General features: G+C 73.5%; 82 protein-coding genes and 1 pseudogene. 46 read left to right on the top strand and 37 right to left on the bottom strand.

Annotated elements, in window-relative coordinates; translation table 11 throughout:
* Positions 1 to 127: 127 nt before the first annotated feature.
* From ACZ42X_RS20385 to ACZ42X_RS20370, 4 genes are all read right to left on the bottom strand, one after another.
* Entirely contained in the window at positions 128 to 1,090 is a 963-nt protein-coding gene (locus ACZ42X_RS20385; RefSeq protein WP_468291745.1) for an electron transfer flavoprotein subunit alpha/FixB family protein, read from the bottom strand.
* Between the two features lie 60 nt (positions 1,091 to 1,150).
* Positions 1,151 to 1,936 carry an electron transfer flavoprotein subunit beta/FixA family protein gene (locus ACZ42X_RS20380; protein ID WP_361420131.1) on the bottom strand — a complete coding sequence of 262 codons (786 nt, stop codon included), beginning with the start codon at positions 1,934 to 1,936 and terminating at the stop codon, positions 1,151 to 1,153.
* 250 nt (positions 1,937 to 2,186) lie between these two features.
* A complete protein-coding gene (locus ACZ42X_RS20375) occupies positions 2,187 to 2,717 on the bottom strand; it encodes a flavin reductase family protein (protein WP_468291741.1) in 531 nt (176 codons plus the stop codon).
* Positions 2,718 to 2,796: 79 nt separating this feature from the next.
* On the bottom strand, positions 2,797 to 3,147 hold the full coding sequence (locus ACZ42X_RS20370; protein WP_468291738.1) for a TlpA family protein disulfide reductase: 351 nt from the start codon (positions 3,145 to 3,147) through the stop codon (positions 2,797 to 2,799).
* Between the two features lie 234 nt (positions 3,148 to 3,381).
* Between ACZ42X_RS20370 and ACZ42X_RS20365 the strand changes: the two genes are divergently transcribed.
* Positions 3,382 to 4,104 (top strand): lysophospholipid acyltransferase family protein, encoded by a 723-nt coding sequence (locus tag ACZ42X_RS20365; protein ID WP_468291736.1) that lies wholly within the window; start codon positions 3,382 to 3,384, stop codon positions 4,102 to 4,104.
* A 41-nt stretch (positions 4,105 to 4,145) separates the two neighbouring features.
* Here the strand turns inward: ACZ42X_RS20365 and ACZ42X_RS20360 are convergent, their stop codons facing one another.
* The 4 genes from ACZ42X_RS20360 to ACZ42X_RS20345 form a co-directional block, all read right to left on the bottom strand.
* Positions 4,146 to 4,745: a transglutaminase-like domain-containing protein gene (locus ACZ42X_RS20360; RefSeq protein ID WP_468291733.1), complete on the bottom strand. Its 600-nt coding sequence runs from the start codon at positions 4,743 to 4,745 to the stop codon at positions 4,146 to 4,148.
* A 94-nt stretch (positions 4,746 to 4,839) separates the two neighbouring features.
* Positions 4,840 to 5,934 (bottom strand): threonine aldolase family protein, encoded by a 1,095-nt coding sequence (locus tag ACZ42X_RS20355; RefSeq protein WP_468291730.1) that lies wholly within the window; start codon positions 5,932 to 5,934, stop codon positions 4,840 to 4,842.
* Positions 5,913 to 6,686, bottom strand: coding sequence for an SDR family NAD(P)-dependent oxidoreductase (locus ACZ42X_RS20350; protein WP_468292418.1), 774 nt, complete (start codon positions 6,684 to 6,686; stop codon positions 5,913 to 5,915). The genes ACZ42X_RS20355 and ACZ42X_RS20350 overlap by 22 nt, the downstream gene beginning before the upstream one ends.
* 29 nt (positions 6,687 to 6,715) lie before the next feature.
* Positions 6,716 to 8,113, bottom strand: a complete 1,398-nt coding sequence (locus ACZ42X_RS20345; protein WP_468291727.1) for a DUF6421 family protein — start codon at positions 8,111 to 8,113, stop codon at positions 6,716 to 6,718.
* A 412-nt stretch (positions 8,114 to 8,525) separates the two neighbouring features.
* Between ACZ42X_RS20345 and ACZ42X_RS20340 the strand changes: the two genes are divergently transcribed.
* Both ACZ42X_RS20340 and ACZ42X_RS20335 read left to right on the top strand, forming a co-directional pair.
* The gene (locus ACZ42X_RS20340; protein ID WP_468291724.1) at positions 8,526 to 9,209 is read left to right on the top strand and encodes a glycerophosphodiester phosphodiesterase; all 684 of its coding nucleotides are present in this window, start codon (positions 8,526 to 8,528) and stop codon (positions 9,207 to 9,209) included.
* A 123-nt stretch (positions 9,210 to 9,332) separates the two neighbouring features.
* A complete protein-coding gene (locus tag ACZ42X_RS20335) occupies positions 9,333 to 11,918 on the top strand; it encodes an ATP-dependent Clp protease ATP-binding subunit (RefSeq protein WP_468291721.1) in 2,586 nt (861 codons plus the stop codon).
* On the opposite strand, the gene ACZ42X_RS20330 is transcribed toward ACZ42X_RS20335, so the two are convergent.
* Positions 11,915 to 12,487, bottom strand: a complete 573-nt coding sequence (locus ACZ42X_RS20330) for a GNAT family N-acetyltransferase (RefSeq protein WP_468291718.1) — start codon at positions 12,485 to 12,487, stop codon at positions 11,915 to 11,917. The genes ACZ42X_RS20335 and ACZ42X_RS20330 overlap by 4 nt on opposite strands.
* Before the next feature lie 152 nt (positions 12,488 to 12,639).
* Here ACZ42X_RS20330 and ACZ42X_RS20325 point away from each other — a divergent pair, with 152 nt between their 5' ends.
* The 5 genes from ACZ42X_RS20325 (at position 12,640) to ACZ42X_RS20305 (ending at position 16,436) form a co-directional block, all read left to right on the top strand.
* Positions 12,640 to 13,212 carry a DUF5134 domain-containing protein gene (locus tag ACZ42X_RS20325; RefSeq protein ID WP_468291715.1) on the top strand — a complete coding sequence of 191 codons (573 nt, stop codon included), beginning with the start codon at positions 12,640 to 12,642 and terminating at the stop codon, positions 13,210 to 13,212.
* An 81-nt stretch (positions 13,213 to 13,293) separates the two neighbouring features.
* The gene (locus ACZ42X_RS20320) at positions 13,294 to 14,229 is read left to right on the top strand and encodes a M56 family metallopeptidase (RefSeq protein WP_468291712.1); all 936 of its coding nucleotides are present in this window, start codon (positions 13,294 to 13,296) and stop codon (positions 14,227 to 14,229) included.
* A gap of 42 nt (positions 14,230 to 14,271) precedes the next feature.
* Positions 14,272 to 14,949, top strand: coding sequence for a phosphatase PAP2 family protein (locus tag ACZ42X_RS20315; protein WP_468291710.1), 678 nt, complete (start codon positions 14,272 to 14,274; stop codon positions 14,947 to 14,949).
* 18 nt (positions 14,950 to 14,967) lie between these two features.
* The gene (locus tag ACZ42X_RS20310; RefSeq protein ID WP_468291707.1) at positions 14,968 to 15,660 is read left to right on the top strand and encodes an HAD family hydrolase; all 693 of its coding nucleotides are present in this window, start codon (positions 14,968 to 14,970) and stop codon (positions 15,658 to 15,660) included.
* Positions 15,661 to 15,791: 131 nt separating this feature from the next.
* Positions 15,792 to 16,436 (top strand): TetR/AcrR family transcriptional regulator, encoded by a 645-nt coding sequence (locus tag ACZ42X_RS20305; RefSeq protein ID WP_468291704.1) that lies wholly within the window; start codon positions 15,792 to 15,794, stop codon positions 16,434 to 16,436.
* Here ACZ42X_RS20305 and ACZ42X_RS20300 read toward each other — a convergent pair.
* Positions 16,424 to 17,980 carry an LVIVD repeat-containing protein gene (locus tag ACZ42X_RS20300; protein ID WP_468291701.1) on the bottom strand — a complete coding sequence of 519 codons (1,557 nt, stop codon included), beginning with the start codon at positions 17,978 to 17,980 and terminating at the stop codon, positions 16,424 to 16,426. The two genes, ACZ42X_RS20305 and ACZ42X_RS20300, sit on opposite strands and share 13 nt — an antisense overlap.
* A gap of 188 nt (positions 17,981 to 18,168) precedes the next feature.
* On the opposite strand from ACZ42X_RS20300, the gene ACZ42X_RS20295 reads away from it, so the two are divergent.
* From ACZ42X_RS20295 to ACZ42X_RS20285, 3 genes are all read left to right on the top strand, one after another.
* On the top strand, positions 18,169 to 18,870 hold the full coding sequence (locus ACZ42X_RS20295; RefSeq protein ID WP_468291698.1) for a DUF305 domain-containing protein: 702 nt from the start codon (positions 18,169 to 18,171) through the stop codon (positions 18,868 to 18,870).
* 141 nt (positions 18,871 to 19,011) lie between these two features.
* Entirely contained in the window at positions 19,012 to 20,367 is a 1,356-nt protein-coding gene (locus ACZ42X_RS20290) for an FAD-dependent oxidoreductase (protein WP_468291696.1), read from the top strand.
* Between the two features lie 344 nt (positions 20,368 to 20,711).
* Positions 20,712 to 21,203, top strand: coding sequence for an MSMEG_6728 family protein (locus ACZ42X_RS20285; RefSeq protein ID WP_468291693.1), 492 nt, complete (start codon positions 20,712 to 20,714; stop codon positions 21,201 to 21,203).
* Between the two features lie 6 nt (positions 21,204 to 21,209).
* Here ACZ42X_RS20285 and ACZ42X_RS20280 read toward each other — a convergent pair whose 3' ends face one another.
* The 4 genes from ACZ42X_RS20280 to ACZ42X_RS20265 all read right to left on the bottom strand — a co-directional run bounded on the left by ACZ42X_RS20280 (position 21,210) and on the right by ACZ42X_RS20265 (position 27,180).
* Positions 21,210 to 24,566 (bottom strand): FtsX-like permease family protein, encoded by a 3,357-nt coding sequence (locus ACZ42X_RS20280; RefSeq protein WP_468291690.1) that lies wholly within the window; start codon positions 24,564 to 24,566, stop codon positions 21,210 to 21,212.
* Positions 24,567 to 24,758: 192 nt separating this feature from the next.
* Positions 24,759 to 25,991 carry a sensor histidine kinase gene (locus tag ACZ42X_RS20275; protein WP_468291687.1) on the bottom strand — a complete coding sequence of 411 codons (1,233 nt, stop codon included), beginning with the start codon at positions 25,989 to 25,991 and terminating at the stop codon, positions 24,759 to 24,761.
* Between the two features lie 88 nt (positions 25,992 to 26,079).
* A complete protein-coding gene (cseB, locus tag ACZ42X_RS20270) occupies positions 26,080 to 26,817 on the bottom strand; it encodes a two-component system response regulator CseB (protein WP_468291684.1) in 738 nt (245 codons plus the stop codon).
* Between the two features lie 63 nt (positions 26,818 to 26,880).
* Complete coding sequence (locus ACZ42X_RS20265) at positions 26,881 to 27,180, bottom strand: ArsR/SmtB family transcription factor (RefSeq protein WP_361420789.1); 300 nt, start codon at positions 27,178 to 27,180, stop codon at positions 26,881 to 26,883.
* A gap of 306 nt (positions 27,181 to 27,486) precedes the next feature.
* Here ACZ42X_RS20265 and ACZ42X_RS20260 point away from each other — a divergent pair, with 306 nt between their 5' ends.
* The 5 genes from ACZ42X_RS20260 to ACZ42X_RS20240 all read left to right on the top strand — a co-directional run bounded on the left by ACZ42X_RS20260 (position 27,487) and on the right by ACZ42X_RS20240 (position 32,701).
* Complete coding sequence (locus ACZ42X_RS20260; protein WP_468291681.1) at positions 27,487 to 28,569, top strand: NADH:flavin oxidoreductase/NADH oxidase; 1,083 nt, start codon at positions 27,487 to 27,489, stop codon at positions 28,567 to 28,569.
* Between the two features lie 219 nt (positions 28,570 to 28,788).
* Complete coding sequence (locus ACZ42X_RS20255; RefSeq protein WP_468291678.1) at positions 28,789 to 29,874, top strand: WD40/YVTN/BNR-like repeat-containing protein; 1,086 nt, start codon at positions 28,789 to 28,791, stop codon at positions 29,872 to 29,874.
* Between the two features lie 68 nt (positions 29,875 to 29,942).
* Positions 29,943 to 30,620: a uracil-DNA glycosylase gene (locus ACZ42X_RS20250; RefSeq protein WP_361420208.1), complete on the top strand. Its 678-nt coding sequence runs from the start codon at positions 29,943 to 29,945 to the stop codon at positions 30,618 to 30,620.
* Positions 30,621 to 30,636: 16 nt separating this feature from the next.
* On the top strand, positions 30,637 to 31,692 hold the full coding sequence (locus ACZ42X_RS20245; protein WP_468291675.1) for a BadF/BadG/BcrA/BcrD ATPase family protein: 1,056 nt from the start codon (positions 30,637 to 30,639) through the stop codon (positions 31,690 to 31,692).
* 88 nt (positions 31,693 to 31,780) lie between these two features.
* On the top strand, positions 31,781 to 32,701 hold the full coding sequence (locus ACZ42X_RS20240; RefSeq protein WP_468291672.1) for a sirohydrochlorin chelatase: 921 nt from the start codon (positions 31,781 to 31,783) through the stop codon (positions 32,699 to 32,701).
* A gap of 132 nt (positions 32,702 to 32,833) precedes the next feature.
* Here ACZ42X_RS20240 and ACZ42X_RS20235 read toward each other — a convergent pair whose 3' ends face one another.
* The 4 genes from ACZ42X_RS20235 to ACZ42X_RS20220 all read right to left on the bottom strand — a co-directional run bounded on the left by ACZ42X_RS20235 (position 32,834) and on the right by ACZ42X_RS20220 (position 37,515).
* Positions 32,834 to 33,844 carry a lactonase family protein gene (locus ACZ42X_RS20235; RefSeq protein WP_468292415.1) on the bottom strand — a complete coding sequence of 337 codons (1,011 nt, stop codon included), beginning with the start codon at positions 33,842 to 33,844 and terminating at the stop codon, positions 32,834 to 32,836.
* 176 nt (positions 33,845 to 34,020) lie between these two features.
* On the bottom strand, positions 34,021 to 35,652 hold the full coding sequence (locus ACZ42X_RS20230) for an FUSC family protein (RefSeq protein ID WP_468291670.1): 1,632 nt from the start codon (positions 35,650 to 35,652) through the stop codon (positions 34,021 to 34,023).
* Between the two features lie 177 nt (positions 35,653 to 35,829).
* Positions 35,830 to 36,213, bottom strand: coding sequence for a hypothetical protein (locus tag ACZ42X_RS20225; protein ID WP_468291668.1), 384 nt, complete (start codon positions 36,211 to 36,213; stop codon positions 35,830 to 35,832).
* 171 nt (positions 36,214 to 36,384) lie between these two features.
* A complete protein-coding gene (locus tag ACZ42X_RS20220) occupies positions 36,385 to 37,515 on the bottom strand; it encodes a site-2 protease family protein (RefSeq protein WP_468291665.1) in 1,131 nt (376 codons plus the stop codon).
* A 128-nt stretch (positions 37,516 to 37,643) separates the two neighbouring features.
* On the opposite strand from ACZ42X_RS20220, the gene ACZ42X_RS20215 reads away from it, so the two are divergent.
* Positions 37,644 to 38,120, top strand: coding sequence for an archease (locus tag ACZ42X_RS20215; RefSeq protein ID WP_468292412.1), 477 nt, complete (start codon positions 37,644 to 37,646; stop codon positions 38,118 to 38,120).
* Between the two features lie 57 nt (positions 38,121 to 38,177).
* Here ACZ42X_RS20215 and ACZ42X_RS20210 read toward each other — a convergent pair whose 3' ends face one another.
* Positions 38,178 to 39,536, bottom strand: coding sequence for an RtcB family protein (locus ACZ42X_RS20210; RefSeq protein WP_468291662.1), 1,359 nt, complete (start codon positions 39,534 to 39,536; stop codon positions 38,178 to 38,180).
* 219 nt (positions 39,537 to 39,755) lie between these two features.
* Between ACZ42X_RS20210 and ACZ42X_RS20205 the strand changes: the two genes are divergently transcribed.
* From ACZ42X_RS20205 to ACZ42X_RS20195, 3 genes are read left to right on the top strand one after another with little or no spacing between them, the layout of a single operon-like run.
* Positions 39,756 to 40,166 carry a four-helix bundle copper-binding protein gene (locus ACZ42X_RS20205; protein ID WP_468291659.1) on the top strand — a complete coding sequence of 137 codons (411 nt, stop codon included), beginning with the start codon at positions 39,756 to 39,758 and terminating at the stop codon, positions 40,164 to 40,166.
* A gap of 46 nt (positions 40,167 to 40,212) precedes the next feature.
* Positions 40,213 to 40,698, top strand: coding sequence for an Lrp/AsnC family transcriptional regulator (locus ACZ42X_RS20200; protein WP_361420231.1), 486 nt, complete (start codon positions 40,213 to 40,215; stop codon positions 40,696 to 40,698).
* Entirely contained in the window at positions 40,695 to 41,369 is a 675-nt protein-coding gene (locus ACZ42X_RS20195) for an HAD family hydrolase (RefSeq protein WP_468291656.1), read from the top strand. Before ACZ42X_RS20200 ends, ACZ42X_RS20195 begins: the two co-directional genes overlap by 4 nt.
* 132 nt (positions 41,370 to 41,501) lie before the next feature.
* On the opposite strand, the gene ACZ42X_RS20190 is transcribed toward ACZ42X_RS20195, so the two are convergent.
* A complete protein-coding gene (locus ACZ42X_RS20190; RefSeq protein ID WP_468291652.1) occupies positions 41,502 to 41,990 on the bottom strand; it encodes a DUF6882 domain-containing protein in 489 nt (162 codons plus the stop codon).
* Positions 41,991 to 42,167: 177 nt separating this feature from the next.
* On the opposite strand from ACZ42X_RS20190, the pseudogene ACZ42X_RS20185 reads away from it, so the two are divergent.
* Positions 42,168 to 42,572, top strand: a pseudogene (locus ACZ42X_RS20185) (mycothiol transferase); the annotation flags it as partial.
* A 50-nt stretch (positions 42,573 to 42,622) separates the two neighbouring features.
* Here ACZ42X_RS20185 and ACZ42X_RS20180 read toward each other — a convergent pair.
* Complete coding sequence (locus tag ACZ42X_RS20180; protein ID WP_361420243.1) at positions 42,623 to 43,909, bottom strand: ATP-binding protein; 1,287 nt, start codon at positions 43,907 to 43,909, stop codon at positions 42,623 to 42,625.
* Positions 43,910 to 44,112: 203 nt separating this feature from the next.
* Here ACZ42X_RS20180 and ACZ42X_RS20175 point away from each other — a divergent pair, with 203 nt between their 5' ends.
* Together ACZ42X_RS20175 and ACZ42X_RS20170 are read left to right on the top strand one after the other, a co-directional pair.
* Positions 44,113 to 45,276, top strand: a complete 1,164-nt coding sequence (locus ACZ42X_RS20175; RefSeq protein ID WP_468291649.1) for a lactate 2-monooxygenase — start codon at positions 44,113 to 44,115, stop codon at positions 45,274 to 45,276.
* A 5-nt stretch (positions 45,277 to 45,281) separates the two neighbouring features.
* A complete protein-coding gene (locus ACZ42X_RS20170) occupies positions 45,282 to 46,250 on the top strand; it encodes a 2-hydroxyacid dehydrogenase (RefSeq protein WP_468291646.1) in 969 nt (322 codons plus the stop codon).
* 60 nt (positions 46,251 to 46,310) lie between these two features.
* Here the strand turns inward: ACZ42X_RS20170 and ACZ42X_RS20165 are convergent, their stop codons facing one another.
* Positions 46,311 to 46,733 (bottom strand): secondary thiamine-phosphate synthase enzyme YjbQ, encoded by a 423-nt coding sequence (locus ACZ42X_RS20165; RefSeq protein WP_361420254.1) that lies wholly within the window; start codon positions 46,731 to 46,733, stop codon positions 46,311 to 46,313.
* A gap of 76 nt (positions 46,734 to 46,809) precedes the next feature.
* Between ACZ42X_RS20165 and ACZ42X_RS20160 the strand changes: the two genes are divergently transcribed.
* Together ACZ42X_RS20160 and ACZ42X_RS20155 are read left to right on the top strand one after the other, a co-directional pair.
* Positions 46,810 to 47,997 carry an NAD(P)/FAD-dependent oxidoreductase gene (locus tag ACZ42X_RS20160; protein WP_468291642.1) on the top strand — a complete coding sequence of 396 codons (1,188 nt, stop codon included), beginning with the start codon at positions 46,810 to 46,812 and terminating at the stop codon, positions 47,995 to 47,997.
* Positions 47,998 to 48,043: 46 nt separating this feature from the next.
* A complete protein-coding gene (locus ACZ42X_RS20155; RefSeq protein ID WP_468291639.1) occupies positions 48,044 to 49,183 on the top strand; it encodes an NAD(P)-binding domain-containing protein in 1,140 nt (379 codons plus the stop codon).
* 3 nt (positions 49,184 to 49,186) lie between these two features.
* On the opposite strand, the gene mltG is transcribed toward ACZ42X_RS20155, so the two are convergent.
* Positions 49,187 to 50,047, bottom strand: a complete 861-nt coding sequence (gene mltG / locus ACZ42X_RS20150) for an endolytic transglycosylase MltG (protein WP_468291636.1) — start codon at positions 50,045 to 50,047, stop codon at positions 49,187 to 49,189.
* Between the two features lie 385 nt (positions 50,048 to 50,432).
* On the bottom strand, positions 50,433 to 52,241 hold the full coding sequence (locus ACZ42X_RS20145) for an ABC transporter ATP-binding protein (RefSeq protein ID WP_468292409.1): 1,809 nt from the start codon (positions 52,239 to 52,241) through the stop codon (positions 50,433 to 50,435).
* Positions 52,242 to 52,494: 253 nt separating this feature from the next.
* On the opposite strand from ACZ42X_RS20145, the gene ACZ42X_RS20140 reads away from it, so the two are divergent.
* From ACZ42X_RS20140 to ACZ42X_RS20130, 3 genes are all read left to right on the top strand, one after another.
* A complete protein-coding gene (locus ACZ42X_RS20140) occupies positions 52,495 to 52,947 on the top strand; it encodes a MarR family winged helix-turn-helix transcriptional regulator (protein WP_355365265.1) in 453 nt (150 codons plus the stop codon).
* A gap of 30 nt (positions 52,948 to 52,977) precedes the next feature.
* A complete protein-coding gene (locus ACZ42X_RS20135; RefSeq protein ID WP_468291632.1) occupies positions 52,978 to 55,908 on the top strand; it encodes an FAD-binding and (Fe-S)-binding domain-containing protein in 2,931 nt (976 codons plus the stop codon).
* Between the two features lie 174 nt (positions 55,909 to 56,082).
* Positions 56,083 to 57,495, top strand: coding sequence for a Gfo/Idh/MocA family protein (locus tag ACZ42X_RS20130; protein ID WP_468291629.1), 1,413 nt, complete (start codon positions 56,083 to 56,085; stop codon positions 57,493 to 57,495).
* Between the two features lie 49 nt (positions 57,496 to 57,544).
* Here the strand turns inward: ACZ42X_RS20130 and ACZ42X_RS20125 are convergent, their stop codons facing one another.
* On the bottom strand, positions 57,545 to 59,164 hold the full coding sequence (locus ACZ42X_RS20125; protein ID WP_468291627.1) for a peptide-N4-asparagine amidase: 1,620 nt from the start codon (positions 59,162 to 59,164) through the stop codon (positions 57,545 to 57,547).
* Between the two features lie 161 nt (positions 59,165 to 59,325).
* Between ACZ42X_RS20125 and ACZ42X_RS20120 the strand changes: the two genes are divergently transcribed.
* Both ACZ42X_RS20120 and ACZ42X_RS20115 read left to right on the top strand, forming a co-directional pair.
* Positions 59,326 to 61,128 (top strand): ABC transporter transmembrane domain-containing protein, encoded by a 1,803-nt coding sequence (locus tag ACZ42X_RS20120; protein ID WP_468291624.1) that lies wholly within the window; start codon positions 59,326 to 59,328, stop codon positions 61,126 to 61,128.
* The gene (locus ACZ42X_RS20115; RefSeq protein ID WP_468291621.1) at positions 61,125 to 62,906 is read left to right on the top strand and encodes an ABC transporter ATP-binding protein; all 1,782 of its coding nucleotides are present in this window, start codon (positions 61,125 to 61,127) and stop codon (positions 62,904 to 62,906) included. The genes ACZ42X_RS20120 and ACZ42X_RS20115 overlap by 4 nt, the downstream gene beginning before the upstream one ends.
* 42 nt (positions 62,907 to 62,948) lie before the next feature.
* Here ACZ42X_RS20115 and ACZ42X_RS20110 read toward each other — a convergent pair whose 3' ends face one another.
* Positions 62,949 to 64,901 (bottom strand): flavin monoamine oxidase family protein, encoded by a 1,953-nt coding sequence (locus tag ACZ42X_RS20110; protein WP_468291618.1) that lies wholly within the window; start codon positions 64,899 to 64,901, stop codon positions 62,949 to 62,951.
* Positions 64,902 to 64,969: 68 nt separating this feature from the next.
* Positions 64,970 to 65,761, bottom strand: a complete 792-nt coding sequence (locus ACZ42X_RS20105) for a metal-dependent hydrolase (RefSeq protein WP_468291615.1) — start codon at positions 65,759 to 65,761, stop codon at positions 64,970 to 64,972.
* 124 nt (positions 65,762 to 65,885) lie between these two features.
* Between ACZ42X_RS20105 and ACZ42X_RS20100 the strand changes: the two genes are divergently transcribed.
* From ACZ42X_RS20100 to ACZ42X_RS20085, 4 genes are all read left to right on the top strand, one after another.
* The gene (locus tag ACZ42X_RS20100) at positions 65,886 to 68,399 is read left to right on the top strand and encodes a DEAD/DEAH box helicase (protein WP_468291612.1); all 2,514 of its coding nucleotides are present in this window, start codon (positions 65,886 to 65,888) and stop codon (positions 68,397 to 68,399) included.
* 11 nt (positions 68,400 to 68,410) lie between these two features.
* Positions 68,411 to 69,277, top strand: a complete 867-nt coding sequence (locus ACZ42X_RS20095; RefSeq protein WP_468291609.1) for an acyl-CoA thioesterase — start codon at positions 68,411 to 68,413, stop codon at positions 69,275 to 69,277.
* Between the two features lie 264 nt (positions 69,278 to 69,541).
* Positions 69,542 to 70,627, top strand: coding sequence for a hypothetical protein (locus ACZ42X_RS20090; protein ID WP_468291606.1), 1,086 nt, complete (start codon positions 69,542 to 69,544; stop codon positions 70,625 to 70,627).
* A gap of 90 nt (positions 70,628 to 70,717) precedes the next feature.
* A complete protein-coding gene (locus ACZ42X_RS20085; protein WP_468291603.1) occupies positions 70,718 to 71,206 on the top strand; it encodes a glutathione peroxidase in 489 nt (162 codons plus the stop codon).
* A gap of 6 nt (positions 71,207 to 71,212) precedes the next feature.
* Here ACZ42X_RS20085 and ACZ42X_RS20080 read toward each other — a convergent pair whose 3' ends face one another.
* Positions 71,213 to 71,749, bottom strand: a complete 537-nt coding sequence (locus ACZ42X_RS20080; protein ID WP_468291600.1) for a thermonuclease family protein — start codon at positions 71,747 to 71,749, stop codon at positions 71,213 to 71,215.
* Between the two features lie 156 nt (positions 71,750 to 71,905).
* Here ACZ42X_RS20080 and ACZ42X_RS20075 point away from each other — a divergent pair, with 156 nt between their 5' ends.
* A complete protein-coding gene (locus tag ACZ42X_RS20075) occupies positions 71,906 to 72,610 on the top strand; it encodes an esterase/lipase family protein (RefSeq protein ID WP_468291597.1) in 705 nt (234 codons plus the stop codon).
* Positions 72,611 to 72,665: 55 nt separating this feature from the next.
* Here ACZ42X_RS20075 and ACZ42X_RS20070 read toward each other — a convergent pair whose 3' ends face one another.
* The 3 genes from ACZ42X_RS20070 to ACZ42X_RS20060 are packed head-to-tail and all read right to left on the bottom strand — an operon-like array spanning position 72,666 to position 76,239.
* Positions 72,666 to 74,954, bottom strand: a complete 2,289-nt coding sequence (locus ACZ42X_RS20070) for an ABC transporter permease (protein WP_468291594.1) — start codon at positions 74,952 to 74,954, stop codon at positions 72,666 to 72,668.
* A gap of 5 nt (positions 74,955 to 74,959) precedes the next feature.
* On the bottom strand, positions 74,960 to 75,727 hold the full coding sequence (locus ACZ42X_RS20065) for an ABC transporter ATP-binding protein (RefSeq protein ID WP_468291591.1): 768 nt from the start codon (positions 75,725 to 75,727) through the stop codon (positions 74,960 to 74,962).
* A complete protein-coding gene (locus tag ACZ42X_RS20060; RefSeq protein ID WP_468291589.1) occupies positions 75,724 to 76,239 on the bottom strand; it encodes a PadR family transcriptional regulator in 516 nt (171 codons plus the stop codon). Before ACZ42X_RS20060 ends, ACZ42X_RS20065 begins: the two co-directional genes overlap by 4 nt.
* Positions 76,240 to 76,361: 122 nt before the next feature.
* Between ACZ42X_RS20060 and ACZ42X_RS20055 the strand changes: the two genes are divergently transcribed.
* The 5 genes from ACZ42X_RS20055 to ACZ42X_RS20035 all read left to right on the top strand — a co-directional run bounded on the left by ACZ42X_RS20055 (position 76,362) and on the right by ACZ42X_RS20035 (position 83,115).
* Positions 76,362 to 77,648, top strand: a complete 1,287-nt coding sequence (locus ACZ42X_RS20055) for an ABC transporter substrate-binding protein (protein ID WP_468291587.1) — start codon at positions 76,362 to 76,364, stop codon at positions 77,646 to 77,648.
* Positions 77,649 to 77,863: 215 nt separating this feature from the next.
* Positions 77,864 to 79,531, top strand: coding sequence for a glycoside hydrolase family 13 protein (locus tag ACZ42X_RS20050; RefSeq protein ID WP_468291584.1), 1,668 nt, complete (start codon positions 77,864 to 77,866; stop codon positions 79,529 to 79,531).
* Entirely contained in the window at positions 79,528 to 80,865 is a 1,338-nt protein-coding gene (locus ACZ42X_RS20045; RefSeq protein ID WP_468291581.1) for an ABC transporter substrate-binding protein, read from the top strand. The genes ACZ42X_RS20050 and ACZ42X_RS20045 overlap by 4 nt, the downstream gene beginning before the upstream one ends.
* Positions 80,866 to 80,875: 10 nt before the next feature.
* Positions 80,876 to 82,243, top strand: a complete 1,368-nt coding sequence (locus tag ACZ42X_RS20040; protein ID WP_468291578.1) for a carbohydrate ABC transporter permease — start codon at positions 80,876 to 80,878, stop codon at positions 82,241 to 82,243.
* The gene (locus tag ACZ42X_RS20035) at positions 82,240 to 83,115 is read left to right on the top strand and encodes a carbohydrate ABC transporter permease (protein ID WP_468291575.1); all 876 of its coding nucleotides are present in this window, start codon (positions 82,240 to 82,242) and stop codon (positions 83,113 to 83,115) included. Before ACZ42X_RS20040 ends, ACZ42X_RS20035 begins: the two co-directional genes overlap by 4 nt.
* A 50-nt stretch (positions 83,116 to 83,165) precedes the next feature.
* Here the strand turns inward: ACZ42X_RS20035 and ACZ42X_RS20030 are convergent, their stop codons facing one another.
* From ACZ42X_RS20030 to ACZ42X_RS20015, 4 genes are all read right to left on the bottom strand, one after another.
* Complete coding sequence (locus ACZ42X_RS20030; RefSeq protein WP_468291572.1) at positions 83,166 to 85,277, bottom strand: serine/threonine-protein kinase; 2,112 nt, start codon at positions 85,275 to 85,277, stop codon at positions 83,166 to 83,168.
* 25 nt (positions 85,278 to 85,302) lie between these two features.
* Positions 85,303 to 87,513 carry a protein kinase domain-containing protein gene (locus tag ACZ42X_RS20025; protein WP_468291569.1) on the bottom strand — a complete coding sequence of 737 codons (2,211 nt, stop codon included), beginning with the start codon at positions 87,511 to 87,513 and terminating at the stop codon, positions 85,303 to 85,305.
* 8 nt (positions 87,514 to 87,521) lie between these two features.
* On the bottom strand, positions 87,522 to 88,493 hold the full coding sequence (locus tag ACZ42X_RS20020; RefSeq protein WP_468291566.1) for a protein kinase family protein: 972 nt from the start codon (positions 88,491 to 88,493) through the stop codon (positions 87,522 to 87,524).
* Positions 88,494 to 88,585: 92 nt separating this feature from the next.
* The gene (locus tag ACZ42X_RS20015; protein WP_468291563.1) at positions 88,586 to 89,830 is read right to left on the bottom strand and encodes an acyl-CoA dehydrogenase family protein; all 1,245 of its coding nucleotides are present in this window, start codon (positions 89,828 to 89,830) and stop codon (positions 88,586 to 88,588) included.
* A 135-nt stretch (positions 89,831 to 89,965) separates the two neighbouring features.
* Between ACZ42X_RS20015 and ACZ42X_RS20010 the strand changes: the two genes are divergently transcribed.
* Entirely contained in the window at positions 89,966 to 90,613 is a 648-nt protein-coding gene (locus tag ACZ42X_RS20010; protein WP_468291560.1) for a TetR/AcrR family transcriptional regulator, read from the top strand.
* 140 nt (positions 90,614 to 90,753) lie between these two features.
* Here the strand turns inward: ACZ42X_RS20010 and def are convergent, their stop codons facing one another.
* Complete coding sequence (gene def / locus ACZ42X_RS20005) at positions 90,754 to 91,299, bottom strand: peptide deformylase (protein ID WP_468291557.1); 546 nt, start codon at positions 91,297 to 91,299, stop codon at positions 90,754 to 90,756.
* Between the two features lie 147 nt (positions 91,300 to 91,446).
* Between def and ACZ42X_RS20000 the strand changes: the two genes are divergently transcribed.
* The 5 genes from ACZ42X_RS20000 to ACZ42X_RS19980 all read left to right on the top strand — a co-directional run bounded on the left by ACZ42X_RS20000 (position 91,447) and on the right by ACZ42X_RS19980 (position 96,005).
* Positions 91,447 to 92,685, top strand: a complete 1,239-nt coding sequence (locus ACZ42X_RS20000) for a Mur ligase family protein (protein WP_361420347.1) — start codon at positions 91,447 to 91,449, stop codon at positions 92,683 to 92,685.
* 34 nt (positions 92,686 to 92,719) lie between these two features.
* Complete coding sequence (locus ACZ42X_RS19995; RefSeq protein ID WP_361420350.1) at positions 92,720 to 93,448, top strand: type 1 glutamine amidotransferase; 729 nt, start codon at positions 92,720 to 92,722, stop codon at positions 93,446 to 93,448.
* 167 nt (positions 93,449 to 93,615) lie between these two features.
* Entirely contained in the window at positions 93,616 to 94,641 is a 1,026-nt protein-coding gene (locus ACZ42X_RS19990) for a 6-phosphofructokinase (protein WP_468291553.1), read from the top strand.
* A gap of 115 nt (positions 94,642 to 94,756) precedes the next feature.
* Positions 94,757 to 95,713: a cytochrome c oxidase assembly protein gene (locus ACZ42X_RS19985; RefSeq protein ID WP_468291550.1), complete on the top strand. Its 957-nt coding sequence runs from the start codon at positions 94,757 to 94,759 to the stop codon at positions 95,711 to 95,713.
* Positions 95,714 to 95,834: 121 nt separating this feature from the next.
* Positions 95,835 to 96,005, top strand: a complete 171-nt coding sequence (locus ACZ42X_RS19980) for a hypothetical protein (protein WP_468291547.1) — start codon at positions 95,835 to 95,837, stop codon at positions 96,003 to 96,005.
* Here the strand turns inward: ACZ42X_RS19980 and ACZ42X_RS19975 are convergent.
* The gene (locus ACZ42X_RS19975; RefSeq protein WP_468291544.1) at positions 96,002 to 97,336 is read right to left on the bottom strand and encodes an APC family permease; all 1,335 of its coding nucleotides are present in this window, start codon (positions 97,334 to 97,336) and stop codon (positions 96,002 to 96,004) included. The two genes, ACZ42X_RS19980 and ACZ42X_RS19975, sit on opposite strands and share 4 nt — an antisense overlap.
* Positions 97,337 to 97,408: the final 72 nt, after the last annotated feature.

The following is a 97,408-nucleotide window of genomic DNA, read 5'->3' as shown; positions in this document are numbered from 1 at the left end:
TCCCCTGCACGGTCCCCTACCTCCCCCCCCCCCCCCCCCCCCCCCCCCCCCCCCCCCCCCCCCCCCCCCCCCCCCCCCCCCCCCCCCCCCCCCCCCCCGGGCCACGTCTGCCGAACGATCCGAGGGATCAGCCCTTGCGGGACTTGACCTCTTCGGTCAGCTGCGGGACGACCTCGAAGAGGTCGCCGACCACGCCGTAGTCGACCAGGTCGAAGATCGGGGCCTCGGCGTCCTTGTTGATGGCCACGATGGTCTTCGAGGTCTGCATGCCCGCGCGGTGCTGGATCGCGCCGGAGATGCCCGCCGCGATGTACAGCTGCGGCGAGACCGACTTGCCGGTCTGGCCGACCTGGTTGGTGTGCGGGTACCAGCCGGCGTCGACGGCGGCACGCGAGGCGCCGACGGCGGCACCGAGCGAGTCGGCGAGCTCCTCGATGATCGAGAAGTTCTCGGCGCCGTTGACGCCGCGGCCGCCGGAGACCACGATCGCGGCCTCGGTCAGCTCGGGGCGGCCGGTCGACTCGCGCGGGGTGCGGGAGACGACCTTGGTGCCGGTGGCCTTCTCGGAGAAGGAGACGGACAGGGCCTCGACGGCGCCCGCGGCCGGGGCGGCCTCCACGGCGGCCGAGTTCGGCTTGACCGTGATGACCGGGGTGCCCTTGGAGACACGGGACTTGGTGGTGAAGGAGGCGGCGAACGCGGACTGCGTGGCCACCGGGCCCTCGTCGCCGGCCTCGAGGTCGACGGCGTCGGTGATGATGCCGGAGCCGATGCGGACCGCGAGGCGGGCCGCGACCTCCTTGCCCTCGGCGGAGGACGGGACGAGCACGGCGGCGGGCGATACGGCCTCGTACGCCGCCTGCAGCGCGTCCACCTTCGGCACGACGAGGTAGTCGGCGAACTCGGGCGCGTCGGCGGTCAGGACCTTGACCGCGCCGTGCTCGGCGAGCGTGGCGGCGGTGGCCTCGGCACCGGAGCCGAGGGCGACGGCGACGGGCTCGCCGATGCGGCGGGCGAGGGTCAGCAGCTCCAGCGTGGGCTTGCGGACGGCGCCGTCCACGTGGTCGACGTAGACGAGAACTTCAGCCATGGGACTTCAATCTCCTGCGATGCGAAGAGTCTGGGGGCGGGTGAGTGGCTCGCGCGAGCCCTAGATGAACTTCTGGCTCGCGAGGAACTCGGCCAGCTGCTTGCCGCCCTCGCCCTCGTCCTTGACGACCGTGCCGGCCGTGCGGGCCGGACGCTCCGCCGCCGAGTCGACCTTGGTCCAGGAGCCCTCGAGGCCGACCTCGTCGGAGTCGAGCTCCAGGTCCTCCAGGTCCAGGGACTCCACCGGCTTCTTCTTGGCGGCCATGATGCCCTTGAAGGACGGGTAGCGGGCCTCGCCCGACTGGTCCGTCACGGACACGACGGCCGGCAGCGCCGCCTCCAGCTGCTCGGACGCGGTGTCGCCGTCACGGCGGCCCTTGACGGTGCCGTCCTCGACCGAGACCTCGGAGAGCAGGGTGACCTGCGGGACGCCCAGGCGCTCGGCGAGGATCGCCGGCAGGACACCCATGGTGCCGTCGGTCGACGCCATGCCGCAGATGACCAGGTCGTAGCCGGTCTTCTCGATGGCCTTGGCGAGCACCAGCGAGGTGGCCATGACGTCCGAGCCGTGGATGTCGTCGTCCTCGACGTGGACGGCCTTGTCGGCGCCCATGGACAGCGCCTTGCGCAGCGCGTCCTTGGCGTCCTCGGGGCCGACCGTGAGCACGGTGATCTCCGCGTCGTCCGCCTCGTCGGCGATCTGCAGCGCCTGCTCGACCGCGTACTCGTCCAGCTCCGACAGCAGGCCGTCGACGTCGTCGCGGTCGACGGTCAGGTCATCGGCGAAGTGCCGGTCGCCGGTGGCGTCGGGCACGTACTTCACACAGACAACGATCCTCAAGCTCACGCCGGCTCTCCTACACATCGTCATAACTGGGCTGCCTTGTTGCACGCAGCATAGGCGCCTGATGGGACGGTTTCCGCTCGGGGCGGCGGCCGCCCCGGACGAAATATTACTCGTCAGTACACCCAGTGCTTTCCCAGTAAGCAAGCGCTTTGAACTGTGACCTTGCCAACGCTGAGTAACCGGGGTGTACGTCCAGGATCCCTCAGGGGGTTTCTTGCCGGTCAGGCCGGCCTGACCGGCAAGGCACCCCCTAGTCCCGTAGGCCGCTGAACCGCCCCTGGTGGTACAGCAGCGGCCGCCCGGCGCCGTCCGGGTCACCGGCCACCGCCTGGGCCACGACGATGCGGTGGTCGCCCGCGGGGACGCGGGCCACGACGCGGCACACCAGCCAGGCCAGTACGCCGTCCAGCAGGGGTACGCCCTCGGGGCCGGGGTACCAGCGGGTCGGCGGGGCGAAGCGGTCGGCGCCGCTCCGCGCGAAGGTGGCGGCCAGCTCGCTCTGGTGCTCGCCGAGTATGTGCACGCCGATGTGCTCGGCCTCCGCCAGCACCGGCCAGCTGGAGGACGAGGTGCCCACGCCGAACGAGACCAGCGGGGGCTCGGCGGCGACGGAGGTGAGGGAGGTCGCGGTGAAGCCGACGGGCCGCTCGCCGTCGGCCGTGGTGCCGTGCGCCGTGATGACGGCGACACCCGCGGCGTGCCGCCGGAAGACGGAGCGGAGGAGGTCGGGGGTGGCGTGCTGCTGCCGGAAGGGAACGTCGAGTTCGGACGGGGCCGTCATGGGACGCCAGCCTTTCGATGCGCGGCGGGTGCGGTCAAGGGAGACTCCGCGAAGGAGGTGCGAGATGCGTCACGGCCGGTCACACGGCGTGCCCGAGGGCCGCGATGACGTCGGCCCTGCGCGGCTGGCCGGCCGCCCTGCGGACGATCCGGCCCGCCCGGTCCAGCACCAGCACGGTGGGGGTCCTGGCGATGCCCAGGGCGCGGACGAGCCCGAGGTGCTCCTCGGCGTCGATCTCGACGTGGGCCACGCCCTCGACCATGTCCGCCACGTCGGCGAGGATCCGCCGGGTGGCGCGGCACGGCTGGCAGAAGGCGCTGGAGAACTGCACGAGCGTGGCCCTCTCCCCGAGGGCCTGCCCCAGCTGCCCGGGCCCCAGCACGCCGCCCGCGTCCGCCACGTCCTCCACACCCTCCACGTCCTTCGTCACCGCTCCCTCACCTCGTCCGACGCCGCCGTCCCGTGCAGCGCCGGCGGGGCCCCGGCTGATTCCCGCAGCCCCTGTGAGCGGCCACGACGTGACGAGAATCTCCTCTCCCGACGGCGCCAGGACTGGCCTGCGGGGCGGACATGCGGCACGATCTGCCCCATGCCGGATACCTACGGCTGCGTAACTTCCGCCGGGAGAACCTCCCCAGGCATCGACGAAGAAGGGTCTTCTCCTGTGGCAGAACTCGTCTATCGGCCGGTCATCGGCGCCGCTCTCACGATGTTCAAGGCGCTCGACCTGAAGATCGACACTCAGGGTTCGGAGAACATCCCGCGCAGTGGCGGGGCCGTGCTGGTCAGCAACCACATCAGCTACCTGGACTTCATCTTCTCGGGCCTCGCGGCGCTGCCGCAGAAGCGCCTGGTGCGCTTCATGGCCAAGGACGCGGTGTTCCGGCACAAGATCTCCGGGCCGCTGATGCGCGGCATGAAGCACATCCCGGTCGACCGCGAGCAGGGCGAGGCCGCCTACCACCACGCGCTCGAGTCGCTGCGCGCCGGCGAGATCATCGGGGTGTTCCCCGAGGCGACCATCTCGCAGTCCTTCACGCTCAAGAGCTTCAAGTCGGGCGCGGCGCGCCTGGCCCAGGAGGCGGGTGTGCCGCTGATCCCGATGGCGCTGTGGGGCACCCAGCGGCTGTGGACCAAGGGCCGGCCGCGCAACTTCAAGCGCAGCCACATCCCGGTGACGATCCGGGTCGGCGAGCCGGTGGAGGCGCCCACCGACCAGTACGCGGGCGCGATCACGCGGCGGCTGCGCGAGCGGGTGCAGGAGCTGCTGGAGGCGGCGCAGCGCGCGTACCCGGTGCGGCCGAGGGACGCGAGCGACACCTGGTGGGTCCCGGCCCACCTCGGCGGTACGGCTCCGACGCCGGCCGAGGTGCGCGAGGCCAGCTGAACCGCGGCGGCAGCGCGCCGGGCCGGCCGGCGCCGCGGCGCTCAGAGTTCCGTCGGGAGCGTCTTCCACAGGTACTCACGGTCGCGGGCGGCCCGCAGGGCGCTCAGGACGACCGGGTGCGGTGCCGCGTACAGCACCGGGTAGTCGATCTCGCCGAGCTCCGGGCGTACGGGGAAGGCCAGCTGTTCGCGGTCCAGGCTGAACTGGGCGTCGACCCCCGGCTTGTTGCCCCGGGCGTCCTGGCGGGCCCAGGCGCCCCGGCCCGGCAGCCGGACGGCCACCAGGCCGTGCAGCACCGGATCGGTGCCGTCGTCTTCGGTGAGCCGCTGGTAGCACAAGGCGGTGGGGATGGAGCGGGCGCGCAGCAGCGCGGCGAGCGCGTGGGACTTGGCGTAGCAGATGCCGACGCGCAGTTCGAGCACGTCGGAGGCGCGCCACGGGACGCGCGGGTCGTCGACGTCGGCGGAGTGGTCGATGGTGTCACGGACGTATGCGAAGGCGGCTTTGGCGTATGAATATGCGTCGACGTGCTCTACGGTGAGTCGCGCCGCGATACCCCGTACCAGCGAGTGCTCGTGGTCGATTGCCTCATCGGCCGCGAGGTACGCGGAGAGTTCCGGGGTGTGCTGAATCAGCTCCATACCCCCAAACCTAAGGAAGCGGTCGGCCGGAAGTCAATGAATTTCCGGCCGACCGCATATTCATGCACTGTATCGAAGGCGCCTGGGAAGCGCCTCAGCGTGCCATCTCCTCCTTCAGTGCCAGGACGAAGGTGTCGATGTCGTCCTCGGTCGTGTCGAAGGAGCACATCCAGCGGACGTCGCCCGCCGACTCGTCCCAGAAGTAGAAGCGGAAGCGCTCCTGGAGCCGTCGGGTGACCTCGTGCGGCAGACGCGCGAAGACCGCGTTGGCCTGCACCGGGTACAGGATCTCGACGCCGTCCACCGCGCGCACGCCCTCCGCGAGGCGCTGAGCCATCGCGTTGGCGTGCCGGGCGTTGCGCAGCCACAGATCCTTGGCGAGCAGCGCCTCGAACTGCACCGACAGGAACCGCATCTTGGAGGCCAGCTGCATCGACATCTTGCGCAGGTGCTTCATGTGGCGGGCCGCGTCCGGGTTGAGGACGACCACCGCCTCGCCCATGAGCATGCCGTTCTTGGTGCCGCCGAAGGTCAGGACGTCCACGCCGACCGCGTTGGTGAACGCCCGCATGGGGACGTCCAGCGAGGCGGCCGCGTTGGATATCCGGGCGCCGTCGAGGTGGACCTTCATGCCGAGGCCGTGGGCGTGCTCGACGATCGCGCGGATCTCGTCGACCGTGTAGACGGTGCCGAGCTCGGTGTTCTGGGTGATCGAGACGGCCTGCGGCATGGCGCGGTGCTCGTCCTCCCAGCCGAACGCCTGCCGGTCGATGAGCTCCGGGGTCAGCTTGCCGTCCGGGGTCGGGACGGTCAGCAGCTTCAGCCCGGCCATGCGCTCCGGCGCCCCGCCCTCGTCCACGTTGATGTGCGCGGACTCGGCGCAGATGACCGCGCCCCAGCGGTCGGTGAGCGCCTGGAGGGCCGTGACGTTGGCCCCGGTGCCGTTGAAGACGGGGTACGTCTCGGCGGTCGGGCCGAAGTGGCTGTGCATGATCCGCTGGAGGTGCTCGGTGTAGACGTCCTCCCCGTACGAGACCTGGTGGCCTTCGTTGGCGAGGGCGAGCGCCGCGAGGACCTCCGGGTGGGCGCCGGCGTAGTTGTCGCTGGCGAAGCCGCGTACGGTCGGGTCGTGGCGCCGCCGGGCGTCGGTCCTGACGGCGGCGGGGGTCACGGCTTGGGGGTCAGCCACAGGCGCTGTCCATTCACTTCCTGGGCGGGCTTCTCCCAGACGCCGGCGATGGCGTCGGCCAGGTCCTTGGCGTCCGTGAAGCCCGCGAACTTCGCATTCGGGCGCTCGGCGCGCATGGCGTCGTGCACCAGTGCCTTGATCACCAGGATGGCAGCCGCCGCCTTGGGCCCCGCCTCGCCCCCCGCCTTGCGGAAGGCGTCGCCGAGGGCGAGCGTCCACGCCTCGGCCGCCGCCTTGGCGGCGCCGTACGCGGCGTTGCCCGCGGTCGGCTTGGTCGCTCCGGCGGCGCTGACCAGGAGGTAGCGGCCGCGGTCGCTGCGCAGCAGCCCGTCGTGGAAGGCGAGCGAGGTGTGCTGGACGGTGCGGATCAGCAGCTTCTCCAGCAGCTCCCAGTCGGCGAGGTTGGTCTCCGGGAAGGAGGCGCTGCCGCGCCAGCCGCCGACGAGGTGGACCAGGCCGTCGATGCGGCCGAACTCCTTCTCGGTCTTGTCGGCCCACTCGCGCGTGGCGTTCAGGTCGAGGAGGTCGACGATGTCGCCGGTGACGGTGGCTCCGCCGTGCATGTACCGGGCGGCGTCGACCGCCTCGGCGAGGCGCTCCGGGTCGTAGTCGGCGCCGACGACCGTCGCGCCCGCCGCCGCCAGCCGCAGCAGGGTGGCGCGGCCGGCCGGGCCCGCCGCTCCGGCCACCGCGATGACCGCGCCTTCGAGCGCTCCGTTGCCGTTCCCGTTGCCGTTGCCGTTGCCGTTCATGGGCGTCGCCTCCTCCTGCGTACGAGAGCTCACGCGGCGACCTGCTCTGCGCTCTGCGCGGTGATCCCCTTGGTGGAGGCGATCACGCTCTTGAGCTTCTTGGCGAGGGCCTCATAGAACATGCTGAGCGGAAACTCGTCCGGAAGCACGTCGTCCACCAGTTTCCGCGGCGGCAGGCTCAGGTCGAGGGCGTCGGGGCCCTTGGCCCAGCGGGAGCCCGGGTGCGGGGCGAGGTAGGTGGAGACGAGGTCGTACGCCGCGAACCAGTGAACGAGCTTGGGGCGGTCGATGCCGTCGCGGTAGAGCTTCTCGATCTCCGCGCACAGCTCGTTGGTGACCTGCGGGGCCCGCTCCCAGTCGATCTTCAGGGTGTTGTCGGTCCAGCGCAGCACATCGTGCTTGTGGAGGTACGCGAAGAGCAGCTGACCGCCGAGGCCGTCGTAGTTGCGGTTGCGGTCACCGGAGACCGGGAAGCGGAACATCCGGTCGAACAGCACGGCGTACTGCACGTCGCGGCCGTGCGCGTTGCCCTCGGCGTCCAGCTTCACGGCCTCCTTGAAGGCGGTGAGGTCGCAGCGCAGCTCCTCCAGGCCGTACATCCAGAACGGCTGGCGCTGCTTGATCATGAAGGGGTCGAACGGCAGGTCGCCGTGGCTGTGGGTGCGGTCGTGGACCATGTCCCAGAGCACGAACGCCTTCTCGCACCGCTCCTGGTCGCCCAGCATCTCGCGGATGTCGTGGGGCAGGTCGATGCCGAGGATGTCCACGGCCGCCTCGGTGACGCGGCGGAAGCGGGCGGCCTCGCGGTCGCAGAAGATGCCGCCCCAGCTGAAGCGCTCGGGGGCCTCGCGGACGGCGATGGTCTCCGGGAAGAGGACGGCCGAGTGCGTGTCGTACCCGGAGGTGAAGTCCTCGAAGGTGATGCCGCAGAAGAGCGGGTTGTCGTAGCGGGTGGCCTCCAGCTCGGCGAGCCACTCCGGCCAGACCATGCGCAGCACGACGGCTTCGAGGTTGCGGTCCGGGTTGCCGTTCTGCGTGTACATCGGGAACACCACGAGGTGCTGCAGGCCGTCGACGCGCTGGGCGGCGGGCTGGAACGCGAGCAGCGAGTCCAGGAAGTCGGGCACGGCGTAGCCGCTCGCGGCCCACTTGCGCAGGTCGGCGACGGCGGCGCGGTGGTACGCGGCGTCGTGCGGCAGCAGCGGCGACAGCTGCTCCACGGCGGTGGCGACGCGGTCGAGCGCGGCGTCGACCGTGGCACGGGCGGGGGCGCCCTCGGCGTCGAGGTCTATGGAGCCGTCCGCGGACTGCCAGGTGCGGATCTCTTCCACGGCATTCTTGAGCTCGGGCCAGGCCGGGTGGTCGATCACCCTGGCGTCGGCCGAAACAGCCGCGCCGACAGCGTCCTGCACAAGAATTTCCGTCATCACTCTTCCTCCACGGGAGAACCTCGCGTTAAGGCACCGTATCCATGGGCGGTTCTCCGCCACAAGGGGCTCAAGAATAAATTATCCTGCCGACCCCCCGTGGTCGCCGCTGTTTTTCCTGCCTGAGGGGGCTTGGGCGGCGGCATCACGCGCCGGACGGCGGTACGTCCCCAGGCATGGTTCCGGCCACGACCGCCTCCACCCGTGCGTGGCGGCCGGAACGGCACGCCCACGTACGAGTGAGGGCGGGTGCGCCGGGGGCGCACGGGAGGGGAAGCGGCCTACTCCATTCCGCCCCCGCGCGACCGGTTCCGCATCAGGAGGGCGCCGTTAGGCTGCTGCGACCGTGCCGCGTGGTCCTGGACTCGGAGCCGGACCGCGCTCCCGGCCCCTCGAAGGAAGCGAGAAGACCTTGAGTTTCCTCACCATCGGTCATCGCGGAGTCATGGGTGTCGAACCGGAGAACACCCTCCGCTCCTTCCGCCGCGCCGAGCGCGTCGGCATGGACGCCATCGAGCTGGACCTCCATCTGAGCAAGGACGGGGCGCTCGTCGTCATGCACGACGCCGACGTCGGCCGGACGACCGACGGCACCGGCCCCATCGCCGACAAGACCCTCGACGAGCTGCGGGCCCTCGACGCGGGCCTGGGCGAGCGGATCCCCGTCTTCGAGGAGGTCCTGGACGCGGTGGACGCGCCGCTCCAGGCGGAGATCAAGGACGTGGCGGCGGCCCGCGCGCTCGCCGAGGTGATGCACCGGCGCGACCTGACGGGCCGGGTCGAGGTGTCGTCCTTCCACGACGAGGCGGTCGCCGAGATCGCCCGGCTGGTGCCCGGCGTACGGACCGTGCTCATCGCCAGCCGCTGGGAGGCGGACATCGCGGACCGGGCGCACGCCGTGGGCGCCGCCACGCTGGCGCTGAACATCCGGCGGCTGACCCTGGAGACCACCGAGCGGGCGCGGGAGGCGGGGCTGCGGATCATCGGCTGGGTGGTCAACACGCAGCAGCACCTGCGGCTGGCGCGGGCGCTGGAGCTGGACGGGGTGACCACCGACCACCCGGAGATCCGCCGCACGAGCCGCTTCACCGCCTGAGCGCCCACCGCGTCCGCACAGACCGCCTGGTCCCGTTCGTCACAGGTGTAACCGAAATGCGCTCGGGAACCCGCGAGGTGTCCCAGCCACCCCAGGACACCGGAACGGACGGAACGGACACATATGAGCAGCGGCTTCATGGGCCCGGAAGGCTTCGGCCCCGACGCCTTCAGCGAGTTCCTGGCCCGTTTCTTCGGCGGCGGAACGTCATCGTCCGGATCGGGCCGGTCCGGGCCCCGGTACATCGACATCGGCCGGCTCATGAGCGAGCCGGCCCGCCGGATGGTCGGCGACGCCGCCTCGTACGCGGCCGAGCACGGCAGTCCGGACCTGGAGACCGAGCACCTGCTGCGGGCCGCGCTGACCACCGAGCCGACCCGCGACCTGATCGCCCGCGCGGGCGCCGACCCCGACGCGATGGTCGCGGAGATCGACCGGACGGCCGGTGAGGGACCGCCGCAGTCGCGGATCGCCGTCACCCCGGCGGTCAAGCGCGCGCTGCTCGACGCCCACGACCTGGCCCGGCACACCGGCGCCTCCTACATTGGCCCCGAGCACGTGCTGGCGGCGCTCGCCGCCAACCCCGACTCGGCCGCGGGCCGCATCCTGACGCAGGCGCGGTTCGACCCCGGGTCCGTGCCGGGCGCGTCCGGCGCCCCGCGCGTACCGCCCGGCGGCTGGTCGGACTCCGGCGTGGACCACCGGCCGCTGCCGCAGCGCAGCACCCCGAACCTCGACAAGTACGGCCGCGACCTCACCGACATGGCCAAGCAGGGCCGGATCGACCCGGTCATCGGCCGCGAGCTGGAGATCGAGCAGACGGTCGAGGTGCTCTCCCGGCGCGGCAAGAACAACCCCGTCCTGATCGGGGACGCGGGCGTCGGCAAGACGGCCATCGTCGAGGGGCTGGCGCAGCGCATCGTCGAGGGGGACGTACCGCACACCCTGCGCGACCGCCGGGTGGTGGCGCTGGACCTGTCGGGCGTCGTGGCCGGGACCCGCTACCGCGGCGACTTCGAGGAGCGGATGAACGCGATCATCGACGAGATCCGCTCCCACACGGACGACCTCGTCGTCTTCATCGACGAGCTGCACACGGTCGTCGGCGCGGGCGGCGGCAGCGGCGGTTCGGAGAGCGGCTCCATGGACGCGGGCAACATGCTCAAGCCCGCCCTCGCCCGCGGCGAGCTGCACGTCATCGGCGCCACGACGATGGAGGAGTACCGCCGCTACATCGAGAAGGACGCGGCGCTCGCCCGGCGCTTCCAGCCCATCCTGGTCCCGGAGCCGAGCCCCGAGGACGCGCTGGAGATCCTGCGCGGGCTCCAGGACCGGTACGAGGCCCACCACCAGGTCCGGTACGCGCCGGAGGCACTGCTCGCGGCCGTCGAGCTGTCCGACCGGTACATCACCGAGCGGTTCCTGCCGGACAAGGCGATCGACCTCATCGACCAGGCGGGCGCCCGCGTGCGGCTGCGCGCCAACTCGGGCGACGCGGACATCCGGGTCCTGGAGCGCCAGCGCGAGCAGCTGCTGCGGGACAAGGACCAGGCGGTGGCGGCGGAGCAGTACGAGAAGGCCACCGAGCTGCGCGACCGGGTCCAGGACATCGAGGAACGGATCAAGGCGGGGCGCGGCGAACCGGCGGCGGGCGACGGCCGGGTCCTGGAGGTCACCGCCGAGGACGTCGCCGAGGTGGTCAGCCGGCAGACCGGCATCCCGGTCAGCAGCCTGACCCAGGAGGAGAAGGAACGGCTCCTCGGCCTGGAGGACCATCTGCGCAAGCGGGTCATCGGCCAGGACGAGGCGGTCACCGCCGTCTCGCAGGCGGTCCTGCGCTCCCGGGCGGGCCTCGCCGACCCGAGCCGCCCGATCGGCAGCTTCCTCTTCCTGGGCCCGACCGGCGTGGGCAAGACCGAGCTCGCGCGGGCGCTGGCGGACGCGCTGTTCGGCAGCGAGGACCGGATGGTGCGCCTGGACATGAGCGAGTTCCAGGAGCGCCACACGGTCAGCCGCCTGGTCGGCGCGCCCCCCGGGTACATCGGGCACGAGGAGGCCGGTCAGCTGACGGAGGCGGTGCGCCGCCACCCGTACTCGCTGCTGCTGCTGGACGAGGTGGAGAAGGCCCACCCGGACGTCTTCAACATCCTGCTCCAGGTGCTGGACGACGGGCGGCTGACCGACTCGCAGGGCCGCACCGTCGACTTCAAGAACACGGTCATCGTGATGACCAGCAACCTCGGCTCGGAGGCCATCGGCACCGGGCGCGGCCAGCTGGGCTTCGGCGCGACGGACACCGAGGCGGAGGACGAGGCGATGCGCGAGCGGGCCCTGCGGCCGCTGCGTGAGCACTTCCGCCCCGAGTTCCTCAACCGCATCGACGAGATCGTCATCTTCCGGCGGCTCGACGAGGACCAGCTGCGGCGGATCACCGACCTGCTGCTGGAGGAGACGCGGCGCCGGCTGCGCGCCCAGGACGTCACGCTGGAGTTCGAGCCGGAGGCGGTCGACTGGATCGCCCGCCGCGGCCACCAGCCCGAGTACGGCGCCCGCCCGCTGCGCCGCACGATCCAGCGCGAGGTGGACAACGAGCTGTCCCGGCTGCTGCTGGACGGCCGCCTCCCGGCGGGCGCACGGGTACGGGTCGGCGTGGACGACGGGCGGCTGACGTTCCGCACGGAGGAGCCGGCCGAGCCGGGCCCGTCCTAGGGGGTGTCCGCAGGCGCCGGGGTGAGCTCCTTGACCAGCAGTTCGAACTCCAGGTCGTCGCGCTGGGGCACGCCGAAGCGCTGGTCGTCGTACGGGAAGGGGCTCGTCTTCCCCGTACGGCGGTAGCCGCGCCGCTCGTACCAGGCGATCAGCTCCTCGCGGATCGAGATCACCGTCATGTGCATCTCGCGCGCGCCCCACTCGGCGACGGCCAGGCGCTCCGCCTCGGCGAGGATCCGCCGGCCGAGGCCGCCGCCCTGGAGGCCGGGGCGGACGGCGAACATGCCGAAGTACGCGGCGTCGCCTCGGTGTTCGAGCTGGCAGCAGGCGACGATCGCGCCGTCGCGCTCGAAGGCCAGCAGGCGGGAGCCGGGCGCGCTGATGATCTGGCGTACGCCCTCGGGGTCGGTCCGCTGGCCCTGGAGGTAGTCGGCCTCGGTGGTCCAGCCCGCGCGGCTGCTGTCACCGCGATAGGCCGACTGCACCAGCTCGACGAGCGCGGGGACGTCGGCCTCGACGGCGTCGCGGTAGGTCAGCTCCGGGGCGTCCTGCGGCGGTGCGGTGTCCATGACCCTCCTCGGTACGGGTGTTCCGCGTGCGAGGGTAACCCGGTCGGGTGACGCGCCTCGCGCGCTCCCCTCGTACGACTCTGCGCCCGTATGCGCCTGCGGCGGGGCGGGCAGCCTCTCCCGAGCCGTCTCGTCGAACGGGGAGGTACGCCGTGCACGGACCCGCGATGTCCGGCTGGCTGCTGGTGGCGCTGTGCGCGGTGACCGGCGCGTACTGCCTGGCGCGGATGAGGCGCTGCACCGGTGCCGAGCGTACGGCGGCGGCGGGCGAGGCGCTGATGGGCTTCGGGATGGCCGCGATGGCGGTGCCCTTCTCCGCGCCGGGGGCCTGGGCCGTGTACGCCGTGGTGTTCGGGGCCGCCGCGCTGCACGCGCTGTGGTGGGCGGCCCGGCGCGGGACCGGTCACCTGCACCACCTCGTCGGGTCGCTGGCCATGGTGTACATGGCGGTGGCGATGTCCGGCGGAGGCGGCGGGGCGCACGCGGGGCACGGCGTCGCGGGCGGCTCCGGGGTGCCGCTGCTGACGGGCGTGCTGCTGGCGTACTACGCCGTCTATGTGCTGCGGGCCGGGAACCGGCTGGTCCCGGTGACCGTTCCGGGAGCAGGGGCGGTGCCGCTCGGGGTGGCCGGAAGGGGGGAACCGGCGGGGACTGCGCCCGGAATGGTGCTCGCCTGCCGGGTGTCCATGGGACTGGCGATGCTGGCGATGCTGCTGTCGCTCTGACGCCTCTGCGAAACCGTGGCGTGCGTCACTTGGCGCGCGAGACCGTACCGAGGGGTAGGGCGCGCTCTTAAGGTGAGGCCCATGGTGGTCTCCCTCGCGCTGCTCACACTCGGCGTTCTGACCGCATGCGCGTCCCCGCGGCTGCTGGCCCGGGCCGACTGGGCGGAGCGCGAGCCGGTGGTGGCGCTGTGGGTGTGGCAGTGCGTGGTGGCCTCGGTGCTGGTGAGCTTCGCGCTGTCGATGACCTTCAGTGCGGCGGCCGCCTGGCACGCGGTGCGCGGGCACGTCTTCGCGCCCGCGCCGCGGGGCGTGATGGAGGCGTACGCCCTGGCCGAGCACGGCCCGTGGTCCGCCGTGCTCGCGGTGCTGCTGGCCTGCGGCGGGCTGTGGAGCGCGGCCATGCTCACCCGCGAGATACGCCGCGCCCGGGCGCGGAGCCGCCGCCGTCGCGCCGAACTCCTCGTACGGGCGCCGCTGTTGCCCGGCGAGAAGGGGTACGAGGACCCCCTGGTGCCGCTGGAGGGCAGCCGGCCGGACGCCTGGTGGCTGCCGGGGGCCGAGCCGCGGCTCGTCGTCACCACGGCCGCCCTGCGCCGCCTGAAGGGGCGTCAACTGGACGCGGTGCTCGCCCATGAGCAGGGCCATGCGCGCGCCCGGCACGACTGGCTGCTGCACTGCTCGGCGGCCCTGGCGACGGGCTTCCCCCAGGTGCCGGTGTTCGCGGCGTTCCGCGACGAGATGCACCGGTTGGTGGAGCTGGCGGCCGACGACGTGGCGTCGCGGCGGTACGGGCGGCTCACGATCGCGCTGGCGCTGGTGGAACTGAACGAGCACCGGGGCGTGTTCGGCCCGGGCCCCGCCCCGGACGCCCAGCTGCCGCAGCGGGTGAACCGCCTGCTGGCGGCCACCCCGCGCCTCACGGCCGCCCGCCGCCTGCGTCTGACGGCAGCCGCCACGCTGGTCCCGGCGGTGCCGGTGCTGGTGGCGTTCGTCCCGGCGCTGCGGGCGCTGGGGTAAGCGGTCCTGTTAGCGCGCCCCATTGTCGGGGAGGATCGGTTCATGCGCTCCCCCACACTCCCCCCGCCCACCCGCACCCCCTCCGCCTCCGCCGCCGCGCTGGGCTCCGGCGCCCTCGCGGGAGTGCTGCTGGTGCTGGTGGCGGTCGAATGGGGGCCGCTGGTCGCCTTCGACCGGGCGGTGGCGGACGGGCTGCACGACTCGGCCGTACGGAGCCCGGTGCTCACGCGCGTCAACCGGGTGCTGAGCGACTGGGTCTGGGACCCGTGGACCATGCGTGCCGTGACGGCCTTGGCCGTGGTGTGGCTCTGGCGGGCCCGGGAGCGGCTCCTCGCGGTGTGGACGGGGGCGGTGAGCCTGTTCGGGGCCGCCCTCCAGCAGACGCTCAAGACGGTGGTGGGCCGGGACCGGCCGCAGTGGCGCGACCCCGTGGACACCGCGCACTTCGCGGCCTTCCCGTCCGGGCACGCCATGACCGCCGCCCTCACCTTCGGGCTGCTGCTGTGGCTGCTGGCGCGGTACGGGCGGGGCCCCGGCACGCGCGCGTGGCGCGGGGTCGCGGTGGCCGGCGCCGTGTCGGTGGCGGGCGTCGGTCTGACCCGGGTGTACCTCGGTGTCCACTGGGCGACGGACGTCCTGGGGGGCTGGCTCCTCGGCGCCTGTGTGGTGGCCGTCGCCGTCCTGGCGTACGAACGGACGGTGTTGTCGCGCCGGCGCTGAGCGGGCAGGGATACCGGCATGACGATCACGTGCGTCCTCTTCGACTTCTCCGGAACCCTGTTCCGCATCGAGCCGGCCGAGCGCTGGCTGCGCGCCGTCCTGGACGCCTCCGGGATCGCCGCCCCGCCCGACGCGGTCGCCCGCTGGGCCGAGGAGCTGGAAGCCGCCGGGGCCCTGCCGGGCGGCAGCGCCCCGCGCCACATTCCGGAGCACCTGGCGGAGTGGTGGGCGACCCGTGACGTCACCGCGGACCACCACCGCGCCACGTACACAGCCCTGGCGCGCCAGGTACGGCTGCCGGACCCGGCGCTGTACGACGCGCTGTACGACCGCCACATGACGCCGGAGGCCTGGGAGCCGTACCCCGACGCGCGCGAGGTGCTCGCCGCGCTGCGCGAGCGCGGGGTGGGCGTCGCCGTGGTCAGCAACATCGGGTGGGACCCGCGCCCGGTGTTCCGCGCGCACGGGCTGGACCGGTTCGTGGACGCGTACGCCCTCTCGTACGAACACGGGGTCCAGAAGCCGGACGGGCGGCTGTTCCGGACGGCGTGCGAGGCGCTGGGGAGGGAGCCGCGGCAAGCGCTGATGGTGGGCGACGACCGCCGTGCGGACGGCGGCGCGGCGAGAGTCGGCTGCGCGGTGCACTTCGTGGACCACCTGCCGGCGCGTGAGCGGCCGGCGGCGCTGCGCACGGTGCTGGATCTGCTGTAGGCCATGGGACCGGACGATCCCCCGCGTCGCCCGGTCCGCATGACACCAGCCCCCGCCGGACGACCACAGGGGCGTCGCGCGAGGGTGCCCTGAGTATATTGGCTGAGAGCCAGTCAACGCAGGAGTTAAGCATGTCCCCGCGGAGCGCATCGGTCAATGAAGAACTGCGGCGGCGTTCCCGGGAGCGGCTGCTGCAGGCGACGGTGGAGCTGGTCGGCGAACGGGGTTACGAGGCGACCACGCTCGCGGACATCGCGGACCGGGCGGGCTCGGCGCGCGGTCTGGTCTCGTACTACTTCCCCGGCAAGCGCCAGCTCCTGCAGTCCGCGGTGCACCGGCTGATGCACCTGACCCTGGAAGCGGCCCTGGAGCGGGAGCCGCGCACCGACGACGGGCGGGAGCGGCTGGCGCGCGCCATCGACGCGATCCTGGACCTGGCGGTGCAGCGGCCGGTCCTGATGCGCACGCACATGGCGGGGATCCTCCAGGCTGAGGGCTTCGTGCAGTGCCCGGAGCAGCAGCGGCTGGCCGCCCTGCTGCGGGACACGGTGGCCCGCTACGGGGTGCGCGACGTCGAGGCGGACTACCCGCTGCTGCGGGCGCTGCTGATGGGCGCGGTCTTCGCGGTGCTGCTGCCGGGCGCGCCGATGCCCCGGGCGCGGCTGCGCGCGGAGCTGTTCCAGCGGTACGGGCTGGACTGGGAGCTCGGCGTTCCGCCGGACGACGGGGCGCCGTCCGGCGGAACGCGGGGCGAGGCGGTCGGTCAGTCGTCGTAATCGCCGTCGTTGTCGTCGTTGTCGTCGTCGTCGTCGAAGTCGTCGAAGTAGTCGGGCTGCGTCTGCACGTTGAGCTCGTGCATGCGCACCCGCTTCGCCGGGTCCGTACGCCGGTCGTCGAGCCGGAGGACGTCGAAGCCCTTGCGCTCGTCGTTCGAGTAGATGTGGCCGTTGTAGTAGTACGCCGACCAGGAGCCGCCGGTGGTCAGCTTGTCGGTGGTGAGCGGGCCCCGCTCGAAGTAGGCGATCTCCCTGGGCTTGGCCGAGTCGGTGAAGTCCCAGACGGAGAGCCCGCCCTGGTACCAGGCCTGGACCATGATGTCCCTGCCCTTGACCGGGATCAGCGAGCCGTTGTGGGCGACGCAGTTCTCGGTGTCCGCCTGGTAGCGGTCGATCTTGAAGTAGCTGCGGAAGACGAGCTTGCGCTGCTCGCCCTTGCCGACGATGTCGTAGATGCCGTCGGCGCCGCGGTTCGGGCCGGTGCGTTCGTTGCAGGTGGCGCCGACGCCGCCGCCGAGCTCGTCGGTGAAGACGACCTTGTTCGCCTTCTGGTTGAAGGTCGCCGAGTGCCAGAAGGCGAAGTTGACGTTGTCCTGGACGCGGTCGATGACCTTCGGGTTCTCCGGGTCCTCGATGTTCATCAGAATGCCGTCGCCCATGCAGGCGCCGGCGGCGAGGTCCTTGGAGGGCAGCACCGTGATGTCGTGGCAGCCGGTGGTCTTGGAGACGCCCGGGTTGGTGGGCCCGCCGGGGTTGCCGCCGCCGTCGGGGCCCTCACCCGGGAAGAGCACCGGGAAGTTCACCACCGCCGCCTTCTCGGGCGCCTTGCGCGGCACCTTGATGATCGAGATGCCGTCGTGCGGCGGTTGGCAGTCGGGGAAGGCGGCGCTGGGCGCGTACGAGGAGACGTAGACGTAGACGTTGCGGCGCTCCGGCACGAGCGTGTGGGTGTGCGAGCCGCAGGCGGTTTCGACGGCTGCGACGTACTTGGGGTTGCGGACGTCGCTGATGTCGAAGATCTTCATGCCCTCCCAGGACGACTTCTCGGTCGCGGGCTGCGAGGTGCTGCTGCAGGAGCTGTCGCTGCGCGAGGAGTCGGTGGAGAGGAAGAGCAGGTCGCCGGAGACCGAGACGTCGTTCTGGGCGCCCGGGCAGAGGACCTGGGCGACGGTGACCGGTGCCTTGGGGTTGCTGATGTCGAAGACGCGGAAGCCGTCGTAGTTGCCGGAGAAGGCGTACTTCCCCTGGAAGGCGAGGTCGGAGTTGATACCGGTGAAGGCGTCGTGCGGGACGTTGGCGAGGTGGGTGATGTTCGCGCTGTGGACCACCTGGTCCACGCCGGGTATCTCACCGCTGCGGATGGCCGCCCGGACTTCCGCTTCCGCTTGCGCGGAGACGCTCTCCGGGGTGGCCGGCACGTCCCCGGGGTCGGGTGTGGCGGCCGCGGGGCCGGCCGTCAGCAGGGTGGCGAACAGTCCGGCCGCGGCGGTGGCCACGGCGAGACGTCTGCGCCGCCGCGCGTGAGTGGTGCGCAACGAGGTCACTGCGTCCTCCCTTGGATCCGTTCGGAGTTGAACGGGTTGCGGACCCCGGCAGTATGTTGCTTTGCATGCACATCTCAACAGAGCACCTACGCGGTCGTTGAGGAAAGTTTTCGACCGGGGGGCGCGCGAAGGGGCCGCCCCGGGGCAGGATGACCACCGGCCGGCCCAAGCGCCCCTGGAGGTTCGACATGTCGCACCGCATCAGTGCCGCGCGTGTCCGCGGCTCCGCCGTCGCCGCGGCGGCCCTCGCCGCCGTACTGGCCCTGGGCGCCTGCGAGTCGGCGCCGCCGGCGCGGTCCGACGACGCAGCGCGGGCCAGGGCGGACGGGGGCGGGGGCGGCGTGGTGGTGGCGCCCGGAAAGCCCGGCGAACCGGCCAGGACCCTGTCCCCCGAGCAGGCCGCCAAGGAGCGCCCCGACGACAGGCCGAACACGGCGGACGTCACGTACACCCGCATGATGATCGCCCACCACGGCCAGGCGCTGACCATGGCCGCCCTCGCGCCGAAGCAGGCCGCGTCGGAGCGGGTGAAGAGGGTGGCGGCGCGGATCGCCGCGGCGCAGCAGCCGGAGATCGACGCGATGAAGGGCTGGCTGGAGAGCAACGCGGGCCCCACGCCGCCCGCCGACCGGGGCCAAGGAGACGCCCACGCCCACGACCACGGCTCCATGCCCGGGATGGCCACCGAGGCGCAGCTGGCCCAGCTGCGCGCGGCGCGCGGCACGGCCTTCGACGAGCTGTTCCTGAAGCTGATGATCACCCATCACCAGGGCGCGATCACCATGGCCACGGAGGTGCTGTCCCAGGGCAACAACGTCCAGATCGAGGAGATGGCGAACGACGTGATCGCGCAGCAGACCGCCGAGATCAACCGGATGCGCTCCATGTAGGCGGTACAAGGCCGGGCCCCGCCCGCCTCCCGCCCCGTACGGCTCCGGCCCCGCCCGGCTCCCGCCCCGTACGGCTCCGGCATCTCCCGCGACGGGCGCGGCGGTGCGATGCTGGAAATCCCTCCGGGAAGGAGCGCGGCCGTGCTGCGAATCGCCGTCGTCGGGTCCGGGCCGAGCGGGGTCTACACCGCCCAGTCGCTGGTGGAGCAGACCCGCGTGCCGGACGTCCGCGTCCACGTCCTGGACCGGCTCCCCTGTCCGTACGGGCTCGTACGGTACGGGGTGGCACCGGACCACGAGAAGATCAAGTCCCTGCAGAACAACCTGCGCACGGTGCTGGAGCACGAGCGGATCGGATTCGTCGGCAACGTCGAGGTCGGCGCCCGGGGGGTGGTCCCCCAGCGGCTGCTGGAGCTGTACCACGCGGTCGTGTACTGCGTCGGCGCGGCGCGCGACCGCACGCTGGGCGTGCCGGGCGAGGACCTGCCGGGCAGCTACTCGGCCACGGACTTCGTCTCCTGGTACAGCGCCCACCCGGACGCCGCCGGGAACGGCTTCGGCGTCGCGCTCGCCGCCCGCTCGGCGGTGGTGATCGGGGTCGGGAACGTCGCGGTGGACGTGGCGCGGATCCTCGCCCGGGGCCCGGAGGAGCTGCACCCCACCGACGTGCCGCAGGCGGCGCTGGGCGCGCTGGCGGCGAGCCGGGTGCGCACGGTGCACATGGTGGGCCGGCGCGGGCCCTCGCAGGCCAAGTTCACCACCAAGGAGCTGCGCGAGCTGGGCGCGATGCCGCAGGCCCGGGTGGAGGTGGACCCGGCGGACCTGGCGCTCGACCCGGCGTACGCGGACCCGGCGGGCCTGCCGGCGGTGAACCGGCGCAATGTGGAGGTGGTACGCGCCTGGGCGGAGAGCACGGCGCCGGAGCCCCGGGAGCGGGTCATCCGGGTGCGGTTCTTCCTGCGGCCGGTGGAGGTGCTGGAGCGCGGCGGCCGGGCGGCCGGGGTGCGCTTCGAGCGGACCGTGCCGGACGGCGCGGGCGGGGTGCGCGGGACCGGCGCGTACGAGGACGTCGAGGCCCAGCTGGTGCTGCGGGCGGTCGGCTACCGCGGGGTGCCGCTGGAGGGGCTGCCGTTCGACGCCGCACGCGGCACGGTGCCGCACGCGGCGGGGCGAGTGCTGCGGGACGGCGCCCCGTCGCCCGGCGAGTACGTCGCGGGGTGGATCAAGCGGGGCCCGACGGGTGTGATCGGCACCAACCGGCCCTGCGCCAAGGAGACGGCCACCTCGCTGCTGGACGACGCGGCGCTGCTGCTGCGGCGCCCGGTGGCGGACGACCCGCTCGCCGCACTGCGGAGCTGGGGGCTGCGGCCTGTGGAGTGGCCGGGGTGGCTCTCCATCGAGCAGGCGGAGGCGGCACTGGGCCACACCCTGGGGCGCTCGACGGTCAAGATCGCCGACTGGGCGGGGCTGCTGGGAGCCGCCGGCGTGCCCGCATAGCCCGCGGGCCGGCGCCCGGGCCCCGCTCGCGGGGGTGGTCCGGGACGGTGCCCGGGTAGCCCTCGCGGCGGCATCCGGGCGAGGGCCGGGGCGGTATTTGCACAGCCCTCGCGGCGGCACCCGGGCGAGGCCCGGGGCCGTGCCCGTGTAGCCCCAGCGGCGGCGTCCGGGTGGGGTCCAGGGCCGTGCCCGCGTAGCCCCAGCGGCGGCATCCGGGTGGGGCCCAGGGCCGTGCCCGCGTAGCCCCAGCGGCGGCGTCCGGGTGGGGTCTCGGGCGGTGTCCGCGTAGCCCCAGCGGCGGCGTCCGGGTGGGGTCTCGGGCGGTGTCCGGGTAGGGACACCGCATGCAGACGTTCCTGCCGTACCCCGGTTTCACCCGTTCGGCGGAGGCCCTGGATCCGCGTCGGCTGGGCAAGCAGCGGGTGGAGGCGCTCCAGGTGTTCCGCGGGCTGACCGTGCCCGGGTACGGGTGGCGCAGGCATCCCGCGGTCCGCATGTGGACCGGCTACGAGGAGGCCCTCGTCCGCTACGGCCTGGACGTCTGCCGCGTCTGGACGGCCACGGGGCGCTCGGACACCTGCGCCGCCACGCTGATGCGCGACTTCCGCGCCTGGCGGCGGCCGGGAGAGGGCGAACCCCGGCCGCAGGGCGGGCTCGCCGCGGCCGGGGAGCTGCCCCCGTGGCTCGGTGACGCCGCCTTCCACCGCAGCCACCAGTCGGCGCTGCTGCGCAAGGACCCCGACTTCTACCGCGACCACTTCCCCGGGATCCCGGACGGCCTCCCGTACGTCTGGCCGGCGTCCGACCGGAACCCGGAGGCCGTCCGCGAGCCGTAGCCGGGGTCAGTGCCCGGCCACGGCCTCCAGCGGGCTCAGCGCGGCCGCCCGGCGGGCCGGGACGGTGGCCGCGGCCGCGCCGATGACGAGGGACAGCAGGCCGATGAGGAGCAGCGTGCCCCAGGGCAGCGCCAGCGCGTAGTGCTCCATCGCACCGTTGGCGAGCGAGCCGACCGCCCAGGCGCCGAACAGGCCGCCCGCCATGCCGAGGAGGGTGCCGAACGCGGCGACGCCCACCGCCTCCAGACGGATCATCCGCCGGACGCCGGCGCGGTCCATGCCGAGCGCGCGCAGCGCCCCGATCTCGCGGGTGCGCTCCGCGACCGACATGGCCAGGGTGTTGACGATGCCGAGCGCGCTGATCACGACGCCGATGGCGAGCATCCCGTACATCACCTTCAGCAGGTCGCCCAGGGTGCCGGCGGCCTCGGCGACGAGTTGTCCCCGGCCCTGCACCTTCAGCAGGGGGCTGTTGCCCACGGCGGCGCGCAGGTGCCGCTCCACGGTCTCCGGGTCCGCGCCGTCGTCGGTGCGGACGAGGATCCGCTGGACCGAGCCGGGGAGGAAGGCGTTCTCGGCCACCTCCGTACGGTCGCCGAGCGCGTCGCGGGCGATGGGGTTGTCCTGGTAGACGCCCACGACGGTGTACGGCTCCGGCTCCTGGTGCCGGCCGACGCGGGCGTCCAGCCTGCCGCCCGTGGTCAGGCCGAGGTCCGTCGCGAGGGTGCGGGAGAGGGCGATCCGGCCGGGCCCGAGGTCTTCGGCGGAGCCGCTGACGAAGTCGAGCTTCATGACGGCGTCCACGGTGTGGGGGTCGACGCCGGAGATCTCCCGGACTCCGCCGCCGGTGAAGAGGGTGGAGTCCGTGACGGCGCTCGCGGTCCGTACGCCGGCGGTGCCGGCCACCCGCCGTACGGCGGCCGGGTCGACCGCGGTCGTGGTGGAGCGGGTGCTGATCACGTAGTCGGCGCCGAGCCCGGCCGCGGCCTGGCGGTCGAGGGCCTGCCCGGTGGAGTGGCCGATGACGGCGAGACCGCTGACCAGCGCGGTACTGATCAGCAGGGTGGCGGCGGTCGCCGCGGTGCGGCGCGGGTCGCGCAGCGCGTTCTCACGGGCGAGCCGCCCGGTGATCCCGTAGCGGACGGTCAGGCGTCCGGTGAGCCGGATCACGGGCGCGGCGAGCAGCGGAGCGAGGACGAGCAGGGCGGCGAGGAGGAGGGCGCAGCCGGACATCGCCGTCCGCAGGTTCTCCTCCGAGGCGTCCTCCGCCCGCGTGAGGGACACCAGCAGACCTGCGCCGAGGACGAGGAGGGCGAGGCCCGTCACGCCACGGAGCCGGGACCGCGATCGGGCGGGGGCGGGAGGCTGCGCGGCCGTACGCATCGCCTCGACGGGCGCGACCCTCGCCGCCCGGCGGGACGGCAGCCACGCGGCGAGCACGGTGACGCCCACGCCCACCCCCAGCGCCGCCACGACCGAGCGCGGGCCGACCACCAGGGGGCCTCGCGGCAGCACGTTCGCGCCGGTGCTCAGGACGTCGGGCAGGACGGCGGCGATGCCGAGCCCGAGCAGGAGGCCCCCCGCGGAGGCGACGAGGCCGACGAGCAGGGCCTCCAGGAAGACGGAGCGGGACACCTGGCGGCGCGAGGCGCCGATGGCCCGCAGCAGCGCGATCTCACGGGTGCGCCGCGCCACGAGCATGGTGAAGGTGTTGACGATGAGGAACGAGCCGATGAACAGCGCGACCCCGGCGAAGACCAGCGGCACCTTCTCGTAACCCCGGGTCAGCGTGTCGACGAGGAGGGCCTGCTGGGCGGCCTGTGCGGCCCCGGTGGTGGCCTCGGCGCGGTCGGCCGGGAGCACCTCGGTGACCCGGCGGGCGAGCTCGGACGGGGCGGTGCCGGGCGTGGCGGACAGGTCGATGCCGGTGTAGTGGCCCGGGGACGCGAACAGCCGCTGCGCGGTCGCCCGGTCGAAGAGGGCGAGGGTGCCCCCGGCCGTGACCCGGGTGTCCTCGGTGGTGACGATGCCGACGAGGCGCTTGGTCATGACCGGGCCGTCGGTGGCCAGGGTGATCATGCCGCCCAGGCGGAAGCCGCCCGCGGCGGCGGTGCCGCTGTCCACGGCAACTTCAGCGCTGCCGGCCGGGGCACGGCCCTCCACCACCGGGTAGCGGCCGTCCTCGCCGTCCTTGCCGGCTACGTAAGCGGCGGCCAGGTGGGACCATGCCCGGTCGGCTCGCAGCGGGGTGCCGTCCGCCGCGTTCAGGGTCGCCGAGCCGTCGGCCGACGGTCGTACGGCGGCGACACCGGGTACCTCGGCCAGTCGCCTTACGAGCGCGTCGTCGAGCACGCCCCCGGCTCCCTGGCCGGCGGCGGGGGCGCCGGGCGGGGGCGGCTTCTCGGTCACGGTGACGGCGATGCCGGCGAAGCTCTTCGAGGCGGCGGCGCGGTGGGCCGCGGCGGTGGAGTCGGCGAAGACGAGGGTGCCCGAGACGAAGGCGACGCCGAGCATGACGGCGAGCACGGTCATCAGCAGCCGGGCCTTGTGGGCGCGTACGGTGCGCAGGGCGGTGCGGAACACGGTTCTGGTCGGTCCTTTCCGCTCAGCCCTGGCGGGAGCGGTCGCGGGGGTGGGAGGGAGAGGCGCGGGGTACGTCTCGTCCACGATCCGGCCGTCCGCGAGGAACACCACGCGGTCCGCGTACTCCGCCGCGACGGGGTCGTGGGTGACCATGACGACCGTCTGGCCGAGCTCGCGCACCGAGTCGCGCAGGAAGCCGAGGACTTCGGCCCCGGCGCGGGAGTCGAGGTTCCCGGTGGGCTCGTCGCCGAAGACGATCGCGGGGCGGGAGGCCAGGGCGCGGGCGACCGCGACGCGCTGCTGCTGGCCGCCGGAGAGCTCGGCGGGCCGGTGGCCGAGGCGCTGGGAGAGGCCGACCATGGAGACCACGCGGTCCAGCCACTCCGGGTCGGGGCGGCGCCCGGCGAGGGCCAGCGGGAGCGTGATGTTCTCCAGCGCGGTCAGCGTCGGCAGCAGGTTGAACGCCTGGAAGATGAAGCCGATCCGGTCGCGGCGCAGCCGCGTGAGCCGGCGGTCGTCGAGCGTGCTCAGTTCGGTGGTGCCGACGCGCACGGAGCCGGAGCTCGGTGCGTCGAGTCCGGCGGCACAGTGCAGCAGGGTGGACTTGCCACAGCCTGAGGGGCCCATGATGGCGGTGAACTCGCCTTCCCGGAAGGCGATGCTGACCCGGTCGAGGGCGACGACACGGGTGTCTCCGCTGCCGTAGACCTTCGTGAGGTCGGTGGTGGCGGCGGCGATACCGGTCGTCGTCGGATGGAGCGCCAGGGGGTCGGCGGTCACGGGGACCTCCTCTTCGAGTGCGGGTGCAGGTGCAGGTGCGGGTGCGGGTGCGGAAAGGTGCACGTCGAAGGGTGTCCGGCTGATGTATCGGGGTCTGGACCGGCGTGTATCGGTGGCCGCGCCGCTGCGTATCGGTTCTGTATGAGCCCGGTCGGCGTCTTCATGACCCCGGTCGGCGTGGTCGGGCGGGCGTCAGTGCGCAGGCAGGCGCAGGGTGGCGACGGCACCGCCGTCCGGGTCGTTGTCGAGGCGGAGGTCGGCGCCGAGGACCCGGGCCTGTCCGAGGGCGATGGTCAGGCCGAGGCCGTGGCCGGAGCCGCGTTCCACCGCGCCTGTGTGGAAGCGGCGGGGGCCGTGCAGCAGGAGGTCCGGCGGGAAGCCGGGGCCGTGGTCGCGTACGACGACCGTACGGCCCTCGACGGTGACCCGTACCGGGCCGGCACCGTGCCGGTGGGCGTTGGTGACCAGGTTGCCGACGATCCGCTCCAGGCGGCGCGGGTCGGTCTCCACGGTCGTCCCGGCCTCGTGGGTGCCCTCGGGGACCTCGGTGCTCTCGGTGATCTGGGTGACCTCGGTGACCTCCGTGTCGAGGCCGGTGCGGGCCACGGCCTCGAAGACGACGGCGCGGAGGGGCACCCGGGCGCGTACGGGCTGCTCGGCACCGGCGTCCAGGCGGGAGATCTCCAGCAGGTCCTCGACCAGTGCCCGCAGGTCGCGCACCCGGGCGCGGAGCAGGTCCTCCGTCTCGCCCGGCGGCAGCAGGTCGGCCGCCGCCAGCAGACCGCCGACGGGGGTGCGCAGCTCGTGGGCCACGTCCGCGGTGAACTGCCGCTCGGTACGCAGCCGTCGGGCGAGGCTGTCGGCCATCCGGTCGACGGTGGCGGCGATCTCCGCCACCTCGTCGCGGCCCTTGGTGGGCCCGGTCCGGGCGTCGAGGTCCCCGGCGGAGATCCGGCTCGCGGTCTCGCCGACCCGCCGCAGCCTGCGGGCGAGCAGCCCGGCCCCGTAGACGGCGAGCGGCGCGGCCGCGGTGAGCGCGACCAGCGAGGCCACCGTCATGGTGATGTCGAGGCGGCGCAGGGTGTGGAGCTCGGGGCTCATGTTGACGCGGACGGCGAGCAGCGGGCTGCCGGGGCCACCGGTGCGCTGGGCGGCCCAGACGCTCGGGCCCAGGTTCCCCTCGACGCGGCCGTCGTGGGCGGTGTGCCGGTCGCCGTCGGCCGGGTCGCGCAGGGCGGCGGGCAACTCGGCCGGGTCGAGCTCGGCGCCGTCCGCGAGCGTTCCGGTACGCCGGTACACGTCCATGGCCGAGTAGAGCGTGTTGAGGGCCTGTCCCTGGGCGCGGGAGCGGATGTCCTGCGCGGTCCAGAGGTGCACCAGCACGCCCACGGCCGCCACGACCAGGCAGGCCGTGGCGGCGGCCAAGGCCGCGATCTTCCAGCGCAGGGACGCGCGGGCCGGGCGGAGGGAGCTACGGCCCGGCCTCGGCCGGCGGAAGGGACGCACGGCGGCCTCAGCGCCTGAACTTGTAGCCGAAGCCGCGGACCGTCTCGATCCGGTCCCGGCCCAGCTTGCGGCGCAGCCGCTGCACGCACAGGTCCACGACCCGGCTGTCGCCGTCCCAGCCGTACTCCCACACGTCGCGCAGCAGGGTGTGCCGCTCCAGTACGACGCCGGGGTGGGCGGCGAACGCGAGGAGCAGCTTCAGCTCGGTCGGGGTCAGCGCCACGGGACTGCCGGAGAGGGACACCTCCATCCCGGCCGTGTCGATGGTCAGGTCCCCGAAGACCAGCACCTCCCGCTCCTCACCAGCCGTCCGCTCGGGTGCCGGGGCGGCGGCGGAGGCGGGGGCGTAGGTCGCCCGCCGCAGGAGCGAGCGGATGCGTGCGACGAGTACGTACGTGTCCACGGGCTTGACCACGTAGTCGTCCGCTCCGGCCTCCAGACCGGCGACGACGTCGAGCCCGTCGCCGCGGGCCGACATCATCAGGACGGGCACCAGGCTGGTCTCCCGGACCCTGCGGCACAGGCCGATCCCGTCGAGGCCGGGCAGCATCACGTCGAGGATCAGCAGGTCGAAGGGCTCGTCGCGGAAGAGCTCCAGGCCGGTGAGGCCGTCGGCGGCGGCCCTCATCTCGTAGCCGTAACGCTCCAGGGCGACGGTGAAGGACCGGCGCATCAGGTCGTCGTCCTCCACCAGCAGCACGCGAACGGGGTACGAGGACGTCCGGGCCGGGGCGGGGGAGGACACGGGCGGATGGCTCCTGTTCGGACGGGTCGGTGGAACGATACGGCAGACGCCGGCGCCGACCGCTCAGGAGCCGTCGAGACGGGCGGCCTGCCGCTCGGCGGCGGCGAGGACCGCGTCCAGCAGCCCGGGGAAGAGCGCCTCCAGGTCGTCACGGCGCAGGCCGTTCATCTTGGCCGTGCCCCGGTAGGTCTGGCGGATGACACCGCTCTCGCGCAGGACGCGGAAGTGGTGCGTGGTCGTCGACTTGGTCACCGGAAGCTCGATGTGCGAGCAGGCCACCTCGGACTCCGCCAGGGCCAGTTCCCGTACGACGCGCAGCCGCATGGGGTCGGCGAGGGCGTGGAGCACGGCTTCGAGGCGGATCTCGTCGCGCGCGGGGTGCGCGAGTTCGCGCCCGCCGGAGCCCGCGGTGCCGGAACCTGTGGTGCGGGATCCCGCGGCGGTTCCGGCGCTTCCGGCGGTTCCGGCGGTTCCGGCGGTTCCGCTTCCTCCGGAGCCGCCGGCGCTTCCGGTGGTCACAGCGGTCACGGCAGGCACGGTGGTCACGGGGGCTCCAGGTTCCTCGGGTCCCTGCATTGTACGAGAGACCTCGTAGTTTGACAGGTGGCGTACTACGACGGTTATCGTACGAGGCGTACCGACCGGCCCCGCCGCGCATTGGAGTCCGCCGTGAGCGCACTGTTCGAGCCCCGCACCCTGCGATCGCTGACCATCCCCAACCGCGTCTGGATGGCGCCCATGTGCCAGTACAGCGCCGAGGCCGTCGGCCCGAACGCGGGCGTCGCGGGTGATTGGCACTTCGCGCACTACGCGGCCCGCGCCGCCGGCGGCACCGGCCTGATCCTGCTGGAGGCCACCGCGGTCTCCCCGGAGGGCCGGATCAGCCCGTACGACCTGGGCCTCTGGAACGACACCCAGGCCGAGGCGCTGCGCCGGATCACCGGCTTCCTCAAGGGCCAGGGCACGGTCCCGGGCATCCAGATCGCCCATGCCGGGCGGAAGGCCTCCACCGAGCGCCCCTGGAAGGGCGGCGCCCCGGTCGGCGCCGACGCGCACGGCTGGCGGCCGGTCGCCCCGAGCCCGCTGCCCTTCGACGAGGGCCACCCCGTGCCGGAGGAGCTGACGCCGGAGCAGATCCGCGACATCACCGGGCAGTTCGCGGCCGCCGCGCGGCGCGCGCTCGACGCGGGCTTCGAGGTCGTCGAGATCCACGGCGCGCACGGGTACCTGATCGGCGAGTTCCTCTCGCCGCACAGCAACCACCGCACCGACGCGTACGGCGGCTCCTTCGAGAACCGCACCCGCTTCGCCCTGGAGGTCGTCGACGCGGTACGGGAGGTGTGGCCCGAGGAGCTGCCGCTGTTCTTCCGGATCTCGGCCACCGACTGGCTGGAGGAGCGGGCGGGGTGGACGGCCGACGACACCGTACGGTTCGCCGCGCTGCTCAAGGAGCACGGCGTGGACCTGCTCGACGTGTCGACCGGCGGCAACGCGCCGCACGTCCGCATCCCGGTCGGCCCGGGCTACCAGGTGCCGTTCGCGGCGCGGGTGACGGCGGAGACGGGGCTGCCGGTCGCCGCGGTGGGCCTGATCACCGAGGCCGCGCAGGCCGAGAAGATCGTCGCCAACGGCGAGGCGGACGCGGTACTGCTCGGCCGTGAGCTGCTGCGCAATCCGTCGTGGGCCCGGCACGCGGCGCGTGAGCTGGGCGGCGAGGTGCACGTGCCCGACCAGTACCACCGGTCGGTCTGACGCCGGGGCCGGCACCGGCCCGGCACCGGCCCGGCACCGGGTGCCGTGCCGGGCGCCATGCCGGGCCGGACTCCGTGACCGGCACCGGGCCGCGACACCGGGTCCGACCGCCCGGACACCCCCGTTGACCTGCGCGAACGCCGCCGGGAGGGGCCACTGTCAGTGGGTGGGTGCACACTGGCCCGTATCCGCGACAACGGCGTCCTGGAGGTGTCGGCCATGACCGACGTACTGCTCACCGTAGGCACACGCAAGGGACTCTTCATCGGCCGCAGGCGAGACGGCCGATGGGAGTTCGGCGGCCCGCACTTCAACGCGCAGGCCGTGTACTCGATCGGGATCGACACGCGCCGGAGCACACCCCGCCTGCTGGCGGGCGGGGACAGCGCGCACTGGGGGCCGTCGGTGTTCCACTCCGACGACCTGGGCGAGACGTGGACCGAACCGCGGCAGCCCGCGGTCAAGTTCCCCAAGGACACCGGCGCTTCGCTGGAGCGGGTGTGGCAGCTGCACCCGGCGGGGCCGGCCGCGCCCGGCGTGGTCTACGCGGGCACGGAGCCCGCCGCGCTCTTCCGCTCCACGGACGAGGGCGAGACCTTCGAGCTGGTGCGCCCGCTGTGGGAGCACCCGACCCGGTCGCGGTGGGTTCCGGGCGGTGGCGGGGAGGCCGTCCACACCGTCGTCACGGACCCGCGGGACCCGGACGCCGTGACGGTCGCGGTGTCGACCGCCGGGGTGTTCCGCACCCGGGACGGCGGCGCGACCTGGTCGCCGTCGAACGACGGCGTCTCGGCGGTCTTCCTGCCCGACCCGCACCCGGAGTTCGGGCAGTGCGTGCACAAGATCGCGCAGGACGCGGGCGATCCGGACCGGCTGTACCTCCAGAACCACTGGGGGGTGTACCGCAGCGACGACGGCGGCGCCAAGTGGACCGACATCGGCGCGGGCCTGCCCTCCGACTTCGGCTTCGCCATGGTGGCCCACCCCCACCGGGCGGGCGTGGCGTACGTGTTCCCCATCGCCGCCGACGCGGACCGGGTCCCGGCGGACCACCGCTGCCGGGTCTACCGCACGAGCGACGCGGGCGGGACCTGGGAGCCCCTGTCGGCGGGCCTGCCCGAGGGCGACCACTACGGCACGGTGCTGCGGGACGCGATGTGCGTGGACGACGCCGACCCGGCGGGCGTGTACTTCGGCAATCGCAACGGCGAGCTGTACGCGAGCGCGGACGACGGGGACAGCTGGCAGCTCCTCGCCTCCCACCTGCCTGACGTGCTGTGCGTGCGGGCCGCGGTCATCGGCTGAGACCGAGGGGGGTCCACGCCTCGGGCGCCGGGTGAGAGGGGGTTCGCTGCGCCAGTAGAGTGACGGCCGTGGCAGCACGACCGTTGAATGAAATCGTCGAGCCGGGGTGGGCGCAGGCCCTCGCGCCGGTGGCCGAACGCATCGCCGCGATGGGCGACTTCCTCCGCGCGGAGATCGCCGCGGGACGCACCTACCTCCCGGCGGGGGCGAACGTCCTGCGGGCGTTCCAGCAGCCGTTCGACGAGGTGCGGGTCCTGATCGTCGGCCAGGATCCGTACCCCACACCGGGACACGCGGTGGGGCTGAGCTTCTCGGTCGCTCCGGAGGTGCGGCCGTTGCCCGGCAGCCTGGAGAACATCTTCCGGGAGATGCACACCGACCTCGGGCTGCCCCGGCCCTCCAACGGCGATCTGACGCCGTGGACCCGGCAGGGCGTGCTGCTGCTCAACAGGTCGCTGACGACGGCGCCCCGCAAGCCGGGCGCGCACCGTGGCAAGGGCTGGGAGGAGGTGACCGAGCAGGCCATCAGGGCGCTCGCCGCACGCGGCAAGCCGCTGGTGTCCGTGCTGTGGGGGCGCGACGCCCGCAATCTGCGCCCGCTGCTCGGCCGGCTCCCCGCGATCGAGTCGGCCCATCCGTCGCCGATGTCGGCCGACCGCGGCTTCTTCGGCTCGCGCCCGTTCAGCCGTACGAACGAGCTCCTGCTCCAGCAGGGCGCCCAGCCGGTCGAGTGGCGCCTGCCGTGACGCGGCGCGGCGTCGCATGAGCGACCGCGTGTGGGTGCTGGGCGTCGACTCCGGCGGGTCGGGGCTGCGGGTCGCCCTCGGGGCCGTCGCCGGGGACACCGGTCGGGACACCGGTCGCGTGCGCACCGTGGACGTCGACAGCGTGGCGTTCGCGGAGCCGGTACGGACCGGGGAGCGGGGCATCGACGCCGGGCACCTGCTAGAGCGGCTGGTGCCCGCCGCCGAGGGTCTGCTGGCCCGGGCCGGTGTCGCCGGGCGCCCGGCCGCCGCCGCCGTGGGGGCCGCCGGGATGGCGACCCTCGGCGACGACCTGCGCGCCAAGCTACCCGCCGCGCTGCGCGGTTCGCTCGGCGTGGACCGCCTCGCGCTGGCGGCGGACGCCGTCACCGCGTACGCCGGGGCGCTCGGGCAGCGGCCGGGCGCCGTGGTCGCGGCCGGCACCGGCATGATCGCACTCGGCACGGACCTGTCGGCCTGGCGCCGCGCGGACGGCTGGGGCCACCTGCTGGGCGACTGCGGCAGCGGCGCCTGGATCGGCCGGGCCGGGCTGGAGGCCGCCCTGCGCGCGTACGACGGGCGGCGTGGCGGCTCCGCCGCACTCCTGGCGCGCGTCGAGGCGGTGTTCGGCGACCCCAAGGGCCTCCCGGGCCGGCTCTACCCGCGCGGCGACCGGCCGGCGGTGCTGGCCGCCTTCGCGCCCGAAGTGGCCCGGTGCGGCGCGGAGGGGGACCCGGTGGCGTCCGGCATCCTCGCCGGGGCCGCCCGGCACATCGCGGAAGCCGCGGCGGCGGTCTGCCCGCCCGGCGCCGACCGTGCCGACCCGGCCGAAGTGGCCGAAGTGGCCGAAGTGGCCGACGTGGCCGAAGTGGCGCTGACCGGCGGGCTGTTCGCGATGGGCGACGCCCTGCTCGTCCCCCTGCGGGCCGAGCTGGCGGAGCAACTGCCGTACGCGCGAACCGTCTCCGCCGACGGCGATCCGCTCGCCGGTGCGCTGACCGTCGCGGCGGCGCTCGCCACGGACACGCTGCGGCTGCCCCGGGAGCCGGGCATGCTCGAGACAACCGACTGGTAGCCGACTGTTCGGGCATAGCCGGACAGAGGGCACGCGACCGCCCCCTCCCCACGCGAGGGAGCAGCCAAAACCAGTAGCATGCGGCGACATGAGCTCCCCCACTGGGCCCGCTTCCGGCCTGCCTGTACGAATGCCGCGACCCCGCCAGTCCGGGCGGCACCGTCGCCCCGAACCCGTGGCGGCGCCCGAGGGCGCGCCCGCGCTCGTTCTCGCCGTTCCCGGCGTCCCTTCCGCCGCCGTACGCGGGCTGGCGGAGGAGGTCGTGAGCATCGCGCGTTCCGAGCTGCCCGGCCTGGAGGCCGGGATCGGTTTCCTGGACGGCGACGACGCCGAGTACCCCACGCTCGCGGCCGTGGTGAAGCAGGCCGCCGCGCTGCGCGTCGAGCGGTACGAGCTGGCGCAGGCCGCCGGCCGTGAGGTCGCCGAGCCCGAGGGCCCGGCCGCCGTCGTGGTGCCGCTGCTGGCGGGCCCGGACCACGCCCTGATGGCGCGGATACGCGATGAGGTCGCGAACAGCGGTGCGCCCGCCCATCTGACCGATGTGCTGGGCCCGCACCCGCTGCTCGCGGAGGCCGTGCACGTCCGGCTGTCCGAGGCCGGGCTGGCCCGTGCCGACCGGGCACGGCTGTTCACGGTCGCCACGGCGGCCGACGGCATCGTCCTGGCCACGGTCGGCGGCGAGGAGGCCGTGCAGGCGGCCGGCATCACCGGCATGCTGCTGGCCGCGCGGCTCGCCGTCCCGGTGATGGCCGCCGCGCTGGACCAGGAGGGCTCGGTGGCCGCGGTCGCCGAGCAGCTGCGCGGCTCCGGTTCGCAGCAGCTCGCGCTCGCGCCGTACCTGATCGGGCCCGAGCTGGGCGAGGGCCTGCTGGAGGAGGCCGCGCAGGCCGCGGAGTGCCCGGTGTCCGAGCCGCTGGGCGCATACCCGGCGGTCGGCAAGCTGGTGCTGTCGCAGTACTCGGCGGCGCTGGGCATCGCCCCGCAGCCGCAGGGCGCCCCGGTTCACTGACCCGCGCGCCCGGGCCGTACGAGGACCGCAGGGACCGTAACGGAAGGGCCCGCACCCGATGATGACGTCATCCGGTGCGGGCCCTTCCGCGCGCCGTGCGGCCGGCGGGCGTCAAGTGAGGACCACCGGGCGTCAGGTGAAGACCACGCAGGAGGCCGCCGGGACCTCGACGGCGCCCGCCCGGTACGGCACGCCGGTGTCCGGGTCCACGTCGAACCAGGTCACGTCGCCGGAACGCTGGTTGGCCACGTACAGCCGCCGCCCCTCGGGGTCGAGCGTCAGGTCCCTGGGCCAGCGGCCGCCGCAGGGCACCGTGGTGACCGGCTCGGGCTTCTCGCGGGTCTCGTCGAGGGCGAGGACGGCGATGCTGTCGTCGCCGCGCACCGCTGCCCACACGAAGCGCCCGTCGCGCGCGACGGCGATCCCGGACGGGTGACTGGGGGTGTACGCACCCGGGGGCAGGACCGGGGTCGCGCCGACCGGTTCGAGGACGCCCGCCCGCCCGTCCCAGCGGCAGACGGTCAGGGTCGGCTCCAGCTCGCCGAGGACGTAGACGTGGCCGCCGTCCGGATGGAAGGCCAGGTGGCGGGGCCCGGTGCCCGGGGCCAGGGCGGTCTCGGCGAGCCGCAGGAGGGCGCCGTCGGCGAGCGCGTACACGTGGACGGAGTCGGTGCCGAGGTCCACGGCGAGCAGCCGTCGGCCGTCGGGCGCGGGCATCACCTGGTGGGCGTGCGGGCCGGCCTGCCGCTCCGGGTGTGGGCCGGAGCCGTGGTGCCGGTGTACGAGGCCGGTGGCGGCGTCCGGTACGCCGTCGGTACCGAGGGGCAGGGCGCTGACGCTGCCGTCGGAGTAGTTGGCGGTCAGCACGTGCCCCGCGGCGAGCGCCAGGTGCGTGGGGCCCGCGCCGCGCACCCGGGCGGGTGCGCCGATCAGGCGGGGGGCGGCCCCGGTGACGTCGAAGGCGGCGACGGCGCCGTCCGGGGTCTCGGACACGGCGTAGAGCAGGGTGCCGCCGGGCGCGGCGGCCAGGAAGGACGGGTCCGGGAGCTCGTCCGTGGCTCCGGTGACGGTGAGCGCCCCCGTCTCGGGGTCGAGGTCGGCCGCGACGACGCCACGGCCTCCGGCCGAGGTGAACGACCCGATGAAGGCCCTCCGGCCCCGGTGCCGGCCTCGGTCCCTGCCCTGGTCCCCGCCCTGGTCCCCGCCTCGTTCTCGGTCCTGCTCCTCTGCGTACCGCACCGCGCCGCCCCTCTCCCCCGGGCCGACCACCCGGCACGGCCCGACGCTAGCAGGTCCAGACCAATCGGCAGGCGCCCCGGTCAGGACAGGGTCTGGAAAGCCGCCGACGAGCGCGGCGAGGAGCGCAGCGGCACGGCCAGGTCGACCAGGACCCGCTCCAGCCCGTGGAGGTGCTGCAGCGCGGCCTCGGTGACGGGGTGGTGATGCGCGGCCGGCGCGGCGGCGGGCGACGCCTCCGGGGCCGCCTGCTCGGACCGCTCGGCCTGCTCGGACCGCTCGGACCGCTCGGCCCGCTCGGGCTGCTCGGACCGCTCGGCGCCCGGTGCGGGCACCACCAGCGCCTGGAGGGCGATCTCCACGCGCCAGCACGCGGCGGCGAGCCGCGCGTCGTGCGAGGCCTCCGGGTCGGCCGCGACCGACGTGAGGCCGCGCACCTCGCGGGCGCAGTCGTCCAGCAGGGCCAGGACCCGGCGGGCGCGGGCCTTGCGGGCGCGCAGCGGGCTCAGCGGGTGCACGAGCGGCGCGAGGGAGAGCCGGGCCCGCCCGAGCAGCACCTCCAGTTCGGCGGCGAGCGGCGCGGGGTCCGCGTCCGGGTCGCCCGCGAGGCGCCGCGCGGCCGAGGTGGTGCAGCCGTGGACGCAGCGCAGGGCGTGGGCGATCCAGGCGTCCGTCGTCGCGTGCGTGGTGATGGGCAGCACGAAGAGCACGGCCAGCGCGGCGCCGGCCAGCCCCACGCCGGTCTCCACGAGCCGCAGGGCCAGCAGTCCGGTGTCCAGCACGCCGAGCAGCCCGTACAGCAGGCTCGCCATCACGGTGACGGCGAGCATCATCCAGGTGTACGAGACCGCCGCCGTGTAGAAGATGCCGAAGACGCAGAGCCCGATCAGGGCGGCGGTGGCCAGGGGTTCACCGTGCAGCGGGACGGCGACGAGCAGGCCGGCGCCGATGCCGATCACCGTGCCGAGGACCCGGCGGAAGCCCCGTACCAGCGTCTCGCCGCGCGACGTCGTGTTGACGAAGATCCACCAGGCGGCGCCCACCGCCCAGTACCAGCGCTCGTGCGACAGCACCTGGCCCACGACCAGGGCGAACCCGGCCGCGACCGTCGCCTGCACCGCCTGCCGGGTGGTCGCCCGGCCCAGCCACCGCCCGCCGTCGAACGGTGTCGGTACGGCGGCGGGCGGCGCGAACCGCCGCTCGTAGCACCACAGGCCGAACCGTACGGCCGAGGAGGCGAGCAGCGACAGCAGGACGGCGGCGTACAGCTCGGGCAGCTGCCCGGGCACCGTGCCGAGGAACTGGGTCACGAAGAAGGCCATGAAGGCGAACACGCCGAGCGAGTGGCCGCGCGGCCCCCAGCGCCGGGCGTACACGCCCGCCCCCACGATGGCGAGGAACGCCAGGTCACGCGCGAGCGGCTGGTCGTGCAGCACGGCGGCCAGGGCCAGGACCGGGAGCCCGACGACGGGCAGCAGCGCGGTCGTGACCGCCTGGCCGCGCACCGTCGCGTCCGTCACGGTGAAGAGGGCGAGCAGCGCCGCGAGGCCGCCGGTGATGGCGGCGACCAACGAGTGGCCTGCCGTCCCGCACAAGCCCACCGCCAACGCGATGCCGAGGACGGCCCGCGTGGCGCTGCGCAGCCGCAGTCGCCCGGGGTCCGGAGCCACGAACACCTTCTTCAGCACGGTTTCCCGGCCCTCCTTCACGTACATGACATGGCATGAAAAAGGCGCCGCGGAGTCCGCAGCGCCATCGATGGGTCCATCACAACACTGTCTCGCCCGTTGGCTCAAGTGGCTCCTCATTCACTGAGCCAATGGCCCAGTGAGGCCGTACGAGCGTGCGCCAACGTGGAGCCAACGGCCCTCACCGGCGGCGCGGGCAGCCCGTCACCCGCGAGGCGTTCCGCAGACGCGGCCCAGCGCGGCCACCACCGTTCCGAGCAGCGAGGACGCGGCGAGCAGCCCCAGGCGGTACACGTCCGCGGAGCCGTCCCAGGTGAGCTCGCCCTGCTCGTGCACGACGAAGCCGTCGTACACCATCCACGCCACGACCGCGGCGAACGGAACCGCGCGCAGACTCGCGCGCAGGCTCACCAGGGCCGTGAGCACGCAGTACGCGGCGAGGGCGGGCACCGGGTGATGCAGCCACCGCACGGCGCCGAGTACGGGCAGGAGCCCGGCCGATCCGAGGGAGACGGACGCGCACACCACCGGCGTGGGGTACGCCGTCCAGGGCCTGGACCCGTCACGTGCCGAGTGCCTCGCGGGCATCACGCCCTCCTCGCTCGCCCCCGCATGTCGCCGACCCCCTCAGCGCAGCGGACGGCCGCGTCCAGGGCAACGCTCTTTCCAGCCGTACGCCGCGTTCAACCGGCCGTCCGTTCAACCAGCCGTCCGTTCAACCAGCCGTCCGTTCAACCGGCCGCGTGGTGAACCGGCCGTTCACTCGGTGCGGGGGCCGCGCAAGCTGTGCCGCCGCATCAGCCGCGCGATGTCCTTCGCCGTCACGATCCCGACCAGGCGCTCTCCGTCCACGACGAGGAAGCGCCCTCCGGCACCCGGGCGGAGCTTGTCGAGGGATTCGGCCAGCGGGTCGTCCGGGGCGGCGAGCACGCAGCGCGACAGCGGAGTGGCCACGTCCCGCACGCGCAGCTCGTCCCTGCGCGCCTTCGGTACCGCAGCCAGCCGGCCAACCTCCACGACCCCGCTGGGGCGGCCCTCGAAGTCGACCAGCGGCACGGCGGAGTGGCCGCACCCGGCCGCCACCTCGTCGATGAAGGCCCGCACGGTCAGCCAGTCGGCGCCGGTGACCACCGGGGCGGACATGGCGTCGGCCATCCGTACGCCGCGCAGGGCCGTACGGAAGACGGCACGCTGCCGTTCCGCACCGGCGACGACGGTGATGAAGAGGCCGATCACGACGAGCCACAGGCCGCCGGTCATCCCGCGCAGCACGGAGAACCACCCCAGGATCATGAGCAGCACGCCCATGACCTGGCCGCTGCGGCCGGCCGCCCGTTCGGCGCGGTCCCGGTCGCCGGTGCGCCACCACAGCGCCGCCTGCACCACCCGGCCGCCGTCGAGGGGGGCGGCGGGCAGCAGGTTGAACACGCCCAGCAGCAGGTTCATCCAGCCGAGCCACACCAGGACGGCGGCGGGCACGGGCCAGCCGGTCAGCCCGTGCAGTGCGACGCCCGCGCCGAGCGCGGCTCCGCCGACGGCCAGGCTGGCGAGCGGCCCGCTGACCGCGACCGCGAACGCCGCCACGGCCGTCTTCGGACTGTCCATCCGGGTGACCCCGCCCAGCGCCCAGAGGGTCACGTCGTCCACGGAGATCCGCTTCCACCGCGCCACCGCGGCGTGCGCGGCTTCGTGGAGCAGCACGCTGCCCATGAGCAGCAGCGCCCCTACGGCGCTGGCGACGGTGTAGACCGCGTCCGGGTGCCCGGGAGCCCAGGCGGGCAGGGTCCGGCGCCCCAGTCCGTACGCGAAGAGGACCGCGAGCAGCGGGACGCTCCAGTGCATCCGCAGCGGTACACCGCATACCCGTCCGACACGGAGTGAGCCCTTCATCGTCGCTCGTCTCCCCAGGGAACCGCAGGCCCGGGCGTCCGGCCGAGCGGCGCGGCGCCCTGCTTCATTGTCCTCCCCAGCGGGGGAATGGCGGCATATGTCCGGTTCATTGAGGGCAAGTGCTCGTCATGATCGGCGACGCGGATGACGACGGCACGAACGGCGACGAGCAGGCGGCCGGGCGGCGGCCGGGCGAGAGCGGGCACCGGACGGTTCCGCACACGGCGGACGTACGGATCGAGGCGTGGGGTTCGTCCCGGGAGCTGTGCCTGGCCGAGGCGGTGCTGGGGATGGTGGAGTGCTTCGCCGACCTCGGCGGCGTCCGCCCGACGGCGGTGCGGCGGGTGCGGTTCGACGAGACCGACGACGACGATCTGCTGGCCGCGCTGCTCGACGAGGTCATCTTCCGGCTGGAGGTGCACGGGGAGGTGCCCGTGGACGTCGAGGCGGAGATGACGGACGGTGGGCTGGACGTCCGGCTCGCGGTCGCGGAGCTCTCCCGGGTCCCGGTCATCGGCGCGGCCCCGAAGGCCGTCTCCTGGAGCGACCTCCACCTCGCCCCGGGCCCGTACGGCTGGACGTGTGCGGCGACCGTCGACGTCTGACCACCGGGGGTGGGGACCTGCCGTCAGCCCTTCACCACCGGGGGCGGAGGCGCGGCGTCAGCCCTTCACCACCCCCAGCGGCACCAGGCGCACCACCTTGCGGCACAGGCCCGCGCCCTCGCTCGCCTCGACCACCTCCGAGACGTCCTTGTACGCCTCCGGTGCCTCCTCGGCCAGGCCGCGCCAGGACGCCCCGCGCACCGCGATGCCCCGCGACTCCAGGCGGGCGCGCAGCTCCTCACCGCGTACCGCGCGCAGGGCCGCGTGGCGGCTCAGCACCCGGCCGGCGCCGTGACAGGTGGAGTGGAACGCGTCGCCGCCCGGCACGCCGGTCAGGACGTACGACGCGGTGCCCATGGTGCCGGGGATGAGGACCGGCTGACCGGCGGTGCGCAGGTCCTCGGGGAGGCCCGGGTGGCCGGGCGGGAGGGCGAGGGTGGCGCCCTTGCGGTGGACGCAGAGGGTGCGGGTCTCGCCGTCCAGCGCGTGGCGCTCGATCTTGGCGAGGTTGTGGGACACGTCGTACACCAGGCTCAGCCGGGCCCCGGCCATGCTGCGGAAGACGCGGCGCGCCGCCTCGCCGAGCATGTGGCGGTTCGCGCGCCCGTAGTTGGCGGCCGCGGCCATCGCCCCGAGGTAGGACTTCCCCACCGGTGAGTCGACCGGGGCGCACGCGAGCTGCCGGTCGGGCACGGTGATGCCGTAGCGCGCCATCGCCTTGTCCATCGTCCGCACATGGTCGCTGCACACCTGGTGCCCCAGCCCGCGGGAGCCGCAGTGGATCATCACGCACACCTGGCCGAGGGCAAGGCCGAAGGCGTGGGCGACCGGCCCGTCGTACACCTCGTCGACCGCCTGGACCTCCAGGAAGTGGTTGCCCCCGCCCAGACTGCCGACCTGTTCGAGGCCGCGCTGCATCGCCCGCTCGCTGACCTCGCCGACGTCCGCGTCGGGGACCGCCCCGGCGTCCTCGCAGCGCAGCAGGTCCCGCTCCTCGCCGTGGCCCTCCTCGACGGCGTACCGCGAGCCGCCCTCCAGTACCCGCCGCAGCCGCCCGGTCCCGCCGAGGTGCCAGACCGCACCCCGCCCGGGGCCGTGGGGGGCCGCCCGGCCCAGGCCGTCCATGAGCCGCGCCAGCACCGGCGCCAGGGCACGCCGGTCGCAGTCGGCGGCGAGGAGCCGCACCCCGCACGAGATGTCGAAGCCGACGCCGCCGGGTGACACCACCCCGCCGTCGTCGACGTCGGTCGCGGCGACGCCGCCGATGGGGAAGCCGTAGCCCCAGTGGATGTCCGGCATCGCGTACGAGGCGGTGACGATGCCCGGCAGGGTCGCCACGTTGACGACCTGCTCCAGTGATTTCTCGGCGTCCCGCAGCAGCCGCCGGGACGCGAACACGACCCCGGGGACCCGCATGTCGCGGTGCGGTGTGATGCGGAAGCGGTAGGGACGCTCCTACGTGATCTCCATGGTGGTGATCTCCATCGCGGCCTCCCGAGGCCTCCCGACCATCGCGCGCCGCGTACCCGCCCGCCGACCCGTCATGCCGACCCGTCATGTCGGGGCGCCGGGGGTTGTTTGCCCGGGGGCCACCGGTGCACCCGTCAGCGTGACGCAACAGAGGAGGCGAGGAAGATGACCACATCGGTCAAGGACATGCTGAACACCTACCCGGCCGACCTCGGCGGTGTGGACCGCGAGGCGATGGCCACGTGCATCGAGCAGTGCATCGCCTGTGCCCAGGCGTGTACGGCGTGCGCCGACGCCTGCCTGTCCGAGGGCATGGTCGGCGACCTGACCAAGTGCATCCGTACCGACATGGACTGCGCCGACATGTGCAACACCACCGCGTCGGTGCTCTCCCGGCACACCGGGTACGACGCCAACATCACGCGCGCGGTCGTGCGGGCGTGCGCCACCGTGTGCAAGGCGTGCGCGGACGAGTGCGAGAGCCACGCCGACATGCACGAGCACTGCCGGGTCTGCGCGGAGGCGTGCCGGCGGTGCGAGCAGGCGTGCAACGAACTGCTGGCGAGCCTCGGCTGAGGCACGCCCCCTGCCCACCCGCGGGAACGGGGTACTGTCACGTTCCGTGGCAGTGGACGAGCTCGACACCCGGATTCTGCGGCTGCTGATCGAACAGCCGCGCACGAGTGTGCGCGAGTACGCCCGGATCCTGGGCATCGCGCGCGGCACGCTCCAGGCGCGCCTGGACCGGATGGAGCGCGACGGGGTGATCACCGGCACCGGGCCGGTCCTCTCCCCCGCCGCGCTGGGGCATCCGGTGCTGGCGTTCGTGCACATCGAGGTGACGCAGGGATATCTGGACGAGGTCGGCGAGGAGCTCGCCGCCGTCCCCGAGATCGTGGAGGCGTTCTCGATCACCGGCGGCGGGGACCTGCTGACGCGTGTCGTGGCCCGGGACAACGGCCATCTGGAGGACGTCATCCAGCGGCTGATCCAGATCCCGGGCGTGGTGCGTACGCGGACGGAGATGGCGCTGCGCGAGCGCGTGCCGCACCGGCTGCTGCCCCTGGTGGAGGCGGTGGGGCGGGCCTCGCGCCCGCAGCGCCCGTGAACGCCGCGGTCGTCTTCGATCTCGACGGCACGCTGGTGGACAGCGAGCCGAACTACTACGAGGCCGGGCGCCGGCTGCTGGCGAGCCACGGCGTCGCCGGCTTCACCTGGGAGCGCCACACCGACTTCATCGGCATCGGGACGCGCGAGACGCTGGAGATCCTCAAGGAGGAGTACGGGCTCGACGCGCCGGTCGAGGAGCTGCTGGCCGCCAAGAACCGCCATTACCTGGAGCTGGCGCGCACGGCGACCGGGGTGTTTCCGCGGATGCGCACGTTCGTGGAGCTCCTGCACCGGGAGGGTGTCCCGATGGCCGTGGCGTCCGGCTCCTCACGCGCCGCGATCGAGGCGGTGCTCGACGCCACGGGCCTGGGCGCGTACATCGCCACGCTGGTCTCCGCCGAGGAGGTCGAGCGGGGCAAGCCCGCGCCGGACGTGTTCCTGGAGGCGGCGCGCCGGCTCGGCGTGGAGCCGGCGCAGTGCGTGGTCGTCGAGGACGCCCCACCCGGCGCGGCGGCGGCCCACGCGGCCGGGATGCGGTGCATCGCCGTTCCGTACGTACCGTCGACGGCCGACGACCCGGCCTTCCGGACGGCGGGGCTGCTGCTGCGCGGCGGGCAGGGGGAGTTCACGGCGGGGGCGGCGTACGACTTCTTCGTACGGGGCCGCTAGGGGGTGTGTCTTGTCGATCAGGCCGGATCAGCGAGCGGCGTCTGGTGCGGACGCGGGCCGACGGGTGCGGATCGGGACCCTGACGAAGATGTTCACCGCCGAGCTGGTCGACGCGGCGCGTCACGACCACCCTCACGGTGCTTCCGCGACCGGCTTCAGGTCGTGGATCGCAAAATGCAGCTGGGCGTCGTCCGTGGAATCCGCCCACAGGCCCTCTGCGTCGAGTACCGAGGCTGCGACCATGCGTGCTTCGGCGACGAGTTCGGGGTCGTAGTCGAAGCCTGGCCACGGCAGCACCGGAAAACCGTTCGTCTCTCCGAAACGGCGCACCTGCTCGATGTCGCCCAGGACTGCGGACGGCAGTGATGCATTGGCCCAGGCCCAGAGCCAGGTGCGCTGGGACAGGCTCACGCTGCCGATCATCGTGAGTCGTCCCGTGAGAAACGCCTTCCCGCTGCGGGACCACGTGATCCGCGCGTCGTCGAGTGACCAGTGGTACTGGACGTCCCCCGACAGACCGTAGCGCTCAACCATGAGGGCCTGCCGTGAGCGGGCTCGCTCACGAGCCGCGAGCACAGCCTCATCCCAGTCGGAATGGTCGTGCGGCGAGCCGTCCTCCACCTTGCCTCCTCGCGCAGAACTGTCGGCAAGATCCTCCCATCCCCTTCAAGCCGAGCGACGACTGCATCGGTCTCCCCAGGCCCCCGGGCACACTGCTCCCATGGCCGCTCCCATGACCGCTCCCATGACCGCACCGGATGCCAAGACCGACCTCCGCTCCTCCCTCCAGTCCGCGCGGGACGCCTTGCTGGCGAGCCGCTGCCCTGGCTGGACGAGGGCGCGGAGCCGAACGGGGACATGTGGGCCACCGCCAACGAGTCGCGCGCGTGGTTCGTGGACCTCTACCGCCGGGCGTGGGCGCACGCGGACGCCACGATCGACGCGCTGCCGCCTGACACGGTGGGCAGAGTGCCGTGGTGGCCCGACGGCCGGGACGAGGTGACGCTGCATCAGGCCGTGGTGCGCGTGCTGGCCGATACGCACCGGCACGCCGGGCACGCCGACATCCTGCGCGAACTCCTGGGCGGCGCCGTGGGGGTGAAGCAGGGCAACGACAGCATGGCACCGGGTGATTCGGCGTGGTGGGAGGAGTACCGGGGCCGGCTGGAGCGCACGGCGCTGGAGGCCGACCGGGCCGGGTGACGGCGCACCGGCCCGGTCCGCAGCCTCCCCGCGCGCTCCCGTACCCGCGGTCAGAACCGGGCGTGGGAGGTGATGTCCGCGCGGAACTGGTCGATCATCGCGGGCGTCACCGTCGGCCGGCACTGGGCGATGGCCTCCAGGTAGTCCTCGGTGCTCGCGCCCGGTGCCTGGTCGTGGTCCTGGCCGGCGCCGCCGCGCAGGTCCCGCTCGAAGGCGGCCTGGGCCGCGATCCGCGCCGCGTGCTCGATGTCGGCGGGCGTGAACAGCTCGCTCGCCGCCACCAGGACGGACACGTCGACGTCGGCCCGGCCGTGCGTGTAGCGCGACCAGATCGCCGTGCGCGCCTCCTTGTCCGGCGTACCGATCGGGATCAGGTAGTCGAAGCGGCCCGGGCGCAGGAACGCCGGGTCCAGCGAGCGGATGGAGTTGGTCGCGCAGACCAGCAGCCGCTCGTCGCCCTCCCGGAAGCGGGGGATCAGCTTCAGCAGCTCGTTGGTCACGCCGTGCATCCCGCCGGGCTGCGCGGGCTCGGTGCGTACGGGTGCGATCTCCTCGACCTCGTCGATGAAGACGAGCACCCGCTCCAGCTCCGAGATGCGGGCGAACGCGCTGCGCAGCGCCGCCGCCAGGTTGCCCTCGTCGGCCAGCCGGGACGGCAGCAGCTCCACGAAGGGCCAGCCCAGCCGGGAGGCGATGCCCCGGGCGAAGGTGGTCTTGCCCGTTCCCGGCGGTCCGAAGAGGGCGATGGCGCGCGGTGGCTGCACCCCGTGCCGGGCGGCGCGCTCCGGCTCGGCGAGCGGCAGCACGACGCGCCGCTCGATGAGGTCCTTCTCCGGCTCCATGCCGGCCACCTTGGCCCACAGGTCGGCGGGCAGGAACCGCCCGCCCAGGTCCTCCAGGAGGTTGGCGGCGGGGCCGTGCAGCGGCTCGACCTTCTCGAAGTACGCGACGGCCGGGCGCCGGGTGTAGCCGGCGTTGATCAGGCCCTCGCCGAAGAGGTCCTCCTCGGGCAGGACGTAGGCGATCCGGCCGACCCGGGCGGCGAGGAGCCGCCGCTCCAGCTCGACCAGGAGGGCGCTCGCCAGGCCCCGGCCGCGCCAGGCCGACGCGATGGCGATCCGCATCACCCAGGCGCGCTCCCCCGCCACGCAGGCGAGCGCCGCGCCGATGGGCACGCCCTGGTGGACGGCGACGACGGCCGGCTGGCGGGAGGTCAGCGCGCCGATGCACTCGGCGAGCGAGAACACGGACTCCTGGCCGAGCTCGGCCGTGGTGTCGATCAGGTGGACGACCGCCGCGAGGTCGCTCTCTCGGTAGTCGTGGATGAGCCAGTTCACGCGGTACCCCCTCGTTCGTGATGTTCCGGCGAGGCTAGGGGGCGTAAGCGGACCGGCTCCTGTGCCGGTCTGCACAAGCGCGCGGCGCCGAGTACGCCGCCGTGTCGGTGGACGGACTCCGTCGAGGTGGTGGACGCGGCGGGCCGCGACTCGCGAGGATCCGGGGGACACACGGTGCCGGGGCGAAGGGGTGGAACGCGCGCATGGGGAAACACTGGGCGGACTTCCAGTACGAGATCTACCTGAACGGCATGAAGGGCGCCGTGCCGCGCCTGCCCACCGACCTGACCCGCCTTGAGGAGCTCACCGAGCGGCGCCTCGGGCCCGGCCCGGTCGGTTACGTGGCCGGCAGCGCGGGCAACGGCAGCACCGCGGCCGCCAACCGGGCGGCGCTGGAGCGCCGGCGGATCGTGCCGCGCATGCTGCGCGACGTGCACGAGCGGGACCTGTCCGTCGGGCTCCTCGGCCGCACGCTGCCCGCGCCGCTCGCGCTCGCGCCCGTGGGCGTGCTGTCGATCCTGCACCCGGATGCGGAGCCGGCCGCCGCCCGCGCGGCCGCCGCGCACGGCGTTCCGTACATCCTGTCGTCCGCCTCCAGCACGCCGATGGAGCAGGTCGCCGAGGCGATGGGCGACGCGGAGCGGTGGTTCCAGCTGTACTGGCCCAAGGACCGCGAGGTCGCCCGCTCCTTCCTGGACCGGGCGAAGGCCGCGGGCTTCAGCGCGCTGTTCGTCACGCTGGACACCCCGCTGCTGGCGTGGCGGCCGCGCGACCTGGACCAGGCGTACCTGCCGTTCCTGCACGGCGTGGGGACCGCCAACTACTTCACGGATCCGGCGTTCCTCGCCGGTCTCGCCAAGCCGGTGCACGAGGATCCGGACGCCGCCGTCCTGCACTTCGTGAGCATGTTCGCCGACCCCGCCAAGACCTGGCCGGACCTGGCGTTCCTGCGGGAGAACTGGGACGGGCCGATCGTCCTCAAGGGCATCCTGCACCCGGACGACGCCCGGCGCGCCGCCGGCGCGGGCGTGGACGGGGTGGTCGTGTCCAACCACGGCGGCCGCCAGGTGGCCGGTTCCGTCGCCGCCGCCGATGCCCTGCCGCGCGTGGCGGAGGCGGTCGGCGACCGGCTGACCGTGCTGTTCGACAGCGGCGTCCGCACGGGCGACGACATCTTCAAAGCGCTCGCCCTGGGCGCCCAGGCGGTGCTGGTGGGGCGTCCGTACGCGTACGGGCTCGGTCTCGACGGCCAGGCGGGCGTCGAGCACGTCATCCGCTGCCTGCTCGCCGAGCTGGACCTGACCCTGGCGCTGTCCGGGCACTCCACGCCCACCACGCCGGGCCCCGACGACCTCTTCGAGGAGTAGACACCGTGAAGAACGTCCTTGCCGTCGTCCCGCCCCACGTCGGCGGCCGCACCGCCGGTGCCGCGCTCGCCGGGCTGTTCCCGGGCGAGGCCCGCGTCACCGTCGTCGAGACGGCCGACGAGGACCCGGTCGCGCTGCGCGAGGCCGACGTCCTGATCACCGCCCTCGCCCCGGTCACCGCCGGCCACCTGGCGGCCGCGCCGCGCCTGGAGCTGGTCCAGTGCGCCAGCCACGGCTACGACTGCGTCGACGTGGAAGCCGCCCGGGCGCGCGCCGTCACCGTGTGCACGATCGGCTCCAGCGACGCGGAGAAACAGAACGTCGCCGAGCAGACCTTCGCACTCATGCTGGCCCTCGCCAAGCAGCTGATCCCCGCCCACACCGCCCTCGTCGACGGCGACTGGGCGCTGCCGCGCCTCCAGCACTCCCTCACGGAACTGTCCGGCAAGACCCTCGGCATCATCGGCCTCGGCCGCATCGGCACGGAAGTCGCCCGCCGCGCGGCCGCGTTCGACATGCGCGTCCTGTACGCCGGCCCGCGGCGCGCCGCCCCGGAGACGGAGTCCCGCGCGGGCGGTGCCCGCCACACGGAGCTCGACGAGCTGCTGCGCGCCTCCGACTACGTCACGCTCCACGCCCCGCTCACCGACGCCACCCGCCATCTCCTCGACGCCGACCGCCTGGCCCTCCTCAAGCCGACCGCCTTCGTCGTCAACACCGCCCGCGGCGCCCTCATCGACCAGGAGGCCCTCGCGGACGCCCTCGAATCCGGCACCCTCGCCGGCGCGGGCCTCGACGTCTTCGACCCGGAACCACCGCCCTCGACCCTGCGGCTGCTGAAGGCTCCCCGCGTCGTGCTCTCCCCGCACGTGGGCGGCGTCACGCGCGAGACGCTGGTCCGCATCGCCCTGGCCGCGGTCGAGAACGTCACCGCCTACGTGGCGGGGAAGCCGCCGCGGGATGTGGTCGCGTGACGCCGGTTCACGGGGCCGCGACGAAGCACGGCATCTGAGCAGCCCTTGCTCGTCCTCTGCTCAGCCCAGGAAACTCAGCCGCACCTGGCGGTCCGGGTTGTCCTTGTTCGTGTCGACCACGCACACCGACTGCCAGGTGCCCAGCGCCATCTCGCCGTCGATGACCGGGATGGTCGCGTGCGGGGGCACCAGGGCGGGGAGGACGTGGTCGCGGCCGTGGCCGGGGCTGCCGTGGCGGTGTTGCCAGCGGTCGTCGGCCGGGAGGAGGGTGTGGAGGGCGGCCAGGAGGTCGTGGTCGCTGCCGGAGCCGGTCTCCAGGATGGCCACGCCGGTGGTGGCGTGCGGTGTGAAGACGTTCAGCAGGCCGTCCCGGCCCGCCGCGACCTCCCGCAGGAAGGACGCGCAGTCGCCGGTCAGGTCGTGGACCGTCTCCTTGGGGCCGGTGGTGATCCGCAGCGTACGGGTGGTGAATGCGTCGCTCATGCGTCCATGGTGTCACCGCGCGGCACGCCGTGCGGTGCCGTCGACGTGACGAGTCGTCAGTCGCCACCATGGGGGCATGGAGATCGACGGTGCGTCAGCCGAGGGGTCACTGCCGGAGGCCGCCGACGTCGTGGTCGTCGGGGGTGGGGTCATCGGGGCGAGCGTCGCGTTCCACCTCGCGGAGGCGGGGGTCGGGCGGGTGCTGCTCGTGGAGCGGGACGCGCCGGGGTCCGGGTCGTCCGGGAAGCCGATCGGCGGGGTGCGCGCGCAGTTCTCCGATCCGCTGAACGTACGGCTGGGGCAGCGCAGCCTCGCGGCGTGGCGGGCGTTCAGGGAGCGGCCGGGGGCGGAGGTGGGGCTGGAGAGCGTCGGCTATCTGTTCCTGCTGGCCGACGAGGCCGAGGTCGCGACCTTCCGGCGGGCGATGGAGGTGCAGCACGCGTACGGCGTGCCAAGCCGGCTGCTGAGCCCGCGCGCGGCGCACGGGCTGTGCCCGTACGTCGATCCGTCGTCGTTCGTGGCCGCCGCCCACTCCCCCGCCGACGGGTACGCGCTGCCCGGTGCCGCCGTCCGCGGCTACCTGCGGGCCGCCGCGTCGCTCGGCGCGACCGTACGGAGCCGGTGCGCCGTCACCGGGATCGAGACCTCCGGCGGGGCGGTCCGCGCGGTGTGCACCAGCGCCGGGACCGTGCGTACCGGGGTGGTGGTCTGCGCGGCCGGGGCCTGGTCCGGGGAGGTGGGCGCGATGGCGGGGGTGGAGCTGCCGGTCACCCCGCTGCGGCGGCAGATCGCCCTGACCGGGCCGCTGGACCCGGCGCCGCCGCGGATGCCGTTCACCCTGGACTACGGCTCCACGCTGTACTTCCACGGCGACGGCGCGGGCGGTCTCGTACTCGGGCTGTCCGATCCCCGTCAGGAGCCCGGCTTCGGGCGGGAGTTCAGCGAGGAGTGGCTGGACCTCTTCCGGGAGACCGCCGCCCGGCGCGCCCCCGCGCTCGCGGACGTGCCGGTACGCGGCGGCTGGGCGGGCCTGTACGAGATGACGCCCGACCGGGACGCGCTGATCGGTGAGGCGCGCGGCGTCAGCCGGTTCCTGTACGCGACGGGGTTCTCCGGGCACGGCTTCCTGATGGCGCCGGCGGTCGGGGAGGTGGTGCGGGACCTGTACCTCGGCAGGACGCCGTTCGTCGATGTCGCTCCGCTCGCCGCCGACCGCTTCGACGGCAATGCGTCCGGGGCCCGCTCGGAGGCGCACATCATCTGACCCGGTGGAGGGGAAGATGCGCACACCTCCCTTGGTTAGTGGAAGGGTGAACGATTTCCGGGTGTACGACGTGGTCGTGGTCGGCGCGGGGCAGGCCGGGCTCTCCGCCGCGTACCACCTGCGCCGCACCGGGCTGGAGCCGGGCCGGGACTTCGTCGTCCTGGATCACGCTCCGCGCCCCGGCGGCGCGTGGCAGTTCCGCTGGCCCTCGCTGACGTACGGCAAGGTGCACGGGATGCACCAGCTGCCCGGCATGGAACTGACCGGCGCCGATGACGGGCGTCCGTCGTCGGAGGTGATCGGCGGGTACTTCGCGCGGTACGAGGAGAGGTTCGACCTGCGCGTGCGCCGGCCGGTCGAGGTGACGGCGGTGCGGGACGGTGGCGAGGGCGGCCTGCTGCTGGTCGAGACCTCGGAGGGGACGTACGCGACGCGCGCCCTGGTCAACGCGACCGGGACCTGGGACCGGCCCTTCTGGCCGCGCTACCCCGGCCAGGAGACCTTCCGGGGGCGGCAGCTGCACACCGCGGACTATCCGGGGCCGGAGGGGTTCGCGGGTCTGCGGGTGATCGTGGTGGGCGGCGGGGCCTCCGGCACGCAGCACCTGATGGAGATCGCGGACGTCGCGGCGGAGACGACCTGGGTGACGCGCCGGGAGCCGGTGTGGCGCGAGGGTCCGTTCGGCGAGGCGGAGGGCCGGGCGGCGGTCGCGCTGGTGGAGGAGCGGGTACGGCGCGGGCTGCCGCCGCAGAGCGTGGTCAGCGTGACGGGGCTGCCGGTGACCGACGCCGTCCGGCGGGCCAGGGAGCGCGGGGTCCTGGACCGGCTGCCGATGTTCGACCGGATCACGCCCACGGGTGTGGCCTGGGAGGACGGGCGGGCGGTCGACGCCGATGTCATTCTGTGGGCGACCGGTTTCCGCGCCGCCATCGACCACCTCGCGCCGCTGCGGCTGCGTGAGCCGGGTGGCGGCATCCGCCTGGAGGGCACCCGTGCGGTACGCGACGAGCGCGTGCACCTGGTCGGGTACGGGCCGTCGGCGTCGACCATCGGCGCCAACCGGGCCGGCCGGGCCGCCGTGCGGGACATCGGGCGCCTGCTGGAACGCTCCGGCGAGCGCGCACCGATGCGGGTGCCGGCGCCGCGCGCCGTTGCGGGCCGCGCGCCCGACCGGGTGTCCGCGTGAGCGTCAGCTCGCCGCCGCGGTCCTCCGGACCTCGTTGAACTCCTGCACGTTCCGCTGGTGCTCGGCGTAGTCGGCGGTGAAGCGCGTGTCACCGGAGCGGACGGTCACGAAGTACAGCCAGTCGCCGGACGGCGGATTGATCGCCGCGTCCATCGCCTGCTCGCCCGGGTTGTCGATGGGGGTGGGGGGCAGGCCCTGGCGGTTGTAGGTGTTGTACGGGCTCTCCGTCCGGGTGTCCGCGTGCGAGGTGTCGAGGGTGGAGCGGCCCAGCGCGTAGTTGAGGGTGGAGTCCATCTGGAGGGCCATGCCCTGGGCGAGCCGGTTGTAGATCACTCGCGCCACCTTGCCCATGTCCTCCACGGTGTCGGCCTCGGCCTGCACGATGCTGGCGATGGTGACCGTCTGGTAGAGGCTCACGCCGTTGCGCTGCGCGCCCGCGCTGACGCGGTCGGCCCCGAACCGTTCGTGGGCGGTGCGCACCATGTAGTCCAGCAGGCCGCGCGCGGTCGTCTTCTCGTACACGGGGTACGTCGCCGGGAAGAGGAACCCCTCGGGGTTGCCCTGGGCGTCGGCCGGCAGCTTGAGCCTGCCGCTCTCGGCGACCTTCCGCGTGGTGCCGGGCGGGGCTTTGAGCGCCTTGTCGACGGCGGCGTACACCTGGGTGGCCCGCCAGCCCTCGGGGATGAGGAGCATCCTCGGCTTCTCGGGCGGCGGTGGGGCCGGGGCCTCGCCCCTGAGCAGCAGCAACGGCACCAGCACCGCGGCGGCCGTGGCGACCACCAGGCCTGCGGCGAGGGACAGCTTGCCCCGGCGGGTCATCCGGGACCGGCGCCGGGGCGTGCCCTGCGGGGACTCGTTCACCATGCGGGCACGCTAACCCGCGCCGTACGCCGAATCCGGCAGCCGGCCGCGCCCCGACACGTCGACCACCGAGTCGGCCCTGAACACGCGAACGCGGGATCGGATGTTCGCCTGAACGTGTGATCGCATCCGGTTTCCGGGCGGAACGCGGCTGCGGCGCATGATGCTTACGGTGCGCAAGCGACGGGCTGCAGACCTCGGTTGCGTCGTCCCACACATGCACGAAGCACAAGGAGAACGCACCACATGAACGTGCTCACCGATCTGCTGGCCGGTTTCATCCACTTCGTGGGCTGGCTCGTCTGACGATCGCTCGACCCGGCGCCGTCGCTCCCCCGTCCCACGGGAGCGGCGGCGCTTCCGTGTGCGGGCCCGGGGGTGCCGGGGGTCATGGCGTTGCCGGGGCGAGTTCCGCGTCGCCGCGGACGAGCGCGGCGTACCGGCCGTCCAGGGCGAGGAGTTCGTCGTGGGTGCCGCGTTCCGCGATGCGGCCGGCGTCGAGGACGACGATTTCGTCGGCGTCCCGGACGGTGGAGAGCCGGTGCGCGATGGTGATGGTGGTGCGGCCGGCGGAGAGCGCGTCGATGGCCTGCTGCACCGCGTGCTCGGTGCCGGTGTCGAGGGCGCTGGTCGCCTCGTCGAGGATGAGGACCGGCGGGTCGCGCAGGATGGTGCGGGCGATGGCGAGGCGCTGTTTCTCGCCGCCGGAGAAGCGGTAGCCGCGCTCGCCGACGAGGGTGTCGTACCCGTCCGGCAGGGAGGCGATGTGGTCGTGGATCTGGGCCGCTCGTGCGGCTGCCTGGATCTCCTCGTCGGTCGCGTCGGGCCGGGCGAAGCGCAGGTTGTCGGCGACGGACGCGTGGAAGAGGTAGGTCTCCTGGGAGACGACGCCGACCGCCCGGGCGAGGCTGTCGAAGTCCAGGTCGCGTACGTCGACGCCGTCGAGGGTGACGCGGCCGCCGGTGACGTCGTAGAGCCGGGGCACCAGGTAGCTGAGCGTGGACTTGCCGGAGCCGGTGGGGCCGACGACGGCGAGGCTGCCGCCCGCCGGGACGGTGATGTCGATGCCGTGGAGCGTCTCGCCGCTCTTCTCGTCGTACCGGAAGTCGACGTCCTCGAAGCGGACCTCGCCGCGGATCGTGTCGAGGCGGACCGGCTTCTCCGGCTCGGTGATGTCGACCGGCAGGTCGAGGTACTCGAAGATGCGCTGGAAGAGCGCGAGGGAGGTCTGGATCTCGACGCCCGTGGAGAGCAGGCTGACGGCGGGCCGGAACAGGCCCTGCTGGAGCGAGACGAAGGCGACGAGCGTGCCGATGGACAGGGCGGCGCCACCGGCCTGGAGCGCGAGTCCTGCGGCCCAATAGAGCAGCGCGGGCATGGCGGCCATGACGATGCCGATGGTGGACATCCGCCACCGCCCGGCCATGGAGGAGCGCACTTCGAGGTCGACGAGCCGCTCGGACTCGGCGGCGAAGGAGCGGGTGAGGGAGTCCGCGCGGCCCATGGTGCGGCCGAGCAGGATGCCGCTGACGGAGAGCGACTCGGTGACCGTGGCGGCCATCGCGGCCATCTGCTTCTGCCGCTGGGTGGTGATCGCCTTGCGCTCGCGGCCGACGCGGCGGCTGATCCACACGAACAGCGGAAGCAGCAGCAGGGAGACGACGGTGAGCCGCCAGTCCAGCGCGAGCATCGCGACGACGGTGGCCACGACGGAGGTGAGGTTGGAGACGAGGGAGGTGGCGGTGGAGGTGACGGTGGCCTGCATGCCGCCGATGTCGTTGGCGATCCGGGACTGGACCTCGCCGGTGCGTGTGCGCGTGAAGAAGGCGAGCGGCATGCGCTGGAGCTGGGCGTAGACGGCGGTGCGCAGGTCGTGCATGACGCGCTGGCCGACCGTCGTGGAGATCAGCGTCTGGAGTACGCCGAAGACGCTGGTCACCACGGCGGTGAGGATCATGCCGAACGCGAGCAGCGTGAGCAGTCCGGTGCGGCCCTGCGGGATGGCGGTGTCGAGGATCTCGCGGAGCAGGAACGGCGAGGCGACGGAGACGAGCGACGACGCCGCGACGAGCAGCCCGACGACGGCGAGCCGGGTGCGGTAGGGGCGGAAGAGCCGGAGGATGCGCCGGATCTCGGCCGGCGGTTGTTCCGGATCGGGGGGCGGTGGTGTCCAGGTGGACTCGGCGTGGATGCGCATGGGCTCCTTCGGGCTGGGCGCGCCGCCGGGCTCGGCGGGCGCGCGGGTGGGTGACGCGCGGGCGGCCACGTGGGTGGCGCCCACGCGGACGACATGGACGCCGGTGCGCCCGTGTCTGGCACCCCCGCATCGCGGGTGTCCCCTCGCGGCGCGACCGACAGCCGCGACCGACGACGCGACACCACGAACGATGCAGAGCTTAGCTCATTGTTACCTACCTTCACAATGAGCGTAGTCCTGATAGTCTTCCGTCATGAACTCCCCCGACGCCGACGGCCTGCTGGCCGAGCAGCTGCTGCGCCTGACCCGCCGGCTCCACCGCAGCCAGCAGCGCCAGCTCGAGTCGGCCGACGTCGCCATCACCCCGGCCCAGTCCCGGCTGCTGCGGATCGTCGCGCACTACGACCGCCCGCCCCGCATGGCGGACCTCGCGGCCCGGCTGGAGGTCGTGCCCCGGGCCGTGACGAGTCTGGTCGACGGCCTGGAGGCGAGCGGCCGGGTCCGGCGCGTCCCCGATCCGGACAACCGCCGGGTGATACGGATCGAGCTCACCGACACCGGCCGGGACACGCTGCGGCGGCTGCGCAGCGCGCGCCGGGCGGCCGCAGAGGACATCCTGGCTCCGTTGACCGCCGAACAGCGCGAGGTGCTCGGCGGCCTGCTGTCCGCCCTCGTGGACGGGGTGCCGGAGCGGCGGCGCTGCTGAGACGAGGCCCGACGTCGAGGGGACCGTGACATGCCGTTGCTGGAGCCGAACCCGGACACGCTGCGCCCCGGCGTGCGGCGGACACCGTCCCCCGACCGCGTACCGGATCTGGTGGCGCACGGTTCACCCGGGCGGCTGCGGGACGAGCTGCTCGCCCTCCTGGGCCCCGACAAGGTGCTGTGGCGCGTCTCCGACCTCGTGCGGTACGCGTCGGACGCCAGCCCCTACCGCTTCGTGCCGCAGATCGTCGTGGTCGCCGAGACCACCGACGACATCGCCGCCCTCCTGGCGTACGCCCACGACAAGGGCCGCGAGGTGGTCTTCCGGGCCGCCGGCACCAGCCTCAACGGCCAGGCGCAGGGCGAGGACATCCTGGTGGACGTGCGCAAGCACTGGGTGGGCGTCGAGGTGCTGGACGGCGGCGCCCGCGCCCGCATCCGGCCCGGCACCGTCGTCGCCCGGGCCAACGCCACGCTCGCCCGCTACGGCCGGGTGCTCGGTCCCGACCCGGCGAGCGCCGCCGCCTGCACCGTCGGCGGCGTCGTGGCGAACAACGCCTCCGGCATGACCGCCGGTACCGAGCGGAACTCGTACCGCACGGTCTCCTCGCTCACCGTCGTCCTGCCGTCCGGGACGGTCGTCGACACCGGCGACCCGGCCGCCGACGAGAAACTGGCACGCGCCGAGCCCAAACTGTGCGAGGAGCTCCTCGCACTGAAGGCGGAGATCGAGGCCGACACGGAGCTGACGGCCCGGATCCGCGCCAAACACCGGCTGAAGAACACCAACGGCTACCGGCTGGACGCCTTCCTGGACGGCTCGACACCCGTCGAGATCCTGCGCGGGCTGATGGTGGGGTCCCAGGGCACCTTCGGGTTCATCGCCGAGGTCGTCTTCGACACGCTGCCGCTGGACCGCGAGGTCTCCACCGCGCTGCTGTTCTTCCCGTCCCTGCCCGCCGCCGCGGCCGCCGTGCCGCGGTTCACCGAGGCCGGCGCGGTCGCCGTCGAGCTGATGGACGGCAACGCCATGCGGGCCTCCGTCAGCGTGGCGGGGGTGCCCGCCGACTGGGCGGAGCTGCCCGGGGAGACCACCGCGCTGCTGGTGGAGTTCCGGGCGCCCGACCGGGCCGCGCTGGGGGCGTACGAGCGGGCCGCCGACCGGGTGCTGGCGGGTCTGGAGCTGGTGGCGCCGGTCGCGTCGGTGACCAACCGGTTCACCCGGGACGCGGCGGTCATCGGCGGGTACTGGAAGGCGCGCAAGGCGTTCGTCACGGCGGTCGGCGGCTCCCGCCCGCCCGGTACGACCCTGATCACCGAGGACTTCGCCGTCCCTCCGGCACGCCTGGCCGAGGCGTGCGAGGCGCTCCTCGCGCTCCAGCGGGAGCACGGCTTCGAAGCGGCCGTCGCGGGCCACGCCGCCCACGGCAACCTCCACTTCCTGCTGGCCTTCGACGCGGCCGACCCGGCCGACACCGACCGCTACGCCGCCTTCATGGACGCCTTCTGCACCCTGACGGTCGAGCGGTTCGACGGCTCCCTGAAGGCCGAGCACGCCACCGGACGCAACATCGCCCCGTTCCTGGAGCGGGAGTGGGGGCCGACCGCCACCGAGCTGATGTGGCGTACGAAGCGGGCCATCGACCCGGAGGGGGTGCTCGCGCCGCGGATCGTCCTGGACCGCGACCCGCGCGCCCATCTGCGCGGCCTGAAGACGATCCCCACGGTGGAGGCGCTCGTCGACCCGTGCATCGAGTGCGGCTTCTGCGAACCGGCCTGCCCCAGCGCCGACCTGACGACCACTCCCCGCCAGCGGATCGTGCTGCGGCGCGAGATGATGCGGCAGAGCCCCGGCTCACCGGTCGAGGACGGCCTGGCGGCGGCGTACGGCTACGACGCCGTGGACACCTGCGCGGGCGACTCCGTCTGCAAGCTCGCCTGCCCCGTGGGCATCGACACCGGCGCCCTGATGAAGCGGTTGCGCCACGAGCGGCACTCCGCGCGCGAGGAGCGGGTGGCGGCGCTCGCCGCCCGCAACTTCAAGGGGGTGGAGGCGGCGGCCCGGCTCGCCCTGTCGGCCGCGGACGCGGCCGGCGACCGGCTGACCGCGTCGGTGACGGGCCTGGCGCGCCGTGTCATCCGGCCCGATCTGGTCCCCGAGTGGCTGCCGGAGGTCCCCGGCGCGGCCCGCGCCCGTCTCCCGCGTACGGAACGGACCGGCGCGGCCGCCGTCTACTACCCGGCCTGTGTGAACCGGATCTTCGGCGAACCCGACGGCTCCGAGGACCCGCCCCTCCCCCTCCCCCAGGCCATCGTCGCGCTCTCCGCGCGGGCCGGGCGGCCCGTGTGGATCCCGGACGACGTGGCGGGCACCTGCTGCGCCACGATCTGGCACTCCAAGGGGTACGAGGAGGGCGCGCGCGTGATGGCGAACCGCGTCGTGGAGGCCGCCTGGGGCTGGACCGCCGGAGGCCGCCTGCCGCTCGTCGTCGACGCGTCCTCCTGCACGCTGGGCCTCGCCCGGGACGTGGTGCCGTACCTCACCGACCGCAACCGGGCGCTGCACGGCGAGCTGACGGTCCTCGACTCGGTCGTGTGGGCCGCCGACGAGCTGCTGCCGCACCTGGAGGTACGCCGCCGGGTGCGCTCCGCCGTGGTCCACCCCACCTGCGCGATGCTCCACCTCGGCGACCAGGACCGGCTGACGGCACTCGCCGCGGCCTGTGCCGAGGAGGTGTACGTACCGGACGACGCGGGCTGCTGCGCCTTCGCGGGCGACCGCGGCATGCTGCACCCCGAGCTGACGGAGTCGGCGACGGCTCGCGAGGCGGCCGAGGTGACGGCCCGCCCCTTCGAGGCGTACCTCTCGGCCAACCGCATGTGCGAGATCGGCATGGACCACGCCACGGGCCGCCGCTACCACTCGGCGCTCCAGGAGCTGGAGCGGGCGACCCGCCCCTGAACCGGCCCCGCGCCTCCACGAAGAACCGCGAGAGCCGGCGAGAGCCCACGAGAGTCCATGGGCTCGTCCCAAGAGTCCAATCCGCGCTCTTGCGCACCCTGAGCCACGACCGCCAGGGTCCTTCCCGGGATTCATGAACCCGTCCGCGCACATCACGTAGCTACGGGAGGTTCGATGAACGACGCAGCACCCGGGAACCAGGACTCGCCCAGCCGTCGCTCCGTCCTGCGGACCACGGCGGGCGTGGCGGGGGTGGCGGGGGCCGCCGGGCTGGGGCTCGGCGCACTGGGCGGCACCGCCGCCGCCGAAGCGCCCGGGGACGTACCGGCGCCCCGGCGCCAGGGCAGCACCATGGCGGGCGTGCCCTTCGAGCGGCGGTCGACCGTACGGGTCGGGATCATCGGCCTCGGCAACCGCGGCGGCAGCATGATCGACCTGTTCCTCGCCCTCCCCGGCGTACGGGTGGTGGCGGTGTGCGACCCGGTCAGGGCGAAGGCCGAACAGGCGGCCGCCAAGGTGGTGAGGGCCGGTCAGCCGTCCCCCGCCGTCTACGCGAAGGGCGAGGACGACTACGCCGACCTCTGTGCGCGCGGGGACGTCGACTTCGTCTATGTGGCGACCCCGTGGGACTCGCACTTCGAGATGGCGAAGGCGGCGATGCTGGGGGGCAAGCACGTCGGCGTCGAGTGCCCCCTCGCGATGCGCCTGGACGAGCTGTGGGCGCTGGTGGACCTGTCCGAGCGGACCCGTCGCCACTGCATGCAGTTGGAGAACTGCTGTTACGGCCGGAACGAGATGCGGGTGCTGCGCATGGCGCACGCCGGCGTGTTCGGCGAGTTGCTGCACGGCGCGGGCGCGTACAACCACGACCTGCGGGAGCTGATGTTCTCGCCCACGTACTACGAAGGCCCGTGGCGCAGGCTGTGGCACACGCGGCTGCGCGGTGATCTGTACCCGAACCACGGCTTCGGGCCGGTGGCCAACTACATGGACGTGAACCGGGGCGACCGGGTCGTCAGCATCAGCAGCTTCGGTACGCCGGCGCTCGGGCTGGCCGAGTACCGGGAGGCGAACATGCCGCCCGGGGACCCGAGCTGGAAGGAGACGTACGTCGGCAGCGACCGCACGATCAGCATGGTGACGACGGCGAAGGGCCGGGTGATCCGGCTGGAGCACGACGTGTCGACGCCGCATCCGTACAGCAGGATCAACAGCCTGGGCGGGACGAAGGGCGTCTTCGAGGACTACCCGGCGCGCATCTACGTCGAGCCGGACCACAAGGGCCACCAGTGGGGCGACTTCTCGGCGTACGCGGCGGAGTTCGACCACTGGCTGTGGAAGGAGCACGCCAATCCGCCCGGCGGGCACGGCGGCATGGACTACATCATGGTCTTCCGCCTCATGCAGTGCATGCGGCTGGGGCTGGTCCCGGACTTCGACGTGTACGACGGGGCGACCTGGACGGCGCCGGTGCCGCTCAGCCACGCCTCGATCAAGGCGAAGGGCGCGCCGCAGCAGATCCCCGACTTCACGCGGGGCGAGTGGAGGAAGCCCCGCTCCGGGATGGATTCGGTCAAGCCGGAGTGAGGGGGTGCGGGGCCCGGCGCAACGCATCGGGCCCCGCGGCCCCGAGGCGTCAGCAGCGGCGGCGGTCCACCGTCAGCGTGCCCTGGACGGCGGTCAGGGTGCGGTCGTAGCAGCCCGCCGGGCCCTGCAGCCGGTAGCGCTCGGTGGTGGTGCCCACCGCGTGCCGCTGGTCGCGCGGCACGTTGGCGGTGTACGTCGCGTCGCCCGTGTACGTGTCGTCGAGGCGCGTCCAGGCCGTCCGCTCGCCGCCGCGCAGGACGAGGGTGTCGGCGCGGTCCCCGAGCGTGAGGACGGTGCGCAGCCGGTCTCCGGCGCCGAGCGTCGTCTCGCCGTCCATGGTGTACGTGCGGTGGGTGCGGGTGACGGTCCGGCCGCTGGTGACGGTCTCGTCGTCCGTCCAGCCGGCCGTCAGCGCGTCGGTGGTCTCGCCGTCGGTCCAGCGGTGGACGGAGGTGTGGGCGAGGGACCGGGTGACGGTGGTGGCGACGCGGCCGTGCGAGGTGTCGAGGTACCCGGCGATGCCGAGCCGGTGCGCCGCCTCGGTGGCGAGGCGGTGCTCCCGGCCCGGTGTGTACGCCGTGGAGTTGGCGGGCGCGCCGGTGTCGTGGCGGGTGAGCGCGCCGGTGACGACCTCGCGTCCTTCGTCCTGCCAGAGCAGGAGGTTGGTGGGCGTGGACCAGCCGGGCGCGCCGGCGGGCACCCCGGCGACGGTGACCTCGATCCGGTGCGGCCGCCCGTCGTTCAGCAGCGCGGCGAACGGCGTCAGGTCGTACACGACGGGCTTGACGTCGAAGGCGCGCGGCGCGGGGGTGACGTACCAGAGGAAGGGGTTGGACCAGCCGCCCGTCCAGACCGTGGGGAACGGGGCGGCGATGCCCGCGAGGCGCCCGTCGACGCTGATCCGCACCTCGCGGTGCGGGCCTTCGGCGGCCTTGCAGGAGTAGGGGGTGGCCTCCGGGACGGACAGGTACCAGTACTCCTCGCAGCCGCCGCCGGAGCCGGTGGCGTACACCTCGGCGAGGATCCGTTCGGAGTTGCGCGGCAGCGTCGGTGACGGGGTGTCGAGCGGGATCACCCGGTCGGGGACGTCGGCGGCGGGGCCGGGGCCGTACGCGGGGTGTGCGTAGAAGGTGAGCGTCACCGTGACGTCGAGGACGCCGGTGTACGTGTCGTTCACGACGTTCCCGATGAGCATCTCGACGGGGCCCGGGCGGCGCAGGGTGTCGCTGTAACGGGTGATGTCCTTCTCCACCGACCAGCTGATGCCGTCCGGAGAGGGCTGCGGGGTGGAGGTCCGGAAGACCTCGACGCCGCCGACGGTGAGGTGGCCGAGGCGGTCGTACTGCCGTCCTTTCACGCTGCCGTCGAGCCGCAGGACCACCGCGCTCCAGCGGTCGCCGCACCCCTTCGGGGGCGTGTAGGCGCCCCGGTACGGGGTGAAGTCGCGGAACTGCGCCTTGGCGAGGGTCACTTCGCAGGAGTGCACGCCGGCGGGGCGCGGGACGGGCGGGGCGGCGGTGACGGGATCGTGCCAGTCGGTCCCGAACTCGGCGGGGGGATGGGGCCGTTCCGCGGCAGCAGGGGCGGCGGGGAGCAGCGCCGCCGTGACGGCCAGCAGGGTGCCGCGGACCGCAAGGCTGAGCATGCTCATGACTGTCCGTTGTCTCATGGGCCGCGAGTGAAGCGCGCGTCACGGGAGTGCGCCAGACAGCCCGGTGGACCTTGGCGCGTTTCGCTCCGTCCTGCCGGAAAATCGATTGCCGACCCCGGGTCCGGACGGCGAACCTTGCACGGTTTCCCCGCCTCCCGTCGCGAGACCCCTGGGACGTCATGCAGATTCAGCACCTTCCGTACGCCGATCCAGGTGACCCCGACGTGACGTCGGGCACGCGTTTCCTCGTCTGGCTGGGCCGCAACCAGCTGGGCGGCCAGCTCGCGTCCCTGGCCTGGGGCCTGGTGCTCCAGCTCGGCATCGCCGGACTCCCGCTCGGCGTGGGCCTCGCGGTGCAGGCGGTCGTGGACGGGTCCGCGGACCGGCTCGCGCTCGCCGGCGCGCTGCTGGCGCTGCTCGGCGCGGCCATCGCGGTGGGCGACACCATGCAGCACCGCACCGCCGTCACCAACTGGATCACCGCTGCCGCCCGGGTGCAGCAGCTGCTGTCCCGGAAGACCGCCGAGCTCGGCGCGGTGCTGACCCGGCGCGTCGCCGCCGGCGAGGTCGTCGCCGTGTCCACCAGCGACGTCGAGAAGATCGGCTGGTTCGTGGAGGTGCTGTCGCGGTTCGGCGCGTCGGCGCTCACGCTGGTCGCGGTCTGCGTCGGCCTGGTGTTCTACGCGCCCGCGCTCGGCGTCGTCGTGGCCATCGGCATCCCGCTGCTGGCGCTCGCGCCGCTGCCGCTGCTGCCGCGCGCCACCCGGCGGGCGGACGTCCAGCGTGAGAAGGCCGGCCGCGCCACCGAACTGGCGTCGGACACGGTCGCGGGCCTCCGCGTCCTGCGCGGCATCGGCGGCGAGGAACTGTTCCTCGGCCGCTACCGCGAGGCGTCCCAGGAGGTCCGGAAGGCGGCGGTGCGCAGCGCCCGCATGTGGGCGCTGATCGCGGCGGTCCAGGTGCTGCTGCCGGGACTGCTGCTGATCGGCGTGGTGCTGTACGGCGCGCGGCTGGCCCTCGACGGGCGGATCTCGGTCGGTGAACTGGTCACCGTCTACGCCGCGGTGACCCTCACCCACTACCCGCTGCGGACGGTGGAGGAGATCGCGATGGCGTTCGCCTTCTCGCGGCCCTCCGCGAAACGCGCGGCGCGCGTGCTGTCCCTGACGCGTACGACGACGGTCACCGGCGCCCACGGCGCCGGGCCCTCGCCGGGCGGCGACCTCTACGACCCGGTGACCGGGCTGCGCGCGCCCGAGGGGCTGTTCACCGCCGTGGTGTGCGGCGATCCGGACGCCGCCGGGCGGCTGGCCGACCGGCTCGGGGGGCATCCGGCCGAGGAGACCGACGGCCATGCCTCGGTGCTGCTCGGCGGGGTCCCGCTGGACGAGCTGCCGCTCGACCGGGCGCGCGCCCTCGTCCTCGTCCAGGACAAGGACCCGGTGCTGCTCTCCGGCACGCTGCGGGAGCTGCTGGATGTGCCGTCGTCGGGTGCGGTGAGCGCCGGGGAGGCGCTGGCGGCGGCGGAGTGCGGTGATGTGCTGGACGCGCTCGCGCAGGCGTCGGTGGGCGCGGACGGCGATCCGATGCGGACGCGGATCACCGAGCGCGGCCGGTCGCTCTCCGGTGGGCAGCGCCAGCGGCTGGCGCTGGCCCGTTCGCTGGTCACCGACCCCGACGTGCTGGTGCTGGACGAGCCGACGTCGGCGGTGGACTCGCACACCGAGGCGCGGGTCGCGGCGGGGGTCGCGCGGCTGCGCGCCGGGCGTACGACGGTGGTGCTGGCGTCGTCCCCGCTGCTGCTGGACCGGGCGGACCGGGTGGTGCTGGTCCACGAGGGCGCGGCGGTGGCGGTGGGCACGCACCGCGAACTGCTGCGCACGGAGCCCCGGTACCGCGCGGTCGTCACCCGCGAGACCGACGACGTACCGCCCGTGGCCGCGCCCGGACACGCGCTGGTGGATGTGGAGGAGAAGGCATGATCGGCATGGCGCCGCCGGCGTACGACCCGGCGGCTCCCGAGACCGCGACGACACTGCCGGTGGGCGGTGCCGCGACGGTCCGCGCGTACGTGGCGGAGCTGCTGCGCCGCCACCGGACGGCGTTCGCGGTGCTCGTCGCCGTCAACGCGGTCGCGGTCATCGCCTCGATGGCCGGCCCGTACCTGCTCGGTTCGCTGGTGGAGCGGCTCGCCGCCGGTACGCGCGAGCTCCATCTGCCGGTCACCGTCGCGGTGTTCGTGGTCGCGCTGGTGGTGCAGACGGTGTTCGTGCGGCTGGTGCGGCTGCGCGGGGCGATGCTGGGCGAGGAGATGCTGGCCGACCTGCGCGAGGACTTCCTCGTACGGTCGGTGGGGCTGCCGCCCGGCGTGCTGGAGCGGGCGGGGACCGGCGACCTGCTGTCCCGGATCACCACCGACATCGACCGGCTCGCCAACGCCATGCGCGAGGCGGTACCGCAGCTCGCCATCGGCGTGGTGTGGGCGGGGCTGCTGATCGGCGGGCTCGCGGTGACGGCCCCGCCGCTGGCGCTCGCGATCCTGGTGGCGGCGCCGCTGCTGATCGCGGGCTGCCGCTGGTACTTCCGGCGGGCGCCGTCGGCGTACCGCTCGGAGGCGGCGGGGTACGCGGCGGTCGCCGGGGTGCTCGCCGAGACGGTCGACGCGGGCCGCACGGTCGAGGCGCACCGGCTGGGCGCGCGGCGGATCGCGCTGTCCGACCGGCGCATCCGGGAGTGGACGGCGTGGGAGCGGTACACGCTCTTCCTGCGGTCGGTGATCTTCCCGGTGATCAGCGTCACGCACACCACGATCCTCGCCTCGGTGCTGCTGATCGGCGGGTTCTTCGTGCTGCGCGGCTGGCTGGACGTGGGCCAGCTGACGACGGGCGCGCTGCTGGCGCAGATGCTGGTGGAGCCGGTCGGGATCATCCTGCGCTGGTACGACGAGCTCCAGGTCGCGCAGGTGTCGCTGGCCCGGCTGGTGGGCGTGCGCGAGGTCGAGCCGCACGCCGGGGACCCGGCCGTACGGCCCGACGGGCGCGCGGTGCGGGCGGACGACGTGCGCTTCGGGTACCGGGACGGCGTGGACGTGCTGCACCGGGTGTCGATGGACGTCGCACCGGGCACGCGCCTCGCCCTGGTCGGCCCGTCGGGCGCGGGCAAGTCCACGCTGGGCCGGCTGCTCGCCGGGATCTACGCCCCGCGCGCCGGGCGCGTCACCCTGGGCGCGGCGGAGCTGGCGCGGATGCCCGCCGAGCGGGTCCGCGAGCACGTGGCGCTGGTCAACCAGGAACACCACGTCTTCGTCGGCACGCTCCGGGACAACCTGCGGCTCGCGCGGACGGAGGCGCGGGACGCGGAGCTGTGGGCGGCGCTGGCGGCGGTCGACGCGGACGCGTGGGCGCGGGCCCTGGCGGACGGCCTGGACACCGAGGTCGGCTCCGGCGGGCTGGCCCTGACCCCGGCGCAGGCCCAGCAGATCGCGCTGGCCCGCCTGGTGCTGGCCGACCCGCACACCCTGGTGCTGGACGAGGCGACGTCGCTGCTGGACCCGCGCGCGGCCCGGCACCTGGAGCGGTCGCTGGCGCGGGTGCTGGACGGGCGGACGGTGGTGGCCATCGCGCACCGGCTGCACACGGCGCACGACGCGGACGTGATCGCGGTCGTCGAGGACGGCCGGATCAGCGAGTTCGGCAGCCATGACGAGCTGGTCGCGGCGGACGGGGCGTACGCGGCGCTGTGGCGCTCCTGGCACGGCTGACACGGCCGATGTGGGGCCCGGTCCGGGACCGGGCCCCGGGCGTCAGCGGGCGCCGTGGACCTCCAGGGCCGCGCGGACGGCCGACTCCAGGGCGCCTTCGATCCAGGCGGGCTTGACCGAGGTGTGGCAGCCGGCGAAGTGCAGCGGGCCCTCCTGGGTGCGCATGTCCAGCAGGATCTCGGTGTGCTGGCCGGGCAGCAGGACGGACGCCTCACCGTAGGCGTACGGGTCGCGCTGCCAGCTCTGGGTGCGGCCGACGCCGGTGAAGAAGACCTCCAGCCGCTGTCCGTACACCTCCTGCATGCCGCGCAGGGCGAGCGCGTAGCGGGCCTCGTCGTCGTAGGCGTCCCAGCGCCTGGCGTCGTCCGCCCAGCTGTAGGAGGCGAGGACGACCCCGCCGGCGCTGCCGGGGACGGGGTGGGAGGGGTTGAACATGAAGCGGTTCGGGTTGTCGGTCACCGACCCGCCGCCGATGACCCCGGCCGCCTCGGGCTGGTCGCGGGAGACCCAGGCGTTCGCCGCGTAGTGCGTGCGCTGGTCCTCGGAGAGGTGGCCGCGGGGGACGGAGGGGTGCGCGCCGAGCAGCCGCCCGTCCTGCGCCACCTGCCCCTTGCGGTACCGGTCGTACAGCCCGGGCTCCATGGCGTCCAGTTCGCGGCGCCAGTCGCCCTCGTCGAACTCCCACCAGCGGCGGCTGAATTCGAGGAGCACCTTGGTGGCGCTGTCGTAGTGCACCTCGGTGACGGCACGGCGCTTGGCGTACGACAGCGGGGGCGAGACCTGGACGTGCCGGAAGCCCGAGAAGGGGATGGTGACGATCGCCGCGTCCCCGGTGAACCGCTCGTGGACCACCGTGCCGCCCCGGCCCTCGGAGACCGTGTCGACGGCCACGCGCTCCCCCTCGTCCCGGGTCTCGATCCGGGTGACGCGGCGGTCGAAGCGGACGTCGTCGCGGACCTGCTCCAGGAGCGCGTCGGCGAGGACGGCGGTGCCGCCGTTCAGCTCGTAGAAGGCGGTGCCGGGGCTGATCAGCGCCTGGCTGATGAAGCTGTGCAGGAAGGAGAGCGGCAGCCTGGAGGTCATGTTCTCCAGGGTTCCGATGAGGTCGATGGTGCGGGTGTCGAGCCCCGCGTACTCGGTCAGGAACCGGTACATCGACCAGTCGCCGAACCGCTGGACGACCCGGGCCCAGCCGTCGAGCAGCTCCGGCATCGGCTTGTCGGCCCGGGTGCCGTCGGGGCGCAGCGTGCTGTACTCGTCGCGCACGGGGTCGAGGGCACGGCGCACGATGACGGCCGCCGGGACGTCCTCGTACTTCTTCGGTACGCCGAAGGAGCGGTTGATCGCCTGGGGGTCCTTGGCGTAGTCGGCGCGGCGGGCCCTGATGCCGTTGACGCTGATCCAGGTGCGGTAGCGGGGTGTGCCGCCCGGGTCGGTGTCGACGTAGCGGAAGGGCCGCCGCTCGATGCCGAGCCGGTCGATCAGTCCGATGACGAGCGGGTGGCTGCCGGGGATGCGCATGGCGCCGGCCTCGGCGTACTGCTTCGGATCGGCGAAGGCCTGGGCGGCGTGCTCGTGGCCGCCGGTGCGGAAGGTCTTGATGCGGCCGCCGGCGCGGTTGCCGTTGGCCTCGATGACGGTGACGTGGTGGCCCGCGCGCTTGAGCAGGTGGGCCGCGACCATGCCGGCCGGTCCGGCGCCGAGGACCAGCACCTTCTTGCGGCCCGAGGCGCCCTTGGGCAGTCCGCCACCGAGCAGGATCTTCTCGTACCGCGGGACCAGGGGCTTGTCGTCCTCGTCGAGTACGAGGAGGGCGCGGGCGACGGCGAGGCAGGTCTGCCGGTCTGCGGTGGAGCGGGGCGCGGCGGCCGCCGGCGCCTGGACGGCCGGGGTGACCGGTGCGGCCGCGGCGGGTGACGCGGGGAGCAGGGAGGCGGCGGCGGCCGTGGAGGCGGCGGCGGTCAGCTGACGGCGTGTCAGGTGTGGGGAATCCATGATCAGAAGAAAGCGGATCTTGAGACTCCGCGACGGGGCTTCGCACCCGGTTCACCCGAACGGGATGATCAGATGAAGTTCAGCGCCGACGCGCCGCCCACCCCGCCCAGCAGCATGAACACCGGCATCAGCACCTTGAGCTCCACCCAGCTGCCCGCGCGGAACCGCATCCCCTTCGGCGGCCCCAGCGCGTACCAGCGCTTGCCCTTGATGGGGATCGGCCACAGGATCGGGCAGCCGGAGATGGTCAGGGCGTCGCCGATGTCGTGGACGAGGGCGCCGAGCACGATGGGCAGGCCCAGCCACAGGTAGTCCATGCCAGGCTCCGTGAAGAGCCAGTCCGAGCCGTTGCCGGGCTTGTCCAGGATGCCCGCGAGGATCCACGCGCTGGTGGCGCCCAGCAGCCACACCAGGACGTCGCTGGACATGCGGGCGGCCCGCCACAGCAGGCCCTCGACGGCGAGCACCAGGTGGACGAAGAGGATGGCGAGCACCGCCCAGCGGTCGCAGGTGACGGCCAGCGCGGACGCGCCCGCGCCGCACAGGACGGCCCACACCCAGGTGTGCGTGAGGGTGCGGTGGCCGCCGCTCCTGCGGGCGTCGGCCCGCGTCTTGGTGGCCTTGTAGACCGCGTACGACAGCTTGTCGACGATCTCGCAGAGCCCGCGCGAGATCGGGCCGAAGGCGCGCGAGATGGTCGCCGACTTGTGGTCGAGGTCGGGCGCGAGGGCCGCTCCGGCGCAGATCAGGGCGCCGACGACGAGCACCGGCCAGGGCATCGGATGCCCGGCCGCGGCGGTCGCGGCCCCCACCCCCAGCCACGCGGCCGCGCCGGAGAGTGAGTGTGCCGGTCCCATCATGTGCGTGTCCCCGCCCCGTTTGGTTCTGTCGTGCGCCCCCGTCGACGGGACAGGGTATCGCTCTGTGATCTTCGTACCGGTGGCCGGTTCCCACTCCGGGGGGTCCGCCAGGCAAGATGGGGGCGTGACCCTTATCGATCAGCTGCCGCCCGACGCCGACCCCGATGCCCTCTTCGAGGCCTTCTCGTCATGGGCCGAGGGCCAGGGCATCACGCTCTACCCGGCCCAGGAGGAGGCGCTGATCGAGGTGGTCTCCGGGGCGAACGTGATCCTCTCCACCCCCACCGGCTCCGGAAAGAGCCTGGTCGCGGCGGCTGCGCACTTCACCGCGCTCGCGAACGACCAGGTGACCTTCTACACCGCGCCGATCAAGGCCCTGGTGTCGGAGAAGTTCTTCGACCTCTGCAAGCTCTTCGGCACCGAGAACGTCGGCATGCTCACCGGCGACGCGTCCGTGAACGCCGACGCGCCCGTGATCTGCTGCACGGCCGAGGTGCTGGCGTCGATCGCGCTGCGCGACGGCAAGGACGCCGACATCGGCCAGGTCGTGATGGACGAGTTCCACTTCTACGCCGAGCCGGACCGGGGCTGGGCGTGGCAGATCCCGCTCCTGGAACTGCCGCAGGCCCAGTTCGTCCTGATGTCGGCCACCCTCGGCGACGTCTCGATGTTCGAGCAGGACCTGACCCGCCGCACCGGCCGCCCGACCTCGGTGGTCCGCTCGGCGACGCGGCCGGTGCCGCTGTCGTACGAGTACCGGATCACGCCCATCACCGAGACGCTGACCGAGCTGCTGGAGACCAAGCAGGCGCCGGTCTACATCGTGCACTTCACGCAGGCGCAGGCCGTCGAGCGGGCGCAGTCGCTGATGAGCATCAACATGTGCTCGCGCGAGGAGAAGGACAAGATCGCCGAGCTGATCGGCAACTTCCGCTTCACCACCAAGTTCGGCAAGAACCTCTCGCGGTACGTCCGGCACGGCATCGGTGTGCACCACGCGGGCATGCTGCCGAAGTACCGGCGCCTGGTGGAGAAGCTGGCGCAGGCGGGGCTGCTGAAGGTGATCTGCGGTACGGACACCCTCGGCGTCGGCGTCAACGTGCCGATCCGCACCGTGCTGTTCACGGCGCTCACCAAGTACGACGGCAGCCGCGTGCGCACGCTGCGCGCCCGTGAGTTCCACCAGATCGCGGGCCGGGCGGGGCGCGCGGGCTTCGACACGGCCGGGTTCGTGGTCGCGCAGGCGCCCGAGCACGTCATCGAGAACGAGAAGGCGCTCGCGAAGGCGGGCGACGACCCGAAGAAGCGCCGCAAGGTGGTGCGCAAGAAGGCACCGGAGGGCTTCGTCGGCTGGACCGAGAACACCTTCGAGAAGCTGATCGCCTCCGAGCCGGAGCCGCTGACCTCCCGCTTCCGGGTGACGCACACCATGCTGCTGTCGGTGATCGCCCGCCCCGGCGACGCCTTCCAGGCGATGCGCCGCCTGCTGGAGGACAACCACGAGCCGCGCAGGAACCAGCTGCGGCACATCCGCCGCGCCATCGCGATCTACCGCTCGCTCCTGGACGGCGGGGTCGTCGAGCAGCTCGACAAGCCGGACGCCGAGGGCCGCACGATCCGGCTCACCGTCGACCTCCAGCAGGACTTCGCGCTCAACCAGCCGCTGTCCACCTTCGCGCTGGCGGCGTTCGAGCTGCTGGACCCGGAGTCCCCGTCGTACGCCCTCGACATGGTGTCGGTGGTCGAGTCGACGCTGGACGACCCGCGCCAGATCCTCGCCGCCCAGCAGAACAAGGCGCGCGGCGAGGCGGTCGGCGCGATGAAGGCGGACGGCGTCGAGTACGAGGAGCGGATGGAGCGGCTCCAGGACATCTCGTACCCGAAGCCGCTCGAAGAGTTGCTGTGGCACGCGTACAACACGTACAAGAAGTCCCACCCGTGGGTCGGCGACCACCCCGTCTCGCCGAAGTCCGTCATCCGGGACATGTACGAGCGGGCGCTGTCCTTCACCGAGTTCACGTCCGTCTACGAGCTGGCGCGCACCGAGGGCATCGTGCTGCGCTACCTGGCGTCCGCGTACAAGGCGCTGGACCACACCATCCCGGACGACCTGAAGACGGAGGACCTGGAGGACCTGATCGCCTGGCTGGGCGAGATGGTGCGGCAGGTGGACTCCTCGCTGCTGGACGAGTGGGAGCAGCTGGCCAACCCGGAGGTGGAGACCGCCGAGGAGGCCCAGGAGAAGGCCGACCAGGTCAAGCCGGTCACGGCCAACTCCCGCGCCTTCCGGGTGCTTGTGCGCAACGCGCTGTTCCGCCGCGTGGAGCTGGCGGCGCTGGACCGCTTCTACGAACTCGGCGAGCTGGACGCCGAGTCCGGCTGGGACGCGGAGGCCTGGGAGGAGGCCATGGACGCGTACTGGGAGGAGTACGACGAGCTCGGCACCGGCCCCGACGCGCGCGGCCCCAAGCTGCTCTCGATCGAGGAGGACCCGGCGCACGGCCTGTGGCGCGTCCGGCAGACCTTCGCGGACCCCAAGGGCGACCATGACTGGGGCATCAGCGCGGAGGTGGACCTGGCGGCCTCGGACGAGGAGGGCCGCGCGGTCGTCCGCGTCACCGACGTCGGCCAGCTGTAGGAGGACCCCGTATGACCAACCCCGCCGAGCGACTCGTCGACCTGCTCGACCTGGAGCAGATCGAGGTGAACATCTTCCGTGGCGCGAGCCCGCAGGAGTCCCTGCAGCGGGTCTTCGGCGGCCAGGTCGCCGGCCAGGCCCTGGTCGCGGCCGGCCGCACCACGGAGGGCGACCGGCCGGTGCACTCGCTGCACGCGTACTTCCTGCGGCCGGGCATCCCGGGCCTGCCGATCGTGTACCAGGTCGAACGGGTCCGGGACGGGCGGTCGTTCACCACCCGCCGGGTCACCGCGATCCAGCGCGGTAAGACGATCTTCAATCTGACGGCCTCCTTCCACCAGCCGGAGGAGGCGGGCTTCGAGCACCAGCTGCCGCCGCGCCTGGACTTCCCGCCGCCGGAGTCCCTGCCGTCGGTCGCCGACGAGATCCGCGAGCACCTGGGGGCGCTGCCGGAGGCGTTGGAGAGAATGGCGCGGCGCCAGCCCTTCGACATCCGGTACGTGGACCGGCTGCGCTGGACGCAGGAGGAGGTCAAGGAGGCGGACCCGCGCAGCGCGGTGTGGATGCGCGCGGTGGGCCCGCTGGGCGACGACCCGCTGGTGCACACGTGCGCGCTGACGTACGCCTCCGACATGACCCTGCTCGACGCGGTGCGCATCCCCGTCGAGCCGCTGTGGGGGCCGCGCGGCTTCGACATGGCGTCGCTGGACCACGCGATGTGGTTCCACCGGCCGTTCCGCACGGACGAGTGGTTCCTGTACGACCAGGAGTCCCCGATCGCGACGGGCGGCCGGGGCCTGGCGCGCGGGCGGATCTACGACCGCGAGGGGCGGCTGCTGGTGTCGGTGGTGCAGGAAGGGCTGTTCAGGCGGCACTGAGCGCTGCGGCCCCCGTCGGCGCGGACGTTCGATGACGACGGCTTGGTGAACGACGGCTGCGTGAACGACGGCTTCGCGAGCGGCGGGTTCGGAGCGGCGGGCCTTCTGGAACGGCAGGTGTTCGAGGGCCGACACGACGCGTGATGCGCGGGCGAAACGATCACATGCGGCAGTATCGGGGCCATGGACGCAGTGGGCCGAGCCGAGCGCTCCCTCGGCCGGCCCCGGGTCCTTCCCCCCTCCCCGCTCTGGATCGTGCAGGTCATGCCGCGCAGACTCCGTGTCCTCCTCCTCGCGCTTTTCGCCTCTCTCGTGCCTCTCGCGCTCCTCGCGCTGCCGGCGTCCGCCGTCCCGGCACAGGCCGCCCAGCAACTCCCCGGCGGCAAGGCGAACTTCGTCGTCGCCGTCGGCCACATGACCGCGGGCTCCCGTGCCAACCGGGTGCGGCTGGGCACCTACTCCTTCGACACCGCCGACGGCACGGTCGCCGCCCGCATGCACCGGTGGGAACACACCGAGCCGCGCGCCCGGGCCGGCACCGGGACCGTGCCGGACGAATCGTGCTCCACCACCTCCCTCTCCACCACCGCCACGCTGGTCCGCACCTGTGAGATCCAGACGGCGGGCGGCTTCGCCGCCGATCCCACCGACCTCGGCTCGGGCCGGTACCAGCTGGAGACGGAGACGGTCGAGGGCCGGCCGACGTCCGTCCTGTGGATCTTCTGGGACACCACCCCGCCCAGGACGGAGAAATGGGCGGTGGAGACCACATCGGCGCTGGCCCGGCTGTCCTTCCTGTACGCCAGCGACGCCACGGCCGGATACGGCTACGGCAGCAACGCGCCGTTGACGACCCGTCAGGCGATGACGGCCGTGCGGGACCACCCGGCGCCGCTCCACCTCCAGTCACTGACGTGGGCCCACGACCGGGTCGACCCCGCGAGCGGCCTGTTCCAGCACCGGTCGTTCCAGACCTGCGTGCGGACGACCTGGTGCCTGACGCTGCTCCAGCCGACGTCCACGCGCGCCTGCCAGGCGACCGGCGGCTGTCCGGACTACGGCGGCGGCACCCCCGCGAACGTCACCTCCATCCAGTACTACCTGCAGTCACTGTCCCCCCAGGACCGGCGGGACACCCTGTGGCACTGGTGCACCTGCCTCGCCCTGGAGCAGGGCCGGGCCTGCTACACGGGCAACTCGCACGTGAAGCCGATACTGCAGATCATCGACGACGCGGGCGCCTTCCGCGGCTGGGTCGGCGTGGAGGCGTCCTTCTACCCGTTCGCCGACGCCGACCCGCGCTCCCACGACATGCTCGGCGTCTTCCGCCTCGCCGACTGGACGACGTGACCGGGGCGAGCAGGCCGGAGCGGGGCGGCGCCGGGCGGCCTGCTTTCATGGAGTCCGAGTCAGTCCGTACCTTTCATGCGAGGAGTCCCCATGTCCCTGTACGACATCCCGCTGCGCACCCTGTCCGGCGAGCCGACGAGCCTCGCCGAGTACAAGGACCAGGCGGTGCTGATCGTCAACGTCGCGTCCAAGTGCGGTCTGACGCCGCAGTACGAGGGGCTGGAGCGGCTGCAGCAGCGGTACGCCGGCCGGGGGTTCACGGTGCTGGGCGTGCCGTGCAACCAGTTCGCGGGCCAGGAGCCGGGCACGGCGGAGGAGATCGCGACCTTCTGCTCGGCGACGTACGGGGTGACGTTCCCGCTGCTGGAGAAGTCGGACGTCAACGGGGACGGGCGGCACCCGCTGTACGTCCAGCTGACGAAGGCGGCGGACGCGGACGGCGCGGCGGGCGACGTGCAGTGGAACTTCGAGAAGTTCCTCGTCGCGCCGGGCGGTGAGGTCAGCCGTTACCGTCCGCGCACCGAGCCGGAGGCGCCGGAACTGGTCGCGGCGATCGAGGCGGCGCTGCCGGGAGCCTGACGCGCGTCAGCGGGCCGGGGCCGGGCAGGCGGACCACAGGCCGGCACCGGCCTGGCGGGCGGCTTGTTCGGCCCTCGTCATCGTGGTCCAGTACTTGTCGTTGGGTTCGAACAACACCTTGGTGGCGTGGCCGCTGCGGACGAGGGACTCGTTGACGAAGACGTCCTTCTCGTTCCACACGTAGAGCAGGTACCGGTCGAAGCGGTCCTTGAGCTCGATGTCGCGTTCCGTGCGCAGTCTGCTGCCGATGGGGAGCAGTTCGGCGGTGCGCGCCGTGGCCTGGCGGCTGTAGCACTCGCCGCGCTCGGGGGTGTCGATCTCCAGCAGGCGTACGCGCGCGACCTCGCCGTCGGGGATGACGCGGCCGTCACCGCGTACCTCGACGGTGTCGCCGTCGATGACGCGCAGGACGACCGGTCCGCGCTGCCTGGGGTCGGGGTTGCCGGGCTGCGCCGCGGTGGGGGCCGCGGTGGCGAGGCCCAGGACGGATGCGGCCGCGGCCAGGACGGCGGTGGTCCGGCTGCGGGGCGAGGAGCGGTGCATGACGCCCCCTCTCAGCGGGGTTTCCGTCCTCCCAGTACAGCACCGTGGCGGAGGCCGGGCGACCTCGACGTTTTCGCGCAACACCATTGACTTCTCCGGTGTACCCACCAGTAACCTCCTCTCGCGCCCCCCACGCGGCCCTCTTCGAGGTAGGTCATGAAGAAGCACCTGCTTTCCGTCGCCGTCGCGGGCACTCTGCTCGGCCTGGGAACCGCCGTCCCGGCCGACGCCTCCGCCACTGCCTCCGCCTCCTCCGCCACCGCCACCGCCACCGCCACCCGGCATCCCGTGCTGTTCGTGCACGGGTACAACTCGTCCGGCTCGTACTGGAACACCATGGCGGACCGCTTCCGCGCGGACGGCTGGCCGTCCACGCACCTGCGGCAGTGGAGCTACGACTGGCGCCAGTCCAATGCCACCACCGCGCAGGAGGTCTCGGCCCAGGTCGACCGGCTGCTCGCGGAGACCGGCGCGACCCGGGTCGACGTCGTCACCCACTCCATGGGCGGGCTGTCCAGCCGCCACTACGCCAAGGAGCTCGGCGGCAGCGGGAAGACCGACGCCTGGGTGTCCCTCGGCGGCCCCAACCACGGCACCGACGCCGCCGAGTCCTGCTACGACACCTCGTGTACGGAGATGCGCATCGGCTCCGCCTTCCTCACCGCGCTCAACTCCGGCGACGAGACCCCCGAGGGGGTTCGCCATGCCACGTGGTGGTCGCCGTGTGACGGCTTCATCAACCCGGACAGCACCGTCGCCCTGAGCGGCGCGGCCAACACCCGGACGGCCTGCCTCGGGCACAGCGCCCTGGGCACCGACCCGGTGGTGTACGCGCAGGTCCGGGACTTCGTGCACCGCTGACGGCACCGCCCGGGGCCCGTCCGCCGCTTGCGCTGCCGCGCTCAGGCCGTCGCGCTCATGCCGCCGCGCTGAGGGTGTCCGCGAGGCGGTGGCGGGCGGCGCGGGTCGCCGGGAGGGCGGTGAGGGCGATCGCGCCGAGCACGGCGGCCGCGGCGAGGGCCGCGAGGTGCGGCGGGGCCGGGGCGTGGGCGATGCCCGCGCCGATGCCGGTGGCGTGCGCCTCGTGGTCGATGAGCCAGTGCGCGAAGGGCACGCCGAGGGCGGTCGCGAGGAGTGCGGCGGCCAGGGCCGTACAGCCGATGGCCGTCACGGTGACGGCCGCGATCTGGCGCGGGGACAGACCGATGGCCTTGAGGGCCAGCAGGTCGCGTTCGCCGTCGCGCAGGCTGCCGCCGATCGCGGTGGACAGTTCGGTGAGGCCGATCAGGGCGAGCACGGCGATCAGACCGACGACGACGCCGCGCAGTGCCGAGAGGCGGTCGGCGGGGGTGGTGACCTCGTGGACGTCGAGCCGGCCTCCGGAGGCGGCGGCGAGTTCGGCGCGGACCGCGCGCGGGTCGGCGCCGGGGGCCAGCTGGAGCTGGTAGAGCGTGGGGCGCAGGGCTGGGTCGTTCTCGCGGAGGGTGTCGAGCGAGGTGGAGATGACCCTGCCGCCGTTCTCCGGCTCGATGCTGCGGCCCACCAGGTGCAGCACCTGCGGGTGGCCGCCGACCGTGACGCGGACCCAGTCGCCGACGCGTACGCCGAGGTGGTCGAGGAGCCCCTGCCCGGCCACCGCCTCGTCGGGGCCGTGCGCCGGGCGGCCCTCGGCGACGGTGTACGGGTAGGGCGCGGCGCGGGTGCCGAGGCCGCGCAGGGCGATGGTGCCGGTCTGGCCGGGCACGAGGGCGGCGACCTCCAGGCCCGGGTGCGCGGCCCGGACGGCGGGGTGCTCCGCGAGGAGCGCGGCCGCCTCGCGGTCGGTGAGACCCGCATCGGGGCGGGCGGTCAGCGCGGCGGCGAGGCCCAGCTGTTCGGGGCGGCTGTCGAAGCGCTCGATGGTCGTCCAGGCGCCGAGCGCCACGATGATCAGCAGGAGCGGCAGCGCGAGCCGGACGACCGTGGCCGGGGCCCGCCGGCCGCGCCCGAAGGCCTGGTGCCATCCGAGGACGAGCGGGGCCGGCACCCCGGCCCCGAGCGCCGCGCGGCCGGCACGCGAGAGACCGGCCCCGGGGGCCGCGCCCGCGGGCAGCACCGGTACCGGTTCCACGCGCCCCGCGCGCCACGCGGCGAGGCAGGTCGCCGCGCCGATGAAGAGCACCGCCGCGACGGGCACCGCGAGCAGCGCCGCCGTGTGGCCGGGCAGCCCCTGCCAGACCGCGACCGCGTCGCCGAGGCGCCCCGGCAGGCGGGCGCCGAGCGCCTGGATGAGCACGGTGGCGAGGACCGCGCCGAGCGCCGCGAAGGCGAGGTGCTGGACCAGGAAGACGCGTACGACCTGGCCCGGGGTGAAGCCGATGGCCTTGAGGATGGAGACGTCCCGCAGATGGCCGCGCACCCGGGTGCTGATGGCGCCGAACACGGCGAGCGCGGCGGCGATCAGGGCGCCGAGGCCGAAGAGCCCGAGGACCTGGCCGAGCAGCCGGGTGTCGCCCTGCGCCTCGCCGCGGGTCTGCTGCCAGGTGGAGACGTCGGTGACGGCTCCGGCGCCGAGGGTCGTGACGGCGCGCTGCACGGCGTAACCGGTGGCGTCGGGGTCGGCAAGCCGCAGCCCGACGACCTGGCCGCCGGTGCGGTCGGCGGGCACGGCGGACGGCGGCGCCCACACGGTGCCGGGCCGTTCGCCCGGGCGGTAGCGGGGTTCGGCGGTGTCCGCGACGCCGACGACGGTGAGGGGGGAGCCGGAGGGCAGGGTGATCCGGTCGCCCGGTTCGGCCCACAGGGCGCGGGCGAGGGTGGACTCCAGGACGACGCCGTCCGGGACGGCGGGGTCGAGCCAGCGCCCGGAGGCGAGCAGGGGGCGGCCCGTCGCGGGCGGCCGGGCGCCCGCGGCGCGCAGTTCGACGGCGGCCCGGGCGCCGCGCGAGGCGACGGTGGTCGTCGCGGTGCGGTAGGGGCCGGCGGCGGCCTCGACGCCGTCGAGCGAGGCGAGCCGGGCGGCGTCGGCGGCGGGGCCGGTGTGGATCCAGACGTGGGCGCCGCGCGACTGGGCGAAGAGCCGCTGCCAGGGGTTGGTGGCGTAGCCGAAGAGTGCGGTCGCGAGGAGCAGCGAGGCGACGATGCCGGCGGTCGCGGCGATCATGAAGAGCGCCTCGCCCCGGTGGGTGCGGAGGTCGGCGTGCGCCCAGCGCAGCATGGCCCGCACGCCGGTCAGTCCTTCAGTTCGTTGAGTTCGAGGACGCCGGACAGGCCGCGGCCGGCGGCGCGCGACGGGGTGGTGCCGAGTGCGGCGTCGTCGGCGATGCGCCCGTCGAAGAAGCTGATGACCCGGTCCGCGGCGCTGGCGAGCCGCGCGTCGTGGGTGACGAGCACGATGGTCTGGCCGGCCGCGTGGAAGCGGGTCAGCAGTCGCATGACCTCGCGGGTGCCCTTGCTGTCGAGGCTGCCGGCCGGTTCGTCGGCGAGGAGCAGCCGGGGCTGGTTGACCAGCGCGCGGGCGAGGGCGACGCGCTGCTGCTGGCCGCCGGAGAGCTCGCCGGGCATGCTGCGCTCCTTGCCCTCCAGTCCCAGTTCGGCGAGGAGCTTCTCGCGGGCGGCGCGGGCCTGCCGGGCGGAGCGGCCGGCGAGGAGCGCGGGCAGCTCGACGTTGTCGGCGACGGTGAGGTTGGAGACCAGGTTGAAGAACTGGAAGACGATGCCGATGCTGCGGCGCCGCTCCACGGCCCAGCGGGCCTCGCTGTAGCCGTCGGTGCGTTCGCCGTCGAGCCAGAGGGAGCCCTCGTCGGGGCGCTGGAGCCCGCCCAGCAGGTGCAGCAGGGTGGACTTGCCGGCGCCGGAGGGTCCGGTGACGGCGACGAACTCGCCGCGCCGGACGGTCAGGTCGACGCCGCGTACGGCGTGGGCGGGCGCGCCTTCGCCGTGGTGGGTCTTGACGAGCCCTTCGGCGCGCAGCAGGGGTATCGCGTGGGAGTCCGTCACTGCAGCTCCTCCAACTCCTCCTGGCAGCGCTCCAGCCAGTCGAGGTCCGCCTGGAGGTGGAGCATGGCGCCCTCGATCAGCAGGTGGGCGATGCGGTTGTCCCGGTCTTCGGTGGCGGCCAGCTTGGAGAGGTTGCGCATGGTGTTGAGGTACTCGCGGCGCTGTCTGTTGATGAGGGCGATCTGGTCGGCGAGACCGGTCCGGGGGGCGAGGGCGAGTTTCATGAAGAACTCGTCGCGGACCCTCGGTTCGTCCGCCGTCTCCTCGAACCAGGCGCGCAGCGCTTCCTGCCCGGCGTCGGTGAGGCGGTAGATCTTCTTGTTGGGGCGGCTCTCCTGGGCGATCTCCTCGCCCTCGATGAGCCCGGACTTCTCCAGCCGGCCGAGGGTGACGTAGATCTGGCCGACGTTGGTGGGAGGGTACGCGGCGCCCAGCAGCTGCTCAAGGTCCTGCTTGAGCTCGTAGCCGTGGGCGGGTCCGCGGGCCAGCAGGGCGAGGAGGGGAAGCCGCACCGGTGCCGTCCTCCTCCGCGTGCTCCCAATGTGATGTGAGCTCTAGTATCGCCCATGCCTAACGGGTATACATGCCCTGACGCCGGACGAAGGTGTACGGCGCCGTGCTCAAGGAGGAACCTATGCGGTGGATGCGCGCCGCCGGTAGGGGGCTCCTCGCGGTCGCCGTCGTCCTGAGCGGGTACGTGGCCTCGGCCGCGCCCGCGAGCGGCGAGCGGGCGGCCGGGGTGCGCGGCGACGGGCGCGGGCCCCTCACGCTGGCCACGGCCGGGGATCTCACGGGCTATCTCGGCCCCGTGCTGGAGGGCTGGAACCGCGACCACCCCGGCGAGCGGGTCACGCTCGTCGAGCTGCCGGACTCCGCCGACGAGACCCGCGCGCAGATGATCACGGACCTGCGCCCGGGCGGGGGCCGCTTCGACGTCCTCAACATCGACGTCGCCTCGACCTCCGAGTTCGCCGCGGCCGGGTGGATCGCGCCGCTGGAGCGCGACCGCTTCCCGCTGAAGAGCTTCCTGCCGCCCGTGGTGGACACGGCGACGTACGAGGGGAAGCTGTACGCCGTCCCGTACGTCACCAACGCCGGGATGCTCTTCTACCGCAAGGACCTCCTGGAGCGGGCGGGCGTCCGCCCGCCGCGCACCTGGGCGGAGCTGGAGCGGCAGGCGCGGACCCTCGCGCCGAGGTTCGGCGTGGGCGGGTACGCGGGACAGTTCCTGCCGTACGAGGGGCTCACGGTCAACGCCGCCGAGGCGGTGTACTCGGCGGGCGGCACGATCCTCGGCGACGAGGGCGAGCGGGTCACCGTGGACTCCGCCGCGGCCCGCGCCGGGCTCGGCTTCCTCGCGCGCGGGGTGCGCGACGGCTGGATCCCGCGCGAGGCCCTGGCGTACAAGGAGGAGGAGTCCCGGCAGGCCTTCCAGGACGGCAGGCTGCTGTTCCTGCGGAACTGGCCGTACGCGTACGCCGGCGCCTCCGGCGCGGGGTCGAAGGTGGCGGGGAGGTTCGGCGCGGTGCCGCTGCCGGGGCCCGACGGGCCGGGCACGAGCGTGCTGGGCGGCTCCAATCTGGCGGTGAGCACCCAGGCGCGCCACCCCCGGTCGGCGCGCGACCTCATCGCGTACCTGACCGGCGAGGAGGTGCAGCGCCGTGTCCTGACGGAGGGCGCGCTGCCGCCGGTGCGGGCGGAGCTGTACCGGGATCCGGCGCTGGTGCGGGAGTTCCCGTACCTGCCGACGCTGCGGGCGAGCGTGCTCGCGGCGGCGCCGCGCCCGAAGAGCCCGCACTACGAGCAGGTGAGCCTCGCGGTACAGGCGGTGGCGAACGACGTGATGGCGCAGCACCAGTCGCCCGAGGCGGCGGTGCGGCGGCTGGCCGGCGAGCTGGCGGCGATCGCCCGCCGCCGCTGACGGCACCGCCGGACCTTCTACATACCTGTTAGGTATCGCCGCCCACCATGCCCCTCCCTTCCAGGAGGGGCAAATCGGTATATACACCCCCAACTTCCTGCTGTTTGCCGCACGTTCATTGACACTCCCTCGACCTGGATACCTAACATGCATGCATAACCGCTACCCGCTCTGGGTGGCGTGCACCCCTTCACGAAGAAACAGGTCAACGGGTGATGCTCACAGCCCTCAGCAGCCGCCACTGGTGGCGCGACGCGGTGATCTACCAGGTGTACGTCCGCAGCTTCCTGGACAGCACCGGCGACGGGATCGGCGACCTCGCCGGGGTCCGGGCCGGCCTGCCGTACCTCAAGAAGCTCGGCGTCGACGGCATCTGGCTGAGCCCCTTCTACCCGTCACCGCAAGCCGACCACGGCTACGACGTCGCCGACTACTGCGACGTGGACCCGGTCTTCGGCGACCTCGACGAGTTCGAGCGGCTGGTCGCCGCCGCTCACCGCCTCGACGTCAAGGTGCTCCTCGACATCGTCCCCAACCACTGCTCCAGCGAGCACGCCTGGTTCCGCGAGGCGCTCGCCTCCGGCCCCGGCAGCGAGGCCCGCGCCCGCTTCCACTTCGCCGAGGGGCGCGGCCCGGACGGCGACGTACCGCCCAACAACTGGCACGCCATGTTCGGCGGCCCGGCCTGGAGCCGGGTGGTCGAGGCGGACGGCACGCCGGGCCAGTGGTACCTGCACATGTTCACGCCCGAGCAGCCGGACCTGAACTGGCGCAACCCCGAGGTGCCCGCGCACTTCGACGACGTCCTGCGCTTCTGGCTGGACCGGGGCGTCGACGGCTTCCGCATCGACGTGGCCGCCGGGCTCTTCAAGCACCCCGAGCTGCCCGACTCCCCCGACCCCGAGGCCGACGCCCGCACCCGCGACTCGGTCAACCCGCTCGCCTGGAACCAGCCCGAGGTGCACGACGTGTGGCGCGCCTGGCGCGCGGTGTGCGAGGAGTACACCGCCCGCGACGGCCGCGAGCGGCTGCTGGTCGGCGAGGTCTCCGTACCCACCGCCCGCGAGCACGCCAAGTACGTCCGCCCCGACGAGCTGCACCAGGCGTTCTTCTTCGACCTGCTGAGCGCGCCCTGGGACGCCGACACCTTCCGCAAGGTCATCGACGAGGCGATCCGCGACATCGCGGGCACCGGCTCCACCGTCACCTGGGTGCTCAACAACCACGACCAGGTGCGCACCGTCACCCGCTACGGCGAGTCCGGCACCGAGGGCAGCGGCCTGGGCGCCGCCCGGGCACGGGCGGCGGCGCTGCTGATGCTGGCGCTGCCGGGTGCCGCGTACATCTACCAGGGCGAGGAGCTGGGCCTGCCGGAGGTCGTGGACCTGCCGGACGAGGTGCTCACCGACCCGATCTTCCGGCGCACCGGCAGCCGGGCCCGGATCCGCGACGGCTGCCGCGTGCCGCTGCCCTGGTCGGGGCACGCCTCGCCGTTCGGCTTCTCCACCGGCGCCGAGGGGGCGCGGCCGTGGCTGCCGCAGCCGGGCTGGTTCGCCGAGCACGCCACCGAGCGGGCGCTGGCGGACACCCGCTCCTTCTGGCACCTGTACCGCGAGGGCCTGCAACTGCGGCGCGGGCTGCCGCAGTTGGGCGAGGGCTCCCTGCGCTGGCTGGACGACACGCCGCCCGGCGTCCTCGCCTTCGTACGCGGCGACGGCTTGGTCTGCGCCGTGAACTTCACCACCGCCCCGGTGGCCGCCCCGGTCGCCGGCGCCCCCCTGCTGTCCAGCGGCATCTGCCCGGACGGCTCCCTGCCCGGCTCCACCGCCGCCTGGTGGATCAGCGACGACCACACCACCACCCCGAAGGGATCACAGAGATGACGCGACGACGGACAGCGCTCGCCCGCTGCTCGGCCCTCACCCTCACCCTGGCGCTGGGCGCGACCGCCTGCGGCGGCGGCCCGGTCAGCGCGGGGGGAGGGAGCAAGGAGCTCAGCGGCCAGACCCTCAACGTGGCCGGTGTGTGGTCGGGCGCCGAGCAGAAGAACTTCCAGAAGGTGCTGGACGCCTTCACCGCGAAGACCGGCGCGAAGACGCAGTTCACCTCGACCGGCGACAACGTCTCCACCGTCGTCGGCAGCAAGATCGAGGGCGGCAACGCCCCCGACGTGGTGATGGTCCCCCAGGTGGGCGTGTTGCGGCAGTTCGCCGAGGAGAAGTGGCTGACGCCGCTCTCCCCGGCCACCGTGAAGGCCGTCGACGCCAACTACGCGCCGGTCTGGAAGGAGTACGGCTCCGTCGACGGCAAGCTCTACGGCCTGTACTTCAAGGCCGCCCACAAGTCGACCGTCTGGTACAGCCCGGAAGCCTTGGAGCAGGCGGGCGTCACGCCCCCGAAGACGTACGAGGAGATGCTGAAGGCGGGGCAGGCGGTCTCCGACTCGGGTCTGCCGGCCTTCGCGGTCGCCGGTGAGGACGGCTGGACGCTCACCGACTGGTTCGAGAACGTCTACCTCTCCCAGGCGGGCCCCGAGAAGTACGACCAGCTCGCCCGGCACGAGATCAAGTGGACCGACCCCACGGTCGTCAAGGCGCTCACCACGCTCGGCGCGCTCTTCTCCGACAAGAAGCTGATCGCGGGCGGGCAGAAGGGCGCGCTCGCCACCGACTTCCCCGGCTCCGTCGAGAAGGTCTTCGGCCCGGAGCCGGAGGCCGGGATGGTGTACGAGGGCGACTTCGTCGCCGGGATCGCCAAGGACCAGTTCGGGAGGAGGATCGGCGAGGACGCGCGGTTCTTCCCCTTCCCGGCGGTCGCGGGCGGCAAGGCGCCGGTGGTCAGCGGCGGCGACGCGGCCGTCGTCCTGAAGGACGGCAAGAACCAGAAGGCCGCCATGGCGTTCCTGGAGTTCCTCGCGACACCGGAGGCGGCCGCCGCGTGGGCCGGGGCGGGCGGCTTCCTCTCCCCCAACAAGGAGCTGGACCTCGCCTCGTACGGGGACGACACGCTGCGCGAGACCGCCAAGTCGCTGATCGCGGCCGGGGATTCGGTGCGCTTCGACATGTCGGACCAGGCCCCGGCGGCGTTCGGCGGCACGAAGGGCGCGGGCGAGTGGAAGCTGCTGCAGGACTTCCTGCGCGACCCGAAGGACCCGGCGGCCACGGCGGCGGCGCTGGAGGCCGCGGCGGCCAAGGCGTACAAGCCGAACAAGGGCTGAGGCGAGGGTCATGACCACACTCACCGCCCCTCCCCCGCCCGTCGCCAAGAGCGGGCCGGGCGCGCCCCGGCCCGCGGACGGCCGGGCCCGCGCCCGGCGGCGCCGCCGGACCATCGCCGTGGTGTTCGTCCTGCCCGCGCTGCTGCTGCTCGGCGCGCTGGTCGTCTACCCCGTGGTCTTCTCGGTCGGGCGCAGCTTCTTCGACGCGTCCGGCACCCGGTTCGTCGGCGGCGGCAACTACGCCGAGATGTTCCGTGACCCGGCGACGCTCACCGCCCTGCGCAACAGCGCGATCTGGGTGGTCGTCGCGCCGACGCTGCTGACCGGGCTCGGCCTGATGCTCGCCGTGCTGGTGGAGAAGGTCCGCTGGGCCACCGCCTTCAAGCTGCTGCTGTTCATGCCGATGGCGGTCTCCTTCCTGGCGGCGGGCATCATCTTCCGGCTGGCGTACGAGGAGGACCCCGACAAGGGCGTGCTCAACGCGGCGGTGGTCGGGGTGCACGGCGTGTTCGAGGACTCCTCCTCCTACCCGAAGGCCCGGCCCCGGGAGGGCGAGGGCCTGGACCGGGCGCCGGACGGCTCGTACCGCACCGCCGAACCGGTGTCGCCCGGCGCGACCGTGGCGCTCGGCCTCGTCGGCGTACCGCCCAAGGAACTGCCGGCGGAGGCGAAGGCCGCGGCCGCGGGGCCCGAGCCGGGCCCTCGCGAGGTGCGCGGCACCGTCTACCTGGACTTCACACCCGGCGGCGGGGGGCGCCCGGGCGTGGTGGACGCCGCCGAGCGGGGCCTGCCGGGGATGACGGTCGAGGCGGTACGGGACGGCAAGGCCGTCGCCACCGCGACCACGGCGGCCGACGGCTCCTTCCGCCTCGCGGACCTCGGGCCGGGCGCGTACACCGTGCGGCTGCCCGCGGCGAACTTCGCGCCGCCGTACGAGGGCGTCTCCTGGCTCGGCCCGGCGCTCGTCACGCCGGCGATCATCGGCGCGTACCTGTGGATCTGGACGGGCTTCGCCATGGTGCTGATCGGCGCCGGGCTGTCGTCGCTGCCGCGCGACTGCCTGGAGGCGGCGCGGATGGACGGCGCCAACGAGTGGCAGGTGTTCCGGCGGATCACCGTGCCGCTGCTGGCGCCCGTGCTGACGGTGGTCTTCGTGACGCTCGTGATCAATGTGATGAAGGTCTTCGACCTGATCTACATCATCGCGCCGGGCCCGGTGCAGGAGGACGCCACCGTGCTGGCCACCCAGATGTGGCTGGTGTCCTTCGGCGGCGGCAACGACCAGGGACTCGGCAGCGCACTGGGCGTGCTGCTCCTGCTGCTGGTGATCCCGGCGATGGTGTTCAACGTCCGCCGTTTCCGGAGGAGTCAGTCATGAGCGCGAACACCGTACCGGCACCGGCTCGGGGCGGCGGCAGGCTGCGCCGGTGGCTGGGCAGCAGCCTGGTGCAGGCGTTCCTGGCCCTGGTGGGCCTCATCTGGATCACCCCGGTCGCCGGGCTGCTGCTGTCGTCGCTGCGCTCGGCGCGGGACAGCGCGTCGAGCGGCTGGTGGACGGCGCTGGCCGAGCCGGGGCAGCTGTCGCTGGCCAACTACGCGACGCTGCTGGACAACGCGGGCATCACCCGGGCCTTCTGGAACACCGTGCTGATCTCGGTCCCGACGACCGTGCTGGTCGTGGTGGTGGCGGCGCTGGCCGGTTACGCCTTCGCCTGGCTGGAGTTCCCGGGCCGGGACTGGATCTTCCTGCTGGTGGTGGCCCTGCTGGTGGTGCCGGTGCAGGTGGGCCTGCTGCCGGTGGCGAAGCTCTTCGGGCAGCTGGGGCTGTTCGGCACGATCCCGGGCGTGGTGCTGTTTCACGTGGCGTACGGACTGCCGTTCGCGATCTTCCTGCTGCGCAACTACTTCGCCGACATCCCGCGCGAGATGCTGGAGGCGGCGCGGATGGACGGCGGCGGCGAGTGGCGCATCTTCACCCGGCTCGTCCTTCCGGTGGGCCGCCCGGCCCTCGCGAGCCTGGCGATCTTCCAGTTCCTGTGGGTGTGGAACGACATGCTGGTGGCGCTGCTCTTCGCCGACTCCTCGTCGCAGCCGCTGACGGTGGAACTGCAGTCGCAGGTGCGGCAGTTCGGCTCCAACATCGACGTGCTGGCGCCGGGGGCGTTCCTGTCGCTGGTGGTGCCGGTGGTCGTCTTCTTCGCCTTCCAGCGGCACTTCGTGCAGGGGGTGATGGCGGGTTCGGTGAAGTGACACCGCCGGGAGAACCCCGGGAGGGAATGCCCCTCCCGGGGTTCTCCGCGTCAGAAGACCGGCAGCGCGGTGAGCGTCGTGCTGTCGCGCACGAAGACGCGGTGGGCGTCGCCCACCATCCAGCAGCGATCGGGCTTCCGCAGGCCGCGGAAGCCCCAGATCGTCCCGGTGGTGTCCTCGCGGTGGCGGACCGCCACCCCGGCCTCCGTCCTGGTCCCGTCGATCTCGAACATCCAGAAGCCGTTGCCCTGGAGGACCAGCGGGGTGCGGGGGTGCCCCTCCAGGAGGAGGCCCCAGGCCCAGGTGACGGTCTTGCCCGTGCGGACGTCGAAGCGCAACGGGGATCCCAGCGCGGCCACGTAGACATGGCCGCCGTGCAGCGCCGGCGGCCCCCAGCGCATCGGCGTGCCGTCCTGCCGCGAGAGGTCCGCGATCCACTGCTGCTTGCCGGTGGTGATGTCCACGGCCCGGAAGCGGTGGCCCGAGAGGAAGAGCGTACGGCCCGACGCCAGGGTCTCCACCCGCTCGTCGGACTCCTGGCCCACCTTCCAGACCGTGCGGCCGTCGCCGGTGTCGAGGACGGTGACGTCACCGGCCTTGGTGGTGACGGCCAGATGGCCCTCGGACACCGTGCCGCGGGGCTCGGCCTGCCGCCCGAGGGCGGTGCCGAGGCGCACGGTCCAGCGGACGCGGCCGTCGGAGCGGCCGACGGCACGCACCCGGTCGTCCTCGGTGGCCACGTACACCGCGTCGTCGTCCGCGCCCAGGATCGAGGACGCCTCGGCCGGCGCCGTCCACTTCGGCCGGCCGGTGGAGGCGACGAAGGTCAGCAGCGTGCCGTCCGCGCCGATCCCCGCGACCAGCCGGTCGGAGAGCGACACGTAGCGGCGCTCGGCCCTGGCCTCGGGCGCGGTCCAGCGGCGCTTGCCGTCGACGACGCCGTACGCCGTGATGCCGCCGTCCGAGGTGCCGGCCACCACGACGTCCCCGGCCGGGAGGGGCCCCGGGGAGTCCTCGGCGAGGACGTCCTTGAGCGTCCAGAGAGGCTCGGGCGACTGCCCGAAGACGAAGTCCCCCTTCTTGGCGTCCAGCAGCCGGCCCGGGGGCGCCTTCACGGCGGGCGGGATGTCGAAGAGCTCGTCGGTGCGGCGGGGCCTCGTGCTCCACCAGACCGCCGCCGCGCCTCCCGCCGCGAGGACGGCGCCGCCCGCCGCGGCCGTCGTCAGGAGACGGCGGCGCGACACGGAGCGCGGTGCCTCCGTGGCGGTGCCCGGGGCCGTCGCGGTGAGCGTCCGCAGGCCGTGCTCGCGTGTGGTGATGTCCTGGGCGATCGGGCCGTGCCGCCACACGCGGTCCGCCCCGCGCGGCGCGGCGGCCATGCCGACGAGCTGCTGGGGGGTGGGCCGCGCCGCGGGGTCCTTGGCGAGACAGGGCTCGATCAGCGGCCGCAGGGCGGGCGGCACGCGGTCCAGGCGCGGGGCGCCGTGGACGACCTCGTACTGGACGGCGGCGATGTTGGCGCCCTCGTACGCCCGCTGCCCGCTCGCCGCGTGGACGAGGACCGCGCCGAGCGAGAAGACGTCGGCGGGCGGGCCGACCCGGTGCCCCAGGACCTGCTCGGGCGCGCCGAAGCCGGGTGTGACCGGGACCTGCCCGGTGGTGGTGAGGGTGAGGCCGTGTTCGGGGCGGGCGATGCCGAAGTCGATGACGCGGGGGCCGCCCGACGTCAGCACGATGTTCGCCGGCTTGAGGTCGCGGTGGACGAGACCGGCGGCGTGGATGTCGTGCAGGGTGCGCGCGAGCGCTTCGGCGAGGGCGCGCACGGCGGGCTCGTCGAGCGGTCCGTACGCGCGGACCGCCTGCTCCAGCGTCGGGCCGGTGAGGAACTCGCTCGCGATCCACGGGCGCCCGCCCTCCGTCCGCGCGTCGAGGACCCTGGCCACGCCGGGGCCGGTGACCGCCTGCGCCATCCGCGCCTCGCGGACGAACCGCTGGGCGAGGTTCTCGTCGTGGGACAGGTGGGGGTGCAGCACCTTGACCGCGGCGGCCCGGCCCTCACCGTCCTGGCCGACGTAGACCTTGCCCATGCCGCCCGCCCCCAGCACACCGAGCAGGCGGTACGGGCCGAGGCGGACCGGATCTCCGAATTCCAGCGGGTTCATGGCGGTGATCAGTACTCTCCGTGGTTCATCGCAGCGGGTATCCGGCTACGGAGGACGGGCCCACGGCGATGAGCCGCTGGGCGGATTCATGGGTGTAGTAGCGGGCCGGGGCGGCCTTGACCGTGCCCTTCGAGGCGCCCGTACGGAGGTCGGCGGCCAGCAGCCCGGACGGCGAAGGGCTGTAGACGGCGTCGCGGCCGACGACGGGCGCGTAGGCGAGCTCCGTCTCCGCGGTCTGACGGCCCTTCTGCGCCCACAGCGCCTTCCCGTCGGCGGCGGTGACCGCGACCAGGCCGCGCCCGCCCTCGACGGCGTACGCGACGCCGTTCTTCACGGTGGGCGGCCCGAACAGGGCCCCCGGCGCCCCTCCCTCGTGGCGCCAGACCACGTCGCCGCTCCTGAGATCGAGCGCCTGGAGGCGTCCGGTCGCCGGGTAGACGTGCTGGTCGTCCACGGTGAGGACGGCGCGGGTGAAGGGCGCTCCGGGGCCGTCGAGCGGGGTGCTCCAGCGCGCCTTCCCGGTGCCGGCGTCGCGCACGACCAGGCTCAGGTCGCCCTGCTCCGACTGCTGTACGAGCACGAGGAGTTCGCCTCTGACCTCGGCGGCGAGGAAGTGGAAGCGCTCGGTGGCGTTGGACCGCGCGGGGAGCGGGTCGGCCCAGAGCTTGCGGCCCGTACGGCTGTCGAGGGCCGCGAGGAACCACGCCTGGTCCTTGCGGAACTCCCGCACGGACTGGGGGCCGCGGCAGGCGGCCACGTACACGGCGCCGCGCCCGGCGCACAGCAGTTGCGTACCGAGGGGCACGCCGCTCAGGTCCGTGGGTCCCGCGAGCGGGTCCGTCAGTTCGCCCGTCGCGGGGTCGACGGTGGCGACGCGCAGTGGCTCGCCCTCGGAGACGAATTCCAGGGCGTGGACGTGCTCGCCGTCGGCGGCCACGCGGTGCGGGAGCACCGACGGCTCGTTCGCCCAGCGGACCTTACCGGTGCGCGGGTCCAGGCCCTGGAGGGAGCTGCCCTCGTACGGGGCGATGATCAGGTCCTTGAGGAGGATCGCCGCGGGCGGCAGGAGATCGGGGCTGCTCCGGGCCTCGACCTGCCAGAGCAGCTCCCAGCGGGGCCCGGACGCGGCGGTGTCCGCCGGCTTCGGCGCGGCGCTCCCGCCGCTCCCCTCGTCCCCCCGGCTCCCCAGCCAGGCCCACGCGCCGGCTCCCGCCGCGGCGAGGCCCGCGACGGAGCCGCCGCTCAGCGCGAGGAGTCTGCGGCGGGAGAGGCCGGTTCCACGGCCCGGCGCGGGGGCCGGGGCGGTGACGGTGGCGGCGACGGTCTCGTACGCCGGGGGTGGCAGGCGCGTGGGGCGCACGCGCCAGACCGCCGCCGAGCGGCGGGCGATCTCCATGAGGAGCGGTGCGGGGAGGCACTCGGCGAAGTACTCCGGCTCGGTACCGAGTCGGGCGGCCAGCTCCATGGTGGAGGGGCGCTGGGCGGGGTCCTTGGCGAGGCAGTGGGTGAGGGCGGGGAGCAGGGCTTCGGGGACGCCGGACAGGTCCGGTTCTGCGTACCGCACGCGGTAGAGGACGTCGGCGGGCTGCCCGGTGCCGAAGGGGCCGTGGCCCGTGGCGGCGTGGACGAGGACGCTCGCCAGGGCGAACACGTCGCCCGCCGGGGTGTGTTCCCGGCCGGTGGCCTGCTCGGGGGACATGAAGGCCGGGGTGCCGGCGGCCGCGCCCGTACGGGTCAGGTGGGCGTCGCCGATCGCCCGCGCGATGCCGAGGTCGATGACCTTGGGGCCTTCGGCGGTGACCATGATGTTGGACGGCTTGAGGTCGCGGTGGACCACTTCCGAGGCGTGCAGCCGGGCCAGCGCCCGGCACAGTCCGGCGCCGAGCGCGCGGACCGCCGGTTCGGGGAGGGGGCCGAAGGAGGCGACGGCTTCGTCGAGGGGCGGTCCCAGCAGGTACTCCGTCGCCATCCACGGCGTCGTGGCCAGCGGGTCGGCGTCGAAGACGCGGGCGCCGTGGACGCCCCCGATGACGCGCGCCGCGTCGACTTCGAGGCGGAAGCGGGTACGGAAGGCGGGGTCGCCGGCGATGTGGGCGTGCACCGTCTTGAGGGCCGCGGTGCGGCCGTTGAGGGAGCGTGCGAGGTAGACGGTGCCCATGCCGCCGCCGCCCAGGCGGGCGATGAGGCGGTAGGCGCCGAGTTGGCGCGGGTCGTCGTGCGTGAGCGGCGAGAACATACGGTGCGTCAGTCCAGGGCGGTCGCGGGCGGGGCGGGGGCGGGGGCGGCGGTCACGGTGACGGCCGCGGCGGACCCGCCCGCCGTGGAGGGGGTGGTGGTTTCGGCGGCGAGCACCTCCGCCGCCTGGCGGGCGAGGGTCACGACCACCCGGGCGGGCAGGGGCGTCAGGTGGCCCGCCGTGTCGAGGACCGTGGGCACGGGATCCGCCGGGGAGGCGGACGGTCCGGGCGACGCGAGGGCGGCGTACACCTGGTGGGCGGTCGGCCGGCCGGCGGGGTCACGGGCGAGGCAGGCCGCGATCAGCCCCCGTAGCGACGAGGGGAGTTCGGCGTTCTCGGGCACGGTGTGCCCGGTGCTCGCGTACGCCAGGACCGCGCCCAGGCCGTACAGGTCGCCAGGCGGGCGGGGCCGGCCGCCGGAGGCCTGCTCCGGCGCCAGGCTGCCGGGCTCCAGGCCGGGCAGGCCCCAGCGCCGTTCGCCGTCGGGCGCGGCCGCGCGTACGGCTCCGAAAGCGGTCAGGCGTACGCCCTCGGCGGTGATGAGCACGGCGGACGGGGAGAGCTCGGCATGGGCGACCCCCTGGTCGTGGAGGGTGGCCAGCGTCCGGGCGAGGGCGGCGCCCAGGGAGCGGACGGCCGGCTCCGGCAGCGGACCGCCGTGGGCGTCGAGTGCCGCGGGCAGCGCAAGCGCGGGCACGTACGGGGCGGCGCGCCACGGGAGTCGGCCGTCCCGGCCGGTCCAGGTGACGCCCAGCAGCCCGGGCGCGGTGTGGCGGCGCGCGTTCTCGGCCTCGGCCCACCAGCGGTCCGGGTCGGCGTCGGCTCGGGGGACGGCGAGGAGGACGGTGTCGTCCCCCGAGGTGCTGCGCGCGAGGTAGCGGCGTTCCGGGACGGTCGGCCGGGCGGTCTCGGGGTCGAGTGCTCCGAGCACCAGGTAGGGGCCGATCCGCACCGGATCATCCTGACGCAGGCGTTCCATGTGCGATCCCCCTCGTACCGTGCGCCGAGCCCGGCGAGTCTAACCGGATATCAGTTCGGCGGGGCGGAGGGGGCGGTGACGTGTGCGGTCCGTCAGCGGATCGGCATGCCCGACAGCGTGCGGGCGATGACCAGGCGCTGGATCTCGCTGGTGCCCTCGAAGATCGTGTAGATCGCCGCGTCGCGGTGCATGCGCTCCACCGGGTACTCGCGGGTGTAGCCGTTGCCGCCGAGGATCTGGACGGCCTGGGCCGTGACCTTCTTGGCGACCTCGCTGGCGTACAGCTTGGACATGGAGCCCTCGGCGGAGGTGAACGGCTTGCCGGTGGTGGCCATCCAGGAGGCGCGCCACACCAGGAGGCGGGCGGCGTCGATCTGGGTGCGCATGTCGGCGAGCTGGAAGGCGACGCCCTGGTTGTCGATGATCGGGCGGCCGAACTGCTCGCGGGTCTTGGCGTAGTCGAGCGCCACTTCGTACGCGGCGCGGGCGGTGCCGACGGCCATGGCGCCGACGGCGGGGCGGGAGGCCTCGAAGGTGGCCATGGCGGCGTTCTTCAGGCGCTCGCCCCCGTCCTTGCCGGCCGCCTGCCTGGCCTTCTCACGGGCGCGGGCGAGGCGCTCGTCCAGCTTCTCCTTGCCTCCGAGGAGGCAGGAGCCGGGGACGCGTACGCCGTCGAGGACGACCTCGGCGGTGTGGGACGCGCGGATGCCGTGCTTCTTGAACTTCTGGCCCTGGGAGAGGCCGGGGGTGTTCGGCGGGACGATGAAGGACGCGTGGCCCTTGGAGCCGAGCTCGGGGTCGACGACGGCGACGACGACGTGGACGTTGGCGATGCCACCGTTGGTGGCCCAGGTCTTGGTGCCGTCGAGGACCCACTCGTCCGCGGCCTCGTCGTAGACGGCGCGGGTACGCATCGAGGCGACGTCCGAGCCGGCGTCGGGTTCGGAGGAGCAGAAGGCGGCGACCTTGACGTCGTCGGCGTCGCCGTACATCTGCGGTATCCAGGTGCCGATCTGCTCCTCGGTGCCGTTGGCGAGGACGCCGACGGCCGCGAGGCCGGTGCCGACGATGGACAGGGCGATGCCCGCGTCGCCCCAGAAGAGCTCCTCCATCGCCATCGGGATGCCGAGGCCGGTGGGGTCGAAAAACTGCTGGGCATAGAAGTCGAGGGAGTAGATGCCGACCTTGGCCGCCTCCTGGATGATCGGCCAGGGGGTCTCCTCACGCTCGTCCCACTCGGCCGCCGCCGGGCGCATCACGTTCTCGGCGAAACCGTGCAGCCAGTCACGGACCTGCTTCTGGTCGTCGTTGAGGTCGAGCGTGAACTCGGCGGCCATGTTCCCTCCCAGGGTGTTACTAACGGTAACCGCAGTCTGTTACCGGTAAGTAGCCGCTGTCAACCGGCAGCGGCGCGCGGGTGGGTGTTACGTTGCGCAAAGCCTCAGGACATCGCACGGGCGGGGAGAAGCACTATGGACACCACACACCGGACCGACCAGCAGCGGTCGGCCGACCAGCGGCGACGCGAACTGCTCGAGGCCGCCGACCGCGTGGTGCTCCGCGACGGGCCCCAGGCGTCGATGAACGCCATCGCCGCGGAGGCGGGCATCACCAAGCCGATCCTCTACCGCCACTTCGGCGACAAGGGCGGCCTGTACCGCGCCCTCGCCAAGCGCCACACGGACGCCCTGCTGGCCGCGCTGCGCGCCGCGCTGGACGCGCCGGCCGACCGGCGCCGGCGGGTGGAGGCGACGCTCGACACCTACCTCGCCGCGATCGAGGCGCGCCCGCAGGTATACCGCTTCCTGATGCACCCGGCGGAGGAGTCCGGCCAGACGCCGGAGCAGGGCTTCGACGTCGGCCGCCACTCGGCGCCGCTGCTGCGCCGCATGGGCGAGGAGCTCGCGGAGGTCATCGCGGAGCGCATAGACCTGGGCCCGGGCAGTGAGGCGCTGGCGCGGGTGTGGGGCCACGGCATCGTCGGCATGATGCACGCGGCGGGTGACTGGTGGCTCGGCGAACGGCCGTGTTCGCGGGAGGAGTTGGTGCGGGGGCTGGCGGACCTGCTGTGGGGCCGCCTGGCGGAGGTCGACGACCGCGAGGGCGGCCCGGGGTTCTAGGGGCGGCCCGCTGCGCGGGGCTGAATGTCAGCCCGTCCGGCGTTTGAGGACACGCGCGCAGCGCGTACGGGGTCTGGGGCGAAGCCCCAGTTCGGGAAGGGGCGGGGTGGGGAACAGCCCCGCGCAGCGGGCCCCACGCGTCAGCGCTCCCGCGACCACGGCGCCCGGCGCACCGCGCGCAGGGTGCGGGCCCGGCGCCAGCCGGTGAGGCGGTCGGGGTACACCATGCCCTCCAGGTGGTCGCACTCGTGCTGCAGGCACCGGGCGAAGAAGCCCGTGCCCTCCACCCGCACCGGCGCGCCGAGCCGGTCCACGCCCTCCACCACCGCGTGGTCGTAGCGCTCCGTGCCCGCCTCCAGGCCCGGCAGCGAGAGGCAGCCCTCCGGGCCGCGGACCGTCACCCCGTCCGCCTCGACCAGCCGCGGGTTGACGACATGGCCGAGGTGCCGGACATCGTCGTCATCCGGGCAGTCGTAGACGAACACCCGCAAACCGACACCGACCTGGTTCGCCGCGAGGCCGACGCCCTCGGCGGCGTACATCGTCGCGAACATGTCCTCGACGAGCCGGGACAGCTCGGGGCCGAAGTCGGTGACGGGCTCGCAGGGCGTGTGCAGCACCGGTTCGCCGAGCAGTGTCATGGCTCGTACGCGACCGGAACTGCCGGGGATCGGGCGGTTTCGCATGGCGTCAGCGTACGTTCCGCGTGGTTTCCGCGCGGTTTCCGCATAGGTTCGGCCGTCGCCCGACCGTTTCGGCAGGTGGCGCGGTTCGGGCGCCCGGGCGGATCTCGATAGGCTGAGCCCGGACCCACGCTAGGAGGAACAAGGACGATGGCAGGCAACACGGAGCCGCTGTCGCCGCGCGCCAAGCTGGCCGTGACGGCAGGAAAGGCCGCAGCGGCGGTGTCGCGTGCTGCGGGACGCGGCAGCGGATCGGTGATCGGCGGCAAGGTGGCGCTCAAGCTCGACCCCGACCTGCTGGGGCGGCTGGCGCAGCACCTGGACGTCGTCCTGGTGTCGGCGACCAACGGCAAGACGACCACGACCCGGCTGATCGCCGAGGCCCTGCGCGCCAGCGGCCCGGTCGTCTCGAACGCGCTCGGCGCGAACATGCCCGCGGGCATCACCTCCGCGCTGGCCGGCGGCTCGGACGCCAAGTACGGCGTCATCGAGGTCGACGAGAAGTACCTGGCCGGTGTCGCGCGCGACACCGAGCCGAAGGCGGTCGCGCTGCTCAACCTCTCGCGCGACCAGCTGGACCGCGCCGCGGAGACCCGCATGCTGGCGGAGAAGTGGCGCGAGGGGCTGGCCGGCTCGAAGGCGGTCGTGATCGCCAACGCCGACGACCCGCTGGTGGTGTGGGCGGCGTCGTCCTCCGCCAACGTGGTGTGGGTGGCCGCCGGTCAGGAGTGGAAGGACGACGCCTGGTCGTGCCCCGCCTGCGGCGGTGTCATGCAGCGCCCGGGCGACGACTGGTTCTGCGGCGAGTGCGGCTTCCGCCGCCCCGCCCCCAGCTGGGCGCTGAGCGGCGACCACGTGCTCGACCCGCACGGCTCGGCCTGGCCGATCCACCTCCAGCTGCCCGGTCGCGCCAACAAGGCGAACGCCGCCACGTCGGCCGCGGTCGCCGCGGTCTTCGGCGTACCGCCGCAGGTGGCGCTGGAGCGCATGTACCAGGTGCAGGCGGTGGCCGGACGGTACGACGTGGTGTCGTTCCTCGGCCGGGACCTGCGGCTGCTGCTCGCGAAGAACCCCGCGGGCTGGCTCGAAACGTTTTCGCTGATCGACGCGCCGCCGACGCCGGTCATCCTGGCCGTCAACGCCCGCGGCGCCGACGGCACCGACACGTCCTGGCTCTGGGACGTCGACTACCCGAGGCTCGCCGGGCACCCGATCTTCGTGATCGGCGACCGCCGCCTCGACCTGGCGGTGCGCCTGGACGTCGCCGGCCTGGACTTCCGGGTGTGCGACACCATCGACGAGGCCGTCCAGCTGGCTCCGCCCGGCCGGATCGAGCTCATCGCGAACTACACCGCGTTCCAGGACGTACGCCGCCGCGTCGGCAACTGAGCACGAGCGATCGAGAGCCTCGAAGGACATGAGCATGAGCGACAGCAGTCTGCGGCTGGTGTGGGTCTACCCGGACCTGCTCAGCACGTACGGAGACCAGGGCAACGCGCTGGTGGTGGAGCGCCGCGCCCGGCAGCGCGGCCTGGACGTGCACCGGGTGGACGTCCGCAGCGACCAGCCCATCCCGACGTCCGGTGACATCTACCTGATCGGCGGCGGTGAGGACCGGCCGCAGCGGCTCGCGGCCGAGCGGCTGCGGCGTGACGGCGGGCTGAACCGCGCCGCCGAGAACGGCGCCATCATCTTCTCGGTGTGCGCCGGGTACCAGATCCTCGGCCACGAGTTCATCAACGACCTGGGCGAGCGCGAGCCCGGCCTCGGCCTCATCGACGTCATCTCGACGCGCGGCGAGGGCGAGCGGTGCGTCGGCGACGTGCTGGCCGACATCGACCCGCGCCTGGGCCTGCCCCAGCTGACGGGCTTCGAGAACCACCAGGGCATCACCCACCTCGGCCCGACGGCCCGCCCGTTCGCCCGGACCGTGTACGGCAAGGGCAACGGGACCGGGGACGGCACCGAAGGCGCGTACAACGACACCGTCTTCGGGACGTACATGCACGGGCCGGTCATGGCGCGCAACCCGCAGATCGCGGACCTGCTGCTGAAGCTGGCCCTCGATGTGAACGCGCTGCCGCCGACCGACGACCGGTGGTACGAGGCGCTGCGCGCCGAGCGGATCGCGGCGGCGAGCCAGCCCGCCTGAGCGGGCGTCCGCTCGTCTGGCGGGGGGTCAATTGTCTGTTCCTCTGAAGAACGTCCAGTGGACGGACGCACGGTTCGGCCCCGTCACCCAACGCCGGTAGGGTGACGGGGATCCAACCGGACGACGTGGTCCGGGAGTCGGCCCACGTTGCAAAGGTATTTCGGGCTATGCGCATTGGTGTGCTCACCTCCGGCGGCGACTGCCCCGGTCTGAACGCCGTCATCCGTTCCGTCGTGCACCGCGCCGTCGTCGACCACGGCGACGAGGTCATCGGTTTCCACGACGGGTGGAAGGGCCTCCTGGAGTGCGACTACCGCAAGCTCGACCTCGACGCGGTGGCCGGCATCCTGGCCCGCGGCGGCACGATCCTCGGGTCGTCCCGCGTCCAGCCGGCGCACCTCGTCGACGGTGTCGAGCGCGCCAAGGGGTACGTCGCCGAGCTCGGTCTCGACGCCATCATCCCCATCGGCGGCGAGGGCACCCTCAAGGCCGCCAACCTGCTCTCCCAGGCGGGGCTGCCCATCGTCGGCGTGCCGAAGACCATCGACAACGACATCGCGTCGACCGACGTCACCTTCGGTTTCGACACGGCCGTCGGCGTCGCCACGGAGGCGCTGGACCGGCTGAAGACGACCGCCGAGTCGCACCAGCGGGTGCTGATCGTCGAGGTCATGGGCCGGCACACCGGCTGGATCGCGCTGCACTCGGGCATGGCGGCCGGCGCCCACGCCATCGTCGTCCCCGAGCGGCCCTTCGACATCGAGGAGCTCACCGCCCGGGTCGGCGAGCGGTTCCGCGCGGGCAAGCGCTTCGCGATCGTGGTGGTGGCCGAGGGGGCCAAGCCGCGTGAGGGCACGATGGCCTTCGACGAGGGCGGCACGGACATCTACGGCCACGAGCGGTTCGCCGGTGTGGCCCAGCAGCTCGCGGGTGAGCTGGAGCGGCGCCTCGGCAAGGAGGCGCGCGCGGTGATCCTCGGCCACGTCCAGCGGGGCGGCACGCCGACGGCGTACGACCGGGTCCTCGCGACCCGCTTCGGCTGGCACGCGGTGGAGGCGGCGCACCGGGGCGAGTTCGGCATGCTGACCGCGCTGCGCGGCACGGACATCGTGATGGTGCCGCTGGCGCAGGCGGTGGAGACCCTGAAGACGGTGCCCGCCGAGCGGTACGACGAGGCCGAGACCGTCCTCTGACCCCCGCAGGGAACATGAAACCTGAACGAACCGCCCCCGGTCGCAGACGCGGCCGGGGGCGGTTCTAGTCTTGTCCCCGCAAGCGGACAACCCCGTACGAATCAGGAGCCGGCGGATGGATCATCACAGCGGGCACGGCATGCCGATGGACCTTCCGCCGTTCACGCTGGGGCGGGCGCTCGCGTACTCGCCGGACACCTTCTTCCTGGTCGGCTGCCTGCTGGTGCTCGGCCTGTACGGGTGGGGCGTCGTCCGGCTGCGCAGGCGCGGCGACTCCTGGCCGGTCGGCCGGATCGTGTTCTTCACCGTCGGTGTGCTGACCGTGGCGCTGGTGATGTGCACCAAGCTGAACGACTACGGCATGGTCATGTTCAGCGTGCACATGGTGCAGCACATGGTGATCAGCATGCTGTCGCCGATCCTGCTGCTGCTCGGCGCGCCCGTCACGCTGGCGCTGCGCGCGCTGCCGGTCGCGGCGCGGCGCGGCGGCAAGGGGCCGCGCGAGCTGCTGCTGGCCCTGCTGCACAGCCGCTACCTGCGGGTCGTCACGCACCCGGCGTTCACGATCCCGCTGTTCATCGCGAGCCTGTACGGGCTGTACTTCACGCCGCTGTTCGACTTCCTGATGGGTTCGAAGCCGGGGCACATCGCGATGATGGTGCACTTCCTCGCGGTCGGCCTGGTGTTCTTCTGGCCGATCATGGGCGTGGACCCGGGCCCGCACCGGCCGGGCTACGTGATGCGGATGCTGGAGCTGTTCGCGGGCATGCCGTTCCACGCCTTCTTCGGGATCGCGCTGATGATGGCGTCGGAGCCGATGGTCGACGCGTACCGGAACCCGCCGGCCTCGCTCGGCATCGACGCCCTCACGGACCAGAGCGCGGCGGGCGGCATCGCCTGGGCGTTCAGTGAGATCCCCTCCGTGCTGGTGCTGATCGCGCTGGTGTACCAGTGGTACCGCTCCGAGCAGCGGCAGGCGGTCCGCAAGGACCGGGCGGCCGACCGGGACGGCGGCAAGGAGCTGGAGGCGTACAACGCCTACCTGGCGTCGCTGCACGCGCGCGGTCGGTAGCGGGGGCCGCTGGGGCGCCTCCCGGCGGGTCGTGCGCGGCGGTAGCGCTGTGGGGGGCAGTGGGGCGACCATGGCCGTACGGCCCGTCGGCCCCACGGCCCAGGTCTGGAGGAGGGCACGCATGTCCAGACACACGTCCAGTCCCGCGAAGACGATGGGAGCGCTCACCATCGGCGCGCTGGTGCTGACCACGGCGTACACGGTGGCGCTCGGCAGCAACGGCTGGCTCTGGTTCGGGTGGATCGTGCTCGGCCTGCTGACGCTCGGGGTCATCGCCCTCAGGGATACCTAGAACTTCCCCGCGGGCGTCGTCCGGCGGCCCGATGCCCGTCGCCGGAGCGCCGCGGCCGCGCCCAGGACCAGGCCGACGGCGAGCACGATGAGCCCGCGCAGCCACACCTGCGCCTCGATCCGGGTGGCGAGCAGGACGCACGAGGCCGCGCCGAGGACCGGCAGGACGACCGGCGCCCGGAAGTGGCCCGGGGTGCCGCCGGTGTCCCGGCGCAGGACCAGGACGGCGGTGTTGACCAGGAAGAACACCACCAGCAGGAGCAGCACCAGCGTGGCGGCGAGGGTCTCGACGCTGCCCGTGACCGCCAGCAGCATCGACATCGCGGTGGTGGCCGCGATGGCCACCCACGGCGTACGCCGCCGGGGCAGCACCCGCGTGAGGGCGGCGGGCAGCAGCCCGTCGCGGGCCATGCCGTACGTGAGGCGCGAGGACATGATGCCGGTGAGCAGCGCGCCGTTGGCGACGGCGACGAGCGCGATCGCGCTGAACAGCCACAGCGGCACGCCGCCCGCCGCCCTGACGACTTCGAGGAGCGGGCCGCTGGACTTCGCGAGGGTGCTGGTGGGGACGGCGGCCGACGCCGCGATGCCGACGAGGACGTACACGCCGCCGGCCGTGGCGAGCGCGCCGAACAGGGCGCGTGGGTAGGAGCGGCGGGGGTCGCGGGTCTCCTCGGCGACGTTGACGGAGGTCTCGAAGCCGACGAAGGAGTAGTACGCCAGCACCGCGCCGCTCAGGACGGCCGACGCCGCGCCCTTCTCGGCGGTGCCCAGCCGGATGAGCCGGCCCGGATCGCCGTCGCCGCGCAGCAGGAGCCAGGCGCCGAGCACGATGATGATCACCAGGCCGCTCACCTCGATGAGCGTGGCGACGACGTTGGCGCGGGTGGACTCGCGGATGCCGCGTGCGTTGAGCAGGGCCAGGGCCGCCAGGAACAGGACGGCGACCAGCGCGACCGGGACGGTGGCGAAGGCGGCGAGGTAGTCGCCCGCGAAGCCCCGGGCCAGTGCGGCGACCGAGACGACACCGGCGGCGAGCATGCAGAATCCCGCGAGGAAGCCGGCGAAGGGCCCGTAGGCGCGGGTGACGTAGTGCGAGGCGCCACCGGCGCGCGGGTACTTGGTGGCGAGTTCCGCGTACGACGCCGCCGTGAGCAGGGCCAGGGCGAGCGCGACGGTCAGCGGCACCCAGACGGCGCCGCCCGACTCGGCGGCGACCTGGCCGATCAGGACGTACACCCCGGCGCCGAGGACGTCGCCGAGGATGAAGAAGTAGAGCAGCGGGGTGGTGAGCGCCCGCTGGAGCGGGGGGGGGCGGGGGGCAGGGGGCACGCGGTGTGCTTCTTTTCTCTCTGTTTGTGTGTGGTCTTCTTTTTCCCCTTTGTCGGGTGAGGGATGGCAAAC

Source organism: Streptomyces sp. NPDC030862 (genome assembly GCF_055571835.1).
Note: the sequence above shows the minus strand (reverse complement) of the source record. Positions and strands in the feature narration are given on the sequence as shown.

Bases quoted from the DNA above. Each gene is read 5' to 3' on its own strand.
- ACZ42X_RS20385 (WP_468291745.1), bottom strand. From the start codon at position 1,090: ATGGCTGAAGTTCTCGTCTACGTCGACCACGTGGACGGCGCCGTCCGC.
- ACZ42X_RS20375 (WP_468291741.1), bottom strand. From the start codon at position 2,717: ATGACGGCCCCGTCCGAACTCGACGTTCCCTTCCGGCAGCAGCACGCC.
- ACZ42X_RS20360 (WP_468291733.1), bottom strand. From the start codon at position 4,745: ATGGAGCTGATTCAGCACACCCCGGAACTCTCCGCGTACCTCGCGGCC.
- ACZ42X_RS20350 (WP_468292418.1), bottom strand. From the start codon at position 6,686: ATGAACGGCAACGGCAACGGCAACGGGAACGGCAACGGAGCGCTCGAA.
- ACZ42X_RS20345 (WP_468291727.1), bottom strand. From the start codon at position 8,113: ATGACGGAAATTCTTGTGCAGGACGCTGTCGGCGCGGCTGTTTCGGCC.
- ACZ42X_RS20335 (WP_468291721.1), top strand. From the start codon at position 9,333: ATGAGCAGCGGCTTCATGGGCCCGGAAGGCTTCGGCCCCGACGCCTTC.
- ACZ42X_RS20330 (WP_468291718.1), bottom strand. From the start codon at position 12,487: ATGGACACCGCACCGCCGCAGGACGCCCCGGAGCTGACCTACCGCGAC.
- ACZ42X_RS20320 (WP_468291712.1), top strand. From the start codon at position 13,294: ATGGTGGTCTCCCTCGCGCTGCTCACACTCGGCGTTCTGACCGCATGC.
- ACZ42X_RS20315 (WP_468291710.1), top strand. From the start codon at position 14,272: ATGCGCTCCCCCACACTCCCCCCGCCCACCCGCACCCCCTCCGCCTCC.
- ACZ42X_RS20310 (WP_468291707.1), top strand. From the start codon at position 14,968: ATGACGATCACGTGCGTCCTCTTCGACTTCTCCGGAACCCTGTTCCGC.
- ACZ42X_RS20305 (WP_468291704.1), top strand. From the start codon at position 15,792: ATGTCCCCGCGGAGCGCATCGGTCAATGAAGAACTGCGGCGGCGTTCC.
- ACZ42X_RS20295 (WP_468291698.1), top strand. From the start codon at position 18,169: ATGTCGCACCGCATCAGTGCCGCGCGTGTCCGCGGCTCCGCCGTCGCC.
- ACZ42X_RS20285 (WP_468291693.1), top strand. From the start codon at position 20,712: ATGCAGACGTTCCTGCCGTACCCCGGTTTCACCCGTTCGGCGGAGGCC.
- ACZ42X_RS20255 (WP_468291678.1), top strand. From the start codon at position 28,789: ATGACCGACGTACTGCTCACCGTAGGCACACGCAAGGGACTCTTCATC.
- ACZ42X_RS20245 (WP_468291675.1), top strand. From the start codon at position 30,637: ATGAGCGACCGCGTGTGGGTGCTGGGCGTCGACTCCGGCGGGTCGGGG.
- ACZ42X_RS20240 (WP_468291672.1), top strand. From the start codon at position 31,781: ATGAGCTCCCCCACTGGGCCCGCTTCCGGCCTGCCTGTACGAATGCCG.
- ACZ42X_RS20230 (WP_468291670.1), bottom strand. From the start codon at position 35,652: ATGTACGTGAAGGAGGGCCGGGAAACCGTGCTGAAGAAGGTGTTCGTG.
- ACZ42X_RS20225 (WP_468291668.1), bottom strand. From the start codon at position 36,213: ATGCCCGCGAGGCACTCGGCACGTGACGGGTCCAGGCCCTGGACGGCG.
- ACZ42X_RS20220 (WP_468291665.1), bottom strand. From the start codon at position 37,515: ATGAAGGGCTCACTCCGTGTCGGACGGGTATGCGGTGTACCGCTGCGG.
- ACZ42X_RS20215 (WP_468292412.1), top strand. From the start codon at position 37,644: ATGATCGGCGACGCGGATGACGACGGCACGAACGGCGACGAGCAGGCG.
- ACZ42X_RS20210 (WP_468291662.1), bottom strand. From the start codon at position 39,536: ATGCGGGTCCCCGGGGTCGTGTTCGCGTCCCGGCGGCTGCTGCGGGAC.
- ACZ42X_RS20205 (WP_468291659.1), top strand. From the start codon at position 39,756: ATGACCACATCGGTCAAGGACATGCTGAACACCTACCCGGCCGACCTC.
- ACZ42X_RS20175 (WP_468291649.1), top strand. From the start codon at position 44,113: ATGGGGAAACACTGGGCGGACTTCCAGTACGAGATCTACCTGAACGGC.
- ACZ42X_RS20165 (WP_361420254.1), bottom strand. From the start codon at position 46,733: ATGAGCGACGCATTCACCACCCGTACGCTGCGGATCACCACCGGCCCC.
- ACZ42X_RS20160 (WP_468291642.1), top strand. From the start codon at position 46,810: ATGGAGATCGACGGTGCGTCAGCCGAGGGGTCACTGCCGGAGGCCGCC.
- mltG (WP_468291636.1), bottom strand. From the start codon at position 50,047: ATGGTGAACGAGTCCCCGCAGGGCACGCCCCGGCGCCGGTCCCGGATG.
- ACZ42X_RS20145 (WP_468292409.1), bottom strand. From the start codon at position 52,241: ATGCGCATCCACGCCGAGTCCACCTGGACACCACCGCCCCCCGATCCG.
- ACZ42X_RS20140 (WP_355365265.1), top strand. From the start codon at position 52,495: ATGAACTCCCCCGACGCCGACGGCCTGCTGGCCGAGCAGCTGCTGCGC.
- ACZ42X_RS20135 (WP_468291632.1), top strand. From the start codon at position 52,978: ATGCCGTTGCTGGAGCCGAACCCGGACACGCTGCGCCCCGGCGTGCGG.
- ACZ42X_RS20130 (WP_468291629.1), top strand. From the start codon at position 56,083: ATGAACGACGCAGCACCCGGGAACCAGGACTCGCCCAGCCGTCGCTCC.
- ACZ42X_RS20125 (WP_468291627.1), bottom strand. From the start codon at position 59,164: ATGAGACAACGGACAGTCATGAGCATGCTCAGCCTTGCGGTCCGCGGC.
- ACZ42X_RS20120 (WP_468291624.1), top strand. From the start codon at position 59,326: ATGCAGATTCAGCACCTTCCGTACGCCGATCCAGGTGACCCCGACGTG.
- ACZ42X_RS20115 (WP_468291621.1), top strand. From the start codon at position 61,125: ATGATCGGCATGGCGCCGCCGGCGTACGACCCGGCGGCTCCCGAGACC.
- ACZ42X_RS20110 (WP_468291618.1), bottom strand. From the start codon at position 64,901: ATGGATTCCCCACACCTGACACGCCGTCAGCTGACCGCCGCCGCCTCC.
- ACZ42X_RS20105 (WP_468291615.1), bottom strand. From the start codon at position 65,761: ATGATGGGACCGGCACACTCACTCTCCGGCGCGGCCGCGTGGCTGGGG.
- ACZ42X_RS20095 (WP_468291609.1), top strand. From the start codon at position 68,411: ATGACCAACCCCGCCGAGCGACTCGTCGACCTGCTCGACCTGGAGCAG.
- ACZ42X_RS20090 (WP_468291606.1), top strand. From the start codon at position 69,542: ATGCCGCGCAGACTCCGTGTCCTCCTCCTCGCGCTTTTCGCCTCTCTC.
- ACZ42X_RS20085 (WP_468291603.1), top strand. From the start codon at position 70,718: ATGTCCCTGTACGACATCCCGCTGCGCACCCTGTCCGGCGAGCCGACG.
- ACZ42X_RS20080 (WP_468291600.1), bottom strand. From the start codon at position 71,749: ATGCACCGCTCCTCGCCCCGCAGCCGGACCACCGCCGTCCTGGCCGCG.
- ACZ42X_RS20075 (WP_468291597.1), top strand. From the start codon at position 71,906: ATGAAGAAGCACCTGCTTTCCGTCGCCGTCGCGGGCACTCTGCTCGGC.
- ACZ42X_RS20055 (WP_468291587.1), top strand. From the start codon at position 76,362: ATGCGGTGGATGCGCGCCGCCGGTAGGGGGCTCCTCGCGGTCGCCGTC.
- ACZ42X_RS20050 (WP_468291584.1), top strand. From the start codon at position 77,864: ATGCTCACAGCCCTCAGCAGCCGCCACTGGTGGCGCGACGCGGTGATC.
- ACZ42X_RS20045 (WP_468291581.1), top strand. From the start codon at position 79,528: ATGACGCGACGACGGACAGCGCTCGCCCGCTGCTCGGCCCTCACCCTC.
- ACZ42X_RS20040 (WP_468291578.1), top strand. From the start codon at position 80,876: ATGACCACACTCACCGCCCCTCCCCCGCCCGTCGCCAAGAGCGGGCCG.
- ACZ42X_RS20035 (WP_468291575.1), top strand. From the start codon at position 82,240: ATGAGCGCGAACACCGTACCGGCACCGGCTCGGGGCGGCGGCAGGCTG.
- ACZ42X_RS20030 (WP_468291572.1), bottom strand. From the start codon at position 85,277: ATGAACCCGCTGGAATTCGGAGATCCGGTCCGCCTCGGCCCGTACCGC.
- ACZ42X_RS20025 (WP_468291569.1), bottom strand. From the start codon at position 87,513: ATGTTCTCGCCGCTCACGCACGACGACCCGCGCCAACTCGGCGCCTAC.
- ACZ42X_RS20020 (WP_468291566.1), bottom strand. From the start codon at position 88,493: ATGGAACGCCTGCGTCAGGATGATCCGGTGCGGATCGGCCCCTACCTG.
- ACZ42X_RS20015 (WP_468291563.1), bottom strand. From the start codon at position 89,830: ATGGCCGCCGAGTTCACGCTCGACCTCAACGACGACCAGAAGCAGGTC.
- ACZ42X_RS20010 (WP_468291560.1), top strand. From the start codon at position 89,966: ATGGACACCACACACCGGACCGACCAGCAGCGGTCGGCCGACCAGCGG.
- def (WP_468291557.1), bottom strand. From the start codon at position 91,299: ATGCGAAACCGCCCGATCCCCGGCAGTTCCGGTCGCGTACGAGCCATG.
- ACZ42X_RS20000 (WP_361420347.1), top strand. From the start codon at position 91,447: ATGGCAGGCAACACGGAGCCGCTGTCGCCGCGCGCCAAGCTGGCCGTG.
- ACZ42X_RS19995 (WP_361420350.1), top strand. From the start codon at position 92,720: ATGAGCGACAGCAGTCTGCGGCTGGTGTGGGTCTACCCGGACCTGCTC.
- ACZ42X_RS19990 (WP_468291553.1), top strand. From the start codon at position 93,616: ATGCGCATTGGTGTGCTCACCTCCGGCGGCGACTGCCCCGGTCTGAAC.
- ACZ42X_RS19985 (WP_468291550.1), top strand. From the start codon at position 94,757: ATGGATCATCACAGCGGGCACGGCATGCCGATGGACCTTCCGCCGTTC.
- ACZ42X_RS19980 (WP_468291547.1), top strand. From the start codon at position 95,835: ATGTCCAGACACACGTCCAGTCCCGCGAAGACGATGGGAGCGCTCACC.